The organism is Pseudomonas sp. LRF_L74, assembly GCF_965644255.1.
Taxonomy (GTDB): domain Bacteria; phylum Pseudomonadota; class Gammaproteobacteria; order Pseudomonadales; family Pseudomonadaceae; genus Aquipseudomonas.
Genome location: NZ_CBFFRH010000004.1, coordinates 1 through 115,343 on the forward strand (window position 1 = coordinate 1; position 115,343 = coordinate 115,343).

At 62.1% G+C, this 115,343-nt stretch carries 99 protein-coding genes, 1 tRNA gene and 1 pseudogene; 35 read left to right on the forward strand and 66 right to left on the reverse strand.

Annotation, left to right across the window (positions count from 1 at the left end):
* Positions 1 to 236: 236 nt before the first annotated feature.
* Positions 237 to 623 carry a MerR family transcriptional regulator gene (locus tag ACSZPK_RS11460; protein ID WP_437882002.1) on the reverse strand — a complete coding sequence of 129 codons (387 nt, stop codon included), beginning with the start codon at positions 621 to 623 and terminating at the stop codon, positions 237 to 239.
* Between the two features lie 242 nt (positions 624 to 865).
* On the opposite strand from ACSZPK_RS11460, the gene ACSZPK_RS11465 reads away from it, so the two are divergent.
* The 4 genes from ACSZPK_RS11465 to ACSZPK_RS11480 all read left to right on the forward strand — a co-directional run bounded on the left by ACSZPK_RS11465 (position 866) and on the right by ACSZPK_RS11480 (position 6,850).
* Positions 866 to 2,029, forward strand: coding sequence for an isovaleryl-CoA dehydrogenase (locus ACSZPK_RS11465; RefSeq protein WP_437881586.1), 1,164 nt, complete (start codon positions 866 to 868; stop codon positions 2,027 to 2,029).
* A gap of 153 nt (positions 2,030 to 2,182) precedes the next feature.
* On the forward strand, positions 2,183 to 2,359 hold the full coding sequence (locus tag ACSZPK_RS11470) for a hypothetical protein (RefSeq protein ID WP_437881587.1): 177 nt from the start codon (positions 2,183 to 2,185) through the stop codon (positions 2,357 to 2,359).
* A complete protein-coding gene (locus tag ACSZPK_RS11475) occupies positions 2,349 to 5,297 on the forward strand; it encodes an ATP-binding protein (RefSeq protein WP_437881588.1) in 2,949 nt (982 codons plus the stop codon). The genes ACSZPK_RS11470 and ACSZPK_RS11475 overlap by 11 nt, the downstream gene beginning before the upstream one ends.
* A 119-nt stretch (positions 5,298 to 5,416) precedes the next feature.
* The gene (locus ACSZPK_RS11480) at positions 5,417 to 6,850 is read left to right on the forward strand and encodes a sigma-54-dependent transcriptional regulator (RefSeq protein ID WP_437881589.1); all 1,434 of its coding nucleotides are present in this window, start codon (positions 5,417 to 5,419) and stop codon (positions 6,848 to 6,850) included.
* Positions 6,851 to 7,246: 396 nt separating this feature from the next.
* Here the strand turns inward: ACSZPK_RS11480 and ACSZPK_RS11485 are convergent, their stop codons facing one another.
* Positions 7,247 to 7,585 carry a hypothetical protein gene (locus ACSZPK_RS11485; protein WP_437881590.1) on the reverse strand — a complete coding sequence of 113 codons (339 nt, stop codon included), beginning with the start codon at positions 7,583 to 7,585 and terminating at the stop codon, positions 7,247 to 7,249.
* Between the two features lie 135 nt (positions 7,586 to 7,720).
* Between ACSZPK_RS11485 and ACSZPK_RS11490 the strand changes: the two genes are divergently transcribed.
* From ACSZPK_RS11490 to ACSZPK_RS11540, 11 genes are all read left to right on the forward strand, one after another.
* The gene (locus ACSZPK_RS11490; protein ID WP_437881591.1) at positions 7,721 to 9,112 is read left to right on the forward strand and encodes a polynucleotide adenylyltransferase PcnB; all 1,392 of its coding nucleotides are present in this window, start codon (positions 7,721 to 7,723) and stop codon (positions 9,110 to 9,112) included.
* Complete coding sequence (gene folK / locus ACSZPK_RS11495; protein WP_437881592.1) at positions 9,109 to 9,615, forward strand: 2-amino-4-hydroxy-6-hydroxymethyldihydropteridine diphosphokinase; 507 nt, start codon at positions 9,109 to 9,111, stop codon at positions 9,613 to 9,615. The genes ACSZPK_RS11490 and folK overlap by 4 nt, the downstream gene beginning before the upstream one ends.
* 209 nt (positions 9,616 to 9,824) lie before the next feature.
* A complete protein-coding gene (gene panB / locus ACSZPK_RS11500) occupies positions 9,825 to 10,625 on the forward strand; it encodes a 3-methyl-2-oxobutanoate hydroxymethyltransferase (protein ID WP_437881593.1) in 801 nt (266 codons plus the stop codon).
* On the forward strand, positions 10,622 to 11,470 hold the full coding sequence (gene panC, locus ACSZPK_RS11505) for a pantoate--beta-alanine ligase (RefSeq protein ID WP_437881594.1): 849 nt from the start codon (positions 10,622 to 10,624) through the stop codon (positions 11,468 to 11,470). Before panB ends, panC begins: the two co-directional genes overlap by 4 nt.
* 123 nt (positions 11,471 to 11,593) lie before the next feature.
* Positions 11,594 to 13,258, forward strand: a complete 1,665-nt coding sequence (gene pgi, locus ACSZPK_RS11510; protein WP_437881595.1) for a glucose-6-phosphate isomerase — start codon at positions 11,594 to 11,596, stop codon at positions 13,256 to 13,258.
* An 88-nt stretch (positions 13,259 to 13,346) separates the two neighbouring features.
* Positions 13,347 to 14,225: an oxygenase MpaB family protein gene (locus ACSZPK_RS11515; RefSeq protein WP_437881596.1), complete on the forward strand. Its 879-nt coding sequence runs from the start codon at positions 13,347 to 13,349 to the stop codon at positions 14,223 to 14,225.
* A gap of 98 nt (positions 14,226 to 14,323) precedes the next feature.
* A complete protein-coding gene (locus ACSZPK_RS11520; protein ID WP_437881597.1) occupies positions 14,324 to 15,337 on the forward strand; it encodes a class I SAM-dependent rRNA methyltransferase in 1,014 nt (337 codons plus the stop codon).
* 78 nt (positions 15,338 to 15,415) lie between these two features.
* Positions 15,416 to 18,418 (forward strand): DUF748 domain-containing protein, encoded by a 3,003-nt coding sequence (locus ACSZPK_RS11525; RefSeq protein ID WP_437881598.1) that lies wholly within the window; start codon positions 15,416 to 15,418, stop codon positions 18,416 to 18,418.
* Complete coding sequence (locus ACSZPK_RS11530; RefSeq protein WP_437881599.1) at positions 18,415 to 18,705, forward strand: DUF2845 domain-containing protein; 291 nt, start codon at positions 18,415 to 18,417, stop codon at positions 18,703 to 18,705. Before ACSZPK_RS11525 ends, ACSZPK_RS11530 begins: the two co-directional genes overlap by 4 nt.
* A 58-nt stretch (positions 18,706 to 18,763) precedes the next feature.
* Complete coding sequence (locus tag ACSZPK_RS11535; protein WP_437881600.1) at positions 18,764 to 19,069, forward strand: DUF2845 domain-containing protein; 306 nt, start codon at positions 18,764 to 18,766, stop codon at positions 19,067 to 19,069.
* Positions 19,069 to 20,487, forward strand: coding sequence for a rhomboid family intramembrane serine protease (locus ACSZPK_RS11540; protein ID WP_437881601.1), 1,419 nt, complete (start codon positions 19,069 to 19,071; stop codon positions 20,485 to 20,487). The genes ACSZPK_RS11535 and ACSZPK_RS11540 overlap by 1 nt, the downstream gene beginning before the upstream one ends.
* A 124-nt stretch (positions 20,488 to 20,611) precedes the next feature.
* Here the strand turns inward: ACSZPK_RS11540 and ACSZPK_RS11545 are convergent, their stop codons facing one another.
* From ACSZPK_RS11545 to ftsH, 16 genes are all read right to left on the reverse strand, one after another.
* Entirely contained in the window at positions 20,612 to 20,809 is a 198-nt protein-coding gene (locus ACSZPK_RS11545) for a CsbD family protein (protein WP_437881602.1), read from the reverse strand.
* Positions 20,810 to 20,845: 36 nt separating this feature from the next.
* Positions 20,846 to 21,211, reverse strand: a complete 366-nt coding sequence (locus ACSZPK_RS11550; RefSeq protein ID WP_437881603.1) for a BON domain-containing protein — start codon at positions 21,209 to 21,211, stop codon at positions 20,846 to 20,848.
* A gap of 206 nt (positions 21,212 to 21,417) precedes the next feature.
* Entirely contained in the window at positions 21,418 to 22,830 is a 1,413-nt protein-coding gene (locus ACSZPK_RS11555) for a tetratricopeptide repeat protein (RefSeq protein WP_437881604.1), read from the reverse strand.
* Positions 22,831 to 22,930: 100 nt separating this feature from the next.
* Positions 22,931 to 25,036: a polyribonucleotide nucleotidyltransferase gene (gene pnp, locus ACSZPK_RS11560; protein ID WP_437881605.1), complete on the reverse strand. Its 2,106-nt coding sequence runs from the start codon at positions 25,034 to 25,036 to the stop codon at positions 22,931 to 22,933.
* 167 nt (positions 25,037 to 25,203) lie between these two features.
* Positions 25,204 to 25,473 (reverse strand): 30S ribosomal protein S15, encoded by a 270-nt coding sequence (gene rpsO / locus ACSZPK_RS11565; RefSeq protein WP_437881606.1) that lies wholly within the window; start codon positions 25,471 to 25,473, stop codon positions 25,204 to 25,206.
* Positions 25,474 to 25,591: 118 nt separating this feature from the next.
* Entirely contained in the window at positions 25,592 to 26,509 is a 918-nt protein-coding gene (truB, locus tag ACSZPK_RS11570) for a tRNA pseudouridine(55) synthase TruB (RefSeq protein ID WP_437881607.1), read from the reverse strand.
* A 2-nt stretch (positions 26,510 to 26,511) separates the two neighbouring features.
* Positions 26,512 to 26,889 carry a 30S ribosome-binding factor RbfA gene (gene rbfA / locus ACSZPK_RS11575; protein WP_437881608.1) on the reverse strand — a complete coding sequence of 126 codons (378 nt, stop codon included), beginning with the start codon at positions 26,887 to 26,889 and terminating at the stop codon, positions 26,512 to 26,514.
* Between the two features lie 99 nt (positions 26,890 to 26,988).
* Positions 26,989 to 29,499, reverse strand: a complete 2,511-nt coding sequence (gene infB / locus ACSZPK_RS11580) for a translation initiation factor IF-2 (RefSeq protein ID WP_437881609.1) — start codon at positions 29,497 to 29,499, stop codon at positions 26,989 to 26,991.
* 26 nt (positions 29,500 to 29,525) lie between these two features.
* On the reverse strand, positions 29,526 to 31,007 hold the full coding sequence (nusA, locus tag ACSZPK_RS11585; protein ID WP_437881610.1) for a transcription termination factor NusA: 1,482 nt from the start codon (positions 31,005 to 31,007) through the stop codon (positions 29,526 to 29,528).
* 49 nt (positions 31,008 to 31,056) lie between these two features.
* Positions 31,057 to 31,515 carry a ribosome maturation factor RimP gene (gene rimP / locus ACSZPK_RS11590; protein ID WP_437881611.1) on the reverse strand — a complete coding sequence of 153 codons (459 nt, stop codon included), beginning with the start codon at positions 31,513 to 31,515 and terminating at the stop codon, positions 31,057 to 31,059.
* 284 nt (positions 31,516 to 31,799) lie between these two features.
* A tRNA-Leu gene (locus ACSZPK_RS11595) sits at positions 31,800 to 31,885 on the reverse strand.
* Positions 31,886 to 31,892: 7 nt separating this feature from the next.
* Entirely contained in the window at positions 31,893 to 32,279 is a 387-nt protein-coding gene (gene secG / locus ACSZPK_RS11600) for a preprotein translocase subunit SecG (protein WP_437881612.1), read from the reverse strand.
* A gap of 4 nt (positions 32,280 to 32,283) precedes the next feature.
* Entirely contained in the window at positions 32,284 to 33,036 is a 753-nt protein-coding gene (gene tpiA, locus ACSZPK_RS11605; protein WP_437881613.1) for a triose-phosphate isomerase, read from the reverse strand.
* Between the two features lie 64 nt (positions 33,037 to 33,100).
* The gene (gene glmM, locus ACSZPK_RS11610) at positions 33,101 to 34,441 is read right to left on the reverse strand and encodes a phosphoglucosamine mutase (protein ID WP_437881614.1); all 1,341 of its coding nucleotides are present in this window, start codon (positions 34,439 to 34,441) and stop codon (positions 33,101 to 33,103) included.
* 9 nt (positions 34,442 to 34,450) lie between these two features.
* Positions 34,451 to 35,302 carry a dihydropteroate synthase gene (gene folP / locus ACSZPK_RS11615; RefSeq protein WP_437881615.1) on the reverse strand — a complete coding sequence of 284 codons (852 nt, stop codon included), beginning with the start codon at positions 35,300 to 35,302 and terminating at the stop codon, positions 34,451 to 34,453.
* Positions 35,303 to 35,311: 9 nt separating this feature from the next.
* Complete coding sequence (ftsH, locus tag ACSZPK_RS11620; protein ID WP_437881616.1) at positions 35,312 to 37,222, reverse strand: ATP-dependent zinc metalloprotease FtsH; 1,911 nt, start codon at positions 37,220 to 37,222, stop codon at positions 35,312 to 35,314.
* A gap of 519 nt (positions 37,223 to 37,741) precedes the next feature.
* On the opposite strand from ftsH, the gene yhbY reads away from it, so the two are divergent.
* A complete protein-coding gene (gene yhbY / locus ACSZPK_RS11625) occupies positions 37,742 to 38,053 on the forward strand; it encodes a ribosome assembly RNA-binding protein YhbY (protein WP_437881617.1) in 312 nt (103 codons plus the stop codon).
* Here the strand turns inward: yhbY and ACSZPK_RS11630 are convergent.
* The 8 genes and pseudogenes from ACSZPK_RS11630 to grpE all read right to left on the reverse strand — a co-directional run.
* Positions 38,044 to 38,430: a DUF4149 domain-containing protein gene (locus ACSZPK_RS11630; protein WP_437881618.1), complete on the reverse strand. Its 387-nt coding sequence runs from the start codon at positions 38,428 to 38,430 to the stop codon at positions 38,044 to 38,046. The genes yhbY and ACSZPK_RS11630 overlap by 10 nt on opposite strands.
* A 37-nt stretch (positions 38,431 to 38,467) precedes the next feature.
* Positions 38,468 to 38,944: a transcription elongation factor GreA gene (greA, locus tag ACSZPK_RS11635; RefSeq protein ID WP_437881619.1), complete on the reverse strand. Its 477-nt coding sequence runs from the start codon at positions 38,942 to 38,944 to the stop codon at positions 38,468 to 38,470.
* The gene (gene carB, locus ACSZPK_RS11640) at positions 38,941 to 42,162 is read right to left on the reverse strand and encodes a carbamoyl-phosphate synthase large subunit (RefSeq protein ID WP_437881620.1); all 3,222 of its coding nucleotides are present in this window, start codon (positions 42,160 to 42,162) and stop codon (positions 38,941 to 38,943) included. The genes greA and carB overlap by 4 nt, the downstream gene beginning before the upstream one ends.
* Before the next feature lie 36 nt (positions 42,163 to 42,198).
* Positions 42,199 to 43,335: a glutamine-hydrolyzing carbamoyl-phosphate synthase small subunit gene (gene carA / locus ACSZPK_RS11645; protein WP_437881621.1), complete on the reverse strand. Its 1,137-nt coding sequence runs from the start codon at positions 43,333 to 43,335 to the stop codon at positions 42,199 to 42,201.
* 260 nt (positions 43,336 to 43,595) lie between these two features.
* Positions 43,596 to 44,399, reverse strand: coding sequence for a 4-hydroxy-tetrahydrodipicolinate reductase (dapB, locus tag ACSZPK_RS11650; RefSeq protein ID WP_437881622.1), 804 nt, complete (start codon positions 44,397 to 44,399; stop codon positions 43,596 to 43,598).
* A gap of 76 nt (positions 44,400 to 44,475) precedes the next feature.
* On the reverse strand, positions 44,476 to 45,603 hold the full coding sequence (dnaJ, locus tag ACSZPK_RS11655) for a molecular chaperone DnaJ (RefSeq protein ID WP_437881623.1): 1,128 nt from the start codon (positions 45,601 to 45,603) through the stop codon (positions 44,476 to 44,478).
* Between the two features lie 122 nt (positions 45,604 to 45,725).
* On the reverse strand, positions 45,726 to 47,645 hold the full coding sequence (dnaK, locus tag ACSZPK_RS11660) for a molecular chaperone DnaK (protein ID WP_437881624.1): 1,920 nt from the start codon (positions 47,643 to 47,645) through the stop codon (positions 45,726 to 45,728).
* Positions 47,646 to 47,743: 98 nt separating this feature from the next.
* Positions 47,744 to 48,316 (reverse strand): annotated as a pseudogene (grpE, locus tag ACSZPK_RS11665) (nucleotide exchange factor GrpE); the annotation flags it as partial.
* A 161-nt stretch (positions 48,317 to 48,477) separates the two neighbouring features.
* Between grpE and recN the strand changes: the two are divergent.
* On the forward strand, positions 48,478 to 50,151 hold the full coding sequence (recN, locus tag ACSZPK_RS11670) for a DNA repair protein RecN (RefSeq protein WP_437881625.1): 1,674 nt from the start codon (positions 48,478 to 48,480) through the stop codon (positions 50,149 to 50,151).
* Between the two features lie 68 nt (positions 50,152 to 50,219).
* Here recN and fur read toward each other — a convergent pair whose 3' ends face one another.
* Positions 50,220 to 50,630 carry a ferric iron uptake transcriptional regulator gene (gene fur, locus ACSZPK_RS11675; protein ID WP_437882003.1) on the reverse strand — a complete coding sequence of 137 codons (411 nt, stop codon included), beginning with the start codon at positions 50,628 to 50,630 and terminating at the stop codon, positions 50,220 to 50,222.
* A 96-nt stretch (positions 50,631 to 50,726) separates the two neighbouring features.
* On the opposite strand from fur, the gene ACSZPK_RS11680 reads away from it, so the two are divergent.
* Positions 50,727 to 51,254 carry an outer membrane protein assembly factor BamE gene (locus tag ACSZPK_RS11680; protein WP_437881626.1) on the forward strand — a complete coding sequence of 176 codons (528 nt, stop codon included), beginning with the start codon at positions 50,727 to 50,729 and terminating at the stop codon, positions 51,252 to 51,254.
* A gap of 86 nt (positions 51,255 to 51,340) precedes the next feature.
* On the opposite strand, the gene ACSZPK_RS11685 is transcribed toward ACSZPK_RS11680, so the two are convergent.
* Positions 51,341 to 51,652 carry an RnfH family protein gene (locus ACSZPK_RS11685; protein ID WP_437881627.1) on the reverse strand — a complete coding sequence of 104 codons (312 nt, stop codon included), beginning with the start codon at positions 51,650 to 51,652 and terminating at the stop codon, positions 51,341 to 51,343.
* Positions 51,645 to 52,079, reverse strand: a complete 435-nt coding sequence (locus ACSZPK_RS11690) for a type II toxin-antitoxin system RatA family toxin (protein ID WP_437881628.1) — start codon at positions 52,077 to 52,079, stop codon at positions 51,645 to 51,647. The genes ACSZPK_RS11685 and ACSZPK_RS11690 overlap by 8 nt, the downstream gene beginning before the upstream one ends.
* 142 nt (positions 52,080 to 52,221) lie before the next feature.
* Here ACSZPK_RS11690 and smpB point away from each other — a divergent pair, with 142 nt between their 5' ends.
* Positions 52,222 to 52,704: an SsrA-binding protein SmpB gene (smpB, locus tag ACSZPK_RS11695; protein ID WP_437881629.1), complete on the forward strand. Its 483-nt coding sequence runs from the start codon at positions 52,222 to 52,224 to the stop codon at positions 52,702 to 52,704.
* A 44-nt stretch (positions 52,705 to 52,748) separates the two neighbouring features.
* Here smpB and ACSZPK_RS11700 read toward each other — a convergent pair whose 3' ends face one another.
* The gene (locus ACSZPK_RS11700) at positions 52,749 to 53,519 is read right to left on the reverse strand and encodes an FCD domain-containing protein (RefSeq protein WP_437881630.1); all 771 of its coding nucleotides are present in this window, start codon (positions 53,517 to 53,519) and stop codon (positions 52,749 to 52,751) included.
* A 348-nt stretch (positions 53,520 to 53,867) separates the two neighbouring features.
* Here ACSZPK_RS11700 and ACSZPK_RS11705 point away from each other — a divergent pair, with 348 nt between their 5' ends.
* The 3 genes from ACSZPK_RS11705 (at position 53,868) to dld (ending at position 58,503) form a co-directional block, all read left to right on the forward strand.
* Positions 53,868 to 55,493: a lactate permease LctP family transporter gene (locus ACSZPK_RS11705; RefSeq protein WP_437881631.1), complete on the forward strand. Its 1,626-nt coding sequence runs from the start codon at positions 53,868 to 53,870 to the stop codon at positions 55,491 to 55,493.
* Positions 55,494 to 55,657: 164 nt separating this feature from the next.
* The gene (gene lldD, locus ACSZPK_RS11710) at positions 55,658 to 56,803 is read left to right on the forward strand and encodes an FMN-dependent L-lactate dehydrogenase LldD (protein ID WP_437881632.1); all 1,146 of its coding nucleotides are present in this window, start codon (positions 55,658 to 55,660) and stop codon (positions 56,801 to 56,803) included.
* The gene (gene dld / locus ACSZPK_RS11715) at positions 56,800 to 58,503 is read left to right on the forward strand and encodes a D-lactate dehydrogenase (RefSeq protein ID WP_437881633.1); all 1,704 of its coding nucleotides are present in this window, start codon (positions 56,800 to 56,802) and stop codon (positions 58,501 to 58,503) included. The genes lldD and dld overlap by 4 nt, the downstream gene beginning before the upstream one ends.
* Positions 58,504 to 58,548: 45 nt before the next feature.
* Here the strand turns inward: dld and ACSZPK_RS11720 are convergent, their stop codons facing one another.
* From ACSZPK_RS11720 to ACSZPK_RS11785, 14 genes are all read right to left on the reverse strand, one after another.
* A complete protein-coding gene (locus tag ACSZPK_RS11720; protein WP_437881635.1) occupies positions 58,549 to 60,180 on the reverse strand; it encodes a methyl-accepting chemotaxis protein in 1,632 nt (543 codons plus the stop codon).
* 356 nt (positions 60,181 to 60,536) lie between these two features.
* Positions 60,537 to 62,897, reverse strand: a complete 2,361-nt coding sequence (locus ACSZPK_RS11725; protein WP_437881636.1) for a DNA polymerase II — start codon at positions 62,895 to 62,897, stop codon at positions 60,537 to 60,539.
* A 79-nt stretch (positions 62,898 to 62,976) separates the two neighbouring features.
* Positions 62,977 to 63,642: an RBBP9/YdeN family alpha/beta hydrolase gene (locus ACSZPK_RS11730; RefSeq protein WP_437881637.1), complete on the reverse strand. Its 666-nt coding sequence runs from the start codon at positions 63,640 to 63,642 to the stop codon at positions 62,977 to 62,979.
* A 37-nt stretch (positions 63,643 to 63,679) separates the two neighbouring features.
* Positions 63,680 to 64,411 (reverse strand): sulfite exporter TauE/SafE family protein, encoded by a 732-nt coding sequence (locus ACSZPK_RS11735; RefSeq protein WP_437881638.1) that lies wholly within the window; start codon positions 64,409 to 64,411, stop codon positions 63,680 to 63,682.
* A gap of 245 nt (positions 64,412 to 64,656) precedes the next feature.
* The gene (locus tag ACSZPK_RS11740) at positions 64,657 to 66,285 is read right to left on the reverse strand and encodes a GMC family oxidoreductase (RefSeq protein WP_437881639.1); all 1,629 of its coding nucleotides are present in this window, start codon (positions 66,283 to 66,285) and stop codon (positions 64,657 to 64,659) included.
* Between the two features lie 100 nt (positions 66,286 to 66,385).
* Positions 66,386 to 67,627: an OprD family porin gene (locus ACSZPK_RS11745; RefSeq protein WP_437881640.1), complete on the reverse strand. Its 1,242-nt coding sequence runs from the start codon at positions 67,625 to 67,627 to the stop codon at positions 66,386 to 66,388.
* Between the two features lie 137 nt (positions 67,628 to 67,764).
* Positions 67,765 to 68,478 (reverse strand): ABC transporter ATP-binding protein, encoded by a 714-nt coding sequence (locus tag ACSZPK_RS11750; protein WP_437881641.1) that lies wholly within the window; start codon positions 68,476 to 68,478, stop codon positions 67,765 to 67,767.
* Positions 68,478 to 70,160: a branched-chain amino acid ABC transporter ATP-binding protein/permease gene (locus tag ACSZPK_RS11755; protein ID WP_437881642.1), complete on the reverse strand. Its 1,683-nt coding sequence runs from the start codon at positions 70,158 to 70,160 to the stop codon at positions 68,478 to 68,480. Before ACSZPK_RS11755 ends, ACSZPK_RS11750 begins: the two co-directional genes overlap by 1 nt.
* Positions 70,144 to 71,010, reverse strand: a complete 867-nt coding sequence (locus tag ACSZPK_RS11760) for a branched-chain amino acid ABC transporter permease (RefSeq protein ID WP_437881643.1) — start codon at positions 71,008 to 71,010, stop codon at positions 70,144 to 70,146. Before ACSZPK_RS11760 ends, ACSZPK_RS11755 begins: the two co-directional genes overlap by 17 nt.
* A 40-nt stretch (positions 71,011 to 71,050) precedes the next feature.
* Positions 71,051 to 72,223: an ABC transporter substrate-binding protein gene (locus ACSZPK_RS11765; protein ID WP_437881644.1), complete on the reverse strand. Its 1,173-nt coding sequence runs from the start codon at positions 72,221 to 72,223 to the stop codon at positions 71,051 to 71,053.
* 925 nt (positions 72,224 to 73,148) lie between these two features.
* On the reverse strand, positions 73,149 to 74,369 hold the full coding sequence (locus ACSZPK_RS11770) for a multidrug effflux MFS transporter (protein WP_437881645.1): 1,221 nt from the start codon (positions 74,367 to 74,369) through the stop codon (positions 73,149 to 73,151).
* 27 nt (positions 74,370 to 74,396) lie between these two features.
* Positions 74,397 to 75,344, reverse strand: a complete 948-nt coding sequence (locus ACSZPK_RS11775; protein ID WP_437881646.1) for a helix-turn-helix domain-containing protein — start codon at positions 75,342 to 75,344, stop codon at positions 74,397 to 74,399.
* 44 nt (positions 75,345 to 75,388) lie between these two features.
* Positions 75,389 to 76,162, reverse strand: a complete 774-nt coding sequence (locus tag ACSZPK_RS11780) for a 2-keto-4-pentenoate hydratase (protein ID WP_437881647.1) — start codon at positions 76,160 to 76,162, stop codon at positions 75,389 to 75,391.
* Complete coding sequence (locus ACSZPK_RS11785; protein WP_437881648.1) at positions 76,159 to 77,763, reverse strand: bifunctional 3-(3-hydroxy-phenyl)propionate/3-hydroxycinnamic acid hydroxylase; 1,605 nt, start codon at positions 77,761 to 77,763, stop codon at positions 76,159 to 76,161. Before ACSZPK_RS11785 ends, ACSZPK_RS11780 begins: the two co-directional genes overlap by 4 nt.
* Between ACSZPK_RS11785 and ACSZPK_RS11790 the strand changes: the two genes are divergently transcribed.
* The gene (locus ACSZPK_RS11790; protein ID WP_437881649.1) at positions 77,762 to 77,860 is read left to right on the forward strand and encodes a hypothetical protein; all 99 of its coding nucleotides are present in this window, start codon (positions 77,762 to 77,764) and stop codon (positions 77,858 to 77,860) included. The genes ACSZPK_RS11785 and ACSZPK_RS11790 overlap by 2 nt on opposite strands.
* A gap of 43 nt (positions 77,861 to 77,903) precedes the next feature.
* On the opposite strand, the gene ACSZPK_RS11795 is transcribed toward ACSZPK_RS11790, so the two are convergent.
* Genes ACSZPK_RS11795 through ACSZPK_RS11825 form a run of 7 tightly spaced genes read right to left on the reverse strand, consistent with a single transcriptional unit; the run spans position 77,904 to position 84,755 of the window.
* On the reverse strand, positions 77,904 to 78,743 hold the full coding sequence (locus tag ACSZPK_RS11795; RefSeq protein WP_437881650.1) for an alpha/beta fold hydrolase: 840 nt from the start codon (positions 78,741 to 78,743) through the stop codon (positions 77,904 to 77,906).
* A 27-nt stretch (positions 78,744 to 78,770) separates the two neighbouring features.
* The gene (locus ACSZPK_RS11800) at positions 78,771 to 79,373 is read right to left on the reverse strand and encodes an amino acid synthesis family protein (RefSeq protein WP_437881651.1); all 603 of its coding nucleotides are present in this window, start codon (positions 79,371 to 79,373) and stop codon (positions 78,771 to 78,773) included.
* A gap of 14 nt (positions 79,374 to 79,387) precedes the next feature.
* Positions 79,388 to 79,837: a VOC family protein gene (locus ACSZPK_RS11805; RefSeq protein WP_437881652.1), complete on the reverse strand. Its 450-nt coding sequence runs from the start codon at positions 79,835 to 79,837 to the stop codon at positions 79,388 to 79,390.
* 10 nt (positions 79,838 to 79,847) lie between these two features.
* Positions 79,848 to 80,885 carry a glycosyl hydrolase gene (locus ACSZPK_RS11810; RefSeq protein WP_437881653.1) on the reverse strand — a complete coding sequence of 346 codons (1,038 nt, stop codon included), beginning with the start codon at positions 80,883 to 80,885 and terminating at the stop codon, positions 79,848 to 79,850.
* Positions 80,886 to 80,895: 10 nt separating this feature from the next.
* The gene (locus ACSZPK_RS11815; RefSeq protein WP_437881654.1) at positions 80,896 to 81,690 is read right to left on the reverse strand and encodes an SDR family NAD(P)-dependent oxidoreductase; all 795 of its coding nucleotides are present in this window, start codon (positions 81,688 to 81,690) and stop codon (positions 80,896 to 80,898) included.
* Positions 81,691 to 81,716: 26 nt separating this feature from the next.
* Entirely contained in the window at positions 81,717 to 83,207 is a 1,491-nt protein-coding gene (locus ACSZPK_RS11820) for an aldehyde dehydrogenase family protein (RefSeq protein ID WP_437881655.1), read from the reverse strand.
* A 3-nt stretch (positions 83,208 to 83,210) separates the two neighbouring features.
* Positions 83,211 to 84,755, reverse strand: coding sequence for an acetolactate synthase large subunit (locus ACSZPK_RS11825; protein WP_437881656.1), 1,545 nt, complete (start codon positions 84,753 to 84,755; stop codon positions 83,211 to 83,213).
* A 256-nt stretch (positions 84,756 to 85,011) separates the two neighbouring features.
* Here ACSZPK_RS11825 and ACSZPK_RS11830 point away from each other — a divergent pair, with 256 nt between their 5' ends.
* Positions 85,012 to 85,776: an IclR family transcriptional regulator gene (locus tag ACSZPK_RS11830; RefSeq protein ID WP_437881657.1), complete on the forward strand. Its 765-nt coding sequence runs from the start codon at positions 85,012 to 85,014 to the stop codon at positions 85,774 to 85,776.
* Between the two features lie 83 nt (positions 85,777 to 85,859).
* On the opposite strand, the gene ACSZPK_RS11835 is transcribed toward ACSZPK_RS11830, so the two are convergent.
* From ACSZPK_RS11835 to ACSZPK_RS11850, 4 genes are all read right to left on the reverse strand, one after another.
* Entirely contained in the window at positions 85,860 to 87,188 is a 1,329-nt protein-coding gene (locus tag ACSZPK_RS11835) for a hypothetical protein (protein WP_437881658.1), read from the reverse strand.
* Positions 87,189 to 87,279: 91 nt separating this feature from the next.
* On the reverse strand, positions 87,280 to 88,629 hold the full coding sequence (locus ACSZPK_RS11840) for an aminotransferase class III-fold pyridoxal phosphate-dependent enzyme (protein ID WP_437881659.1): 1,350 nt from the start codon (positions 88,627 to 88,629) through the stop codon (positions 87,280 to 87,282).
* 11 nt (positions 88,630 to 88,640) lie between these two features.
* Positions 88,641 to 90,062 (reverse strand): aldehyde dehydrogenase family protein, encoded by a 1,422-nt coding sequence (locus ACSZPK_RS11845; protein ID WP_437881660.1) that lies wholly within the window; start codon positions 90,060 to 90,062, stop codon positions 88,641 to 88,643.
* 72 nt (positions 90,063 to 90,134) lie between these two features.
* The gene (locus ACSZPK_RS11850) at positions 90,135 to 91,586 is read right to left on the reverse strand and encodes an APC family permease (protein WP_437881661.1); all 1,452 of its coding nucleotides are present in this window, start codon (positions 91,584 to 91,586) and stop codon (positions 90,135 to 90,137) included.
* Positions 91,587 to 92,017: 431 nt separating this feature from the next.
* Between ACSZPK_RS11850 and ACSZPK_RS11855 the strand changes: the two genes are divergently transcribed.
* On the forward strand, positions 92,018 to 92,281 hold the full coding sequence (locus ACSZPK_RS11855) for a hypothetical protein (RefSeq protein WP_437881662.1): 264 nt from the start codon (positions 92,018 to 92,020) through the stop codon (positions 92,279 to 92,281).
* 15 nt (positions 92,282 to 92,296) lie between these two features.
* A complete protein-coding gene (locus tag ACSZPK_RS11860; protein ID WP_437881663.1) occupies positions 92,297 to 93,349 on the forward strand; it encodes an extracellular solute-binding protein in 1,053 nt (350 codons plus the stop codon).
* Positions 93,350 to 93,437: 88 nt separating this feature from the next.
* Here ACSZPK_RS11860 and ACSZPK_RS11865 read toward each other — a convergent pair whose 3' ends face one another.
* From ACSZPK_RS11865 to ACSZPK_RS11885, 5 genes are all read right to left on the reverse strand, one after another.
* Positions 93,438 to 94,490, reverse strand: coding sequence for a type II asparaginase (locus tag ACSZPK_RS11865; RefSeq protein WP_437881664.1), 1,053 nt, complete (start codon positions 94,488 to 94,490; stop codon positions 93,438 to 93,440).
* 84 nt (positions 94,491 to 94,574) lie between these two features.
* Entirely contained in the window at positions 94,575 to 95,072 is a 498-nt protein-coding gene (locus ACSZPK_RS11870) for a prolyl-tRNA synthetase associated domain-containing protein (protein ID WP_437881665.1), read from the reverse strand.
* Positions 95,073 to 95,142: 70 nt separating this feature from the next.
* Positions 95,143 to 96,555 (reverse strand): aspartate ammonia-lyase, encoded by a 1,413-nt coding sequence (locus ACSZPK_RS11875; RefSeq protein WP_437881666.1) that lies wholly within the window; start codon positions 96,553 to 96,555, stop codon positions 95,143 to 95,145.
* Positions 96,542 to 97,531 carry a LysR family transcriptional regulator gene (locus tag ACSZPK_RS11880; RefSeq protein WP_437881667.1) on the reverse strand — a complete coding sequence of 330 codons (990 nt, stop codon included), beginning with the start codon at positions 97,529 to 97,531 and terminating at the stop codon, positions 96,542 to 96,544. The genes ACSZPK_RS11875 and ACSZPK_RS11880 overlap by 14 nt, the downstream gene beginning before the upstream one ends.
* A 52-nt stretch (positions 97,532 to 97,583) precedes the next feature.
* Positions 97,584 to 98,933, reverse strand: a complete 1,350-nt coding sequence (locus ACSZPK_RS11885; RefSeq protein WP_437881668.1) for an MFS transporter — start codon at positions 98,931 to 98,933, stop codon at positions 97,584 to 97,586.
* A gap of 276 nt (positions 98,934 to 99,209) precedes the next feature.
* Here ACSZPK_RS11885 and ACSZPK_RS11890 point away from each other — a divergent pair, with 276 nt between their 5' ends.
* Complete coding sequence (locus ACSZPK_RS11890) at positions 99,210 to 100,103, forward strand: LysR substrate-binding domain-containing protein (RefSeq protein ID WP_437881669.1); 894 nt, start codon at positions 99,210 to 99,212, stop codon at positions 100,101 to 100,103.
* Between the two features lie 531 nt (positions 100,104 to 100,634).
* Here the strand turns inward: ACSZPK_RS11890 and ACSZPK_RS11895 are convergent.
* From ACSZPK_RS11895 to choX, 4 genes are all read right to left on the reverse strand, one after another.
* Positions 100,635 to 101,099, reverse strand: coding sequence for a thioesterase family protein (locus ACSZPK_RS11895; protein WP_437881670.1), 465 nt, complete (start codon positions 101,097 to 101,099; stop codon positions 100,635 to 100,637).
* Positions 101,100 to 101,101: 2 nt separating this feature from the next.
* Positions 101,102 to 102,067 (reverse strand): L-carnitine dehydrogenase, encoded by a 966-nt coding sequence (locus ACSZPK_RS11900; protein ID WP_437881671.1) that lies wholly within the window; start codon positions 102,065 to 102,067, stop codon positions 101,102 to 101,104.
* 271 nt (positions 102,068 to 102,338) lie between these two features.
* Positions 102,339 to 103,223, reverse strand: coding sequence for a 3-keto-5-aminohexanoate cleavage protein (locus tag ACSZPK_RS11905; protein ID WP_437881672.1), 885 nt, complete (start codon positions 103,221 to 103,223; stop codon positions 102,339 to 102,341).
* A 34-nt stretch (positions 103,224 to 103,257) separates the two neighbouring features.
* The gene (gene choX, locus ACSZPK_RS11910) at positions 103,258 to 104,196 is read right to left on the reverse strand and encodes a choline ABC transporter substrate-binding protein (RefSeq protein ID WP_437881673.1); all 939 of its coding nucleotides are present in this window, start codon (positions 104,194 to 104,196) and stop codon (positions 103,258 to 103,260) included.
* Between the two features lie 189 nt (positions 104,197 to 104,385).
* On the opposite strand from choX, the gene ACSZPK_RS11915 reads away from it, so the two are divergent.
* Positions 104,386 to 105,333 (forward strand): GlxA family transcriptional regulator, encoded by a 948-nt coding sequence (locus ACSZPK_RS11915; RefSeq protein ID WP_437882004.1) that lies wholly within the window; start codon positions 104,386 to 104,388, stop codon positions 105,331 to 105,333.
* Positions 105,334 to 105,728: 395 nt separating this feature from the next.
* Here ACSZPK_RS11915 and ACSZPK_RS11920 read toward each other — a convergent pair whose 3' ends face one another.
* Together ACSZPK_RS11920 and ACSZPK_RS11925 are read right to left on the reverse strand one after the other, a co-directional pair.
* Positions 105,729 to 106,391 (reverse strand): HAD-IA family hydrolase, encoded by a 663-nt coding sequence (locus ACSZPK_RS11920; RefSeq protein WP_437881674.1) that lies wholly within the window; start codon positions 106,389 to 106,391, stop codon positions 105,729 to 105,731.
* Positions 106,375 to 106,932: a hypothetical protein gene (locus tag ACSZPK_RS11925; RefSeq protein ID WP_437881675.1), complete on the reverse strand. Its 558-nt coding sequence runs from the start codon at positions 106,930 to 106,932 to the stop codon at positions 106,375 to 106,377. The genes ACSZPK_RS11920 and ACSZPK_RS11925 overlap by 17 nt, the downstream gene beginning before the upstream one ends.
* Before the next feature lie 308 nt (positions 106,933 to 107,240).
* Here ACSZPK_RS11925 and purU point away from each other — a divergent pair, with 308 nt between their 5' ends.
* From purU to ACSZPK_RS11960, 7 genes are all read left to right on the forward strand, one after another.
* Entirely contained in the window at positions 107,241 to 108,107 is an 867-nt protein-coding gene (gene purU, locus ACSZPK_RS11930) for a formyltetrahydrofolate deformylase (RefSeq protein ID WP_437881676.1), read from the forward strand.
* A complete protein-coding gene (gene folD / locus ACSZPK_RS11935) occupies positions 108,104 to 108,976 on the forward strand; it encodes a bifunctional methylenetetrahydrofolate dehydrogenase/methenyltetrahydrofolate cyclohydrolase FolD (protein ID WP_437881678.1) in 873 nt (290 codons plus the stop codon). The genes purU and folD overlap by 4 nt, the downstream gene beginning before the upstream one ends.
* Positions 108,977 to 109,007: 31 nt before the next feature.
* Complete coding sequence (locus ACSZPK_RS11940; RefSeq protein ID WP_437881679.1) at positions 109,008 to 110,249, forward strand: FAD-dependent oxidoreductase; 1,242 nt, start codon at positions 109,008 to 109,010, stop codon at positions 110,247 to 110,249.
* A gap of 13 nt (positions 110,250 to 110,262) precedes the next feature.
* A complete protein-coding gene (locus tag ACSZPK_RS11945) occupies positions 110,263 to 110,559 on the forward strand; it encodes a sarcosine oxidase subunit delta (protein WP_437881680.1) in 297 nt (98 codons plus the stop codon).
* Positions 110,556 to 113,453 carry an FAD-dependent oxidoreductase gene (locus ACSZPK_RS11950; RefSeq protein ID WP_437881681.1) on the forward strand — a complete coding sequence of 966 codons (2,898 nt, stop codon included), beginning with the start codon at positions 110,556 to 110,558 and terminating at the stop codon, positions 113,451 to 113,453. Before ACSZPK_RS11945 ends, ACSZPK_RS11950 begins: the two co-directional genes overlap by 4 nt.
* A 2-nt stretch (positions 113,454 to 113,455) precedes the next feature.
* Positions 113,456 to 114,130, forward strand: a complete 675-nt coding sequence (locus tag ACSZPK_RS11955; RefSeq protein ID WP_437881682.1) for a sarcosine oxidase subunit gamma — start codon at positions 113,456 to 113,458, stop codon at positions 114,128 to 114,130.
* Positions 114,131 to 114,412: 282 nt separating this feature from the next.
* On the forward strand, positions 114,413 to 115,189 hold the full coding sequence (locus tag ACSZPK_RS11960; protein ID WP_437881683.1) for an IclR family transcriptional regulator: 777 nt from the start codon (positions 114,413 to 114,415) through the stop codon (positions 115,187 to 115,189).
* Positions 115,190 to 115,343: the final 154 nt, after the last annotated feature.

Sequence of the window (115,343 nt, forward strand, 5' to 3'; positions counted from 1 at the left end):
ACCTATAACCAACTGATTAACAAGGAGTTTTAAGATCAGGCCGCGCCGGAAGTGGCGCGAATTATAGGCACATCAATCCTGACGTCAACTGTTTTTTGGGCTCATTGGTCATTCGAGCTGAAGACAACTCAAGACCCTCCTCAAACGCCCGTAGTTGATCGACAAGGCCACTCCATATTTGCTCCCGTTTCGACACCCTCACTTCAAGTGCAGGGGCATCTAACCGGCAAGCATGCCTATGACTGGTGAGGTATGCCCTGCAAGGCGGCACGACAACGCTCTTCAGCGGTGTCCAGCTCCACTTGCATCTGCTTGATGTCAAGCAGTTGCTGTTCCAGTTGCAGGCGACGCTCAGCGATCTTGTCCAGCATGATGCTGAGCTGATGATGGTTATCCCCCTGGGGATCGTAGAGTTCGATCAGCGCCTTGCATTCAGCGAGGGAAAAGCCGATGCGTTTACCACGCATGATCAGCTTGAGGGTGACTCGATCCTTCGGCGTATAGATGCGCTCTTGGCCACGCCGGTTCGGAGACAGCATGCCTTGCTCTTCGTAGAAACGAATGGTTCGAGTGGTGACATCCAGCTCGCGAGCCAATTCGGAAATGCTGTAAGTCTTGGCAATCACACTGAACCCTTTTGCGAGAAACCGGGAGCGAGACTGTGCATAGCCGACAGCCTGGACTCACGATGAGAGTATTCGGACGCTAACAACTCCTTACGTTAACGTCAAAGAAAGCACCATCTATCGCACAACTTATATAGATGCTGAGCCGCCCCGGGAGAATTGCAGCGTTGACAGAACATATAGACACTCTAACGTTAACGTAAAGGTTAAAAGAAGCTTCCACACGACCAAGGTGAGCCATGACCTACCCCAGCCTCAACTTTGCCCTCGGTGAAACGATCGATATGCTGCGTGAGCAAGTGCGCAGCTTCGTGGCCAGCGAATTGGTACCACGCGCCAGCGAAATCGATGCCAACAACCAGTTCCCAGCGGACATGTGGCGTAAGTTCGGTGCCATGGGCCTGCTCGGTATTACCGTCGAGGAAGAATATGGCGGCTCCGGATTGGGTTACCTGGCTCATACCATCGTCATGGAGGAGATCAGCCGCGGCTCGGCCGCGGTTGCGCTGTCCTATGGCGCCCACTCGAACCTGTGCGTGAACCAGATCGAACGGAACGGCAACGCCAGGCAAAAAGCCCGCTACCTGCCCAAGCTGGTATCCGGTGAGCACATCGGCGCCCTAGCCATGAGCGAGGCGAGTGCCGGTTCCGATGTGGTCAGCATGAAGCTGCGTGCTGACAAACATGGCGATCGCTACCTGCTCAATGGCTCCAAGACCTGGATCACCAACGGTCCGGATGCCAACACCTATGTGATCTATGCCAAGACCAACCGGGACAAGGGGGCGCATGGCATCACGGCGTTCATCGTCGAGCGAGACTGGAAGGGATTCTCCCGCAGCGACAAGTTCGACAAGCTCGGCATGCGTGGCTCCAACACCTGCGAGCTGTTCTTCGACGATGTCGAGGTCCCCGAGGAAAACGTCCTGGGCCTGGAAAATAGTGGCGTGCGCGTGCTGATGAGCGGCCTTGACTATGAGCGGGTGGTCCTCTCTGGCGGCCCGGTAGGCATCATGCAGGCTGCGATGGACGTTGTTGTCCCGTATATCCACGACCGCAAGCAGTTTGGCCAGAGTATCGGCGAGTTCCAACTGATCCAGGGCAAGGTCGCCGACATGTATACCCAGCTCAATGCCAGCCGCGCCTACCTCTACGCGGTGGCCAATGCCTGTGACCGTGGCGAGACCACGCGCAAGGATGCCGCCGGAGTGATTCTCTACACCGCCGAGCGCGCCACGCAGATGGCCCTGGAGGCGATCCAGATTCTCGGTGGCAACGGCTACATCAATGAGTTCCCCACCGGGCGCCTGCTGCGCGACGCCAAGCTCTACGAGATCGGCGCAGGCACCAGCGAGATCCGCCGCATGCTGATCGGCCGCGAGCTGTTCAACGAGACCAAGTAAGCCGCAAGCGGCAAGTTCCATTTGAAGCCTGTGGAAGGAAGCCCCAGCGCGCCACGGCCAAAACGCGTTTGCCGCCGCCAAACTCGCCAATGACTCGCCAACAGCCCTAGTTACCCCTTATAAAAGGCACCTTCGAATCAGGGCTGGCTTTCCATGTACATCTACCGACTGGTGCTGCTGCTGGTGGTGGGCATCTATCTGTTCTCGCCCGCCATCATGGATTGGTGGATCGACCCGGACGGAGCCTGGTACCGGCCCTATCTGCTGTGGCTGATCCTGATCGTCGTGACCTTCATCCTGCAGAACCAGCGAGACGCCGATGAGCTTTGATCTCAGCCAACTGATCCTGATCGGTGCCGGCTATCTGTTCATCCTGTTCGGTGTGGCCTGGCTCAGTGAAAAGCGGATCATTCCGCGCAGCGTCATCCGCCATCCTCTGACCTACACCCTGTCACTGGGCGTTTATGCCAGCGCCTGGGCGTTCTACGGCACGGTCGGGCTGGCCTACCAGTACGGTTTCGGCTTCCTTTCCGCCTATCTGGGCATCACCGGCGCGTTTCTGCTCGCCCCGGTGCTGCTGTACCCGATCCTGCGTATCACCCGCACCTACCAACTGTCGTCGCTGGCCGACCTGTTCGCCTTCCGATTTCGCAGCAGTTGGGCCGGGGCACTGACCACACTGTTCATGCTGGTCGGCGTGCTGCCACTACTGGCCCTGCAGATCCAGGCCGTGGCCGATTCCATCGGCATCCTTACCCGCGAACCGCTACAGAACCGCTTCGCCCTCGGTTTCTGCGCCTGGATGATCCTCTTCACCATTCTGTTCGGTGCCCGGCACATCGCCACCCGGGAAAAGCACGAAGGCCTGGTCTTTGCCATCGCCTTCGAATCGCTGGTCAAACTGGTCTGCCTCAGTGCAATCGGTCTCTATTCGCTGTACCACGTGTTCGGCGGGCCGGGCGAACTGGAGCTGTGGCTGCTGCAGAACCAGGCCTCTCTCAATGCCTTGCACACGCCGCTGCAGGAAGGTCCTTGGCGTACCCTGCTGCTGGTGTTCTTCGCTTCGGCGATCGTCATGCCGCACATGTATCACATGACCTTCACCGAGAATCTCAACCCGCGCACCATCATCAGTGCGAGTTGGGGGTTGCCGCTGTTCCTGTTGCTGATGAGCCTGTCCATACCACTGATCCTCTGGGCCGGCCTGCGTCTCGGCGCGCCGACCAGCCCGGAGTACTTTCCGCTCGGCGTCGGGATTGCCGCCAATCAGCCACTGCTGGCCTTGGTCGCCTATGTCGGTGGCCTCTCCGCCTCGACCGGGCTGATCATCGTCACCACCCTGGCCTTGTCCGGCATGGCCCTCAACCACCTGGTCCTGCCGATCTACCAGCCGCCGGCCGAGGGCAATATCTATCGCTGGCTGAAGTGGACACGCCGCGCCCTGATCTGCGCCATCATCATGGCCAGCTATGGCTTCTACCTGATGCTGGGGAAAGATCAGGGCCTGGCCAACCTGGGTATCGTCGCCTTCGTCGCCACCCTGCAGTTCCTGCCCGGTGCGCTGTCGGTGCTGTACTGGCCGACCGCCAACCGCCTTGGTTTCATCTGCGGCCTGCTGACCGGCATCCTGGTCTGGGCCCTGAGCATGCTGTTGCCCCTGGTGAGCAGTCAGCAGGCGCTCAATCTGCCGTTCATCGAATACATCTACAGCCTCAACGACACCAGTTGGCACCTCGCGGCGATTGGCTCACTGGCCGCCAACGTGCTGGTGTTCACCCTCATTTCGCTGTTCACCGACAGCAGCCCCGAGGAACGCAGCGCGGCAGAAGCCTGCACCGTGGATAACATCCGCCGCCCGCAACGACGCGAGCTGCAAGCCACGTCGCCGCAGGAATTCGCCATCCAGTTGACCAAGCCCCTCGGCGCCCGTACCGCGCAGAAGGAGGTGGAGAAAGCCCTGCAGGACCTGCACCTGCCATTCGATGAGCATCGCCCCTATGCCCTGCGTCGCTTGCGCGACCGCATCGAAGCCAACCTCTCGGGCCTGATGGGCCCCAGCGTGTCCCAGGACATCGTGGAAAACTTCCTGCCCTACAAGAGCGGCAGCGAAAGCTACGTCACCGAGGACATCCACTTCATCGAAAGCCGCCTCGAGGATTACCACTCGCGCCTGACCGGCCTGGCCGCCGAGCTCGACGCCCTGCGCCGCTTCCACCGCCAGACCCTGCAGGAGTTGCCGATGGGTGTCTGCTCGCTGGCCAAGGACCTGGAGATCCTGATGTGGAACAAAGCCATGGAGGAACTGACTGGCATCGCTGCGCAACAGGTGGTCGGCTCGCGCCTGGCGACACTCGGCGAACCCTGGCGCCAATTGCTGGGCGACTTCGTCGAGCAGGACGATGAGCACCTGCACAAGCAACGCCTGCAACCGAATGGCGAGGAGCGCTGGCTCAACCTGCACAAGGCCGCCATCGACGAACCGCTGTCGCTCGGTAACAGCGGCCTGGTGCTACTGATCGAAGATGTTACCGAGACCCGTGTACTGGAAGACCAGCTGGTCCATTCCGAGCGCCTGGCCAGCATCGGTCGCCTGGCGGCGGGCGTGGCCCACGAGATTGGCAACCCGGTCACCGGCATCGCCTGCCTGGCGCAGAACCTGCGCGAGGAGAACGAAGAAGACGAGGAAATGGTCGAGCTCAGCTCACAAATCATCGACCAGACCAAACGTATCTCGCGCATCGTCCAGTCGCTGATGAACTTCGCCCATGCCGGCGCCCAGCAGCGCTCGGAATACCCGGTCAACCTGGCCGACGTGGCCCAGGATGCCATCAGCTTGCTGTCACTCAATCGCAACAGCACCGAGGTGATTTTCCTCAACCTGTGCGACCCCGGCCACCTGGCCAAAGGCGATCCGCAACGCTTGGCGCAGGTGCTGATCAACCTGCTGTCCAATGCCCGCGATGCGTCCTCCGAAGGCGGCACCATCCGGGTCAGCAGCGAAGCCAGCGAGCAGAGCGTGCACCTGATCGTCGAGGACGAAGGCAGTGGGATTCCCAAGGCCATCATGGACCGCCTGTTCGAGCCATTCTTCACCACCAAGGACCCTGGCAAGGGAACCGGACTGGGGCTCGCGCTGGTCTATTCCATCGTGGAAGAGCATTATGGACACATCTTGATCGACAGCCCCGCGGACCTGGAACGTCAATGCGGTACCCGCTTCCGGGTGACTTTGCCGCGTTATGTCGAAGCGATATCGATAGCCACATGACCCGCAGCCGATCGGCCGGGGCATAGCAGCCAAGCTGCTTCAACCGTGTTCATCGAGCGCGCCCGCAAGGAAGCCATGCATTGCGGCGCGCGTCGAGACCGTCGAGAGAAGAGAGTTCGATGCCACACATACTCATCGTCGAAGACGAAACCATCATCCGCTCAGCCCTGCGTCGCCTGCTGGAACGCAACCAGTACCAGGTCAGCGAGGCCGGCTCCGTACAGGAAGCCCAGGAGCGCTATGGCATTGCCGATTTCGACCTGATCGTCAGCGACCTGCGCCTACCCGGCGCCCCCGGAACCGAGCTGATCAAGCTCGCCGAGGGCCGCCCGGTGCTGATCATGACCAGCTACGCCAGCCTGCGCTCGGCGGTGGACTCGATGAAGATGGGCGCGGTCGACTATATCGCCAAGCCCTTCGACCACGACGAAATGCTCCAGGCCGTGGCGCGCATCCTGCGCGACCACCTGGCCGCCCGCGGTAACAACGCGGAAACCCCAGGCAAGCCAGCCGGCAAGAGTTCCACCGCGGCCAACGGCGAGATCGGCATCATCGGCTCCTGCGCGGCCATGCAGGACCTCTACGGCAAGATCCGCAAAGTCGCTCCGACCGACTCCAACGTACTGATCCAGGGCGAGTCCGGTACCGGCAAGGAACTGGTCGCCCGCGCCTTGCACAATCTATCCAAGCGCGCCAAGGCGCCGCTGATCTCGGTCAACTGCGCAGCGATTCCGGAAACCCTGATCGAGTCCGAACTGTTCGGCCACGAGAAAGGCGCGTTCACCGGTGCCAGCGCCGGGCGTACAGGGCTGGTCGAAGCTGCGGACGGCGGCACCCTGTTCCTCGACGAAATCGGTGAGTTGCCGCTGGAGGCCCAGGCGCGGTTGCTGCGCGTCCTGCAGGAAGGCGAGATTCGCCGGGTCGGCTCGGTACAATCGCAGAAGGTCGACGTGCGCCTGATCGCCGCGACCCACCGCGACCTGAAGACCCTGTCGAAGAATGGCCAGTTCCGCGAAGACCTCTATTACCGGCTGCACGTCATCGCCCTCAAACTACCGCCGCTGCGTGAACGTGGCAGCGACGTCAACGAGATCGCCCAATCCTTCCTCACCCGCCAATGCACACGCATGGACCGCGAAGACATGCGCTTCGGCCACGATGCCGAGCAGGCCATCCGCCATTACAGCTGGCCAGGCAATGTCCGTGAACTGGAAAACGCCATCGAGCGTGCGGTGATCCTCTGCGAGGGTACGGAAATCAACGCCGACCTGCTGGGCATCGACATCGAACTGGACGACCTCCCGGATGACCTGGAAGTCGACAGCTTCGAGATCCACAGCACACCGTCGCTGGCTGCCACCGGCCCGAACCACGACCCCATGGAAGACTTGTCCCTGGAGGACTACTTCCAGCACTTCGTTCTCGAACATCAGGATCACATGACCGAGACCGAGCTCGCGCGCAAGCTGGGCATCAGCCGCAAGTGCCTGTGGGAACGCCGCCAACGCCTTGGCATTCCACGCCGCAAGTCGGGAGCCACCGCCGGCTCCTGAGAGACTGTTCACGAGCGTTACCTGATGGGCGGGCGGTAACCGCTCCGTCTGTTACCTCACCGGCATTTGCCGTAACAAAAACCGGGGCTATCGGTAACGATGCTCCGGTTTTTTTCTGCTAAACATATAGCTGAAATTTTCAAACCATTGAAATATAAGGTTTTTTAAAAACTGGCACGGCAAGTGCTTTATATCTGGCACAACAACAATAACAAGCAGTGAAAACCACAACAAAAATAAGACACAACGGCTCTAGCACAATAAAAACAAGAAGGCGGAGGCGAGGCTAACTGATCATTTTGGAGAGGACTTGTTTTTGGGGCTTGCCCCACAGCCGGACAGAGAACAATAAAACTGTCGACAGACAGCGCCCGGACCGGTTGGATCACGCGATGATCAAAGCGAAATCAGCATCCAAAGTAATCCGTTTGCTACTGGTGACCAATTTGGTTCACCACCAACGAGCCCAACAAGAAAAACAACAGGCTCGCTATAACAACAAAAATAAAGCTCAGCAGCATTTGCGGGGGAGCGCCAGCTCCCCCTGTAGCTTTCCCCCTCTATGAATATCCCCGGCTTGCCTTTTAATTCCCCATCGCTCCGCTCGGTGCTAGCATGCGTGCCAGTCGTGCATTCTGGCAGGCTGTTGAAAAACATCGGCGAGGCAGAATGGCCGAGGAAAAAACGACCGAGAAAGCGCAGTTTACGTTCTGTAAATGAGCATTTTGAGGTCATTTTTGACGACGGTCAGCCAACGCAGGTAGTTTTTCAACAGCCTGCCAATGCGCGTTTAAGGCCTCTCGGCAAGCTAATCCGTCCACTCTTTCGGTTCTCCTTGTCGGCTGCATCCTTCACCACACAGTGCATCCCATGCTGAAGAAGCTGTTCAAGTCTTTCCGCTCGCCCCTGAAGCGTAACGCCCATTCCCGTAGCACGCCCGAAGCGCTGGGCCCGCGCCAGCACTCGTTGCAACGCGGCCAGTTCAGCCGCAACGCGGTGAACGTCGTCGAGCGTTTACAACATGCGGGCTACCAGGCATTCCTGGTCGGTGGCTGCGTACGTGACCAACTTCTGGGCATCACCCCCAAGGATTTCGACGTCGCCACCAGCGCCACACCGGAGCAGGTTCGCGCCGAATTCCGCAATGCCCGGGTCATCGGGCGGCGCTTCAAGCTGGTACACGTGCATTTCGGCCGCGAGATCATCGAGGTCGCGACCTTCCGCTCCAATCACCCACAGGATGAGAGCGAAGAAGACAGCCACGTGTCATCGCGCAACGAAAGCGGGCGCATCCTGCGAGACAATGTCTACGGCAACCAGGAAGACGACGCCCAGCGCCGAGACTTCACCATCAACGCGCTGTATTTCGACGTCACCGGCGAACGCATCCTCGACTACGCCCACGGCGTGCACGACATCCGCAATCGCCTGGTACGCCTGATCGGCACACCGGAACAGCGCTATCTCGAAGACCCGGTGCGCATGCTGCGCGCCGTGCGTTTCGCGGCGAAACTGGATTTCGACATCGAGAAGCACACCGCCGAGCCGATCCGCCGCCTGGCGCCTATGCTGCGCGATATCCCGTCGGCACGGCTGTTCGACGAGACGCTCAAGCTGTTCCTCGCCGGTTATGCCGAGTACACCTTCGACCTGTTGCTCGAATACGACCTGTTCGAGCCGCTGTTCCCGGCCAGCGCCGCAGCCCTGCGGCACAACCCGGAATACACCGAGCGCCTGATTCGCCGTGCCCTGGCCAATACCGATGACCGTATCTACCAGGGCAAGCCGGTCACGCCCGCGTTTCTCTTCGCCGCGCTGCTCTGGCCCGCCCTGCCGGCTCGTGCCCTGCAACTGCAGGATCGTGGCATGCCGCCGATCCCGGCCATGCAGGAAGCCGCGCACGACCTGATCGCCGAGCAATGCAAACGCATCGCCATTCCCAAACGCTTCACCCTGCCCATCCGCGAAATCTGGGACATGCAGGAACGACTGCCACGGCGCAGCGGCAAGCGCGCCGACCTGTTGCTGGAAAACCCGCGTTTCCGGGCTGGCTACGACTTCCTGCTGTTACGCGAGGATGCCGGCGAGAAGACCAATGGGCTGGGCGACTGGTGGACCGATTATCAGGACGCTAACGACAGCGAGCGACGCGCCATGATTCGAGACCTCAGCAGCCACAACGATGAAGCGGCAAGCGGGCCACGCAAGCGTCGCCGCAGCGGTAGCCGCAAGCGCCGTGGAGCCGGCCAGGCCAGCGAATGAGCGAGCGCGTCTATATAGGCCTGGGCAGTAACCTGGCCCAGCCACTGCGGCAACTGCGCACGGCGCTCGATAGCCTTGCCGCGCTGCCGCGGAGCCAGTTGGCCAGGGTTTCGTCGTTCTATGCCAGCGACCCGCTGGGGCCTGCGGACCAACCGCGCTACGTCAATGCCGTAGCTGCCCTGGATACCGGGCTGTCACCGCTGGAACTGCTGGACGCCCTGCAAGCCATCGAGCTGGATCAGGGCCGCGTGCGCAAGGACGAACGCTGGGGGCCGCGAACGCTGGACCTGGACATTCTGTTGTTCGGCGACCGGCAGCTCGACGAACCACGCCTGGTCGTGCCCCATTACCACATGCATGCCCGTGCCTTCGTGCTCTATCCGCTGGCTGAAATAGCCCCCGACCTGGTCTTACCGGATGGCCGCGCACTGACGCTGTTACTGCAGGCCTGCCCCTTCTCCGGCCTGGAGCGCCTGGCACAGGCGAGCCAGGTAACGCCGTAACACGACGGTAACACCCGTGATTGACTTCACGCCCCCCCATCTGGACTATAAGCGTCCCTTTGCCCTGCGGCGGTGCGGATACCGCGCGTAACGGGCCGGACGAACACCCTGGAACGACTACCGGAAACACAGAACAAGGCGCGCCCTCGAGACAAGCGCCGACCGGTTGGTTGCAGTGTTCACACCGACTCGCTGATGAGGACTTTCCAATGCCTGATGTAACCGTAAGCACTCTGCTGAAGCTGAAACAGAAGGGCGAGAAGATCACCATGCTGACTGCATACGACGCAACCTTCGCCCAGGCTGCATGCGAGGCCGGCGTCGAGGTTCTGCTGATCGGCGACTCATTGGGCATGGTCCTGCAGGGGCATGACAGCACCCTGCCGGTGACATTGGCCGACATGGCCTATCACACCGCGTCAGTGAAACGTGGCAACCAAGGCGCGCTGATCATCGCCGACCTGCCCTTCATGACCAACGCGACCCTGGAGCAGACACTCTCCAGCAGTGCCGAGCTGATGCGCGCGGGCGCACACATGGTGAAGATCGAAGGCGCCGCCTGGCTGGCCGAGCCCATTCGCCAACTGGCTGACCGTGGCGTTCCCGTTTGCGTGCACATGGGGCTTACGCCACAGGCAGTCAACGTATTGGGCGGCTACAAGGTGCAAGGTCGCAGCGACACGGCTGCACGCCAGCTACGAGCCGATGCCATGGCCCTGGACCAGGCCGGCGCGGCCATGATCCTGCTGGAGTGCGTGCCCAGCGAACTGGCGGCGGAAATCACCCAGTCGGTGAAGATCCCGGTCATCGGCATCGGCGCTGGCAGCGATACCGACGGCCAGGTCCTGGTACTGCATGACATGCTGGGCCTTTCACTGAGCGGGCGAGTGCCCCGTTTCGTGAAAAACTTCATGGAAGGCCAAAACAGTATTAAAGGCGCTCTAGCCGCTTACGTACACGAAGTGAAGAACCGCAGCTTCCCGGCTGCCGAGCACGGATTTTCTGCATGAACACTGTCAAGACCGTCGCCGAATTGCGCGCCGTCATCGCCCGGGCACGCAGCCAGGGCAAGCGTATCGGCCTGGTGCCGACCATGGGTAACCTGCACGCCGGCCATATCGCCCTGGTCAACACGGCACTGCGGCATGCCGACTTCGTGGTCGCCAGCATTTTCGTCAATCCGCTGCAATTCGGCCGTGGCGAAGACCTCGACAGCTACCCTCGTACCCTCGCCGCCGATCAGGACAAACTGGTCGATGCCGGCTGCCATCTGCTGTTCGCTCCCGATGTGAGCGAGATGTACCCAGACGGCATGGAGCAACAGACCAAGGTCAGCGTACCCGTGGTCTCCGAAGGGCTCTGTGGCGCCAGCCGTCCTGGCCATTTCGATGGCGTGTCCACGGTGGTCAGCAAACTGTTCAACATGGTCCAGCCGGACGTCGCCGTGTTCGGCCAGAAGGATTACCAGCAACTGGCGGTCATCCGCACCATGGTCCGTGACCTGAACATGCCGGTCCAGATCATCGGCGAGCCGACCGTACGCGCCGAGGATGGCCTGGCCCTGTCTTCGCGTAATGGTTACCTGGACGACACCCAGCGCCATGATGCGATTGCCCTGTATCGGGTACTGCAGGGCGTGGTCGAAGCGATCCAGGGCGGTAACAACGACCTGCCCGCCCTGCTCCAGCACGCCAGCAAAGACCTGGGCAGTGCCGGTTTCCGCCCCGACTACCTGGAGGTGCGAGAGGCCGCTAGCCTGCGCCAGCCTTCCGCGCAGGACAGCCAATTGGTGGTGCTGGGTGCGGCATTCATGGGTAACACCCGACTGATCGACAACATCGCGTTCGAGCGCTGAGCCTCGTTTGCAAGTCGCCTGAACACCTCGCTTATCGCTACACTCCAAGCCCGGTAATATCCGGGCTTTTTCATAGCCCGTGATCCCCAAGGTCGCCCAGCAATCGCAAGGAACCCTCAGTCAATGGCGTACTACCAGTCCCCGCTCGACGTGACCGAACTCCCCGCCTGGCAAGCCCTGCGCGAGCACCGTGAAGCCATGCAGCGTTTCAGCATGCGTGATGCCTTCGCCGCCGACCCGAAGCGCTTCAACCAGTTTTCGATGAGTACCTGCGGCCTGCTGCTCGACTACTCGAAAAACCTGATCACCGAGGAAACCCGTGACCTGCTGGTCCAATTGGCCCGTGAGGCCGGCCTGGAACAAGCCATTCACGCGCTATTCGATGGTGAGCCTCTCAATGCCTCGGAGCAACGCCCGGCCCTGCATACGGCCCTGCGCCGGCCGATCGGCGACTACGTGGAAGTGGATGGCGAGAACGTCATGCCCGACGTGCATCGCGTGCTCAACCAGATGACCGACATCGTCGGCCGTATTCACAGCAACCTGTGGCGCGGCTACAGCGAAAAGACCATCACCGACGTGGTCAACATCGGCATCGGCGGCTCCTTCCTCGGCCCGCAACTGGTTTCCGAAGCCTTGCTGCCCTACACCCAGAACGGCGTGCGCTGCCATTACCTGGCCAATATCGACGGCAGCGAATTCCATGACGTGGCCGGCAAGCTGAACGCCGAGACCACCCTGTTCATCGTCTCCAGCAAATCCTTCGGTACCCTGGAAACGCTAAAGAACGCCCAGGCCGCGCGCACCTGGTACCTGGCCCGTGGCGGCACCGAGGAAAAGCTCTACCGCCACTTCATCGCCGTGACCAGCAACAACCAGGCGGCCATCGAGTTCGGCATCCGCGAGAAGAACATCTTCCCGATGTGGGACTGGGTCGGCGGGCGCTATTCGCTGTGGTCGGCCATCGGCCTGCCCATCGCCCTGGCCATCGGCATGTCCAACTTCAAGGAACTGCTGTCCGGCGCCTACAGCATGGACACCCACTTTCGCACCACCAGCTTCGAGAAGAACATGCCAGTGCTGCTGGCCCTGCTCGGCGTGTGGTACGGCAATTTCTGGGGCGCGCAAAGCCACGCGATCCTGCCCTACGACCACTACCTGCGCAACATCACCAAGCACTTGCAGCAACTGGACATGGAGTCCAACGGCAAGAGCGTGCGCCAGGACGGCAGCCCGGTCAGCACCGACACCGGTCCGGTGATCTGGGGCGGGGTCGGTTGCAACGGCCAGCATGCCTACCATCAACTGCTGCACCAGGGCACCCAGTTGATCCCGGCGGACTTCATCGTGCCGGTGGTCAGTTACAACCCGGTCGCGGATCACCACCAGTGGCTGTATGCCAACTGCCTGTCGCAGAGCCAGGCACTGATGCTCGGCAAGAACCGCGAGGAGGCCGAAGCGGAACTGCGCGGCAAGGGCCTGCCGGAAGACGAGGTACAGCGCCTGGCGCCGCACAAGGTGATCCCCGGTAACAGGCCGAGTAACACCCTCGCCCTGGAGCGCATCAGCCCGCGCCGCCTCGGTGCACTGGTGGCGATGTACGAGCACAAGGTGTTCGTGCAGAGCGTGATCTGGGGCATCAACGCCTTCGACCAGTGGGGCGTGGAACTGGGCAAGGAACTCGGCAAGGGCGTGTACCAGCGCCTGACCGGCTGGGACCAGCCCGTCGCCGAAGATGGCTCGACCCAAGGCCTGATCGACTTCTTCCGCAGCCGCCACCGCGGCTGACCCGGCCCAACGGGAGCCTGGCCCCACGCCGGGCTCATCGGTGGCGATGACCTTGCACTGATCGTCATGGCACCGGACACTTCGCGCCATGGAACTTCTTCGTCGCCACATCGAGAAACAGATCATCAGCCTCAGCGGCGTCGCGCTCGGCCAGATCGACTTCGAATCGCCGCCCGGCGATCCAGGCCTGTTCGGCCCGGACGCCGTGTGCTGGCGGGTGCATGGTGACTTCACCAGCATGATGATCGGCGGCATCGGCGCTCTGCTTCTGCAAGCGCTGCATCCCCTCGCGCTGTCCGGTGTCTGGGATCACTCGAACTTTCGTGAAGACCTGATCGGCCGCCTGCGCCGTACCGGCCAGTTCATCTCCGGCACCACATTCGCCAGCCGTGCCGATGCCGACTGGTTGATCGAGAAAGTGAAGAAGATCCATCTCGGCGTGGTTGGCGTCGCGCCAGACGGCCGCCCCTACGCCGCCAGCGATCCGCAATTGCTGACCTGGGTCCACGTCGCCGAGGTCAGTTGCTTCCTCGAGGCTCATCTGCGTTACCTCGACCCGGGACTGAGCGCAGCCGATCAGGATCGCTACTACGCCGAAACCGCGACCATCGCCGAACGCCTCGGCGCCCTGGACGTGCCACGCTCACGCGCAGAAATAGCCCGTTATCTCGATGCTGTCAGGGCACAATTGCTGTGCGACGAGCGCTCGCGGGAAATCCTCGACATCCTTGCCTCGGCGCCCGCCCCGAGCCTGGCGGCGATCCCGTTGCGCAAGTTGATAATGCGCGCGGGCTTCGACCTGCTGCCACACTGGGCCCAGGAAATGCTCGGCACACCCGTGAGGCGAACAGAGAGCCGTCGCATCCGCTGGCTGGTCTGGCGCATCGCGCCGTTGCTGCGCTGGGCCATGCGCAGCGGCGCGCTCCACCGTTCGCGCAAGCGGATGGGGATGCCGCCGGAAGCTTGAGGCCAGCCTGGGGCAGACTATTGCGCGTTCCACTTCAAGCTTCCGGCTTCCAGCCCCCTCCCCTAAACTACGCCGCCCCGCCGTCAGAGAGCCCGCCCATGTCGTCGTTACCCCAAGCCCTGAGCGCCGCTCTCGAACGCCGTCGTCCGCTGCTTGCCCGACTGCATGAACAAGGCAGCGACTGTTACCGTTTGTTCCACGGCAGCCAGGAGGGCGAATCCGGCTTGGCTGTGGACCGCTACGGCCCGCAACTGATGGTGCAGAGCTTCCATCGACCACTCGAACGGGAAACCCTGCTCGGCCTGCATGCCCAGATCGAATCCGGGCTGCAGCAACCCCTGCAGTTGATCTACAACGACCGCTCCGGCAGCAACTCGCGCATCGACCGCAGCGACCCTGTCTATCAGCCGGACACCGCTGCCCTGGCCGATCAGGTTGGCCACGAATGGGGCCTGAATTACCGGGTGCGCGGCCGTCACTCCGGCCAGGACCCGTTGCTGTTCCTCGACCTGCGCCAGGCCCGTGGCTGGGTCAAGGCCAACAGCCGTGGCAAATCGGTGCTCAACCTGTTCGCCTATACCTGCGGCGTCGGCCTGTGCGCGGCGGCGGGAGGCGCCAGCGAAGTGGTCAACCTGGATTTCGCCGAAGGCAACCTGGCCGTTGGCCGGGAAAACATCGCTCTCAATCCCTCGCTGTCAATGCAATTCATCCAGTCCGACTACTTCCCGGCGATCCGCCAGTTCGCCGACTTGCCGATCACCGCACGCCGCGGCCAGCGCCTGCCGCACTACCCGCGCCTGGAGGCACGCCAGTTCGACCTGGTATTCCTCGACCCACCGGCCTGGGCCAAGAGCGCCTTCGGCACCGTCGACCTGCTGCGCGACTATCAGAGCCTGCTCAAGCCGGCGATTCTCGCCACCGCCAACGACGGTGTATTGGCGTGCTGCAACAACCTGGCGAAGGTGCCGATGGACGACTGGCGTGCACAGGTGCTGCGCTGCGCGGAAAAACTCGGGCGCCCGGTGCGCGATAGCGAAGTAATGGCACCTGCCGATGACTTCCCGTCTTTCGACGGCCAGCCACCGCTGAAGACACTGATACTGAGATTCTGACCACAGGCTGACGGCCCAAATGCACGTGCAGCCATGCCATACTTCATCCTCCCTCACAGCGGAAGATGACATCGCCCCATGCCCAAAGGACTGAAACGCGCCGCCAGCATCCTGATCATCGCCCTGGCCCTGTACAGCCTGCTCGGCTTCCTGGTCCTTCCCGGCATCGCGCTACGGGTGATCAACGCACAGCTCGCCCAGTACGCGACCGTGCCAGCCCATCTGGCGCGCCTCGAACTCAACCCATTCAGCCTGGAAGTCAGCGCCTGGGGGCTGCGCATCGGCGAGCCGGACAAGGAGCACGTCGCCTTCGAACGCCTGTATGCCAACCTGCAGGTCGACAGCCTGTGGAGCGGCGCGCTGCACCTGCGCGACGTCGAGCTGGAAAAGGCCAGGACCGAAGTCTTGTTCGCCAAGGACGGCACACTGAACCTGACCCAACTGTTCAAGCTGCCAGCGAGCGAAGACGAACCTGACGAGAAACCCTCCTCCGGCATCTTCCCCGTGCGCATCGAGCGCATCGCCCTGATCGAAAACGGCCTGCATTTCCAGGACCTGCGCCCGAGCGAAGTGGTGGATTTCGTCTATGACTCGCTCAACCTGGAACTGAAGAACCTCAGCACCCTGCCTGACGACAATGCCGACATGACCCTGGTCGCCACTGGCCCTGCCGGCGGGCGCATCGACTGGAACGGCAAGATCGCTCTGTCACCGATATCCTCCAGCGGCCAGCTCACGCTCACCGAACTGAACATGAGCGGCTTCTGGCCCTACGTCCGTGATGCCGTGCCACTGGTACTGGAACACGGCACCCTCAGCCTCAGCACCCACTACTCACTCAATCTGGCCAAGGGCACCGAGCTACAACTCACGGACACCAGCGCTACCCTCGCGCCCTTCGCCATCAAGAGCCCGGACGACAAGCCGCTGGTGAAGCTCGAACAACTGGAAGTCGGCAAGACCAGCCTCGACCTGGCCAAGCAATTGGTCACCGTTGGCGAAATTCGCAGCAAGAACCTGGAGACCTGGGCTGCCCGCGAAGCCGATGGTCAACTCGACTGGCAGAAGCTGTTCGCCAGCCAGCCGACCAAGGCCGAAGCCAAGCCAGCAAGCCCCGTGAACGAAGAAGCCAGACAGGCGGTGCAACAGGAAGCCGCCCAGGCCCAACAGCCCGCTGCCGCCAAAGACCCGGCGGACACACCTGCTGCCGCGCAGCAGGCCGAACCTGGCAAACCCTGGCAGGTCGTGCTGGAAGACGTGCAACTGCGTGACTACCGGATTCACCTGGCGGACCGCGCGCCCGGCCAACGCGGACAAGAGGTGAAACTCGACCTCGCCCCGCTGAATCTCGATATCAAGGGGTTCGACAGCCTCGGCACCTCGCCCTTCACCCTGGCACTCGATACCGGCGTCAACGGCAAGGGCCAGATCAAAGCCGACGGCCAGGTCCAGCTCAGCCCGGTCAGTGCCAAACTGCAGGTTGCGACCCGTAACATCGACCTGCGCCTGGCCCAGGCCTACCTGTCTCCGTTCGTGCGCCTGGAAGTCCGTAGCGGCTTGCTCGACAGCGATCTGGCCGTCGACCTGCAAAGCACCGAGCCGCTGGCCTTCGCTATCACTGGCAAGGCCACGGTCAACCAATTGCATACCCTCGACACCCTCAAGGAACGGGACTTCGTACGCTGGCAGCGCCTGCAGGTCAACGACCTCGCCTACCGCCACGGCCAGGGCCTGAGCATCGGCCTGGTCACCCTCGACAAGCCCTATGCGCGGGTGATCATCAACGAAGACCTGACCACCAACGTCAACGAACTGATCGTCAAGCAGACCTCGTCCGCAGAACCGCCCAAGGTGGTCGACGCGCCGGCCGAAAAGCCGCTGCCCATCCGTATCGGCGGGGTGAACATCAACGACGGCTCGGCCAACTTCGCCGACTTCAGCCTGACGCCCAACTTCGCCACCGCCCTGCAACAGCTCAACGGCAAGATCGGCACCCTCGACAACCAGAGCCCGAAAACCGCGGCCGTGAACATCGAAGGCAAGGTCGACCGCTACGCGCCGGTCAGTATCAAAGGTGCGTTGACCCCCTTCGACCCGCTCAACAGCCTGGATATCGCCACCAGCTTCAAGAACGTCGAGCTGACCACCCTGACGCCCTACTCCGGCAAATTCGCCGGTTACCGCATCCGCAAGGGCCGCCTCAACCTCGACCTCCATTACCGCATCCAACAGGGTGAGCTCAACGCAGAGAACAAGCTCCTGCTGGAAAACCTCCAGCTCGGCGAGAAGGTCGACAGCAAGGATGCCGTAGACCTGCCCATACGCCTGGCCGTGGCCCTGCTCAAGGACACCCAGGGCAGGATTTCCCTGGAGCTGCCAGTCAAGGGCAACCTCAACAACCCAGAGTTCAGCGTCATGCCCATCGTCTGGCAGACCCTGCGCAACCTGGTCCTGCGCGCGGCCCAGGCGCCCTTCAAGTTCGTCGCCGGCCTGGTCGGCGGCAGCGATGCGGACCTCAGCCAGGTCCCCTTCGCGGCGGGCAGCAGCGAGCTGAGCGGACCCGCGCGGAAGAATCTCGACACCCTGATCGCCGCCCTGAAGCAACGGCCGGTGCTGCGCCTGGAAGTCGAAGGCATCGCTTCGGCCAAGGCTGATGGCCCGCTACTCGCCGCCCAGCGCCTGGAGCGCGAATACCAGACCACCTGGTACAAGGTGCTGCAACGTCGTGGCGACAAGGTGCCGGCAGAAGCGGATCAGCTCGAAGTCAGCGAAAGCGACAAGGAAGCCCTGCTCGAAGGCATCTACCGTTCGCGCCTCAAGCAGCAGCCTCCGGCCGACTGGACCAAACTGAGCGACAAGGAACGCACGGAACAATTGCGCAATGCCGTGCTGCAATCCTGGTCAGACAGCGAGTTGCTGCTGCGCCAACTGAGCCAGGCACGCGCGGCCAGCATCAAGGCCTATCTGGTCGACACCGGCAAACTCGAGGATCAGCGCGTGTACATGCTCGATGTCAGCAATGGCGAAGCCGATCAGGACGGCAGCGTGTACACGGCCCTGCACCTGGGAAGCGGCGAGTGAAACGGCTGCTCGGTGCCCTGGCGCTTGCCGCCCTCGGCACCGGCGCATCGGCCTCGACCATGCGTTGCGGCAGCAACCTGATCAATGTCGGCGACCGCGCCTTCGAAGTCGAACGCCTGTGTGGCGCTCCTGTTCGCCAGGATCTGATCGGTTACAGCGGCGGCCCCTACGCGCGCAACGAGCTGAAGCTCGAAGAGTGGCTGTACGGGCCAACCAACGGCATGCTCTACATCCTCAGGTTCGAAGGCAACCGCCTGACCAATATCGAAACCCGGCGCAACCGCTGACAGGCCAGGTACGCCGGTGTAGGCTGCCGCTCACCGCTTTTTTGCACAAGGCCGTGCCATGCCCAGACTCGTTGCGCTTCTATGCCTGCTGATCGCCAGCGGCGCCCACGCCAGTTCGACCCTGCGTTGCGGATCCAACCTGGTCAGCACGGGCGCCTCCAGCGCCGAAGTCCAGAGCAAATGCGGCCAGCCGATCAGCCAGGAAAAGCTCGGCTACAAGGAGGTCCCGGTCTATGGCTACGGCGGCGGCTACACCGAAGTGCTCGTCGAAGAATGGATCTACGGACCACGCGGAGGCATGTATGACTACCTGCGCTTCGAGGGCAATCGCCTGAGTAATATCGAAAGCCGGCGCGGCCGCTGATGCTGATCGTTCCCGCCGAGCATCCACTGGACTGGAAACGTCCGCCAGTCGTCACCCTGCTGCTGATCCTGCTCAACGTGATCATCTATTTCGGCTACCAGAGCGGAGATGAGCAACGACGTGAGCAGGCGGCTCAGATCTACCTGGACCAAGGCCTGCTCAACCGCGAGCGCGGCCTGTTCCTCGAAACCTTTTCGACACGCCACAAGCTGGATGAAGCACAACGCGAAGAAGTTGCCGACTTGCGCCGTCCCCAACTGGCGGCGCTGATCATCAGCGATCTGCAATTCGAACAAGAGATTCATCAAAGTGCCGGGTACCAGGCCGATCCGACCTGGCAGTCGGCCCGCACCCAGGCCGAGCACGCGCGCAACCTGATCAGCAGTGTGCGCTTCGGCTTCATTCCAGCCCAATTCACGGTACAGGGGCTGTTCGGGGCAATGTTCCTGCACGGCAGCGCCGATCACCTGCTGGGCAACATGATCTTCCTGTTCATCTTCGGCTTCGCCCTGGAAATCGCCCTTGGCCGCTGGCTGTATCTCGCCCTGTATCTGCTCGGCGGCGTCGCTTCCCACCTGCTGTGGTGGGCCTTGGACCCTGCATGGATAAGTGGGGTCGGCGCCTCCGGAGCGATTTCTGGCCTGATGGGTCTGTACATCGGTGTCTACGGCCTGCGGCGGATCAACTTTTTCTACTGGCTCGGCCCGTTGTTCGGCTATTTCAAGGCTCCGGCGCTATGGATCCTGCCGATCTGGCTCGGCAAGGAGCTGTACGGCCTGCTGCTGGCCGACGACCATGTCAACTACTACGCCCACCTCGGCGGATTGATTGCCGGCTTCGCGGCCATCGTCCTGTTGCGCCTGGGCAGCCGCATACAAGTCGACGAGGCCTACCTCAACAAGGAAGACCCACACGCATCGTTCAAGCGCGAACTGGCCTCCCTCGATCAATCGATCGGCCGCTTCGCCTTGGCCGAAGCCTGTGCTCGAGGGCAAGCGCTGCTGACGCGCTACCCCAACCAGTTGCCCCTGCTGGAACGTCTCTATCCGCTGGCGCTCAGTCGCAATGACCGGCCGCTGCTGACGCTCGTCCTCAAGCAACTGCTGGCCTTGCCCAGCGAGCAGGCCTGGCCGTTGCTCGAACGCCTGGCCCAGGATAGCGCCAAGCAGGAAAACCGGGTTCTGCATAACGCCAACCTGCAACTCCTGTTGCTGCAGCGCCTGTTGCAGGCGAACCAGAATGCACGACTCGCCTTGCCGGCCTGGCGCTACCTGAGCGCTCAGGAGAAGCCCCCTGCCACCTTGCCAGCCCTGACGCTGCAATTGCTCAAACGACTCGATCCGCAAAGTGCCGGCGAGCTCCGGCGTTTCCTGCAACGCCACTATCCAGAGGCCGAGCAGACGCGATTGTTGCGCTAGGGTCTGCTTGGCGGATCTACCGCTTGGCAATTCAGCGCCTGCGGCCATCTGAAGCGGGAGCCGGCCCAACAACGAAGAAGCCCCGCATCATGCGGGGCCTCTTCGGTAGTCTTCAGAGCAGCCGTTACAGCTTGCTGCTGAAATCACGCAGCTCGTCCTGAGCCTTTTCCTTGGTCCAGCCATAGCGCTCTTGCAGTTTGCCTGCGAGGTACTCGCTGTGGCCTTCAGCAACATCGAGGTCATCATTGGTCAGGTTGCCCCAACGCTCCTTGATGCGCCCATTGAGTTGCTTCCATTTGCCTTTGATCACATCACTGTTCATTGCGCATTCCTCCGGCATTGCCGCATTCGCGAATGATTAGTCGGCGGACTTCAGGCCATCGGCCGAAACGGCGTGGACGCCTTTGATTTCCTTGGCCTTGGCAATGGCCAGGTCACGCTCGGCATCGGTAGCCACTACGCCAGACAGGGACACCACGCCTTTGTTGGTCTCGACCTTGATGTCCAGGCCACTGAGGTTTTTCTCGGCGAGGAAGGTGGATTTCACTTTGCTGGTGATCCAGGTGTCGGATACGGCTTCTTCAGCCTTGTCGACTTCATTGGCAGCCAGCAGGGTCGGCTGGGCCGACAGGCTGTCTGCGGCAAATGCGGCACCTGCCAGCGGCAGGCTCATGACGGCAGCGGTAAAGGCAGCAAAAGCGATCTTGTTGATTGGCTGTTTCATGGATATCGACTCCTGTACGTTTCCAGATCCCCGCAGACCGATCATTGGCTGCAGGCTCGTAAGGGATATCGCAAGTCACATGCCAATTTATATTTCAAAAATAATCAATTAAAATCAATATCTTAAAAACAAACCACACGTGGATTATCGTGCAATCTGCATACTCGCACTTTGGGTGTCAGGCAAATTGCACGAAAAAACGAAGATCAGTTGTCGAGCTTGGCCAAGGTCTGCTCCAGTGCGATCACTTCACCCATCTGCGGTGATTGTGGATAACGAGCACGGACGAAAGCCATGAGTTTACGGGCCTGGTCAACCTGCCCCAGCCCTTCGGCGAAGGCCCGAGCGGCAACCAGATAAGCACGAGCGACGTGCGGATAGTCCGGAAAACGCTGGTGCAGATTACGCAGCAGGCTGAGCCCCTCGCGAATCTTGTGGCGCTCGATCAGCACACCGGCAATACGCTCGCAGGCAAAGGCATCATCCGGCAGGTAGTCGGCGCGCAGCTGGCGGGCATCGAGCCAGGCATTGGCGGCCTGGCCCGGGTCCTGACGAATGGCCAGCGGCAGGTAGTGAGCCATATGGCGCAGGCAGCGCTCCTGTTCGCCCAGACCGAACAGCAACTGATGGAAGCGCTCGTTGAGCTGGAAGTCATTGGGCGCCTGGTCGAGGGCTCGGGTCAGGGTTTCCAGCGCCGATTGCGCCTGCCCTTCGCGCAAGCGAATTTCGGTTTCCACCAGGGCACGCTTGCGACGGTACTCATCGGTAGGAAACGCATTGTCCTGCTCGTCATCATCAGCCACGGCGTAGCCGAAGTCGCCCTGATACTGGAACACCGCGTAGCCCATCATGGCGCACATCACCACGCAGAAATAACCGAAGGCGAATGCCGCAATCGGCACCAGAACGATCCTCGGCAGCCCACTGGCAACCATGTACAGCACCCAGGCCGGCGACTGCCAGAGGATGAACAGGAACACCCAGAGAATCAGGTAACGCCAGCCCATCGCCTTGATCACCTGGCCGACCTCTTCCGGGTTCAGTGCCGAACCCAAGGTCTTTTCCAGCGCCAGGCGGATGATACAGGCCGGCATGAGCAGCTGGATCGCAATACTCACCAGCCAGAACAACGCCTCGCTATGAAAGTCCGCCACCAGCCAGAGTAGAGCAAAGGCGACGATGAACAGCACCAGCAAGCGCCAGAACAGGCTGAAGCCCTCGCTATCGAATGCGCTGCGTACCGTGGGCGCCTCGCGCGAACCCAGGCTGGAATGCTCGATGACGCTCTGCAGGTACTTGGTCGCCACGCAGAACAAGGCCAGCCACAGCAGTTTCCAGGCCGGCAGGAACAGGCACGCCAGGGCCAGGCCGCCACTGAATATCAGCGGCTCACGCTGCAGCGCGTACTGAAAGAAGGACGGAATCCGCTCCCAGAAAGGCTGGGCAGTATTGCTCGCGCCGAGAAAACGTAGTTCGCCTGCGCACAGCGGGCACACTGGAGAAGATTCTGCAGCGTCGGCATTCAGCGGCGTGCAGCAATCGCCGAAGTCGCGCTGGCATGGCGCGCAGTGCCAGGTTGCCGGTTGCGCCGGGTGGTAACGGCAAAAAGTCTTTTCCATGGGGCGCAGGTTCCTGGCAAGCCGCGAAAGGCGCCATTCTCCAGGCAAAAAAAGAGGGCCCGCAAGGGGCCCTCTCTTTCAGCGTGACGTCGGTAGCGTATTAAACGCCCGATGCCTTGGCCGCGGCGACGTCCTTGATGGACAGCTTGATACGGCCACGGTTGTCGACGTCCAGTACCAGCACTTCGACTTCCTGGCCTTCTTTCAGGATATCGGTGACCTTCTCGACGCGCTGATCGCTCAGCATCGAGATATGCACCAGACCGTCCTTGCCCGGCAGGATGTTGACGAAGGCGCCGAAGTCGACGATGCGCTCGACCTTGCCGACGTAGATCTTGCCGATCTCGGCCTCGGCGGTGATCGCCAGGACGCGTTGCTTGGCAGCGTCGGCAGCTTCCTTGGTCTCGCCGAAGATCTTGATCGAGCCGTCGTCTTCGATGTCGATCGACGCCTTGGTCTCTTCGCAGATCGCACGGATGGTGGCACCACCCTTGCCGATGACGTCGCGGATCTTGTCCTGGTCGATCTTCATCGACAGCATGGTCGGCGCGTTGGCCGACAGCTCGCTGCGCGACTGGGCGATGACCTGGTTCATCTGGCCGAGAATGTTCAGGCGTGCTTCCAGTGCCTGGTTCAGGGCGATTTCCATGATCTCTTCGGTGATGCCCTGGATCTTGATGTCCATCTGCAGCGCGGTCACGCCCTTGGCGGTACCGGCAACCTTGAAGTCCATGTCGCCCAGGTGGTCTTCGTCGCCGAGGATGTCGGTCAGGACGGCGAACTTCTCGCCTTCCTTGACCAGGCCCATGGCGATACCGGCAACCGGCGCCTTCATCGGCACGCCGGCGTCCATCAGCGCCAGGGAAGCGCCGCAGACCGAAGCCATGGAGCTGGAACCGTTGGACTCGGTGATTTCCGACACCACGCGAATGGTGTACGGGAACTCGTCGCCGCTCGGCAGCATGGCGGCGACGCCACGACGGGCCAGGCGACCGTGACCAATTTCGCGACGGCCGGTGGCGCCCATGCGGCCACACTCGCCCACCGAGTACGGCGGGAAGTTGTAGTGCAGCATGAAGGGGTCTTTCTTCTCGCCTTCCAGGGTGTCGAGCAGTTGCGCGTCACGGGCGGTACCGAGGGTGGCAACCACCAGGGCCTGGGTCTCGCCACGGGTGAACAGCGCCGAACCGTGGGTCTTCTCCAGCACGCCGACTTCGATGTTCAGCGGACGTACGGTGCGGGTGTCGCGGCCGTCGATACGCGGCTTGCCGTCGACGATGTTCTCGCGAACGGTGCGGTATTCGATCAGACCGAAGGCTTCTTTCACTTCGGCGGAGGAAGGCTGGCCTTCTTCGCCGGACAACTTGGCCACGACCTGGTCACGCAGCTCGCCCAGGCGCGCGTAGCGATCCTGCTTGACGGTGATGGTGTAGGCCTCGGAGATGGCGGCGCCGAACTCCGACTTGATGGCGTTGAGCAGCGCGGTGTTTTCCAGCGGAGCGGACCAGTTCCAGGTCGGCTTGCCGGCTTCGGCGGCGAATTCCTTGATGGCGTTGATCACGGCCTGGAACTCGTCATGGGCGAACAGCACGGCGCCCAGCATCTGGTCTTCGGTCAGTTCCTTGGCTTCCGACTCCACCATCAGCACGGCGGTTTCGGTGCCGGCCACAACCATGTCGAGGCTGGACGCTTTCTGCTGCTCGTAGGTCGGGTTCAGCAGGTAGCCGCTTTCCGGATGGAAGGCGACACGGGCAGCGCCGATCGGGCCGTTGAACGGAATGCCGGATACAGCCAGGGCAGCCGAGGTACCGATCATGGCGGCGATGTCCGGATCGGTCTTCTTGCTGGTGGAGACCACGGTGCAGATGACCTGGACTTCGTTGAGGAAGCCTTCCGGGAACAGCGGGCGGATCGGGCGGTCGATCAGGCGCGAGGTCAGGGTCTCTTTCTCGGAAGGACGCGCTTCACGCTTGAAGAAACCACCGGGGATCTTGCCGGCGGCGTAGGTCTTTTCCTGGTAGTGCACGGACAGCGGGAAGAAGTCCTTGCCTGGATCGGCGGACTTGGCACCGACCACGGTGACCAGCACGCTGACGTCGTTGTCGACGCTGACCAGCACGGCGCCGGAGGCTTGACGGGCGATACGGCCAGTCTCGAGGGTGATGGTCGACTGACCGAACTGGAATTTCTTGATTACCGGATTCACGGCGTTTTCCTTCTCTTTGTTACCTTGGGGAAATTGGCGGAAGGCACGGGAGTCGGCCCGTCGCTTTCCAGCGGCGCTGAAAACCGAAAGCCCGAAGCTGCAAGCGGAGAGAGACTCTCCGCTTTCAACTCCGGGCTTCCAGCTTCAAGCGTTTGGTTCGCGCGCGATTAGCGACGCAGACCCAGGCGACCGATCAGGGCGCTGTAACGCGAGGTATCTTTGCCCTTCAGGTAGTCCAGCAGCTTGCGACGCTGGTTGACCATACGGATCAGACCACGACGGGAGTGGTGATCTTTACCGTTGGCCTTGAAGTGGCCTTGCAGCTTGTTGATGTTGGCGGTCAGCAGGGCAACCTGCACTTCCGGACTACCGGTATCGCCTTCAGCTTGCTTGTACTCGCTTACGATCTGGGCTTTTTCTTCAACGCTCAGTGCCATGGTATGGGCTCCTAGAGTGAACAGGCCGGGACAGTTCCCGTGTTTTAAAGAGAGGCATGACCGTGCCTGCTGACAGCCACCCTCTATACACATCACCGCAAGCGGCGATGCGTTTCGGTCATTCCGACCGAATCAGTCGACGCGGCGCTACGCGCCCGTCTTCGCTCATTTCACCGATGCCGATGAAACGACCGGTGTGATCCTGCACCCGGACCATGCCGAACTTCGGCGCTTCCGGGGCTCTTACCGGCTGACCGTGCAACCAGTAGTACGCACTGTGCTCGGAAAACTGCAGCAACGGCCAGTGTTCCAGGCCACTGTCGGACGGTAGCAGAAACCGGTCCAGCGCCTCGTTGCCACCTTCGGCATGGGCCTTTTCCAAGGTTTCCAGGGTTACCGTCTGCGCCAGGCCGAACGGGCCTGCCTGGGTACGGCGCAGTTCTGCAACGTGTGCGCCGCAACCGAGCAACTGGCCGAGATCCTCGACCAGGGTACGAATATAGGTACCTTTGCTGCATGCCACGCTCAGACGAAGCTGCTCGTTTTCGCAGGCCAGCAAATCCAGGCGCGCAATAGTAACAGAACGCGCCTCGCGCTCCACTACTTCTCCAGCACGGGCCAGCTTGTACAGCGGCTGGCCATCCTTCTTCAGCGCCGAATACATCGGCGGCACCTGGCTGATCTCGCCGCGAAAGCGCGGCAGCAACGCCTCGACATCATCGCGGCCGATTGTTACCGGCTTGCGTTCGATGATTTCACCCTCGGCATCACCGGTGCTGGTGGTCACGCCGAGCTGGGCAACGGTCTCGTAGCCCTTGTCGGCATCGAGCAGGTACTGGGAAAACTTGGTCGCCTCGCCGAAGCACAGCGGCAATACGCCGGTGGCCAGCGGATCGAGGCTGCCGGTGTGGCCCGCCTTTTCGGCATTGAGCAGCCAGCGGACCTTCTGTAACGCGGCGTTGGAGCTGAAGCCCTTGGGCTTGTCGAGCAGAATGATACCGCTGACGTTGCGGCGAATTCGTTTTACCTGAGCCACGTTCAATCGTCCCGATGCTTGCTGTCTTCAGCCACGGCACGCTCGATCAGCGCCGACAAGTGGGCGCCTCGGGAGATGCTCTCGTCATAATGGAAATGCAGTTGTGGCACGCTGCGCAGCTTCATCGCCTTGCCCAACTGCATACGCAGGAAACCTGCGGCATCGTTGAGGACGACCAGATTCTGCTTGATCTTCTCCGCGTCGCTCTCGCCCATGACGGTGATAAACACCTTGGCATGGCCGACATCGCGACTGACCTCGACGGCGGTGACGGTGACAAAGCCCAGGCGCGGATCCTTCACTTCACGCGGGATCATCTGCGCCAGCTCACGCTGGATCTGGTCGCCGATGCGTTGGGTACGGCTGTATTCTTTGGCCATTTCTTCCTACCTCGTCCGCCGAACTCGCCTGCGGACCTAAAAGCGGCAAACGCCCGGCACCGCAGAGCGGGACCGGGCGTCGGGTGTTGCAACTCGCGCTTACAGCGTACGAGCCACCTGGACCTTCTCGAACACTTCGATCTTGTCCCCGACCTTGACGTCGTTGTAGCTCTTCACGCCGATACCGCACTCCATGCCGTTACGCACTTCGGCGACGTCGTCCTTGAAGCGACGCAGGGATTCCAGCTCGCCTTCGAAGATCACCACGTCGTCACGCAGTACACGGATCGGGCGATTACGGTGAACCGTACCTTCGACCACCATGCAGCCGGCGACGGCGCCGAACTTCGGCGAACGGAACACGTCACGGACTTCGGCGATACCCAGGATGTTCTCGCGAACATCGCTGCCGAGCATGCCGGAGAGCGCTTTCTTGACGTCTTCGATGATGTCGTAGATCACGTTGTAGTAACGCATGTCCAGACCTTCCTGCTCGACGATCTTGCGCGCACCGGCATCGGCACGCACGTTGAAGCCGAACAGCACGGCGTTGGAGGCCAGCGCCAGGTTGGCATCGGACTCGGTGATACCACCGACGCCGCCACCGACCACACGCACTTGCACTTCGTCGTTACCCAGGCCGCTGAGCGAGCCCTGCAGCGCTTCGAGCGAACCACGCACATCGGACTTGAGCACGATGTTGAGCGTCTTCTTCTCTTCCTGCCCCATGTTCTCGAAGATGTTTTCCAGCTTGCCGGCATGGGCACGGGCCAGTTTCACCTCGCGGAACTTGCCTTGGCGGAACAGAGCGACTTCACGGGCCTTCTTCTCGTCGGCGACCACGGTCATTTCATCACCGGCGTCCGGCGTACCGTCCAGGCCAAGGATTTCGACCGGGATCGACGGGCCGGCTTCCTTGATCGGCTTGCCGTTCTCGTCGAGCATCGCGCGGATACGACCGAAGTTGACGCCGACCAGCACCATGTCGCCTTGACGCAGGGTACCGTCCTGAACCAGCACGGTAGCCACCGGACCACGGCCCTTGTCGAGGCGCGACTCGACGACCACACCACGACCAGGAGCCGACGGTGTAGCCTTGAGTTCGAGCACTTCGGCCTGCAGCAGAACGGCTTCGAGCAATTCGTCGACGCCAGTACCGAGCTTGGCCGAAACGTGCACGTAAGGTGCATCGCCGCCCCACTCTTCCGGGATCACATCGAGAGCGGCCAGGCCGTTCTTGATGTTGTCCGGGTTGGCATCGGGCTTGTCGATCTTGTTCACCGCGACCACGATCGGCACGCCAGCGGCTTTCGCGTGCTGGACGGCTTCCTGGGTCTGCGGCATGACGCCGTCGTCGGCCGCGACGACCAGGATGACGATGTCGGTAGCCTTGGCACCGCGAGCACGCATCTGGGTGAACGCAGCGTGACCGGGGGTATCGAGGAAGGTGACCATGCCGCGGTCGGTTTCCACGTGATACGCACCGATGTGCTGGGTGATACCACCGGCCTCGCCAGCCGCCACCTTGGCGCGACGGATGTAGTCGAGCAGCGAGGTCTTACCGTGGTCGACGTGACCCATTACGGTCACCACCGGCGCACGATGGAACTCCTCGCCTTCGAACTTCAGCGACTCGGCCAGTTGCTCTTCGATGGCGTTCTCGCTGACCAGCTTGACCTTGTGGCCCAGCTCTTCGGCGATCAACTGGGCAGTTTCCTGGTCCAGCACCTGGTTGATGGTCACCGGGGTGCCCATCTTGAACATGAACTTGACGACTTCGGCGCCCTTGACCGACATCTGCGCGGCCAGGTCGGCAACGGTGATGGTCTCGCCGATGGAAACGTCGCGCACGACTGGCCCTGTCGGGCTCTGGAAGCCATGCTGGTTACGCTTCTTCAGCTTGCTCTTGCCACGACCGCCACGGCGGAAACCATCGGTTTCTTCGTCGGCGCTGCGCGGGGCAACACGTGGCGACGGCGCCTTTTCCTTGACCGCAGGACGGTGCTGGGTCTGCTTGCGATCACGTCGTTCCTCTTCATCGGAACGCGCGCGCTCCGGACGACGAGGCTCTTCTTTCTTGCGCTCCGCTGCCGGCGCTTCGCTGACGGCAGCAGGGGCCTGGGCAGCAACCGGAGCCGTTACGGGTTCCTGAGCAGCCGCCGCTGGCTTTTCAGCTTCACTAACCTTGGTCTCGGCCTGCTGACGAGCTTCCTCGGCGGCACGACGGGCGGCTGCTTCCTGCTCTTCCTTCTGACGGGCGGCGGCCTCGGCGGCGCGTTGCTCTTCGAACTCACGCTGCTTTTCAGCCTCGATCTCGGCAGGGCTACGCTTGACGTAGGTTTTCTTCTTGCGCACCTCGACACTGATGGTCTTGCTACCAGCGACCTTCAAAGTGGTAGTGGTCTTGCGCTGCAAGGTTATCTTGCGTGGTTCTTCGAGCTTGTCGCCGTGGCTGCTCTTGAGATGGGCAAGCAATGCCTGCTTCTCGTTATCGGTCACAACTTGCTCGGCACTGGTGTGCGGCAGCCCCGCGTCACGCATCTGCAACAGCAGGCGCTCTACCGGTGTGTCGACCACTTGGGCCAGTTCTTTCACCGTGACTTGCGTCATGCACTTCTCTCCTCAGGCCGTAACACTTACTCGAACCAATGGGCTCGGGCGGCCATGATCAGCTTGCCGGCACGCTCTTCGTCGATGCCGTCGATGTCGAGCAGGTCGTCGATCGACTGCTCGGCCAGGTCCTCGCGGGTGATTACCCCACGTACCGCCAACTCTTGTGCCAGTTCCTTGTCCATGCCCTCGAGGGACAACAGATCTTCGGCCGGCTGGGCATCCGCCAGTTTTTCTTCATTGGCGATGGCCTTGGTCAGCAGACGATCCTTGGCACGAGCACGCAGCTCGTTGACGATGTCCTCGTCGAAACCGTCGATGCTGAGCATCTCTTCCATCGGCACATAGGCAATCTCTTCGAGGCTGCTGAAACCCTCCTCGACCAGTACCTGTGCCAGCTCTTCGTCAACTTCCAGTTCGTCGATGAAGTTCTGCAGGATGTCGCCAGTTTCCGCTTGTTGCTTGGCCTGGATATCCGCCTCGGTCATCACGTTCAGGGTCCAGCCGGTCAGTTGGCTGGCCAGACGCACGTTCTGGCCGCCACGACCAATGGCTTGGGCCAGGTTGTCTTCGGCAACCGCGATATCCATGGCATGGGCATCTTCGTCGACGATGATCGCGGCAACTTCAGCCGGGGCCATGGCATTGATCACGAACTGCGCAGGGTTTTCGTCCCACAGCACGATATCGACACGCTCGCCACCCAGCTCGCCGGAAACGGCCTGGACACGGGAACCACGCATACCGATGCAGGCGCCCTGTGGATCGATGCGTTTGTCCTTGGAGCGCACCGCGATCTTGGCACGCGAACCCGGATCACGGGAGGCCGCCATCACTTCGATGAGCTCTTCGGCGATCTCGGGAACCTCGATACGGAACAGCTCGATCAGCATCTGCGGCGCGGTACGCGACAGGATCAGTTGCGGCCCACGGTTCTCGGTACGGATTTCCTTGAGCAGCGCACGAACCCGTACGCCAACGCGGAAGGTCTCGCGGGCGATGATGTCTTCGCGAGCGAGCAGTGCCTCGGCATTGTTGCCCAGATCGACGATCACGCTGTCACGGGTGACCTTCTTGACCGTGCCGGAGATGATGTCGCCAACGCGTTCGCGATAAGCATCGACCACCTGGGCGCGCTCGGCCTCACGGACCTTCTGCACGATCACCTGTTTGGCGGTCTGCGCAGCGATACGGCCGAACTCGATGGACTCGACCATCTCTTCGACTACGTCGCCGACCTTTGCATCGGGCTTCTGCTCACGCGCCTGTTCGACCGTCAGTTCAGCAGCCGGATTCTCCAGGTCATCCTCATCGACAACGGCCCAGACACGGAAGGTTTCGTAGTTGCCGGACTGGCGATTGATCGCCACACGCAACTCGACTTCGTCGTCAAAACGTTTTTTGGTTGCCGTCGCCAGAGCCAGCTCGAGCGCTTCGAAAATCACGCCGGCCGGTACGCCCTTCTCGTTCGATACCGACTCAACAACCAGCAGTACTTCTTTACTCATCGTACGCCTCGCCTTTCGCAATCCATTGGATCCGCGGGATCCGCGTCTTTTAGTCAAACGTGGGAACTATATTGGCCTTGTCGACCAGCTCGATCGGCAGCAGGTATTCATGGTCATCCACTTGAACCACCACATCCTGCTCCTCGACTCCACGAAGAAGACCCTGAAAATTACGGCGCCCTTCAAAAGGAGAGCGCAATTTGATCTTTACCTGCTCACCGGCATGGGCAGAGAACTGCTCCAGCGTGAACAGCGGACGGTCCATGCCAGGCGAGGAAACCTCGAGCGAATACTCCGTCGTGATCGGGTCTTCGACATCAAGGACACCGCTCACCTGGCGACTCACAGCCTCGCAGTCCTCGACCAGAATGCCATTGGCATGGTCGATGTAGACACGCAGGATCGAATGCTTTCCCTGGGACAGAAACTCGATGCCCCAGCACTCGTAACCCAGCGACTCCACGACAGGAGCCAGCAAGGCCTGCAACTGTTCTAGCTTGCTCGACACCTGAAGCCCCCTTAATTGCGTAGAAATAAAAAATGGGCGAAACGCCCATCCATCGAGTTACTCGGCAAGGCCGGTAACGGAGTGTCTGGCAGCCAACAAAAAGCCCCTAACGAGGGGCTTATACACGACTACCCAACTGATCTCGGCGAAAGCGTCCCATCAGGTCGCCTTCTGCGTATACGCCCAAACCAGTGCAAAAGCTGGGCGAGGAGTATACGGACTCGCCATGGCAGGGTCAACCAACCCCAAAACAAGAAAGCCCGCATCAGCGGGCTTCTTGTATTTGGTACCGAGGAGGGGACTCGAACCCCTACAGCCTATGGCCACTACCACCTCAAGGTAGCGTGTCTACCAATTCCACCACCTCGGCAAAACGCTTACTTCTGCTCCGGAGCTGCAGGCACATCGGATGCACCGTTCGCTTCAGGCTTCTGCTGCTCAAGAACCGGAACATCGTCCGCTTCAGGCTTATTCTGAGGCACTTCCAGAACCGTAGGATCTGGCAAACCAGCGGACGCTATGTTATCAGCTTTCTCTTTAGCAAAGAAAGCTAAACCTAAGCTGGTAATGAAAAAAATTGCTGCGAGCACTGCAGTAAAACGGCTCAGGAAAGTAGCGGAACCCTGGCTACCGAAGACGGTACCCGAAGCGCCCGCGCCAAACGAAGCCCCCGCATCAGCACCCTTACCCTGCTGAAGGAGAACCAGAGCCACAACGCTGATCGCGCCAAGCAGATGAACGATTACAACCACTGTCTCCAGCATCTTCTCAGCTTCCCGCGGCGCGACAGATCGCACCAAATTCGTCTGCATTCAAAGAGGCTCCACCAACAAGCCCCCCATCTATATCCGGCATGCCGAACAACTCGGCAGCATTGGCGGCCTTGACGCTGCCACCGTACAGAATCCGTATACCTTGAGCGATTTCAGCGCTCTCGCCCGCCAATCGCGAACGGATGGCCGCGTGGACATCCTGCGCCTGCTGCGGAGAAGCCGTCAGCCCGGTACCTATTGCCCATACCGGCTCATAGGCGATTACCGCACGGGCAAAAGCCTCGATACCAACCTGCGCGATCATCGACCCCAACTGCTCATCAATCACCGACAAGGTCTTGCCAGCCTCACGCTGCGCAAGGCTTTCGCCAACGCAAAGCACCGGCACCAGCCCCGCGTCCAGAGCGGCAGAAAATTTCTGCGCCAGGATCTCGTCGGACTCGCCAATGATCGAGCGACGCTCAGAGTGCCCGATCAACACCAGAGAGCAACCGACATCACTCAGTTGTGTCGAAGCCACTTCGCCAGTCAACGCGCCCTGGGCTGATTGAATGGCACAATCCTGTGCGCCTACCACGAAACGCTTACCCAGGTTGGCGACCACATATTCAGTGAAGAGAAACGACGGTATCACTGCCGCTTCGACCGATTCAGGCAACTCAAGACCGGCCAGGCCTGCCACGAGTTCTGCGACGCTGGCGCGGGTACCGTGCATCTTCCAGTTACCAGCTACCAAAGGGCGACGCATGCCGTACCTCGTCGTTCAAAGTGGGCGCAAATATTACCCAAGCCCCCAAGGACTGGCAAGCCAGTCAAGCGCAGACCTCCTCAACCACCTTGGCAAGCTCCTGCGCATAAGCGCGGACCTTGGTGTCATCATCCCCCTCGACCATGACCCGGACCAATGGCTCGGTACCGGACTTGCGCAGCAGAACACGGCCACGTCCAGCCATGGCCAGCTCGACGCGAGCGCATGCCTCCTTGACCGCCGGATGCTCAATCGGGTCGACAGCACCGCTCTGGAAACGTACGTTGATCAGCACCTGCGGACACTTATTCATGCCCTGGCGGCTTTCAGCCAGCGTCTTGCCATCGCGCTGCAGCGCCAGCAATACCTGCAGGGCAGCGATGATCGCATCACCCGTCGTGGTATGACGACAGCACACGACATGGCCGGAGTTTTCACCCCCCAACTGCCAGCCGCGCTCCTGCAGCTCGGACATGACGTAACGATCACCAACCTTGGCACGCGCGAACGGCACCCCCAACTCGGCAAGCCCCAGCTCGAGGCCGAGGTTGCTCATCAGGGTGCCTACCACTCCGCCTTGCAACTCACCACGCGCCCGCAAGTCACGAGCAATGATATAGAGCAGTTCGTCGCCATCGACGATGCCGCCCGTATGGTCGATCATCAACACGCGATCGCCATCACCGTCGAAAGCGATACCCAGATCCGCCTGCTGGGAAAGGACCTCGTTACGCAGCAGATCCAGATGAGTCGAGCCGCAACCGTCATTGATGTTCAGCCCGTTGGGCTGTACGGCGACGGCCGAAACCGTCGCACCCAACTCTCGGAATACACTTGGCGCCACTTTGTACGTAGCGCCATGGGCACAGTCGACGACCAACTTCAGGCCAGCAAAGCTGGTGTTGGTCGGCACGCTGCTCTTGCAGAACTCGATGTAACGGCCAGCGGCATCATTGATCCGCGAAACCTTGCCCAACTGGGCGGACTCGACGAAAGTCATCGGCTGGTCGAGCAGTTCTTCGATCATCAGCTCGACTTCATCAGGCAGCTTGATGCCCTTGCCGGAAAAGAACTTGATGCCGTTGTCGTAGTGTGGATTGTGCGAAGCACTGATGACGATTCCCGCTTCCGCCTGGAAAGTACGCGTCAAATAGGCAATCGCCGGCGTCGGCATGGGCCCAAGCAGCATGACATCCGCGCCCGCCGAGGCCAGACCAGCCTCCAGGGCGGACTCGAACATATAACCGGAGATCCGTGTGTCCTTGCCAACGAGAATGCGGCAACGGCCCTGCTTGCGAAATGCCATGCCAGCAGCCCAGCCCAGGCGCAGCATGAAGTCAGGGGTGATGGGGAACTGCCCTACGTAACCACGGATTCCGTCCGTGCCGAAATACTTCCTGCCCATAAGCGCCTCTTATTCGATACTGCACACGGCATGGGCCATGCGCACTGCGTCCATCGTTTCCGCCACATCATGCACCCGCAGGATGCAGGCGCCCTTTTCCACGGCCAAAGCCGCCAGCGCCAATCCCCCTGCAAGCCGCTCATTGACTGCCCGCCCCAGAACGTTACCAATCATGCTCTTGCGCGAAACCCCGACGAGCAAGGGTCTTTCCAGCACATGCAAGGAGCCCATATGTCTGAACAGGCGCAGATTGTGCTCCAGGCTCTTGGCAAAGCCGAAGCCCGGGTCGAGCAGGATATTATCCACTGGAATACCTGCCTGCCGGCAAGCAACCATCCGCGCCTGTAGAAAATCACGCACTTCAGTCACAACATCCCGATAATACGGCGCACTCTGCATCGTCGACGGCTCGCCCTGCATGTGCATCAGGCACACCGCCAGGCCTGTACTGGCAGCCGCCTCGACAGCGCCCTCACGGCGTAGCGAACGAACGTCGTTGATGAGCCCAGCCCCCAGGCGCGCGCCCTCGAGCATGACTGCGGGCGTGGATGTATCAAGAGAAATGACCACGTCCAGCTCCGCAGACAGGGCCTCGACCATCGGCGCGACGCGATCGAGTTCTTCCTGCTCACCGACCACTGCCGCACCGGGCCTGGTCGACTCGCCGCCGATGTCGATCAGCGTAGCGCCAGCGGCCACCATTTCAGCAGCGTGCCGCAATGCCGCATCACGCTGAGCGAAACGCCCGCCATCGGAGAAGGAATCCGGGGTGACATTGAGAATACCCATGACATGTGGGCGTGACAAATCAAGAACCCGGCTGCCGCAAGGCAGTCGGGTCTGAAAGGAAGAAGCGCTCATCTGTTGATCTTAATGCTCGCCGGCGGGTCCACCGATAGGGGTTTCCGGACGCGGCGGAGTGTCCTTGGCCAGCGTGGTGCCAGAAGAACCACCACCATCCCAGTCGCGCGGCTCACGCGGGGTACGCCCAGCCATGATGTCGTCGATCTGCTCGGTATCGATGGTTTCGTACTTCATCAGCGCATCGGCCATGGCATCGAGCTTGTCGCGGTTCTCTTCGAGCAGGCGAGCCGCTGTCGCATAGCAACCATCGATGATGCTGCGAACCTCCAGGTCGATTTCCTTGGCCGTTTCGCCAGAAACATTCGCCTGCTGACCGCCACCGCCACGCCCGAGGAAAACATCACCCTCTTCTTCGGCATAGAGCAACGGCCCCAATTTCTCGGAAAGCCCCCACTTGGTCACCATGTTCCGCGCCAGACGCGTGGCACGCATGATGTCGTTCGACGCACCAGTGGTAACGCCATCGAAGCCAAGCGTCATCTCTTCCGCGATACGGCCGCCGAACAAGGAGCAGATCTGGCTGATCAGGGCACGCTTGGACAGGCTGTAGCGATCTTCCTCCGGCAGGAACATGGTCACGCCCAAGGCCCGGCCACGCGGGATGATCGACACCTTGTAGACCGGGTCGTGCTCCGGCACCAGGCGCCCAACAATCGCGTGGCCAGCCTCGTGATAAGCAGTGTTGAGCTTTTCCTTTTCCGACATGACCATGGATTTGCGCTCGGCGCCCATCATGATCTTGTCCTTAGCCAGCTCGAACTCTTTCATTTCGACGACGCGCTTATTGGCACGCGCAGCAAACAGAGCCGCCTCGTTGACCAGGTTGGCCAGGTCAGCACCAGAGAACCCCGGCGTGCCGCGGGCGATTACCGCAGGCTCGACATTGTCACCGATTGGCGCCTTGCGCATATGGACCTTGAGGATCTGCTCACGCCCACGAATGTCTGGCAGACCGACAACGACCTGCCGGTCAAAACGGCCGGGGCGCAACAGCGCCGGGTCGAGCACATCCGGACGGTTGGTGGCCGCGATGACGATGATTCCATCGTTCATCTCGAAACCATCCATTTCAACCAGCAACTGGTTCAGGGTCTGCTCGCGCTCATCGTGGCCACCGCCCATGCCGGCACCACGATGGCGACCGACCGCATCGATCTCGTCGATGAAGATGATGCATGGCGCATGCTTCTTCGCCTGCTCGAACATATCGCGCACACGACTGGCGCCCACACCGACGAACATTTCGACGAAATCGGAACCGGAGATGGTGAAGAATGGCACCTTGGCTTCGCCAGCAATGGCCTTGGCCAGCAGCGTCTTACCGGTACCAGGCGGGCCAACCATCAGCACGCCACGTGGAATACGGCCCCCCAGACGCTGGAACTTGCCCGGGTCCCGCAGGAACTCGACCAGCTCGCCGACTTCTTCTTTCGCTTCGTCACAGCCGGCGACATCGGCCAGCGTGGTCTTGACCTGGTCTTCGGAGAGCAGGCGCGCCTTGCTCTTGCCGAAACTCATCGGGCCGCCCTTGCCACCGGCACCGCCCTGCATCTGGCGCATGAAGAACATGAAGACCGCGATGATCACCAGAATCGGGAAGCTGGCGATCAGCAGTTGCGTCCAAATGCTCTGGCGCTCGGGCTGCTTGCCGATGATCTCGACCTTATTGTCGATCAGGTCCTTGATCAGGCCACGATCCTCGATGTCCGGGCGTACGGTCTCGAAACTCGAGCCGTCGACATTCTTGCCACTGATGATGTAACTATCGACAGTGACCTGCTTGACCTTGCCTTCCTGCACCTGCTGGACGAACTCGGAGTAGTTGAGTTTCCCGGCTTCGCTGGGGCTAGAGAAGTTGTTCATCACGGTAACCAGTACGGCCGCGATGATCAGCCACAGGATGAGATTCTTTGCCATGTCGTTCAATTAGCTACCCTCTGAGTGAGTCTCGCCGGAGACACGACTCGCATGACGGCGGTGGAAAACCCGCCTAACTTACTACACTACCCCCGCAACTGCAGGCGTCGTCTGTAACCCTTTATGAGGCCTGCCCAGCCACTCCGCGCGAATCCGCCGGAAACATCAGTCTAGGCCACCTCGAGAATCTCTGGCGAACGGATGCTGCCCCCATGGCGCAAAACGCTGCTCCCCTGCATTCGCCCAAACACATAAGCCAAGGCTACCAACCTGATATTGGGGCCATATGGAAAATCACAAGGCCTGTCGGACAATCGCTGGCTCCATGCAAGGCTCGCTCATTCGACTTGTGCGGGCGGACCACCGGCACATCTATTAACTGAGCGTTTCTGAACGCGCTCGGGTAAACTACGCCACTTTTTTACCCCCCGCACGCAACCGTAGCGAGTCGTAGCATGCCAGAGCGCTCAGTTCCATGCGCTTCGATTCGCTCAATGCGCGCCATGCAGGAAAATGATCATGCCGCTCAACAACGAACAGAAGAAACACTTCAAGTCCATCGGCCATCACCTCAAGCCCGTACTGATGGTGGCCGAGAATGGCCTGAGCGAAGGCGTGGTTGCCGAACTGGAACGCGCGCTGAACGATCACGAACTGATCAAGATTCAGTTTCGCATCACCGAGCGGGAAGATCGTCAGGCCTTGATCGAAGAACTGGCCAAAGTCGGCCGCTGCGAGCTGGTACAGGTCATCGGCAAGATGGCGCTGGTCTATCGCAAGAATCCAAAGCCCAACAAGAACCTGTCGAACATTCACCGCTATCAGGCCTGAGCATTGTCGACCGCCACTTTGTACGGTGCCGGCTGGATCACCAGTAGCGCACCGACAAAGGACAACAGCAGGTACAGGAACAGCCGCCACCAGCCCGCTTCGGGCACGAAGCGCGAAACCGCTGCATAGACCAGGCAAAGCACCAGCACCGCCATCAGCAGATGCCAGCGAGCGTCGCCACGCCAATCCCGGGATCCACTTAGCCGCAGCAAGATTGCCTGCACCACGACACCGAGCCCCGCGAACGCCACCATCAGCGGACTGATCTCGGCCCGGAAGTCCTCGACCAGCAGTTGCGCCAACCCCGTCTTGCCCAGCACGGGAAAAATCACGAAGTGCACCAGCCACAGGCCGCCGACCCAGAATGTCTGGATCAACAGCCAGGCACTGGAGACCAGGTAGCCCCCGCGCGAGTCAGATGTGGCGGACTTCAACGATCTCGTACTCGACCAGGCCGCTCGGCGTCTTCACCGTAACGACATCGCCCTCGGCCTTGCCAACCAGCGCGCGCGCGATAGGCGAAGCGACGGAAATCTTGCCAAGCTTGATGTCCGCCTCGTCCTCACCCACGATCTGATAGGTAACCGACTCATCGGTTTCGACGTTTGCGATCTCGACGGTAGTGCCGAAGATCACCTTGCCGGTGTGAGCGATGGTCGTGACATCAATCACCACGGAGTTCTGCAGGCGGCCTTCGATATCACGGATACGCGCCTCGACCATGCCCTGCTGCTCGCGAGCCGCATGGTATTCGGCGTTTTCCTTGAGATCACCCAGCTCACGCGCGGTGCCGATATCCTGGCTGAGTTTGGGGCGCACGACCTTAGTCAGGTGTGCATGCTCCTCTTCCAGGGCACGAGCGCCCTGGACGGTCATGGGGTACTTGGTCATGCCTTGATTCCTGCATGCAAATCCTGCAGCCGGCGTACGGTCTTCTCGGGACCGAACTTGAGCGCCTCGCAAATCGCCTGCCCCGCCGCGATGGTGGTGGTGCAGTAGATCTTGTGCTGCAGAGCGTTACGACGGATAGAGTACGAGTCAGCGATCGACTGGCGCCCTTCGGTGGTGTTGATGATCAATGTGACCTCATCGTTCTTGATCATATCAACCACATGCGGGCGACCTTCAGTGACCTTGTTCACACGGCGCACCGGCAGGCCGGCAGCCTCGATCACTTTGGCAGTGCCCGAAGTCGCGACGATATCGAAGCCCAACTGCACCAGATCGCGTGCGACCTGGACGACGAACGGTTTGTCATCCTCGCGCACACTGATGAAGGCACAGCCAGTGTTCGGCAGAATCTCGCTGGCCCCCAACTGAGCCTTGCCAAAGGCTTCGCCGAAGCTGTCGCCGACCCCCATGACTTCGCCGGTGGACTTCATCTCAGGGCCGAGGATCGGGTCCACGCCCGGGAACTTGGCGAACGGGAACACGGCCTCCTTGACACTGAAGAACGGCGGGATGATTTCCTCGGTGAAACCGATCTCGGCCAGCGTCTTGCCAGCCATGACGCGTGCCGCGACCTTGGCCAGCGACTCGCCGATGCACTTGGACACGAATGGCACGGTACGCGAAGCACGCGGGTTGACCTCGATGACGAAGATGTCTTCGCCCTGCACGGCCATCTGCACGTTCATCAGGCCAACCACGCCGAGCTCCAAGGCCATTTTCTTGACCTGCTCGCGAATCTCGTCCTGGATGTGCTTGGGCAGCGAGTACGGCGGCAGCGAGCACGCCGAGTCGCCGGAATGCACGCCAGCCTGCTCGATATGCTGCATGATCGCGCCGATCACCACGGTTTCACCGTCGCAGACGGCGTCGATGTCGACTTCGATGGCGCAATTGAGGAAGTGGTCGAGCAACACCGGGCTGTCGTTGGACACCTGCACGGCTTCACGCATGTAGCGCTTGAGCTCGTCTTCCTGATAAACGATTTCCATCGCCCGGCCACCCAGGACGTAGGACGGACGCACCACCAGCGGGTAGCCGATGGTTTTCGACGCAGCCAGGGCCTCGTCTTCGCTGCGCGCGGTGGCGTTGGCCGGCTGGCGCAGGCTCAGGCGCTGGACCATCTGCTGGAAGCGCTCGCGGTCTTCGGCACGGTCGATGGCGTCGGGGCTGGTGCCGATGATCGGCACGCCAGCCTCTTCCAGGGCCCGGCACAGTTTCAACGGGGTCTGGCCACCGTACTGGACGATCACGCCTTTCGGCTGCTCGACGCGGACGATCTCCAGCACGTCCTCCAGGGTCACCGGCTCGAAGTACAGACGGTCGGAGGTGTCGTAGTCGGTGGAGACGGTTTCCGGGTTGCAGTTGACCATGATGGTCTCGTAGCCGTCTTCGCGCATGGCCAGCGCGGCGTGCACGCAGCAGTAGTCGAACTCGATGCCCTGGCCGATACGGTTGGGACCACCACCGAGGATCATGATCTTGTCGCGAGTCGACGGATTGGCTTCGCACTCTTCCTCATAGGTCGAGTACATGTAGGCGGTATCGGTGGCGAACTCGGCAGCGCAGGTATCGACGCGCTTGTACACCGGCAGCACTTTCAGCTTGTGGCGGTGGCTGCGCAGGTTCTTCTCGGTGACGCCGAGCAGCTTGGCCAGACGCGCGTCGGAGAAGCCCTTGCGCTTGAGCTTGAACATGGCATCGCGATCGATCGACGACAGGCCCAGGGTCTTGACCCGCTCCTCATCCTTGACCAGGTCTTCGATCTGCACCAGGAACCACTCGTCGATGCGGGTCAGTTCGAACACTTCGGCGATGGTCTTGCCAGCCCGGAAAGCGTCCGCCACGTACCAGATGCGCTCGGCGCTAGGCACGGTCAGTTCGCGGCGCAGGGTGCTCTCAGCTTCCGGATCGTTGAGATCGAGCTTCGGATCGAAGCCGGAAACGCCGACCTCCAGGCCACGCAGGGCTTTCTGCACCGACTCCTGGAAGGTACGGCCAATGGCCATGACCTCGCCGACAGACTTCATCTGGGTGGTCAGGCGGGCGTCGGCCTTGGGGAATTTCTCGAAGGCGAAACGCGGAATCTTGGTCACGACATAGTCGATGGCCGGCTCGAAAGACGCCGGGGTACGACCGCCGGTGATGTCGTTCTGCAGCTCGTCGAGGGTGTAGCCGACCGCCAGCTTGGCGGCGATCTTGGCGATCGGGAAACCAGTGGCCTTGGAGGCCAGGGCCGAGGAACGCGACACGCGCGGGTTCATCTCGATCACGACCATGCGCCCAGTGTTCGGGCAGATGCCGAACTGTACGTTGGAGCCACCGGTTTCCACGCCGATCTCACGCAGCACCGCCAGGGAGGCGTTACGCAGGATCTGGTATTCCTTGTCGGTCAGGGTTTGCGCCGGCGCAACGGTGATCGAGTCACCGGTATGCACGCCCATCGGGTCGAAGTTTTCGATGGCGCAGACGATGATGCAGTTGTCCTTCTTGTCGCGGACCACCTCCATCTCGTATTCCTTCCAGCCGATCAGCGATTCGTCGATCAGCAATTCGCTGGTCGGCGACAGATCGAGGCCGCGGGCGCAGATTTCCTCGAACTCTTCGCGGTTGTAGGCAATGCCGCCGCCGGTGCCGCCCATGGTGAAGGACGGGCGGATGATGCAGGGGAAGCCGACCTTCTCCAGCACGCCGTAGGCCTCTTCCATGCTGTGGGCGATACCCGATACCGGGCAGGCCAGGCCGATGTCTTTCATGGCCTTGTCGAAACGCGAGCGATCCTCGGCCTTGTCGATGGTATCGGCGTTGGCGCCGATCATTTCGACGCCGAACTTCTCCAATACGCCATGACGTTCAAGGTCCAGCGCGCAGTTCAGCGCGGTCTGGCCGCCCATGGTCGGCAGCAATGCGTCGGGACGTTCCTTCTCGATGATCTTGGCCACGGTGGCCCACTTGATCGGCTCGATGTAGGTGGCGTCGGCCATGGCCGGGTCGGTCATGATGGTGGCCGGGTTGGAGTTCACCAGGATGACGCGGAAACCTTCTTCCTTCAGCGCCTTGCACGCCTGGGCGCCGGAGTAGTCGAACTCACAGGCCTGGCCGATGACGATGGGGCCCGCGCCGAGGATCAGGATGGTTTTGATATCTGTACGTTTTGGCATAGGTCTTACTCGAATCCTTGGGTCAGTCGGCGATGGTTAGCGGCGCTTGGCCATGGTTTCGATGAAGCGGTCGAACAGCGGAGCGACATCGTGCGGGCCTGGGCTCGCCTCAGGGTGGCCCTGGAAGCTGAAGGCATCCTTGTCGGTACGCTCGATGCCCTGCAGGGTTCCGTCGAACAGCGACTTGTGGGTCGCACGCAGGTTGGCCGGCAGGCTCGGCTCGTCCACGGCGAAACCGTGGTTCTGGCTGGTGATCATCACCACGCCGCTGTCCAGGTCCTGAACCGGGTGGTTGGCGCCGTGGTGGCCGGTGCCCATCTTCACCGTCCTGGCACCGGAAGCCAGCGCCAGCAGTTGGTGCCCCAGGCAGATGCCGAAAACCGGGATATCGGTCTTGAGGATCTGCTGGATCGCCTCGATCGCGTAGTCGCAAGGCTCTGGATCGCCAGGACCGTTGGACAGGAACACGCCATCGGGATTCAGCGCCAGCACTTCGCTGGCCGGGGTCTGCGCCGGCACCACGGTCAGGCGGCAACCACGGGCGACCAGCATGCGCAGGATGTTCAACTTGACGCCGTAATCATAGGCAACGACGTGGTACTTGAGATCGGCCGCGGCGATTTCAGGATGGCTGTCGCTTTTCAGGTCCCAGACACTGGAGCGCCACTCGTAGCGCTCGGTCGCGGACACTTCCTTGGCCAGGTCCATGCCCTTGAGACCCGGGAAGCTACGCGCCAACTCCAGGGCTTTTTCTTCAGTGGCGTCGTCGCCGACCAGGATGCAGCCGTTCTGCGAACCTTTCTCGCGTAGCACGCGGGTCAGGCGGCGGGTATCGATACCGGCGATCGCTACGGTGCCATTGGCCTTGAGGTACTCCGGCAGCGACTGCTTGTCCCGCCAGCTCGAAGACAACAACGGCAGGTCGCGGATAATCAGGCCGGCGGCCCAGACGCGGTTCGACTCGGCATCTTCGGGCGTGGTGCCGGTGTTGCCGATGTGCGGGTAGGTCAGGGTGACGATCTGCTGGGCATAGGAAGGATCGGTAAGGATTTCCTGATAGCCGGTCATCGCCGTATTGAAGACGACTTCACCAATGGTATGGCCGTCGGCCCCGATGGCATCGCCGCGGAAAATACTGCCGTCAGCGAGGGCGAGAATGGCTGGCTTAGTCAAGAAGACCTCCCTTAGATCTTTAGAACCTGGGCAAACGGCGGTTGTAAAAAAGCGGGATGACGTATTGACCGTCACCCCGCTTTTTTTGAATTCGCTTCATTTTGCTCAAAATTTGATAGACACACTAGGGCGCGGATCATACTGGAAACGTCTGTTTCGCGCCACTCTTTAGCCAAGCCGAACCGACCGAGGGCACAATCCCTTCGTCACAGCTTCAACGCCCCAGGCGACCTCGGCCAGAAATAGCCAGAGCAGTGAAATCACTTCAGTCCCAGCACATCCTGCATGTCATACAGGCCTGCCGGCAGCTCTTGCAGCCACAGCGCCGCACGTACCGCGCCATTGGCGAAGGTCATGCGACTGGAAGCCTTGTGGGTGATTTCCACGCGCTCGCCTTCGGCGGCGAATAGCACGGTGTGATCGCCCACCACGTCGCCGGCACGCACGGTGGCGAAGCCGATGGTCTCGCGCTCGCGGGCACCGGTCTGGCCTTCGCGGCCGTAGACCGCGACCTTGCTCAGGTCACGCCCCAGCGCATCGGCGATCACTTCGCCCATGCGCAGCGCAGTACCGGAGGGCGCATCGACCTTGTGCCGGTGATGCGCCTCGATGATCTCGATGTCCACCTCGTCGGCCAGGACCCGCGCAGCGGTATCCAGCAGCTTCAGGCACAGGTTGACGCCCACGCTGAAGTTGGCCGCGAAGACAATGGGAATGTCCTTGGCCGCCTCGACCAGCCTGTCTTTTTCCTCGGCGGAAAAACCGGTGGTGCCGATGACCATCGACTTGCCCGCCTTGCGGCAGATTTCCAGATTCTTCAGCGCGACCGAAGGATGGGTGAAGTCGATCAGTACATCGAACTCATCCAGCACCTTGGTCAAATCGTCGGACAGCGGAATGCCGATGCGGCCGAGCCCGACCAGCTCCCCCACATCGGCTCCGATCAGGCTGCTGCCGGCCCGGCCAATGGCAGCGGTCAGGCCCGCGCCCTGAGCCTGGCTGACCGACAGGATCAGGTTCTTGCCCATGCGCCCGGCGGCGCCCATCACTGCAATACGTCGCATCTGGATAGCTCCAAGCCGCAAGCTGCGAGCGGCAAGCCAGGCGCGGTGCGCCCGGGTCTTGCAACTCGCCGCTGATTTATAGATCGCCGAAGAAGCGCTTCACACCCTCGAACCAGCCATTGGCCTTGGGCGAATTGGAACTGTTGCCTTCCAGGGAGCGGCGGAACTCTTCGAGCAGTTCACGCTGACGCTTGTCCAGGTTGACCGGCGTTTCCACCGCCACCTTGCACATCAGGTCGCCCGCACCGCCGCCACGCACCGGCGCCACGCCCTTGCCGCGCAAGCGGAACAGCTTGCCGGTCTGCGTACCTTCCGGAATCTTCAGCTTGACCCTGCCATCCAGGGTCGGCACTTCCAACTCGCCACCCAGGGCCGCGTCGACGAAACTGATCGGCACCTCGCAGTACAAGTGCTTGCCATCACGCTGGAAGATCGCGTGCTCACGCACGTTCACCACCACATACAGGTCGCCGGCCGGACCGCCCATGCTGCCCGCTTCGCCCTCGCCCGACAGGCGAATGCGATCACCGGTATCGACACCTGCCGGCACCTTGACCGACAGCGTCTTGCTTTCTTCCACACGCCCCTGGCCATGGCAGCTGCCACAGGGGTCGGTAATCATCTTGCCGCTGCCATGGCAACGCGGACAGGTCTGTTGCACCGAGAAGAAGCCCTGCTGCATGCGCACCTGACCGATGCCGCCACAGGTGGTACAGGTCACCGGGCTGGTGCCCTTCTTGGCACCGGAGCCATCGCAGGTCTTGCAGTTGACCAGCGTAGGCACGCGGATGGTCACGGTGGTGCCGCGCACGGCTTCTTCCAGGTCCAGCTCCAGGGTGTAACGCAGATCGCTGCCACGCTGGGCGCCGCCACGCTGGCCACCACGCTGCCCACCGAAGAAGTCACTGAACACATCGCCGAAGATATCGGAGAAGTTCGCACCGCCACCGCCAAAGCCGCCACCGCCGCCCATCTGCGGATCGACGCCGGCATGGCCGTACTGATCGTAGGCGCCGCGCTTGCTCGCATCGGAAAGCACTTCGTAGGCCTCGTTGGCCTCCTTGAAGGCCTCTTCGGCGGCCTTGTCGCCAGGGTTGCGATCCGGGTGGTGCTTCATCGCCAGACGACGATAAGCCTTCTTCAGCTCCGCCTCGCTGGCCCCACGCTCGACCCCGAGCACTTCGTAATAGTCACGTTTAGACATGGGATTCCCACACTCTCAAATTTCCTACCGTCCAGACACGCCAACGCGGGAGCTAGCTCCCGCGCGGCGGATTGCCCGGCCGCGCAGGAGCACGACCGGGCAGAACACAAGCAAGCCGAGACTTACTTGTTGTCCTTGACTTCCTCGAACTCGGCGTCGACCACGTCGTCCGCCGCGCCCTTGGCATCACCGGCATCCGCCGCATCGGCAGCGCCTGGCTGCGGTTGCTCGGCGTACATTTTCTGCGCCAGCGGGGTGGTCGCTTCGGAGAGGGCATTCATCTTCGCTTCGATGGCAGCCTTGTCGTCGCCCTTGACGGCAACTTCCAGCTCAGCCAACGCGGTTTCGATGGCCGCTTTCTCTTCCGCAGTGGCCTTGTCACCGGCTTCAGTGAGCATCTTGCGCGTGGCATGGACCAGTTGATCGCCCTGGTTGCGCGCAGTCGCCAGCTCTTCGAACTTGCGGTCTTCCTCGGCATTGGCCTCGGCGTCACGCACCATCCGCTCGATCTCATCGTCGGACAGGCCGGAGTTGGCCTTGATCACGATCGACTGGGTCTTGCCGGTCGCCTTGTCTTTGGCGCTGACGTGCAGGATGCCGTTGGCGTCGATGTCGAAGGTCACTTCGATCTGCGGCACGCCACGCGGAGCCGGCGGGATCTCGGCCAGGTCGAACTTGCCCAGCGACTTGTTCTGCGCGGCCTGCTTGCGCTCGCCTTGCAGTACGTGAATGGTCACGGCGCCCTGGTTGTCGTCGGCCGTCGAGAACACCTGCGACTTCTTGGTCGGGATGGTGGTGTTCTTCTCGATCAACGCGGTCATCACGCCGCCCATGGTTTCGATACCCAGGGTAAGCGGGGAAACGTCGAGCAGCAGCACGTCCTTGACGTCGCCGGCCAGGACCGCGCCCTGGATAGCTGCGCCCATGGCCACGGCCTCGTCCGGGTTGACGTCCTTGCGGGCTTCCTTGCCAAAGAACTCGGTAACCAGCTTCTGCACCAGCGGCATGCGGGTCTGACCACCGACCAGGATCACGTCGTTGATCGAACCCACGTCGATGCCGGCGTCTTTCAGCGCGATGCGGCAAGGCTCGATGGTGCGCTGCACCAGGTCTTCGACCAGCGACTCCAGCTTGGCGCGGGAAATCTTCACGTTCAGGTGCTTCGGACCGGTTGCGTCAGCCGTGATGTACGGCAGGTTGACATCGGTCTGCTGGCTCGAGGACAGCTCGATCTTGGCCTTCTCGGCAGCTTCCTTCAGGCGCTGCATGGCCAGCGGGTCGCCCTTGAGGTTCATGCCGCTTTCTTTCTTGAATTCGTCGACGAGGTAGTCGATCAGGCGAATGTCGAAGTCCTCGCCGCCGAGGAAGGTGTCACCGTTGGTGGCCAGCACTTCGAACTGGTGCTCGCCATCGACTTCGGCGATCTCGATAACCGACACGTCGAAGGTGCCGCCGCCCAGGTCATAGACGATCACGGTGTGGTCGCCCTTGGCCTTGTCCATGCCATAGGCCAGCGCTGCCGCGGTTGGCTCGTTGATGATGCGCTTGACGTCCAGGCCGGCGATGCGGCCGGCGTCTTTGGTAGCCTGACGCTGGCTGTCGTTGAAGTAGGCCGGCACGGTGATCACCGCCTCGGTCACGGACTCACCGAGGTAGTCTTCGGCGGTCTTCTTCATCTTCTTGAGGATTTCAGCCGAGATTTGCGGCGGCGCCATCTTCTGGCCGTTGACTTCGACCCACGCATCGCCGTTGTCGGCCTTGGCGATCTTGTACGGGACCATCTGGATGTCTTTCTGCACGACGTCTTCGTCGAAACGGCGACCGATCAGGCGCTTCACCGCGTACAGGGTGTTGTGCGGGTTGGTCACGGCCTGGCGCTTGGCGGACTGGCCGACCAGGATTTCTCCATCGTTGGCGTAGGCGATGATCGACGGCGTGGTACGCGCGCCTTCAGCGTTTTCCAGAACCTTGACGTTACCGTTTTCCAGAATGGAGACGCAGGAGTTGGTGGTCCCCAGGTCGATACCGATGATTTTGCCCATTTCACTCTCTCCGAAACTTGGTTTTAACGCGGCCGCTCATGAGAGGCCGCGGTAGCTTGATTCGCTTGACTAAACAGATGGGGTTCGAACGGCCGTTTTCAAGCCTGCTCGTCGATGGACGGCGGCGCAGCGGCTGGCGCACGACTGACCACGACCATCGCCGGACGCATCAGACGGCCACTCAGCAGGTAACCCTTCTGGAATACCTTGAGCACACTGTTCGGCTCGACATGGATGCTCTCTTCCATGGCCATCGCCTGGTGATGCTCGGGATTGAACGGCGCGCCGTGCGGATCGATGACCTCGACCTGGTAACGCTTGAGGGTGTCCTGAAACAGCTTGAGAGTCAGTTCCATCCCCTCGCGCACAGCCCTGATCGACTCATCCTGCGGGCTGGACAGCTCCAGGCCGCGCTCCAGGCTGTCGATCACCGGCAGCAGGTCGCCGGCGAATTTCTCCAGGGCGAACTTATGCGCCTTTTCCACATCCTGCTCGGCGCGACGGCGCACGTTCTGCAGATCGGCGGCAACCCGCAATGACTGATCCTGGGCGGCGGCCAGTTGCTCTTCGAGCACTTGCACACGCGTCGCCAGGTCATCCGCCACAGGCGCTTCTGGCGCATGCTGGTCTTCGGTTGGCGTATCCAGGTTTTGTTCGTCAGCCATTGGGTCCTCCTGATTCGTTGCGGTGACGGGTCGTTTCCCGTGCTTGAGCGCCTATATGGGGCCGCGACGCACGGTTTCAAGGGTTATTGCCTGGACAAAACAAAACACTGTATAAATAAACAGACCACACACACGTCGCCGTGACCACACTCCGGGGAGCGCTCACCATGCTGGTGCACCTGTCCATCCATAACTACGCCATCGTCGAACACCTCGATCTCGAACTGGAGCGCGGCATGTCCGTGATCACCGGTGAAACCGGGGCGGGCAAGTCGATCATGCTCGATGCCCTCGGCCTGGCCCTGGGCGACCGCGCCGATAGCGGCGTGGTCAGGCCGGGCGCGGACAAGGCCGACATCCTCGCCAGCTTCGATGTACACGACATTCCCGAAGCGAGGGACTGGCTGGAGGAGCGCGACCTGGAGCACGACGGCCCATGCATCCTGCGCCGGGTGATCACCAGCGAAGGTCGCTCACGCGGTTATATAAATGGTACGCCCTGCCCACTCGGCGACCTGAAGACCCTGGGCAGCCTGCTGATAGACATCCACAGCCAGCATGAACACCAATCGCTGCTGAAACCCGACACCCATCGCCGCCTGCTCGACGAATACGCCGGCAGCCACGACCTTGCCCGCCAGGTCCAGCTGGCCGCCCAGCGCTGGCGGCAGACCAGCCAGGAACTGGAGCGCCTGAGCAACAGTGGCGACGAGCAGCGCGCACGCCACCAGTTGCTCAGCTATCAACTCGAAGAACTGGAGAACCTGTCGCTGGGCGACAACGAGCTGGAGCAGCTCGAACAAGAACACAAGACCCTGAGCAATTCGGAGCAACTGCTCGGCGCCTGCCGCCAGGTACTGGACATGTGCAGCGAAAGCGACGCCGGCAACGTCCTGTCGGCACTGACCGCCTGCCTCAACAGGCTGGCGAACTTCTCCAACCAGCCCGGCGCCCTCAGCGAAGCGAGCAACATGCTGGCCAGCGCACAGATCCAGGTCGAGGAGGCGGTCGGCGAGCTCAATCGCTTCGTCGACCATTTCGACTCCGACCCACAGCGCCAGCAAATGCTCGAGGAACGCCTGGATACCATCTACACCCTGGCACGCAAGCATCGCATCCAGCCCAATGAACTGGGCGAACTGCAACAGAGACTGCTCGACGAACTGGAGAGCCTCAACGCCGACGACCAGGCAGTAGAACGCCTGAGTGAAGAGCTCAGCGCCTACCAGCGCCACTACCAGGAAAAGGCTGCCGAGCTGAGTCAGATTCGCCTGCATGCCTGCGAAAGCCTGGCCGAACGTGTGCAGGCGGAAATGCAAGGCCTGGGCATGCCGGGTGGACGCTTCAGCATTACCTTGGCAGCCACCGCGTCCCGCGAGCCTCAGCCCAATGGCAACGAGAGCATCGAGTTCCTGGTCAGCGCCAACCCTGGCCAGCCATTGAAGTCCCTGGCCAAGGTCGCCTCCGGCGGCGAGCTGTCCCGCATCAGCCTGGCCATCCAGGTGATTACCGCCCAGACCTCGCGTGTACCCACACTGGTATTCGACGAAGTGGACGTCGGCATTGGCGGACCGACTGCGGAGGTGGTCGGGCAATTACTACGACGCCTCGGCGAGCGCGGCCAGGTACTGACCGTCACTCACCTGCCCCAGGTCGCCGCGCAAGGCCATCAACACCTGTTCGTACACAAGCAACGCGACCGCCAGGAGACCCGCACCGCAGTCGCCACCCTCGACGAATCGCAACGTATCGAGGAAATAGCGCGCATGCTGGGCGGCGTCGACCTGACCGAAGAATCGCTGCTACATGCCCGCAAGATGGTGACCAGCGTGCAAAGCTGAAACACATTGCCCGCAGAAATGAAAACGGCAACCCTCGGGTTGCCGTTTTCATCGAGACGCTCGACTGGTTACTTCTTCTTGCGCACGTAGAGCACAAGATTGTGATCGACCAACTCGAAGCCGTGACGCTTGACGATTTCTTTCTGCAGCTTTTCGATCTCGGTATCGACGAACTCGATGACCTCGCCGGTATCGACGCAGACCATGTGATCGTGGTGACCGCTATCGGCCAGCTCGAACACGGCATGACCGCCGTCGAAGTTGTGACGATCAACGAGGCCGGCTGCCTCGAATTGGGTCAGGACCCGGTAGACGGTCGCCAGACCGACATCCTCGCCCGCATCCATCAGCGCCTTGTAGACATCTTCAGCGCTCATGTGACGCTGCCCAGAGGATGCCGAGTCCAGCATCTGCAAAATCTTCACGCGCGGAAGAGTGACCTTCAAACCAACTTTGCGCAGTTCGCTATTTTCAACCATGGTCTGCTTTCTCTTGGTTGCTGCTTCGCAGCTTCCGTTAATCCGGGTATGATCGGGGTTTCTTTGCCCAGCCAAGATAGTGGAAGTCACCCACCGATGCAAAACGCCAAGCTCATGCTGTCCAGTCTCACCCTTGTGGGCCTGTTCGCACTCGCCGGTTGTTCATTCCCCGGGGTTTATAAAATCGACATTCAGCAGGGCAATGTCGTGACGCAGGATATGATAGACCAGTTGAAACCGGGAATGACCCGACGCCAAGTAAGGTTTATCATGGGGAACCCGCTGATTACCGACACGTTCCATGCCAAACGCTGGGATTATCTCTACAGCATCCAGCCTGGCGGCCGCCAACGCTACCAGGAACGCGTCAGCCTGACCTTCAACGACAGTGACCAGTTGGTTGCCCTCGGCGGCGACTTCATGCCGGGTGTCAGCCGCGATCAGGCGATCATGGGTGAAAACGGCACCAGCAGCGTCCAGCCCGAACAGCCGCAGAAACAGGACGACAACAAGGACGAACCGGCCAAGCCAGGTTCGCTGCTGGAACAGATCCAGCGTGATGTCGACTCGGCGGAGCCAGTACCGGTACCGGTACCCGAGCCGCTGGAGCAAAGCCCTCAGTAATAGGGGGCATTGCCTTGAAATAAAAAATCCGACGCTTCTGAGCATCGGATTCTTTATTTCAGGGCAGCAATTCTTCCGAATAGTCTTCAGCCACCTGCGGACTTCGCGGCAGCTTGCGCTGCGCGACGCTTGCGCACTTCCTTGGGATCGGCGACCAGAGGGCGATAGACCTCGACCCTGTCGCCATCCTGCACCAGCCTCGATTCAGCGTCATCGATGTGCTTGCCAAAAATGCCTAGCGGGCAATTCGCCAGGTCGAGCTCCGGAACCTGGCCAACCAATGGCGAGTTCATCACCACAGCGCGCATCGTCGTGCCTGGAGCAACCTCCAGATACAGAAGTATCTGTCGATCCGGCAAGGCACAAGCGACCTCGACCTTGATCGAGTCCTCAGCCATATAGCTGCTTCGCTCTCTGACAGAACGCATCGACCAGCGTATTGGCGGCCTGATTGAACAGCGGCCCCAGCGTTGCCTTGACCAGTGGACCGGCATAGTCGAAGGTCAGGTCAAGGCTGATCTTGCAGGCTTTCTCGCCCAATGGCTTGAAATCCCAGAGCCCGTTGAGATGGCTGAAAGGTCCTTCCTCCAACTGCATTTCGATGGCACGACCAGCGACCAAACGGTTGCAGGTCATGAACCGCTGGCTGATGCCGCCCTTGGCCACGGTCAGGCTCGCCCGCATCTGCACATCACTGACTTCCAGCACTTGCGAGTCGGAACACCATGGCAAGAACTGCGGGTAGCTCGCCACGTCATTGACCAGGTCATACAGCGCCTGCGCCGGATAGGGCAGTAATGCCGATCGTTGGATTCGGGTGCTCATCAGCCCTCGCTTAATAGAAACGTCACGTCAGCGGAATCGAGGCCGGTGCCGTGTAGCAAAGCCGGCATTGTGCGGAATTCCCCTTTTCCTCTCAAGCGCAGCAGTCGCCAGCGAGCTGACGAATCCCTATAATGCGCGGCCTATGGCCAAACAGAAGAAACATCCCTCCGGGACCATCGCGCTTAACAAGAAAGCGCTCCACGACTACTTCATCGAGCACAAGTTCGAGGCCGGCATCGCCCTGTCCGGCTGGGAAGTGAAAAGCCTGCGCGCCGGCAAAGCGCAACTGGTGGACAGCTACGTGCTGCTCAAGGACGACGAAGCCTGGCTGATGGGGTGCCACATCACGCCCCTGAAAACCGCCAGCACCCACGTCATCGCCGATCCGATCCGCACCAGAAAGCTGCTGTTGCACAAACGCGAGCTCGACAAACTGTTCGGCAGCGTCCAGCAAAAGGGCTACACCTGCGTAGCCTTGTCGCTCTACTGGAAGCAGCATCTGGTCAAGTGCGAGATCTCGCTCGCCAAAGGCAAGAAGGACTTCGACAAGCGTCACTCGGAGAAAGAGCGCGATGCCGACCGCGAAGTCCAGCGAGCCATGCGCACCAAAGGCAAGGACGACTGAATAGAGAGCATGAGCCTCTACCAGACTCCGTTCTGGCTCGAGGCTTATGGCTGCCTTGTTCGCCGTTGCGCACGCCGCTCCCGCTGTTCCCGTTGCGACACGTCCGCCAGTACCTCTCGAACGTAGTCGATGTGCTGGTTGGAAAGTACCCGCGCCTCTTCGGCACGCCCCGTCATGATCGCCTCATACAATGCACGATGCTGCTCGGTGAGCATGTCACGGGTCTCTCCGCGCAAGGCGTACATACCACCGATATTGGTCACGACATTGCGCTTGAGCAGATCGAAAAGGCCACGGATGGTGTGCAGCAGCACGGCATTGTGACTCGCTTCGGCAATCGCCAGGTGAAAGCGCGCGTCGGCCGCCCCCTCCTCAGCCCGACTCGCCGTCGAGCCAGGCGCATAGCACCGCTGCAACTCCTCATAGGCTTCGCGCAAGCGCTGCTGATCCGCATCCGTCGCACGCAACGCCGCATAGTAGGCGCACGAGCCTTCCAGGGTATGGCGGAACTCAAGGAGGTCGCGCTGCGCATCGGAGTTGCTTTCCAGCAGGTGCAGCAACGGATCGCTGAATGTCGCCCCCAGTTCGGACGCCACATAGTTGCCGCCTCCCTGGCGACTGATCAGCAACCCTTTGGCAGCCAGCTTCTGGATCGCCTCACGCAGCGACGGGCGTGAAACCCCGAACTGCTCCGCCAGCACACGCTCGGCAGGAAGTCGTTCGCCGGACTTCAGCGAACCCTCCAGGATCATCGACTCCAACTGGCTGACGATGTCGTCAGACAGACGGCGTTGTCGTACCTGGCCAAAACTCATAGCGCTTACCATCCTCAAGAAGACCGTTACTCGCAGGCTGTTTTAACGACGGCAGCCAGCGCAGGTCGTTTTTCAACAACCTGCCATTCAGATTGCGGCGCGAGACTAACCACCCTGGCCGTCCAGGACAAGCAAAGCCACGCCCCGCGCGGTGCGACCAAAGTCGTAGCACGCGGATTTGACAGGCGACGTGATCAACTTTTAACCTTTGCCGTCGATCTTGTAAATTGGTATTACCAATTATGGCGACAACATAGCGCCAACCCGGTCCAGGCGTGTCGTGCCGCCAAAAGCATCGCGACATAGCAAGGGCCAGGCACACCAAAACAATTAGGGAGCCACCCCAACATGCAAACCTGGCAACAAATCTATGCCCCCCTCGGCAGCCTGGGCCTGTCCGCGCTCGCCGCACTCGTTCCGATCATATTTTTCTTTCTGGCCCTGGCCGTGTTCCGTCTCAAGGGCCACGTAGCAGGTTCCATCACCCTCGCGTTATCGCTGATCGTCGCCATCTTTGCCTTCGGCATGCCGGCCGATATGGCATTCGCAGCGGCCGGATACGGCTTCGCCTATGGCCTGTGGCCCATAGCCTGGATCATCGTCGCCGCGGTGTTCCTCTATAAGCTGACGGTAAAAAGCGGACAGTTCGAGGTCATTCGTAGCTCGGTCCTGTCGATCACCGGCGACCAGCGCCTGCAAGTGCTGCTGATCGGTTTCTCGTTCGGCGCATTCCTCGAAGGTGCCGCCGGTTTCGGCGCCCCAGTCGCGATTACCGCTGCTCTGCTGGTCGGTCTAGGCTTCAACCCGCTGTACGCGGCCGGGCTTTGCCTGATCGCCAACACCGCGCCGGTTGCCTTCGGTGCCTTGGGCATCCCGATCATCGTCGCTGGCCAGGTCACGGGCATCGACGCGTTCAAGATCGGCGCCATGACGGGCCGCCAGTTGCCGTTGCTGTCGATCATCGTGCCGTTCTGGCTGGTGGCGATGATGGATGGCTGGCGTGGGATCAAGGAAACCTGGCCTGCCGCGCTGGTTGCCGGTGGCAGCTTCGCCGTGACCCAGTACTTCACCTCCAACTTCATCGGCCCGGAACTGCCGGATATCACCTCGGCCCTGGTCAGCCTGATCTGCCTGGCACTGTTCCTGAAAGTCTGGCAGCCGAAAGGCGCCAAGGGTAAAACCGAGCCGTCGAGCTACAGCTTCGGCCAGATTTTCCTGGCCTGGTCGCCGTTCCTGATCCTTACCGTGCTGGTGACGATCTGGACCCTGAAGCCATTCAAGGCAGCCTTCGCAGCCGGCGGCGCCATGTACGGCACGGTGTTCAACTTCGCGATTCCGCACCTGGACCAACTGGTGACCAAGGTCGCACCGATCGTGACCAACCCGACCGCCATGCCGGCTGTCTTCAAGCTGGACCCGATCTCTGCCACCGGCACCGCGATTTTCCTGTCGGCCCTGGTTTCCATGCTGGTCCTGCGCATCGGCGCAAAAATTGGTCTGACCACCTTCAAGGAAACCCTGGTCGAACTGAAATGGCCGATCCTGTCCATCGGCATGGTCCTGGCATTCGCCTTCGTCACCAACTACTCGGGCATGTCCAGCACCCTGGCACTGGTCCTGGCCGGCACTGGCGCACTGTTCCCGTTCTTCTCGCCGTTCCTCGGCTGGCTGGGCGTGTTCCTGACCGGTTCGGATACCTCGTCCAACGCCCTGTTCAGCTCGCTGCAAGCCACCACCGCGCACCAGATCGGCGTCAACGACACCCTGCTGGTCGCCGCCAATACCAGTGGCGGCGTGACCGGCAAGATGATCTCGCCGCAATCCATCGCCGTGGCCTGCGCCGCCACCGGCATGGTCGGCAAGGAGTCCGACCTGTTCCGCTTCACCCTCAAGCACAGCCTGATCTTCGCCGCCTTCGTCGGCCTGATCACACTGGTCCAGGCCTATTGGCTGACCGGTATGCTGGTGCACTAAGGCAGCTCGGATTTGCTGCGCGCCGGCGATACGGCGTTAGAAATGGCCTCGGGCTGCTCATTTACCCTGTGCGCCCTCGGCCATTTCTGCCTTGTCTCGCTCTAGCTCGCGAAATCCGTCTGACACATGTTTGGCTCCATTTTTCTCAAACGGATGAGACTGCCATGATCATCTCCGCCTCGACCGATTACCGTGCCGCTGCCCAGCGCCGCCTGCCACCGTTCCTGTTCCATTACATCGACGGTGGCGCCTACGCCGAATACACGCTCAAGCGCAACGTCGAAGACCTGGCCAGCATCGCCCTGCGCCAACGCGTGCTGAAGAACATGTCCGAGCTGAGCCTGGAGACCAAGCTGTTCAATGAAACCCTGGCCATGCCAGTGGCATTGGCGCCAGTGGGCCTGACCGGGATGTATGCCCGGCGCGGTGAAGTGCAAGCGGCCAAGGCCGCAGCGGCCAAAGGCATTCCGTTCACCCTCTCCACCGTGTCGGTCTGCCCGATCGAGGAAGTCGCCCCGGCGATCGACCGGCCGATGTGGTTCCAGCTTTATGTGCTGAAAGATCGCGGTTTCATGAAGAACGCCCTGGAACGGGCCAAGGCCGCCGGCGTGACCACCCTGGTGTTCACCGTCGACATGCCCACCCCGGGTGCTCGCTACCGCGATGCCCACTCCGGCATGAGCGGCCCGAACGCCCCCCTGCGTCGCATGCTGCAAGCCTTTACCCATCCGGCCTGGGCCTGGGACGTGGGCCTGCTCGGCAAGCCCCATGACCTGGGCAACATCTCCGCCTACCGTGGCAACCCGACCGGCCTCGCCGACTACATCGGCTGGCTCGGCGCCAACTTCGACCCGTCGATTTCCTGGAAGGACCTGGAGTGGATTCGCGAGTTCTGGGACGGCCCGATGGTGATCAAGGGCATCCTCGACCCCGAGGACGCACGTGACGCGGTGAAGTTCGGTGCCGATGGCATCGTCGTGTCCAATCACGGCGGCCGCCAGCTCGACGGCGTGCTGTCCAGTGCCCGCGCCCTGCCCGCCATCGCCGACGCGGTGAAGGGCGAACTGAAGATCCTCGCCGACTCCGGTATCCGCAACGGCCTCGACGTGGTGCGCATGATCGCCCTCGGCGCCGACACGTTGATGCTCGGCCGCGCCTTCGTCTATGCCCTGGCCGCTGCTGGCGGTGCCGGCGTGAGCAACCTGCTCGACCTGATCGAGAAGGAAATGCGCGTGGCCATGGTCCTGACCGGTGCCAAGTCCATCGCCGAGATCAGCGCCGACTCCCTGGTCCGGGAGTTGCGCGCATGACCTCGATCAGCCGTGACGCCTTGCTGTCGACCCTGCGCGAAGTGGTGGGCAACGACCATGTGCTCACCGATGAGCAAAGTACCCGGCGCTTCCGCAAGGGCCATCGCACGGGTGAAGGCGCAGTGCTGGCCGTGGTCCGCCCCGCCACCCTGCTCGAACAATGGCGCGTGCTGCAAGCAGCGGTCGCGGCTGATCGCATCGTCATCATGCAGGCCGCCAACACCGGCCTGACCGGTGGTTCCACCCCGGACGGCAACGATTACGACCGCGAGATCGTGCTGGTCAGCACCTTGCGTATAACCGGCGTGCAGTTGATCAACGATGGCCATCAAGTGGTCTGCCTGCCCGGCGCCACCCTCGACCGCCTGGAACAGGCGCTGGCCCCGTTGGGCCGCGAACCGCATTCGGTGATCGGCTCGTCCTGCATCGGCGCATCGGTACTCGGCGGAGTCTGCAACAACTCCGGTGGCGCGCTGGTACGCCGCGGCCCGGCCTACACCGAACTGGCGCTTTACGCCCAGGTGAAGGAAGACGGCTCGCTGGAGCTGGTCAACCACCTGGGGATCGAGCTGGGCGACAGCCCGGAAGAAATCCTCACCCGCCTGCAGAAGGGCGACTACGGTCCGCAGCAGGTACGCAACGAAGGCACCGGCAAGGCGTCGGACGCACGCTATGGCGAGCATGTTCGCGATGTCGACGCCGACACCCCGGCACGCTTCAACGCCGACCCCACGCGCCTGTTCGAAGCCTCCGGCTCGGCCGGCAAGCTATGCCTGTTCGCGGTGCGCCTGGACACCTACGCCAAGGAACCCAGCTCGGTGTTCTACATCGGCAGCAACGATCCGCACGACCTCACCGAAGTGCGCCGCCACTTGCTGACTCACTTGCCGAGCCTGCCCATCGCCGGTGAGTACATCCATCGCACGGCCTTCGACATCGGCGAGAAATACGGCAAGGACACCTTCCTGGTGATCGACCGGTTCGGCACCGCCAAGGTCCCGGCGGCCTTCGCCCTGAAGAGTCGCGTCGATGGATTCTTCGAGCGCCTCGGCCTGCGTGGCGTCAGTGACCGGGTGATCCAGGTGCTGATGAACCTGCTGCCCAGCCACCTGCCGCAACGCATGCGCGACTACCGCGACCGTTACGAGCATCACCTGCTGGTACGGGTGTCCAACGACAGCCTGGAGCAGGCCCGTGCGTTCCTCGGCGAGTACTTCGGCGGGCGCGACAGCGGGGCGTTCTTCGAGTGCGATGCCGAGGAAGGGCGCAAGGCGTTCCTGCACCGTTTCGCCATCGCCGGCGCGGCGATCCGTTACCGCGAAGCGCATCGCAGCAGCGTGGAAGATATCGTCGCCCTGGACATCGCCCTACGCCGCAACGACCGCGACTGGGTCGAGACGCTGCCGGCGGAAATGGAAGGCCAGATCATCCACAAGCTCTACTACGGCCACTTCTTCTGCCACGTGTTCCATCAGGACTACATCGTGCGCAAAGGTGTAGACCCGCTGGATATGGAACATCGCATGTGGGACCTGCTCGACGCGCGCCGCGCCGAATACCCCGCGGAACACAACGTCGGCCACCTGTACATCGCCAAGCCGGGCCTGGCCAAGTTCTATCGTGAACTGGACCCAAGCAATGCCTTGAATCCTGGCATCGGCCACACGTCGAAGAAAAAGCACTGGGGCGACTGCTGCTGATACGAGTGGTGGCAAGCCCCTTGCCGCCACTCGCGAATGCCAGCGTCAGACCTTGAAGCGCGCCACCAGACTACTCAGGTCTCCAGCCAGGCGTGCCAGTTCATTGCATGCCGTAGCCGTCTGGCTCGCCCCGGCCGAGCTTTGCATCGACAGATCGCGGATGCTCACCAGGTTGCGATCCACCTCGCGTGCCACGTGGGCCTGCTGCTCCGAAGCGGCGGCAATCTGTTGGTTGCGATCATTGATCTCGCTGATCGCCTCGACGATATGCGCCAGCGCATGACCCGCATCGTCAGCCAGCTTGAGCGTATTGCCCGCCTCCTCGCTGCTGCGGCTCATGGCCTGGACCACATTGTCGGTGCCGCTCTGGATGGCGGCGATCATCTGCTCGATTTCCTGGGTCGAAGTCGATGTGCGGTGGGCCAAGGCACGCACTTCGTCCGCGACCACGGCAAAACCGCGCCCCTGCTCGCCAGCCCGCGCGGCCTCGATGGCGGCGTTGAGCGCCAGCAGGTTGGTCTGCTCGGCAATGGTACGGATCACGTCCAGCACCTTGCTGATATCGCGTGACTGAGCGGCCAGCCCCTGGACCTGGCCAGCCGCATCGTCGACCCGGCCTGAGAGACGACGAATCGCTTCGATGGTCTGCGCCACATGGCGGTTGCCATTCAACGCCGCCTCGTTCGAACCACGCGCCGCATCCGAAGCGCCAATGGCGTTGCGTGAAACCTCTTCGACGGCGGCGCTCATCTCATTGACCGCCGTCGCAGCCTGCTCGATCTCCGCGTTCTGGCTCTGCAATCCACGGGTACTTTCCTCGGTGACCGCCGCCATTTCCTCGGCTGCCGAGGCCAGTTGAGCGGAGGAGTCGCCAATCTTGCGAATCGCCTCATTGAGATTGCCCTGCATGATCGCCAGCGCGGCCTGCAAACGAGCCGGTTCGTCGCTGCCGTTCGCCACGATACGTTGCGTCAGATCGCCGGCAGAGACGGTCTCGGCGAGCGTCAGCGACTCACTGAGCGGCCTGACGATACTGCGCGTGAGCATCAACGCGAGGAATATGGTCAACGCGACGGCGACAAGTATGGTGGCGATGATGCCAATGCGGCCTTGGCTGTACGTATCGCTGGAGATCACCCCGGCCTGCTTGACGCCTTGCTGGTTGAAGGCGGCCAGTTCATCCAGCGCGACCCCCACTTGCTTCGCCAAACTACGCAAGGAGTCATTGGCCATTTGCAGGGCCGCGCTCAATTGGTTCTGGCGTATCAACTCCAGCGTCTGCGACAGGTTGGAATCGTAGCGCTGGAAGGAATCCCTGACCCGCATCACGATCGCGCGCTCCTGATCGTTGGTAACCATATTGCGCTCGTAATCCGTCAAGCCCCTCTGGAAGTCGGAGCGGTACTGCTGGATGCTGGCATTGTCGCGATCCTGGTTACCGCCGGTCTCATCGACGGCCAGCAGTCTCAAGGACTCCAGACGAATGGACAACAGGTTCTTCTGCATCTGGTCCGAAGCCCTGATGCTCACCAGCCAATTGGTTTCAATGGATTGCTCGGCCTTGTAAAGCTCACTCAGGCGCGTCAGCGCGAACACGCCGAGCAGAATCAACAACAGGGTCACCAGTGCAAAGCTGAGGAGCGCGCGGGGAGCGATGTTCAGGTTGCGAAGAGACATTTAGGCACCAGAAAGAAAGGGATCGTAAAGACCTTCCCTGTCAGGCTAGCAGCAACGGAGCATAACGCCGTCTGACAGACCCTAGCTTCGGCAGCGGCCTTTTGCCACTACTTTCCGACGGAAACTTTCTGGCACCCAACAAAAAACCCGCCGAAGCGGGTTTTTTATTCATGACCATCCAACATCCTGTCGGGAGCCTCCTGGCGATGGTCGATCCTCCTTGATCCTGAAGCGCATCCTGCGCAACAGATGAGGTGGTCAGAATATCCAGGGAGGTAATTGAGAACCAGAGCCAACCATGACCATCGCGTGTAAGCATTTGGCTATGGATCTGTAAGCCGTTATGCCGGTTGATATCAGAACAATGTCATCTGCTGGTCGATCAACGAGGCAAAGTCGTCGTTCACGAACGGCAGGATCGCATCCGCGACAGGCGCCAGTTGCCGGCTCAGGTAGTGCTCGTAGTCGACGGCCGCATGGCGTGCCTCCAGCGGCTGTGGCCCGGCGACGGTGATCACGTAGCTGATCGTTCCCCCACGCTGGTATTGCGTCGGGCGCCCCTCGCGCACATTGAATTCGTCGGCCAGGCGCGCCGCCCGTACATGGGGCGGCACATTACGCTGGTAATCGTCGAGGCGACGGCGCAGGCGCTTGCGGTAGATCAGCAACTCATCCAATTCGCCGGCCAGGGTCTGGCGCACGTATTCGCGCACGTAATCCCGATAGGGCTGGCGCTGGAAAATCCGTTCGTACAGCTCCTGCTGGAAGCGCTGGGCCAGGGGCGACCAATCGGTACGCACGGTTTCCAGGCCCTTGAAGACCATCTCGTCCTGCCCGCCGGCACGGCGCACCAAGCCGGCATAGCGTTTCTTGCTGCCCTCCTCCGCCCCACGGATGGTCGGCATCAGGAAGCGTCGGAAATGGGTTTCGAACTGCAGCTCCAGGGCACTCTCCAAGCCCAGTTCGTTGCGCAGGTGATCGCGCCACCAGCCATTGACCTTTTGCACCAGCGCCCGGCCGATGCTGGCCGCCTCGTCCTCGTCATGCGCCCGGCCCAGCCAGACGAAGGTAGAATCGGTGTCGCCGTAGATCACACGATGACCTTCAGCCTCGATCAGCTCGCGGGTCTGGCGCATGATCGCATGCCCACGCAAGGTGATGGACGACGCCAGGCGCGTGTCGAAGAATCGGCAACCGCTGGAGCCGAGCACGCCGTAGAAGGCGTTCATGATGATCTTCAAAGCCTGGGACAACGGCTTGTTGCCGTCACGCTTGGCCGTCTCGCGCCCTTCCCAGACCCGCTCGACGATGGCCGGCAGGCAATGCTGGGTGCGGGAAAACCGGGCGCCACGAAAACCTTCCACCGAGTGCTCATCGTCCGGCTGGCGCAAGCCTTCGATCAGGCCCAGCGGGTCGATCAGGAAGGTACGGATGATCGACGGATACAGGCTCTTGTAGTCCAGCACCAGCACCGACTCGTAGAGCCCTGGCCGGGAATCCATGACGAAACCGCCGGGGCTGGCCTCGGGCACCTTTTCGCCCAGGTTCGGCGCGACGAAGCCCTGGCGATGCATGGGCGGCAGGTACAGGTGGGTGAACGCCGCCACCGAGCCGCCGCTGCGATCCGCGGCCAAGCCCGTGACCGACGCCCGCTCCAGCAGGAAGTCGAGCAGCTCGGTCTTGGCGAAGATACGCGTCACCAGTTCGCAGTCCTTGAGGTTGTAGCGGGCCAGGGCCGGCTTGTCCTCGGCGAACATGCGGTTGATCTCGTCCATGCGCTGGTACGGCGTGCTGATGTCCTTGCCTTCGCCGAGCAGGGTCTGGGCGACGTTCTCCAGGCTGAACGAGGGGAAACTCCAGGTCGCCGAACGCAGCGCCTCGATACCGTCGATGATCAGCCGCCCCGCCGCCTCGGCGAAGAAATGGCTGCGGCTGCCGTGCTCGCGCCAACTCATTTCGTCGCCGCCACGGCCGAGGCGCAGTGGCACCTTGAGGCGCTTGGCATGCTCCTGCAACACGCGCAGGTCGAACTGCACCAGGTTCCAGCCGATGATCGCGTCCGGGTCATGCAACTGCAGCCAGTCATTCAGGCATTCGAGCAATTGCGCCTGGTCGTCGCAATAGACCAGTTCGAAGTCCAGCGACTCGGCATCGCCGTTGCCTGGGCCAAGCATGTACACCTGGCGCTGGCCACAGCCTTCCAGGGCGATGGAGTACAACGAACCGCGCTCACTGGTCTCGATATCCAGCGACACCAGCTTCAGACGTGGACGGTAGCTGTCGTGCGGACGCATCTGCGTGTCGAGCAGCGTACCGTCGCCATCCAGCGTGCCGCTGAAGCTCACCGGCGCGGTGATGAAGCGCTCCATGAGGAACCGCTCCGGCGGGCGGATATCCGCCTCGTAGACATCGACGCCCGCCGCCCGCAGGTGTTTGTCCAGTTGGATCAGTTGCCGGTGGCTGCGGCAGTAGAGGCCGAGCACCGGGCGGTGCTGGAAATCGCGCAGTTCCAGTGGACGCAACTGCACATCACGCTCGCCCTCGAGCAGCCCCTCAGCACGCTCACGCTGCGCGCTGGGAATGAACGCCACAGAAGTCTGTACAGGAACGCGCACGCGCTGCGGGCCGGCATCGGTCGCCAGCCAGAACTCGACCTGCGTACCGGCCTCGCTATCGTGCCAGTGCCGGGTGAGCACGAAGCCCTGCCGTCCCTCCACGCCATCTACCTCGAAATCGGATTGGGGCGTGATTGTACCTGTAGCTGGAAGCGCCCTCACGGCATGACGCGTCAAGCGCTTACTTCCCGCTTCGAGCTGCCGTTCCCATCTCGACGATCTGCCGGTAGACGACCGGCAACGTTCTGAAGCCATCGGCCTCCATCAGGTGCCCACCGTGATCGAGGCTCAACAGTTGCGCTTTCAGTTGCTGGCTGAGCTTGGCGCTCAGCGCATAGGGCACGATGTAATCGTCGCGCGCGGCGATCACCGTACGCCGCGGTGCTACCGCGATCACCCTGGCGGGGTCGAAACCATCGATGACGAAGGGATTGAGCTGAGGCAGGCTCGGCAACCGCTCGGCGAACCCGGATACCAGCACTACACCACCGATCCGCTCGTCGGTTGGCAGCCGGCTCAGATGGCGCAGCACAGCGATGCAACCGAGGCTGTGGGCGACAATCAACATGCGCGAGTCGTGCCGGGCCAACTGCTGGTCAAGGTAACGATCCCAGTCAGCGACCTGCGGAGCAGTGGAACGAGGCATGGACAGCCCATGCACAGTCGCGCCCTGTGCCTCGAGTTTCTTGCGCAGCCAGGGAAACCAGTGATCGTCCGCCCCGGCGCCGTAGCCATGGACGATGTACACCTGGGTGCCTGCCAGGCCCTCGGGAGCGGGCTCCTGGGCAACAGCCGACAGGCACCAGAACAGCGCTACCATCCATCCGCTCTTGATCAGTCGTTGCATGCCACCCTCCGAGGATCCGTGTGCACAGACTAGACGATCAGAGCATCGCCGCGACCAACAGGTGCCCTCCCAGGAGCAGCAGGCCGACGAAGAACAGGCGGCGAAACATGGTTTCATCGAGACCATGGCGAATCCACTGGCCTGCCTGCAAGCCGGCGATGGCCGGAATCAGCATCACGCAGGACAAGCCGATGTTGCCGAACTCCAGCCCGCCGTTGAAGTACAGGCCGATGCCCAGTGCGAGGGTCGAGACGGTGAACGACAGCCCCAGCGCCTGGATCAGCAGTTCCTTGCCCAGGCCCAAGGCCTGCAAGTAAGGCACCGCCGGAATCACGAACACGCCAGTGGCCCCGGTGATCAGCCCTGTGATGCTGCCGACGAGCAGCGAGAAGATCCCTTCACGACGCCCCGGCTGCGGAGGGCGAAACGAACCCAGGCCGAGCATGCCATAGACGAACAGGCAGGCGCCCAGGGCGGCAGGTACCCAGCCGCTGGCCGAGTCAGCCAGGAATGGCACGGTGACCAGGGTGCCGCAGAAGATACACAGCATCATCGGCCACAAGCGCCTTGCCAGCGGCCCGATTGCAGGCCCGGCGAACAGTTGCCAGAGGTTGGTCACCAGCGATGGCAGCAACAATAGTGCTGCAGCCTCGACCGGCGTCATCAGCAGCACCAGAAGGCCCACCGCGATGGTCGGCAAGCCCATACCCAGCACACCCTTGACCATCCCTGCGAGAAAGAACACGGCCAGCGCGAGTATCGTTTCCATGGTGATCTCCAAACACATCAATGCCGCCATCATTGCCTTGGCAAAATCAGCAGAACATCGGTATTTGACGAACACCAGGTTAGTCCGGGACGAAGGATGGCCGCTGGCCGGGTCTGATCGCTCAGCCAACCGCGTGCGAGTATCTGTACATCGAGCATGGCCTACCTGAGCGGCCCGCTGCTCAGCCTATCAGCGATCTGACGACAGGGCGCCCGCCGAAGCCAACAGGCGTCCTTTGCTCAAGGTCAAACAGCGGTTCGTACAGACGCTGCCTTGGCGGCCAGGATGAACTGTGCCCCTCTCTCGCCGATCATCACCGCAACGGCATTGGTATTGCCGCTAGGCACCTGCGGGCAGATCGACAAGTCGACGACGCGCAAGTTGGGAATGCCATGTACGCGCAATGAAAGATCGGTGACCGAGGTCGCCGGGTCGACGCCAATGCGGCAGGTGCCGCCAGGGTGGTACACGGTCTTGATATCGCGCCGCACGAAAGCCTCCAGGGCGGGCAGGTCATCGATATCGATACGTTCCGGCACCGTGACCGCCTTGATCAGTCGTTGCAAGGCCGGCATGCGCAGCATCTTCAGCCCCAGTTGCACGGCGCGGACATGACCGGCGAGATCATCGGGATGGTCGAGGAAGTTGGCGTCGATCTCGACCAGCGCCTGTGGGTCCGCACTGCGCAAACGCACCTGGCCACGGGACTTGGGCTGCAAGTGGCCAACCTTGATGCTGATGCCATGAGCATCGGCAGCGGCCTTCTCGCCCGGTGTGTTATCGAAGTTGTCGAGCACCGGCAAGAAGTGCAGTTGGACATCCGGGCGCCCCTGCCTCACGGTGTCGACGAAGGCACCACCTTCGAGCACGTTGGAGGTGAGCACACCAGTACGGAACGCCAGCCACTGGATGCCATGACGCAGCGCCTTGAGCCCCTTGTCCTCGCCGAACAGGCTATTGCTGCCGCGAATGCTGGCGTTCAGCGAAACGTGCAGATGGTCATGGAAGTTCTCTCCGACCGGCAGATCGGCTTTGACCTCGATACCCAGCGCTTGCAGATGCTCTCGCGGTCCTATACCTGACAGCATGAGCACCTTGGGGCTGCCGAAGGCGCCGGCACTGACCACCACCTCCTGGCGGCAACGAACCGTCTGTGCGGCGCCATCGCCGATGCTGAAGACCACACCAGTCGCCCGTTCGCCATCGATCACCACCTTGTGTACCAAGGCCTCGGTCACCACCTCGATATTCGGGTTGTCACGCACTGCCGCCAGGTAGGTACGTGAGGTACTGCCCCGCGTGCCATTGAAGGTGGTGGTCTGGTAATAGCCGACGCCCTGCTGCGAGGCACCGTTGAAATCGTTCACATAGTCCAGCCCGTACTCCTGGCCGGCACGTACGAAGGCCATGGTCAGTGGGTGGCGGTAGCGGTTCTCGCTGACCTTGAGCAAGCCTTCCTGGCCATGGTATTCGCCGGCCAGGCTTTCATTGCTTTCCGCCTGCTTGAAAAACGGCAGCACGTCATCGTAGCCCCATCCCGGACAGCCCCATTTCTCGACCCAGTCGTCGTAGTCCTGGCGCTGGCCGCGAATGTAGATCATGCCGTTGACCGAACTGCTGCCACCCAGCACCTTGCCCTGGGCGATCAACAGCTCACGCCCGTTCGCCTGCTTCTGCGGCGTGGTCATGTAAGGCCAGGACTTGCTCTGGAATACCTTGAGACCACCGCCCGGCATGACATGGAACAGGCTCTTGTCGTGCCCGCCCGCCTCCAGCAGCAGAACCGTGCCGGCCTTCTGCCGGATCAGTTGAGAAGCCACGACGCAGCCGGCCGAGCCAGCGCCAATCACGATGTAGTCGTACTCGTCTTTCATTACCCGCACCTCGATGAGACACCGGCCATGCCTCGCGAACGAAGGCATGGCCGGCACGATCACGACGCCAGAACCACGGGCTCTGGCAACGCAGTTTTGGTTACCAGAATTTCCAGCTGTAGCTGGTGATCAAACGGTTTTCATCCCAATCCGAGACGTACTTCGATTTCACCGTGATATTGCGGTAATCGAAGCTGAGCCCTTTCAGCGGCCCGTTCTGCAGGGTGTAAGCCAGGCGAAAATCCCGCTCGCTCTCCGTACCGTCGTCCATGCCGACGCCCAGATCGATGTCGCTGCCGTGGGTGTAGCTGGTGCCGAAGATCAACCCCTGAATGCCGATTGCGCTGAAGTCGTACTGATAGCGCACGCCCCAGGAGCGCTCCTGCGGCAGGATGAAAGGCACGTTGTTCCAGTGCACCAGATAAGGCTGCGGGATATAGCCATTGAGCGTAGGAAAGACCGTGTCGCCCAGCACCCGCTGATAGCTCAGACCGACTTTGTGCCCGCCCTTGAGCAGGGTGAACATCGCCCCGTAGGTGCGGTTGTCGATGGCACCGGTCAGCGCATCGCCCTCTTCGTTGTTATTGAAGTAGCGCAGGTCGGTGAGCAACGTGTAGCCAGCGCCCAGTTCCTGGGTGTGCTTCAGGCCGACGTAGTGTTGCTGGTAGATGTCCTCGACCACGCCGTAGAAGTAGGACAGATCGAGCTGCGGGGTCACGCTGTAGGTGGCGCCGACGAAGTTGAGGCCATCGCTGTCCAGGTCGTCGCTGGTGCGATAGCGATAGAGCTTCTCGTGGTTGGCAGACTCGCGCGTCACCACCGACCAGAAGCGCCCGCCGGTCAACACCAGACCGTCGATGTCGCGCGACTCCAGCACCGCGCCCTGATAGATGGTATCCAGTTGGCGGCTGTCATCATCCCAGGCGACGGGCAAGCGCGGGCGCATGTCGCCGACCTTGAGTTCGGTCTTCGCATAGCGGATCTTGGCCGTTGCCCCGGCACGGCTGTAGTTGTCCACCGCGTCACCGTTGCGATCCAGCGGCAACGAACCATCGTCACCGTGGGCGTCGAGCGTGAAGGCGTATTGCACGTCCACATCCAGGCCGAACTGCAAGGGGCCTTCGGTGTAGCCAGAAATGAATTGCAGATCGAAGCCCTGCGACCAGCTGCCTTCGTCCGCCACGGCGGCATCGGACTTGGTGTAGTTGCGATCCAGATAGAAATTCTTCATATCCAGGGTCAGATGGCTGTCATCCAGATACGCCGCCTGGGCGAATACGGGAAGCATGCCGATGACCCCAACGCATTTGATACGGGTGAAAAGACACTCGAACCGAAACATGTGCCACTCCTATGAACGTTGTCATGTGTTGTTCATGGCAGTTCGAGGACAAGCCTCGAAAAAAACGCAAAGCAGCATCCGTCGCCTGTTGCAGAACAGGCTTGTCGTTATGGGTGTTGGGTTACTCGGGAAACGGCCTAGGCGCTCTGCGCTCCCAGATAGGCCTGATGCAAACGCTGCGGGTCGGCACGCAACGCCGCACAACCTTCGCTCAGCGCGCAGGCGCCATGGACCAGAATCACCGCCTGGTCGCCAATCGCCAGCGCTGCGGTGGCGTACTGCTCGACCAGCAGGATCGCCATGCCGCTGTGCTTGAGCCGTTCGAGCAGCGGCAGGAAACGACTGACCACGATGGGCGCCAGACCGAGCGACAGCTCGTCGATGAGCATCACCTTCGGGTCGCGAATCATCGACCGGGCGATGACGATCATCTGCTGCTCGCCGCCCGACAGCATGCCCGCCGCCGTGTTGAGGCGTTTACGCAACTCCGGGAAGACTTCCAGGCTGCGCTCCATCGCACGGTCGGCCTGCTCACGGTTGGCGCAGGCCGCTCGCAGGTTATGTTCCACCGATAGGTGAGAAAACACCTGGCGCCCCTGTTCGACATAGCTGATCCCGGCCTTGACCCGCTCCAGCCGTGACAGCTCCTGAACGGCCAGGCCGTCGAGGCTGATGCTGCCACGGCTGACCGGAATCACCCCGCAGATGGCATCGAGCAAGGTGCTCTTGCCACCACCGTTGGGCCCCAGCAACACCGTGATCTCACCACTGGGAATGTCGAACGACAGGTCACCAATGATCACCGCCCCGCTACGCTCGACCTGCAGGTTTCTCAGTTCGATACCTTTCATCATGCTGCTCCCAGATAGGCTTCGACCACGCGCGGATCGGCCAGGGTGGTGTCGACCGCGCCGCGTGCCAGTACCTTGCCGAACTCGAGAACGATCAGCTCGCTGCACACCGAGCGAATCAGTGCGATGTCATGCTCGATCAGCAGCACCGTGCAGCCAAACAGCTCGGGCAAGCGCCGGATCACCTCGGCCAGGTTGTCCGATTCGAGGGCGCTCATGCCGGCGGCCGGCTCATCCAGCAACAGCAGGCCAGGCCTGGACATCAGCGCCGCGGCGATCTCCACCAGACGCCGCGTGCCGACATCCAGCAAACCGATGTAGGCATCGGCCGGTGGGCAGGACAAGGTCATCAGGATGCTGTCCAGCAACGCGGCATCGTATTGCCCGAGACTGGCCAGGCGCACGTATTGACGAATGGTCAGCTCCGGCACTGCGCGCCCTTGCTGGAAGGTGCGACGCAGCCCTCGACGAGCCCGTGCACTGGCGGACAGCGCACCGATCTCATGGCCACCCAGGAGAATCTGGCCGCCCTGAATCGGCGCGAAGCCACTGATGACATCCACCAGCGACGACTTGCCCGCACCATTGGGGCCGACCAGCCCGGTGACCTTGCCTGGCTTGAGCGAGAACGAAACGTTATCCAGAGCGACCACCGCGCCGTACTTCAAGGTCACGGCATTCAGATCCAGGCTGGCAGCCTTGCTCGTTGCCTGGGTCTGATCTGCCTGCAACGGCTCGCCCCGGGCCACGCTGCCTGGCTGTAGATCACTGCGTGGAAACAGCCCTTTGCCATGCCCAGACAGCGCATAGATCGCGCCGATGGCGAAGATCAGGTTGGCAATGTCCTTCCATTCCCCCAGCCCCAACGCCGTCAGTGCCTGGGGCGTGAACCAGGTGAGCAGCCCGGCGACCAATGCTCCGCTGAGGAAACGCGAGCGCGCGAGAATGGCCAACGCGAACAGAATCAGCGAGGCGATGGGTTCGAAGTTGTTCGACGTCACACTGCCCAGTTGCAACACCAGCAGCACGCCGGAAACCCCGGCGATGAAGCCACCGAGCATGAAGGCCAGCAGCTTGCCCACCGCCACATTGATGCCCAGCGATGCGGCGGCCCGCTCGCTGTAACGGGCGGCGAACCAGCCTGCGCCAAGTGGGCGCTGCTCGATCCAGACCACCAGGCGGCCAATGGCGATCGCCAGGGCGATGGCGAACCACAACAGCCGCGTGTCCGTGCCGATCCAGTCGGGCCGCTCGAAGCTGTCGCCCTCCAGCGCACCGGGAAATTCGACGCGGGTCAGTACGATGTTGATCGCCAGGGCGAAGGCCAGGGTGATGATCGCCAGGTTGATGCCGCGTACGCGCAGCGTCGGCAGCACGATCAGCAAACCGACCAGAGACGCCGCCAGGCCACCGAGCAACAGCGTCAGCAGCACTGGCGTCTGCGGCAGGTGTACGCTGATCCACATCGCCACCCAGGCCCCGACGCCACTGATGCCGACCTGGCACAAGGAAATGATGCCGGCCCGCTCGGTCGTCACGCCGATGCTCAGGCAAAGCAGCGCAGTGATGATCACCGAGGTGAACAGAAAGGCGTAGTACGGCGCAACCCAGGGGCAGATGAGTGCCAGGGCGATCAGCAACAGATCGCCACCGAGCCCGTAACGCTTAAGCACGTTGGCCATCCCATTTATCCTTGCGTTTGGTCCAGCAGAGAATGAGGACGATCACCGGCAGGTAGATCGTCTGTGCATAGGGCGCGGTCGACGACCAGGACAGTGCCGCAGCCTCGAATATCCCCAGCAGCAGCCCGCCCAGCAGGGTCGTGTAGAAACTGCTGAACGCGCCGATCAACGCCGCGCACAGCGCCGGGATGATCAACAGGCTGAGGGAGATGTAGTTCGCGTTGCGCGCCGAGGACGCCATGATGATCAGCATCGCCAGGGCCGAGATGCAGCCGGCCATGGACCAGATCAGCACGGTCAGGCGGCTCGACGGAATGCCGATCAGCTCGGCCGTCACCGGCTTGGCGGCGAAAGCCTGCAGCTTGATACCCGTGTGACTGCGGTTGATGTAGCGATTCAACGCCACCGCCAGCAGTATCGACACGGCCAGCGACACCAGCAGTCCGTTGCTGACGTACACCCCGCCGAGGCTGATGCCCGGCCCGTCGAACAGCGGTGGCGATGGCCGCGGGCGGTCACCGAAGATACGCGTGCCAATCGACAGGTAGCCGATCATCAGCGCAATCGCTGCCGACGAGCGCACACCCACATCGGCATCCTTGAACCAGCGCGCCATGATCACGCCCGAAAACGCTCCAACCAGGCCACCGACCAGCACACCGATGGAGGCCGCCACCCAGACCGGCACCTGTAGATCGCACAGCACCAGCACCACATAGCTGCCAAGCAGGCCGATAGCGGTCTGGGCAAAGTTGACCACACCGCCCATCCGCGCCAGCAGCGTGACGCAAAGGCCAAGGGAAGCGTATGCCGCCCCGATGACCAACCCTGAAACAACGGTCTCGAACATATCCTGACTCCACCTGAAGATCAGCCGGCTCGCGCCTGGCTCAGTTCGCCGCGATACGCACGAAGTCCGGAGTCACCGTGGTCCAACTGCCGTTTTCGAGCTTGACGAACTTGGTCGCGGACGACTTGACGTGATCGGCGTCCAGGCCGAAGTCCAGCGGCTGCCCCATCATCGGGTTGGCCATGGCGTTGTTGCCGGTGGCCGCACGCAGGGTTTCAGTCAGGCTTTCCCGAGTGATCGGCCCTTCGACACGCTTGAGTGCCTCGACCATCAAGGTGGCCGACAGGTATCCGCCCTGGGCGAACGAGGAATGGGCGACCTTCGCTTCGGTCATCAGGGTGCGCCAGTCGTCCAGCACGTGGCTGTCGCCCAGGAACGGCTCGTATTCGGAGTTGGCATACACCTCACCCTTGAAGCCGGCTGCCGCCCTGGCAAAGCCCGAGGTGTAGGCCGGGGTCATGAACACCACGGTGGTGTCGGTCATGCCCTGCATTTCCATGGCTTTGAGCCAGGCGAGGTCCATCTGCTCGGCCCCGGAGAAAATGATCGCATCGCAACCGGCAGACTTGGCCCGCAACACGTGCGGCGTCATGTCATCGTTGGGCAGCACACTGGTGTCGAGCAATGCGACCTGCTTGCCGATCAAGCCCTGGTACTGCTTGATCGCCCACTGGTTGCCAGCCGCATGAGCCGGAATGCCCAGCAGGAAGGTGCAGACCTTTTCTTTCTTCAATACCTCCGAAGCGAAAAACAGGGTGGCCACGGTGCCACGGGCCGGACCGACGCTGACCGGAGCGAAAGGCTTCTGCTTGTAGCAGGAGAACTCTCCGGCGACACCGGGAATGGAAAGTACGCCGCGCTGCTTGTACAGGTTGGCGTTCACCACGCAATCCTGCAGGCTCGCCGAGCCGGCGAAGGCGACGACGTTATTGGAGTCCACCAGCTCCCGCCCCGCCTGCGCCGTGGCGCCTGCCTCGCCCTTGTCGTCCTGGACCATGTATTCGATCTTGCGGCCCTGGATGCCGCCCTGCGCATTGACCCGGTCGAACACCGCGCGCGCCGCAGCGGATGATTCGGGCAGGGTCATCGCACCGGACAAGGTGGCCAGGGCGCCGATGCGAATGGGCTCATCGGCCATGGCCGCCGTGCTGGCAGCCAGTCCACAGGTCACGGCGAAAGTCAGTTTTTTCAACAAAGCGGTCGCGTTACTCATATTTTTCTCCGAAATCGCGAAATCAGTCAGCAGATGCCGCGCCTCGCCCTGTCTGGCGAGATCGACGGCGCTGTGGCACACAGGCTTCTACGGGGGAAATCGTGAGTTCAGTCACTCGGAGTAGATAATTCGGTTTTTTTAGTTAAAAAAACAAAATAAAAACAATTAAATTATCAACATGCGAGAAAAACAGAACACAAATGACCTTTTGCATGAAGCAGGCCATAGGGCTTGGATTCGCAAATAAACAGGAGAAATGAGACTGGAGATTTAAAAACAACCCGCTCTGTAAAAAATGGGGAACCCATTCTCAAATTACGCGACTTTTACCGTTCTATTTCGATGCACAGGCTCCAAAAAAGAGCCACAACGGTGCACGCCGGGCGGCACGTGGATACGAGCGGAAACAGGCGTCACTTCCACGCAGATCGGGATAAGAACCTGTTCACGATCTCTCCGAGCCCGTTCTAATGGCGGCTTCGAGGGGCGGGCTTCGTGCGATGACCGTTATTACGCGATGTGTTTAGCCGTCATTCCCGCGAAGGCGGGAACCCAGAAGCGCCTTGTTATTGGGCTCCCGCCTTCGCGGGAGTGACGTAAATAATCCCAACGTCCGCTTGTGCCCCGACGCTGCCTGAGAAGCCGATCTGAGATCGTGCGATAACCGATCCTACGCGGTGTGTTTAGCCGTCATTCCCGCGAAGGCGGGACAGCAGCTCCATCGCTGAACAGCGCTTGCGCTGGCCCGAAGGGGAATCAACCAGAAGTGCCTTGTTATTGCGCTCCCGCCTTCGCGGGAGTGACGTAAATAATCTCAACGTCTGCTTGTGCCCCAACGCTGCCTGAGGAGCCGATCTGAGATCGTGAGCAGGTTCGAAGAGGAAAGGCCCGATGGATGACACCTGCCACTACGACAGGCGAACGCTCAACGCAGCGCCAGTGACTTACCTGCCAACTCACGCTGGCAGGAAAAATGCCGGATACCGACATAGCAAAGAAGGCTGCCGAGGCCGCTGAAACCAATGATCAGGCACATGGCAAGCGGAGTGCCATCGGAGAGCAGGCTGACCAGCCCGTTGAACAGCGCCCCGCACGAGAACTGCAAGGAAATCGCCAGTCCTACTGCGGCACCGGCATTGCGTGGAAACAGGGCCATCAGGCTGGCGATGCAGTTGGCACCGATCAGCCCGCTGATGCCCATGTACAGCACGACGCAACAGACGATAGAGACCGGCTGGGCCCACCCCGTCGCACCAATGGCGATCAATGCCAGGCCAGCGACTGCCGCGACCAGGCTGCCAATGCCGAGCAAATGCTGAGGCCCCAGGCGTCTGACCAGCCTGGCGTTGAGGATGGTCGCCAGAATGATGCCGATGATGTTCAACCCGAACAGCCAGCTGAACGCCCGTGGCGAAAACTCGAAGTAGTGGATGAACAGGAACGGAGAAGCGGTGATGAAGGTGAACATGCCACCAACGGACAGGCCCATGCTCAGGATATAAAGCAGCGCCAGAGGATCGTTGAAAACCGTCAGGTAGTGCCCGAACGACGCGAGCACCGAGCCTGTCCGCTGTGACGGCGGCAGGCTCTCATCGAGCAGCCGCACGGTCGCGATCAGGCAGACGCCTCCCAGCAACAGCAATACGACGAAGATGGCCCGCCAGCTATGCAGCAGCACCAGATAGGTGCCGAGAATCGGTGCCACCAGGGTCGCGCTCATGGCGATCACATGCATCAGCGAGAGAATCCTCGCCGCGTCCGACAATGGATACAGATCCCTGACCACAGCCCTGGCGAGCACCAGCGCCCCGGCACCACCCAGCGCCTGAAGAAAACGCAGGGCGATCAGTTGCTCGACGCTGACGACCAGAATGCAGCCCGCCGACGCCACCATATAAATCATGATGCTGGCCAACAGCAGGCGCCGACGACCGTAACGATCAGAAAGCGGGCCATACACCAGCATGCCCAGACAAAGCCCCGCCAGGAACACGCCGATGGTCCATTGAACCTGCGTATCGTCGGACGCCAGCGCGCGGGCGATATCAGGCAGGCTCGGCAGATAGGTGTCGATGGAAAGCGGTACGAAGGCAGCCAGTACGGCAAGCAGTACGATCAACGTACGCGGCCTGTTTTCTAACGTCATGCAGTGATCACTCGAAAAATGAACGCATCAACACTGGGCACGCCGGGTCTCCGAAGGGTATTCACCGAACAGCTCTCGATAGTTGCCGGAGAAATGGCTCAGGTGATAGAAACCCATCTCCGCCGCCACCTCACCGATGCTGCATTCCTCGACATAACTGTTCATCAGGCGGCGACGTACTGCGTTGAGACGCAGGTTGCGCAGGTACTCGACCGGGCGCGTGCCAGTGACGACCTGAAAACTGTTCTGCAGGGTCCGGCGGCTGACCCGAAGCCGATCGCACAAATCCAGCACAGTGAGAGGCGTATCGATGCTGGCCAGGGCCAGCTCCTGGCTTCTCTTGACCAGGTAGGAACTGACAGTGAGGTTGCTCTGCCGCCCACAGTGCTCATCCCTGGCGCTGTTGAACAGGTCGAGAAAGATATCCAGCAGAGTGTCCTCAAGCAGTTGCTCGGCGGCGGCACTCAGGTCCGCCCGGCCTTGCACCAGGTATTGGAACGTCGGATGCAGACGCTGCTGGATGCGCTGCAGCACGGAGTCCGGCACCTTGATCTGCGACACCGTGTTCAGGCGCTGCAGTTGCTCTTGTGGCAGCTCCAGCGCTGCCAGCTTGGCGAAGCGGAGCATGTCGACATTCACGGCGAAGAAACGGATGCCCTCCGGCGCGTGCAACACGAACTCTTCGCCATCTCTCAGGATCGCCACACTATGGGTACCCACCTCGTATTTCTGAACCACGGGGGCCCGGCCGACATCCAGGGACATGGCAATGCACAGCCGCCCCTGGGGGGCGAAACCATGCTGCACCACGCGTTTGTCCAGTACTTCCTGGAACATCTGAAAACGATCCGATGAAATCTGCCGCAATTCGCTGGACAGGCTGCCACGGCCCAACTGGTCGTATACCTGCCGCCATCCCAGAATGGAGCCAGCATGCTGTTGCGGGTCGGTGAAAGATCGGACTTCTGCGAACATATCGGTTTCGCTCCACGCGGGTCCGTCAGGCTGATCGTTTCCGTTCAGTCAGCCTTCCGGCAGAAAGCCAAAGCCAGTTCCATGCCAAGCATTTTCAAGCTGTAGCGCCCCGGCAGGATCTCCATCGGCGGCAATAAAGCCCCCGAGAGAATCACCTGACCGGCGCGTAAACACTGACCGTCGGCCAGAAGGCGCCGGACCAACCAGCACAGCATGCTCAAGGGCGCCTCTTGGGTGAGGCTGCTGAGCCCACTGCCAATCTCCTCGCCATCACGCGTCAGGTGAAACTCGACCTGAGCGTGTCGCTGCGCATCGAATGGCTGCGCGGCGGACAGGCAATAAAGGGCCGCGGCCGCGTTGTCGGCCAGAAAGGCGCCAGCACCGAATCGCCAGCCCTGCCAGCGGCAATCGGCAATTTCGAATGCCAGTGCCACGCTGGCGACGGAAGAAAGAATGTCAGCGTCGCTGCACGCGCTATCCACACGCTCACGCCCCAGTATCAGGGCCAGCTCGATCTCCAGCTTGGGCTGGATCAAACGGAACAGGTCCACGTCCTGACCCGCTTGCAGTGACATGCTGTCGGTCAGCGCGCCGTAGACCGGTTCGACGAGGCCGAAGCGACGCTGTGCAGCTTCACTGGCGAAGGCGATCTTCCATCCGGTCAGGCGTTCCTGGCGAGCTTCGCGCAGTTGCAGCGCATTGCGCTGCATGAAGTAGCCAGCCGTCAGGTCGAGTGAGTCCGCATCGATAGCCGGCAACGGTTCGCAGCAGGCCTGCGCCCGCAGCAGACGCTGCGGCAGGTCGGCCAGAGCCGTCATGACAATTGCCTCTGAAGCCTGGCCAGCACACCTTCCAGGCGCTCGGGCGTAGTGATCGCCGCGACGAAACGATCCGGGCGAACGATGACGATGCTGTCGCGTACCTTGGCGAACCAGTTGCCCAGGCGATTATCCACGTCCTCGATGCTGATCGCACCGTCAGCGCTCAGCGGCTGATGGCGCGCGCCACTGCGCGAACGGTTGATCTGAATGAAGCGGGCGTCCCAGCGTTTCCAGTAGGCCTGCGCCTCTTCGCTCAGGGCTTCTGCAGGGTTGACCCGATAGCCCAGCACGGCATAAGAGTCGCCGAGAATGTCATCCAGCCGGCATTTCTTGCCGTCGTGATCCTCGACGAAAGGCTGGATGAACAACTGGCCGACCAAGTCGCCCTCACGCAGTTCTTCACGCTCGTGGTGCACCAGGCCCTTGATGATCGTCGCCTTGGGCTTGAACTTGAACTCCAGCAGGTGCGAACGCAGGTTATCGACGGTGTTGACCGCCTGGAACAGCCAGTCGCGCACGCCGGCCATCAGCGGGTTGGTCAGGCCCAGTACCGCGCCCATGTTGTCGGCCAGACCGATCAGGTCAGTGGCATGACCACGGCGCTCCACGTCATAGCTGGCGATGATGTTCGGCGATGCGCGGCCTTGCAGCACCGCCACCAGCTTCCAGGCCAGGTTGGCAACGTCGCGCAGGCCGGAGTTGAGGCCCTGCCCGGCCCAGGGCGGAGAAATGTGTGCAGCGTCGCCAACCAGCGCCACACGCCCCTCGACGAAGCGTGCCGCCACGCGCGAGTTGTGGGTGTAGGCGCGAATACGGACGATCTCCAACTCGTCGACGGCATCGCCGATATGTCCACGGATCAGGCCGCGAATGGTGGCTTCTTCGCACATCCTGGCCTCGTCCTCGCCTTCCTTGAGCATGAACTCCCAGCGGCGCTGCCGGTACGGCAGGTAGATACACACGAAGGGCCGCTCGGGGTCGGCATGCAGTGCCGTATAAGGCGCATCGAGTGAATCGTTGGTGACGTCGACCACCACCCACTTGCGTGGATGAGTCATGCCCAGCAGTTCGATGCCGAGCTTCTTGCGCACGCAGGAGCGGCCGCCATCGGCACCGATCACATACTGTGCGTGCAGCTCGTAGGGTTCGCCATCGGCGTCCTTGACCTGCAAGGTCACGCCCTCCTCGTTCTGACTGAGATCGAGCATTTCGTGCCCCAGGCGCAGATCGACGCACTCATGGCGCTCCAGCTGTTCACGCAAGGTGCCTTCGAGCAACTGCTGCATGAAGATGTTGCGCATCGGCCAACCGTATTCGGCAACCGTCGGCTTGACCTCGGCGAAGCACACGCCACGGGCGTTGTAGTAACGCAGCGGGACGTCGCAGATCATGTCGCGCACGGCGATGTCCGCAACGCCAATGCCCTGCAACACACGCAATGCCTCGTCATCCATACCCACTGCACGTGGATACGGGAGGATGCCCTCGGCCAGTTCCAGCACCACGCAGTCGATGCCATGCAACCCCATGTAATGGGCTGCCGTGATGCCGTTCGGCCCTCCGCCGACGATTACAACCTGAGTCGTCTCGCGTTTCATGCTCTCTCACCAGTCTTCTTATGATTACGTTGGATGCCCGTCATGCCGAGCTCTCCCTGGAGCCCGCTGCCGTTTTGCCAGAGATGCCTCGATGTGATGGGTATCGCTTCGTTCCACCCATCCTACTTGCTGCTTTTCCGCTAGCCTTGCTGCGCCCTCAGAAACTCGCCGACGACGCGGTTGAACACAGCCCCCTGATCGTCGTGCACATAGTGGCTGGCATCGGCGATTTCCACCGCACGAACATTGGCATTGCTTTGCTGCATCCGCTCAAGGGTCGCTGGCGGCAGGAAATCGGAGCGTCCGCCACGGACAAACAAGGTTGGGCAATCCAGGCTGTGTACCGCCGGCCACAGATCGGTCGGTTCGATGCTCAGGCGCGCCTCGGCGATGCCCTGCTGGTCATACCGCCAGTAGATACCGTTGTTGGTTTCTTTCATCGAATACTTCAGGCGCGACGCCAGGCCTTCGGCCGACAGACCGGGACGCGAGCGCTGCCAGAAATCACGAGCGCTATCCCAGTCGGCGAACCAGGTTGGTGTTTCACGCATCTCACGGCGAATACGCTCCGCGCCATCACCGACGCTCGATGAGCCCGGCCCGATGTCCTCGATCACCAGCGCGGTCAGTCGACCGGGATGCTGGCGTGCGTACTCCAGGGCGTTGGCGCCCCCCAGGGAATGGCCAACCAGCATGAAACGCCCGAGGTGCAGGTAATCGACCAGATCCTCCAGATCCTGCACGTAGTAGTCGGTCCGGTAGGTATGGGGTTCGGCCCAGTCACTCAGGCCACGACCACGCTGATCGAGGGCGTAGACACAGAATTCGTCGCCCAGCGCTTCGGCCAGCGACTCCCAGGTCTGCGCGTAGGCGCGCAGACCGTGGAGCAGGATGACCGGGGTCGCATCGAGCCTGCCCCACTGCAGGACATGCAGGGGAAGCAGATTACGGTTATGGAAGAAAAAGCTTTTCGCAGACATCACGGTGCTCCCCGCCCGGTAACAACATCAGGTCAAACCGTTATCACCTTTGATCGCATCGGCACTCAGCCCGCCCAGGCGCGCATGCAGGCGACCACGGGTGGCGAAGGCCCAGATGATGATCACTTCGTCCGGTGCCGGACCGTCGCCGAAGGAGACCGACACTGTGTCGTAGTGCGAACGCACGTACAGCGCGTCCTTGTGCGCCAGCGGCACATCGATGGTCACGCCGGGCGCACCGCGCTTGCCAGTCGACGGCACCCACGACTTGCCGCCGCCCAGGGCGGCACGCACCGGGTCGGCAGCCGGGTTGGTGAGAAAAGCATTGCCATGCTCGTACTCGCCGTTGGTACCGACCAGGCAGGCCTTGCCGTAGCTGATCACCTTGCGCCCGGCGGCCAGAGCCTGGATACGGCGACCGAACTCATGACCCAGCTCCGGCGAAGCACCGATCAGTTCGTCGAGGCTCTCGCTGAAACGGCCGGCATACGGGTTATGGATCGCCGCTGCAATCACGTATTTGAACAGCGGCTCGCCATCGGCCAACTGGCCACTCTCATTGGCCAGGGTTTCCTCGCTGAAGCTGTACCACTTGCGAATGTGATAGTTGGCGAAATTCTTGGTTTTCATCATGCGTTCCTGAATCAAAGGGGGTCGAGGTCGAAGTGACGGCTGGGCGCGCCGGCGGCGCGGAAGCGCTCCTTGGCCCGTGCATCGTCGTGTTCGGTTTCGAGGAAGAACTCCAGGCGATTGCCATCGGGATCGTTGAAGTACAGGCCGTTGCCGATTTCATGGTCGGTGATCTTTACGATCTCGACGCCCTTGCTCAGCAACATGCCGTAGAGCTGGCGCAGGGTGGTCATGTCACCGGCGATTTCCAGGCCGTAATGCTGTAGCCCCAGGCCGCCCTGGTGCGCGCCAGGCGCGGCCTTGATCAGGGCGATGTCATGGTGCTTGCTGCCGAAGGCCATCATGATCCAGCTCTCGCCACGGGCGCTTTCGTGCATGCCCAATACATCGGCGTACCAAGGTGCGGACACCTCCGGATCGGTGACGAACAACGACAGGTGGGTACGGACGATCTCGATTTTCATCGCCTAGTCCTCACTTCTTGATGACGGATGTATGCCCGGCCTTGATCTGCGCAACCGCTGGGGTCCACAGCACATCGGCGATCTCGCTGAACTCGCGCCACTGTTTCTGCCAACCGTTACCGCCGTTCTCCGAGGTGAACAGATGGCCATACTTGGTGCCGGCCAGCATCTGCTTCGGGTTGGCCGGGTTGAAGGCGATGGCCCACACGCAGGAGTTGGGTTGCTGCGACAGCGGCAACACTTCCCAGGTCGCCGCGGCGTCACGCGAGATCAGCACCTTGCTGGTAGTACCCGGCGTACCGTCGGAAATGCTCAGGTACAGGGTGTCTTCGCTACCCAGCGGGGCGTTGAGCACACGTACGTAATACAGGCCGAAGGCTTCCGCACCGATGATGCCGGTCCAGGTCGCGCCTTCGTCGAAGCTGCGGTAGATGGCATTGACGCAGACCACCACGATGACTTTCTTGCCGTGGTTGGGCAGCACCACGATGTTGTGGATGTCCGAGTTGTAGTCCCACAGCAGGCGGTCGTCGATACGAGTGAAGGTCTCGCCACCGTCACGGCTATGGAAAAGACCGCCCTCCTCCAGGCCGAACCAGACTTGCTGGCGGTCGGTCGGGTCGTAGGCGAAGGCCAGCAGGCGCGGCTTGCTCACGCCATCGCAGAACTCGGGGATCTCCACCGGTACGCGATACCAGTTGACGCCACCATCGAGGGTGCGCCACAGCACGGCACGCGACGGCGCGCCCGTGCCGACGAAAATGCGCTGCGCATCGTTGGGATCGACCGCGACTTTCCATACGGTCTCACCGTTGAATGGCGAGTCGATGCGGGTCCACTTGCCACCGACATCCCGGCTGACGCACAGGCCGACATCGGTGCCGGCATAGATCACGTCCGGCTCGGATGGGGACATGCTCAGCGAGCGGGTGATCGCGTCGAACTCGATATCCTGGCCCAGGCCCAGGCGGTGCCAGGTCTTGCCGTCGTCGGCGCTGCGTATCACTGCCTGGCCGACAGTGGCCACCAACAAGGTTCCATTGCTCATGATTGCCTCCTCAGATAAAGATGCCGCGGGTCAGGCCGCCGTCGATACCGATGGATTCGCCCGTCACAGCGCCGGCTTTCGGCGACGCCAGGAAACCGATCAGCCAGCCCATCTCGATGGGTTGCAGCGTGCGGCGGATCGGCGTGGCGTCGATGTAGCCCTGCTCGACCTGCTGCGGGGTCTTGCCCTGTTTCACGCCTTCGCGCTCGTACAGTTCCTGGATGTGCGGGGTGTCGACCACCCCGGGGTGGATCAGGTTGACGGTGATGCCCGATGGGCCGAGCTGGTCAGACAAGGTCTTGGTCATGTGGGCGATGGCCAAGTTGCGCATGCCCGACAACACCTTGCTGCCACGGCCGGTGAGACCACCGATGTTGATGATGCGACCGAAGCCCAGCTCCTTCATGTGCGGGGTCACGGCCTTGGCGCAGCGGAAGTAGCCGATCACCTTGGTGTTCATGTCCGACAGCAGTTCGTCGTCACCGGCGTGCTCGATGTCGTTGCGCACCACGCCGGACGGCGCGGCGGCACCGTTGACCAGAATGTCGATGCGGCCGAAATGCGCCTTGGCCTGCTGGACCATCTCTGAGACGGCCCCCATATCGTTGGTGTCGCAGAACAGCGGCAGCACTTCGTTGCCGGTTTCGGCGGTGATTTCTTCTGCCGCAGCGCGCAGGTACTCCATGCGCCGGGCACAGATCACCACCTTGCAGCCTTCCTGGGACAAGAAGCGCGCGACTTCCTTGCCGATGCCCATGCCGCCGCCGGTGACGATGGCCACGCGGCCATCAAGTTGCAGATCCATGTTGACTCCTCTTGTAGTTAGTCAGGTCAGGCGAGATCGACGAAGACGCTTTTGGTCTCGGTGTAGGCGTCGATCACGTGCTTGCTCATTTCCCGGCCCCAGCCGGATTGCTTGTAGCCGCCGAAGGGCGAGGCTGGATCGACCACGTTCCAGCAGTTGATCCACACCGAGCCGGCCTTCAGTTGCGCCGCCAGGCGATGAGCGGCGCGCAGGTCATTCGTCCACAGGCCGGCGGCCAGGCCGTAAGGCGAGTCGTTGGCACGCTGGGCGAGCTCGTCGACGTCGGACCAGCTCATCACCGTCAGCACCGGGCCGAAGATTTCCTCGCGGGCCACGCAGGCACGCTCGGCGCGGTCGAGGAACACACTCGGCTCGATGAAGTGGCCATGCTCCAGATGCTCGGGGCGCTTGCCGCCACAGATCAGCTCGGCGCCCTCTTCCACGCCGCGCTGCAAGTAGCCGCTGACCATGCCCAGTTGGCGTTCGGAAACCAGCGGGCCGAGCGTGGTCGAGCTGTTCAGGCCGGAGCCGATGACATGAGCGGCAGCATGACGGCGCAGCTCGTCCAGCACCTGGTCGAGCACCTTTTCATGCACGTACAGACGCGATGCGGCCGTGCACACCTGGCCCTGGTTGTAGAAGATGCCGTCGGCCGCACCCTTGGCTGCGCGAGCGATATCGGCGTCCGGCAGGATGATGTTCGGCGACTTGCCGCCCAGCTCCAGCGAGACCTTCTTCATGTTGCCGGTCGCCGCCTGGGCGATCAGCCGGCCGACCTGGGTCGAGCCGGTGAAGGCGATCTTGTCGACATCGGCATGGGCAGCCAGCGGCGCACCGGTACGCATGCCGAAGCCGGTGAGCAGGTTGACCACGCCAGCCGGGAAACCAGCCTGCTCGATCAACTGCACCAGGCGCACCGCCACCAGCGGTGTCTGCTCGGCTGGCTTGAGCACGGCGGTGCAGCCAGTGGCCAGGGCCGGGCCGAGCTTCCACACACACATGGTCAGCGGAAAGTTCCACGGCACGATCAGGGCACACACGCCCACAGGCTCACGCAAGGTGTAGTTGAGCATCGGCGCACCGCTCGCCGGCGAGACCGGCACGGTGCTGCCCTCGATCTTGGTCGGCCAGCCCGCGAAATAGCGAATGATGTTCGCCGCGCTGGCCGCTTCGCCCCGCGCGTTGGCGATGGGTTTACCGTTTTCCAAGGTGATCAGTTGCGCCAGCTCCTCGGCATGGGCATCGATCAGTTCGGCCAGGCGAAACAGCAGATAGCCGCGACGGGCCGGCGTCTCCCAACGCCACGGGCCTTCGAAGGCCGCCCGGGCCGCCGCAACGGCGGCGTCCACATCAGCTTCGTCACCGTCGGCCACCTGGCAGATGGTTTGCGCGGTGGCCGGGTTCTCGACGGCAAAATGCCGGCCCTTGGCGGCGTCCTGCCATTGACCGCCGATGAACAGGCGCTTGGGCGAGGCCAGGAATTCGCGGACAGCAGGCAGCAGTTGAACGTCACTCATGGTTCACAGCTCCATTTCGATCAGGCACGGCGCAACCGAGGCGATGGCGCGGGCCAGTGCCTGTTGCAATTCGGCGTTGGTGCGCACGGTATTGGCCGGTACGCCGTAGCCCTTGGCCAGGGCTTTCCAGTCCACGCGCGGACGATCCAGCTCAGTCAGGGCCAGCGCTTGCGGGCCGAACTCGGTGACGCCATAACGGCGCAGTTCGTTCTGCAGGATCGCGTAGCGGTGGTTGGCCGCGATCAGGATCACCACCGGCAGTTGTTCGCGGGCGATGCTCCACAGGGTCTGGATGGTGTATTGCGCGCTGCCGTCCGATTGCAGGCAGAACACGGTATTGCCGCGCTCCGCCAGGGCCGCGCCGAAGCCGGCGGGGATGCCCTGGCCGATGGCGCCGCCGGTGTTGGTCAGCACGCGATGACGCGCAGCGCCTGCCGATGCGGTGAAGAACGGGTAGCCGCAGGTGCCGCCTTCGATGGAAACAATGCAGTCATCGGTCAGGGCGGCAGACAACACGCGACCGACCGACTGCGGCGTCAGGCGCTCCTCCGCTGTCGGCAGCTCGATACCTTGCGCAGTAGGCACGTAGGCTGGCGCTTGCAGGGCATCGGCCAATGCACTCAAGGCGCCGGCCACATCGTCGCCGACGTCGGCCAGGAACAGCAGGCGATCACGCTCGGCCAGGCGCGAAGGAATGCCTTCATAACCGAAGTAACTGATCGGCTCCGGCACGCCGGCACAGACCACCAGGTCGTACTGGTCGAGGATTTCGATGGCGACTTCTGGGAAATAGGGCAGGCGATCCAGGTCCGGCAGACCGCCGCCCCGATGACTGACGCGCGGGAAGGTTTCCGCGAACAGCCGCACACCCGACAGGTTGGCCAGCCGCCCGGCAGCCTCCAGCCCCGCAGCCGAAAGGCCGCCATCGCCGACAATGAACACCAGGCGCTTGCCGGCCCGCAGCTCACTGACCACCTGCTCGACCTTGTCGCCGGCGAAACGCCGCACCGGCGCCTGCAAGGGCGCAAAGCGTGCGGCCGCCTCGCTGACCGGATTGGCTTGCAGATCCATGGGCAGGATCAGGCTGGCGATCTGGCCACGAGGCTGCCAGGCAGCCTGCACGGCGCTCTGGAAATCCTCACCGACCCGCTCGGCGCTGCGCGACGTGCGTACCCAGCCGGATACGGCACCGGCCAGGGCTTCGATATCACTGGCCAGTGGCGGATCGTAATTGACGTGCCAGGAAGCATGATCGCCGATCACGTTGACGATGGGCGTATTGGCCCGGCGCGCATTGTGCAAGTTGGCGATGCCGTTGGCGAAACCCGGCCCCAGGTGGGTCAGGGTCAATGCCGGCTTGCCGGCGATCCGGCCATAACCATCGGCGGCACCGGTGCATACCCCTTCGAACAGGGACAGCACGGGCTTGAGCGTGGATGTTCCAGCGAGTGCGGCTACCAGGGGAATCTCGGTGGTTCCCGGATTGGCGAAACAATACTCGACCCCGCTGGCAGCGGCGGCCTTGATGAGTAACTCGGCACCATTCATTCGTCTGCCCTCACAGGCTTGCGTTATTTTTGAGATTTATTTCACTTTAAAAAAACCATTACAACGATTTTTTATTAAATTACTCAAAATACGAGACAAATGAGATTTTAAAGGGTATTTTCTCTCAACCTTAAATTGCCACTGAATGGGGCACCGCGCCTGAACACAGGGCACGCATTGCCCCCTGAGGGTGCCCAGCCAGGGCAGGAACCACGCAAGAAAGAGCCGCGCCATTGCGGCACCTTGGAGACATCACATGAGCAGCTTGAGCAAGACCCTCGCCGTACTGGATCTGTTCGGCCACCAGCAGTTGCAGGTCGACCCGGAGACCATTGCCACCCGCATGAGGCTGTCACGCGCCACGGTCTATCGCTATGTGAAGGATCTATGCGAAGCCGGCCTGCTGACCCGTGTCGGTGCAGGCAGCTATGGATTGGGGCCGAGGATCATCGAACTGGACTGGATGATGCGGCAGTACGACCCGATTCTCAGTGCCGGTCGCGAACTCATGCACGGGCTGTCGAACGAGACCGGCCTGGCGGTATTCGCCAGCGTTTTCTACGACGGGCACATCATCAACACCTACATCGCAGAACCCACCGACACTTACCACTTCTCGTTCGGGCGCGGGCACCCGCTACCCCTGTTCCTCGGCGCCCAATCGAAAGTGCTGGTGGCCTACCAGAAAGGCAAACGCCTGCAAAAATTATTCGAAGAAATCGCCAGCGACCCGGAACATCCCTACAGCACCTGCAGTTGGTCGGAGTTCGCAAGGATCGCCAAGAAGATCCGCAAGGACGGTTATTGCATCACCCATGATGAGCTCAACCTCGGCCTCACGGGTATCGCCACACCGATCATCAGCGTCGACGAGAAGGAAGTGGTCGGCAGCATCTCTGCCGTGGGCACGACCAGCAGCTTCAAACTGCTGCGTCAGGAAACCGTGCGCGACATGCTCATCGAAACCGCCGGACAGATCGCCATCAACATGCATTCACAGCGATCCACGCCACAGGCATGACAAAGATGGCCGCCCACCAGGGGCGGCCATGCGGCCAAGGAGCGTGAGAGTGACGCCGCGAAAATTATCGGACGGCTGCCCGATCAGAACGGTACGACGAAGATCAGTTGGCTGTAGACGTTGGTGCCGTTGCCGCCGACCTGAGAGCCAACGGTCTCGTTGTCCCGCTTCGGTTTGTAGAGACCAACCAGCGGGCTGATGATCAAGTGATCGCTGACCGCCCATTCGGCATAGAGATCCAGCTCCCGGGCATCCAGATTCTGCACATGGCGGTCATGCAAGGTGCTGAAATCGAAGAACAGCGCGCCCAGGGTCAGACGCTCCAGCGGCGTGACCTTGACCCCAAGGTGATGGATGCCGGTATTGGTGTTGAACGGGCCGGCATAGTTGGACGCGACCTCGCCCTGGAACCAGGTGCCGAGCCCCGTGCTGAGGCCGGTGAACAGTGAGTCCCAGCCGCCGGAGTAACGGGTATAGCGATAGGTCAGGCTGGGCGACCAGGCCACATCCGCGAAGCTATAGCCGGCCTCGGCGTACCAGGCTTTCTCGGCGCCGGCCTCTTTGTCTTGCCAGGCATACTCAAAGGCGAAGCTGGCATTCTCGATGCCCGCATCGCCTTCACCACGGATGCTGTAGACATCCATGCCATCGCGCTGGCGCTTGAAGTCGTCAGCCCACTGATCGGCGACATCCAGGCCATGGATATAGGTCAGGCCCAGCGTGCCGGCCTGGCCGGTGTAGTCCAGGGTGCCTCCCGCTAGAGAGGTTTCCACCTGGGCCCGGTTGTCGGACTTGAGCCAGAATGCACTGCCATGCAGGCCGTCCTGCCCACCGAGGCGCAGCACAGCGGTACGGTCGAAAGCGTGACGGGCCGCGATGTAATAAGCACCGCCCCGATTGAGATCACCTTCCAGCGGCCCTTTACCCAGGTTCGGGCCATCGTCGTTGATCAGAAAGCCACGGCCGAGCTTGACCACCTGGCGACCGAAGGAAAAGTCCACACCGTCCTGGCCCAGTACCGGAAACAGATCGGCGGAGCGCCAGCCCAGATAGGCGTCCTCGACCTTGGTGGTGCGCTCGGAACCATCGGTGTTACCAGCGGCATCCCCGTCACCCCAGGTCGCAGAGCTGACCAGCGCGAAAGCACCGTAGACGCTCCCCGCGCGCGCCAACCCCTGGTCGCCACTCACCCCGTACTTGATGAAACCTTCGCGCCAGCTCGAACCACCGGAAGTACCGTCATAATTCTTGCGACTGTTCATCATGCCGAAGACCGCGAGCATGTCGGCATTCAGGTGCGTGTCGTCATCGGCATACAGCTCGTAGGCGTTGGCCTGGCTGGCCAGACCGATTGCCAGGCTCAATGCAAGGCCTCCTGCGCTGATGTGCGCAAACAGATTTCGTTGTTCCATGATGAGGCTCCCCAGGACGTTTCAGTGTCGTTCTTGTTTATTTCACGCAGCAGGCCGCCGGGCGGCAGTCACCCCAGGCAACATTCAGGTATCAGCGTTGGCTGGAAAAAGCAGCGTCCAGGGCGGACACCATCGTCTCGGCCTCGCCACAGGTCAGGGTCAGCGGCGGTGACAAAATGATCTTGCTACCCACCGGACGCACCAGCACACCCTCGCGGCGCACGGCATCGGCCACCCGTGCGGCATAGCCGTCAGCGGGGTCGAGCGGCTGACGGGTACGCTTGTCGGCCACCAGGTCCAGGGCAATCATCAAGCCCTTGCCGCGTATCTCACCGATGACGTCATAGCGTTCACCCAGCGGTTGCAGGCACGCCAGCAGATGCGCACCGACCGTTGCCGCATTGCCTGGCAGGTCCTCGGACTCGACGATATCCAGCACCGCCAGTGCAGCTGCGCAGGCGGTCGGATGACCGCTGTAGGTGTAGCCGTGCATGATCACATTGCTGAAGCCGGGACCGTTTTCGATGGCGTCGGCCACGCGCTGGTTGAACACCGTCGCCCCCAGCGGGATGTACCCGGCGGAAATGCCCTTGGCCAGGCACAGGATATCCGGCGCCACGCCCCAGCCACGGCTGCCCAGCATGCAGCCGGAGCGACCGAACCCCGTGACCACTTCGTCGGCGATCAGCAGAATGCCATGGCGGTCGCAGATGTTGCGCAGATGCGTCCAATAGGTTTCTGGCGGCACGATCACCCCGCCCGCGCCCTGCACCGGCTCTGCGATGAATGCGGCGATGCTCTGTGCGCCAAGGAAGGCGATCTGCTCTTCGAGCTGGCGCATGCAATGCTCGACCAATTGCTGCGGGTCGCGGCAATCCCAGGGGTTGCGGTACAGCCAGGGCGTATCGAGCTGGTAGCAGCCCGCCAGCAACGGTCCATGGTTGTAGTGATAAACGCCATTGCCGCCAACCGATGTGCCGCCCATGTGCACGCCGTGGTAGCCATTGCGTAATGACAGAAAGCGCGTGCGGTTTGGCTGGCCACACGCGATCCAGTACTGACGGGCCATTTTCAGTGCGGTTTCCACCGCATCCGAGCCGCCGGAGTTGAACAGCACGCGGCTCATGCGCTCCTGAGCGAACATCGAGGTCAGACGCTCGGCCAGGTCGAATACCCGTGGGTGGGCGATGCCGTCGAAGGTCTGGTAGTAGGCGAGCTCGTCGAGCTGGGCGGCAATCGCGGCTTTCACTTCGGCGCGGTTATGGCCGATGTTGACGTTCCACAACCCACCCACGCCATCGAGCAGACGATTACCGTCGATATCAGTGATGTAGTTGCCATCGCCACGGGCAATGATCAGGGTTTTCTGTCGGTTACCGGCAGCGGAAGAACTCATTGGATGCCAGAACTTCTTTTCCATGCCTTGGTACTTCTCGAACATGGCTGGGCTCCTCAAACGGCTTGATGCTTGCGCACGTAAAGCAACTGCTGGCCAGTAAATTCCAGCAGCCCCTCCAGGCCGAACTCGACACCGAACCCGGACATCTTGCTGCCACCGAACGGGGTATGCGGATGGATCTGGGCATGGCAGTTGACCCAGGCCACACCGCTCTCCAGACGGCTGGCCAGCGCTTCGGCAGCAACGACATCGCTGCCCCACACCGAGCCACCGAGCGCCATATCGCTGTCGTTGGCACGACGCAGCACATCCTCGACATCGCGGTAGGCGATCACCGGCAACACCGGACCGAACTGTTCTTCATCCACCAGCCGATGACCATCGCTCACCCCCGTGACGATGGTCGGCGGGAAGAAGTAGCCCGGCCGTTCCAGGCGCTCACCGCCACACACCACGCGACCGCCGTTGACGCAAGCATCGGCCACCAACTCGGCGACCAGCTCCAGTTGTTCGATGTTCTGCACCGGCCCGAACGTGACGTCCGCCTGCAAGCCATCGCCGACCACCTGACGTCGGGCGATAACCGCCAGCGCCTCGGCGAATGCTGCGGCCTGGGACTCGTGCACATACAGGCGCTTGAGCGCGGCACAGGTCTGGCCCATGTTGAGGAAGGCAGCCTGAAAGATATCCTCGACCACCGCCTCGACCGACGTCCCTGGCAGAACGATGGCCGCGTCGTTGCCGCCCAGCTCGAGGGTCAGGCGTTTCAGGTTACCGGCGGCGGCCTGCATGACCCGCTGGCCGGTCGCCGTGGAACCGGTGAAGACGATCTTGTGGATGCCGGTGTGACTGGAAATCGCGCTGCCGAAGCCACGCTCGCCAGTGATCACGTTGATGACGCCCTTGGGCACGTGCCGGGCGATGATCTCGACCAGGCGGATCGTGCTCAGCGGCGTGAGGCTGGAAGGCTTGCTGATCACGCAGTTACCCGCGCGCAGGGCCGGCATGATGTGCCAGATGGCAATCATGAATGGCCAGTTCCAGGGCGTGATCGAAGCCACCACACCGAGCGGTTTGTAGTGCAGCTCGACACGCTGGCTGGCGTTTTCCTCGATCACTTGCACGGGGATTTCCTGCTCGGCGGCATAACGTGTCCAGGCCACACCGCCCATCACTTCACCCATGGCCAGAGACAAGGGCTTGCCCTGCTCGGCGACGATCAGTCGAGCCAACGCTTCTGCCTCGCCCTCGATATCGCTGGCGATACGGCGCAGGCATTCACTGCGCTCGGCATGGCTGCTGTACCGCCACAGGGAGAATGCCCGCTGCGCCGCCTGCACGGCCTGATCCAGTTGAGCCAGGGAACCGGCCGTGCATTGGGCGAAAGCCTCGCCGGTGGCCGGGTTGACCACATCAAAGTGCCCGTCTTCACCTGCTACACGTGCACCATCGATAAGCATTGGATAGTCGTTCATCGGAGAAACCTTTCATTGCGCCGCCGGCAGATAGCCCTGCTCGGCGGTCAAGTCATTGGGAAATAGCGAGGCTCAGAGCTTGTGGCTGCCAAGCGCCTCGAAGCACGCCGGCGAACGGCGACGCAGGCGCAGCGCCAGCAGAATGCCGCCAACCAGCGCGGCGGGAATCACCGCACAAAGGCCATAGGACAAGGCCTTGCTGGAGCCGGTAAGCACCTCGAAATGCAGCACCGCGATAACCAGCACCACACTCAGAACCAGACAGGAGAATCCAGGCAGGACCAGACTGCGCAGGATGCCGAGGTTCAGTTGCGGGTTGCGCCGGAAGTACATCAGCACGGCAGCCGAGGTCATCGCCATCAGCAGAATCAGGCACAACGTGGCCAGGCTGGAAAACCAGGAAAACAGTTGCAGGATCGGATCGGCATCCATGGCCGCGAAAATCAGCACCACGACCGCCGCGATCAGGCTTTGCAGCGCCGACCCCATGTGCGGGCTCTGGTGGATACGGTGCGTCGCCCCCAGCGCACGGGGCAGCAGCCCATCACGACCTATCGCATAGAAATAGCGCGCAGCGGAATTGTGGAAAGCCAGCAGACCGGCGTAGATGCTCACCATGAACAGGATGCGGATCATCTGGGTCAGCTCACCGCCCACATAATGATCGGAGAGCCCGTAAATGAACGTGGTCGGATCATCCAGCGACTGCAGGGTCGGCACGATCTTGTCGGCGCCCACGCCCACCACCATCGACCAGATCGACAACGCATAGAAGCACCCGATCAACAGCACCGAGACGTAGGTCGCGATAGGAATCGCCCGCCGCGGATTCTTCGCTTCCTCGCCGTAGATGGTGGTGGCCTCGAAACCAATGAAGGCCGCGAAGCAGAACAGCAGCCCGATCGACGGCGTACCGCTGAACACATGCTCCGCCTTGAAGGCATCGAAGTTCACGCCGTTATCACCACCGCTGCGCAGGATCGCGACGTCCAGCACCAGGATCGCCAGATACTCGGCCACCACGATCAGCGACAACACCCGCGCCGACAGATCGATATTGCGATAGCCCAGCACGGCGATACTGGCCATCGCCATCAGCGAATACGCCCACCAGGGCAATTCCAGGCCAAAGACACTCGCCATGGTGCCCGACACGACACCGCCGAACATGCCATACAGACCGACCTGCAGAATGTTGTAGGCGAACATCGCCAGCACCCCGGCAGCGCCCCCCGCCAGGCCACCGAGGCCACGCGAGGAAAAGGCGTAGAAACCACCGGCATTGGTGACATGGCGCGCCATGGTGGTATAGCCGACCGAAAAGGCCAGCAACACCAGCAGCGCCAGCAGCAACAGCGCCGGCGTGCCCGCCCCGTTACCGAGCATGATGCCGATGGGGAAACCACCAGCCAGCACACTCAGCGGGCTGGCCGCCGACACGACGAAGAAGATGATGAAACCGACGCCAAGGGCGCCACGCCGCAGCTCTGTCGAGCCGGCGGCCGGGGTGACGGATACGCTCATTATTTTGACCTTGTTCTATGAGGCAGTCGTTGTTGTAAGGGCCGTACAGCGCGGCATATCGCCGCCTGGCCGGCCAAAAATCTGTTGTTATGGGCTCACTGGCCAAATCGATCCTAGGCCTATCGGCGATGGGGCGTTATCCCAAATCGGCAGCAAAGAAATGCACGCTCCAACTTGGGTCACGCCACGGTCACCCCTTACCGAAGCCTGCCGATTCGGGATAACGCTGGGTGCTCTCCGGCCCTAGCGATCGTTATCGCCCCTGCGGTCACAGGCGCTATCGCCCATACACAAGCGCCATAACAAGAAACCCCGCTGATACGAGGCTCCACGCCAATGCTCATCTCCCGCATTGCTGAACACCCCTGCGCGTACGCTGCCTCGCGGTGCACGAGCGAGCGCCAGTGCGATCACGTCGAGAGACACCATCCATGACTGTCAGAGCGATCAGCATTCAATGGCGTATCAGCCTGCTCAGCGGCTTGTGCCTGTTGGCGGTGGTGGCGAGCCTGCTCGGCACGATGCTTTACCAGACCTATCGCAACGCCCAGCTACAGAAACGCGAAAGCATCCGCATGCTCGACGAAGCAGCCCAAGCCAGGCTTCGGCAATTGCAGGAGTCTGCACGACTGGGCCTCTCACTGAACGACCTGGCCAGTCACCAGCACGGCCTGGTCAAGCATTTCCGTACCTGACCGAGGCAATCAGCCATGAAGATTCTGCTTGCCCTCCTCGCTCTGTTCGCCTGCGCTAGCGCACAAGCCGAACAGCTGCTGCGCTTTTACAGCTGGAAGGATTATTTCGATCCCCAGGTACTGGAAGACTTCCAGAAAACCACGGGCATTCGGGTCGAATATCACCCCTTCACCACCTCGGACGAATTGTTCAAGGCGCTGGAAAATGGCGAGGCCTACGATGTCATCGTGCCCAGCCACTTCATGCTTGGGCAGTTATTGAAGGAGCATCGCCTGCTGCCACTCGACAGCAGTCGTCTGCCGCACTATCAGGAACTCGATCCCTGGTTGCTCTCCATGCTGGCTGGTCTACCCGGTGCCAACCCGCACAGCATCCCCTATCTGTGGGGCTCCATCGGCATGGTCATCAACGATGCCAAGGCCCAAGCAACCTACGGCTCGCCACTGCCCAACAGCTGGAGCCTGCTATTCGATGACAGGCAGGCTGCGCGCGTGGAGAGCTGTGGCCTGGGCCTGATCGACGCACCTGAAGAAGTCACTTCGTTGCTGCTCAACTTCCAGGGACGGCGCATTGCCGGAAGCCGCCAGATCGACCGTGCCCTGCAACCGCTGGCGACCTTGATGCCACGCCTGCGCGCCCTGGATAACTGGGAATATGTCGACGCCGTTGCCCAAGGCCGCCTATGCCTGGCCATGGCCTGGAGCGGGCATGCCCTGCGTGCCATGCAGAGCAATCCCGCCTTGAGCTATCGGATTCCGGATGAAGGGGCCGCGCTGTACATCGATACCCTCGCGATCCCAGCCAATGCACCGCACCCGGACCTCGCCTACCGCTTCATCGACTACCTGATCGCACCAGACAACGCGATTCGCAATGCGCGGGCGACGCAGTTCTACGCGCCGCTTCCGAGCCAGTCTCCCGCCATGAAAGCCTTCACGGCGGACAATCCAGAGCATGTGCTGACCATCGAGCAACGGCGTCGCAGTTACCTGCTGGAAAGCCTCGGCAACGAGCAGAAAAAAGCGATCGTTCAGGCGTGGAAAACACTCAAGGCAGCACGGCCATGACTCATCCAGCACAAGCATGTGAGCCGTAAGATTCCATCCTTCCGACCTTGCCGAACGCCAACCTGAGCCAGATTGGCGCATGGATCGATCAATAGGCGTGGAACATTGCCTGAATCTTCGCCGGATCCTGGGTCACGGTCAGCGCCAACATCAGCAGAATGCGCGCCTTCTGCGGGTTGAGGTTATCCCCCAGCAAACCCAGATAGGCCTCGTCCTCGGGCACATGACCGCTGCCGGTACGCGACGAGCGCACCACCACTACGCCCTTGTCCATCGCCGCCTTGATCGCCGGCAGGACGAAACGCGACTCGCTGCCAGCGCCCACGCCAGCTACCACGATACCCTTGGCCTGGTTGGCCACAGCGGCGTCATACAGATAACCGCTGTCGTTCTGGTAGCCGTAGAGGATGTCCACTTTCGGCAGCGCGCTGAGCGTGGCCACATCGAACGGCGTATCAACGGTGTGCTTTTTGTCGATGCGGGTTTCGAAGTGCGGCACCTGATTGACCAGAGTACCCAGATAACCGCTACCCAACGATTTGAAAGTGTCCACCGAGTTGGCGTCTGTCTTGGTCGTGTCACGTGCGGAGCCGATACGATCGTTGAGCACGATCATCACCCCACGCCCACGCGCGTCCTTGTCGGCGGCGACGGTCACGGCCTGGAGAATGTTGCTCGGGCCATCGGCACTGATCGCGGTGGCTGGCCGCATCGAGCCGGTGATGACCACGGGCTTGTCGCTCTTCACCACCAGGTTGAGGAAATAAGCGGTTTCTTCCAGCGTGTCCGTGCCATGGGTGATGACCACACCGGAAATGTCGTCACGGGCCAGCAGTTCGTTGACGCGCTTGGCCAGCTTCAACAGGATTTCGTTGTCCATGTTGTCGCTGCCGACATTGGCCACCTGTTCGGCAGACACCTTGGCCACCTTGTCGAGTGAAGGCACGGACTTGAGCAGCGCATCGGCCGTCAGCACGCCGGGTTTGTAGCCGGTGGTCTGCGTGTCCTGGGCAGCGGTCCCGGCGATGGTGCCGCCGGTAGCCAGTACGGCGACCTGGGGAAGCGACGATTGGGCCATGGCATTGGATACCGCCGTGACAGTGAGCGCGATAGCAAAAACTCCGGACTTGAAGATGTTCATTGTTCCACTCCAAACATGAGTAGCAGGCAAAGGGCGGCCCGCGCCCCTGTCAGCCGACAGGAACGGGCGTTGGTTTTTATTGCTTTAAGAACGTGCTGCGATGGCGACCCAGCGAGCGTGGTGCTGAATTCCAATCAAAAACCGCTGCAATGCAGCGCTGGAAAGCTGCACGGAAATCCCGTTATCCAGCGGATGCAACACATAGTGGGACGCCGTGCCGAGATCCTCATCGAGGATCAGTTCGACCTGGCGTTCCGTGTCGTTGACCAGGGCCAGTGGGCTCAATGCTCCGGGTCGCACACCGAGCAACACGAACAGCCGCTCCGGCGACGCGAGCGAAAGGCGACCACTGCCCAATGCCTGACTCAACCGGGAAAGGTCCACGGACTTTTCGGCGGTGGTCATCAGCAGGTAGTGCTTGCCCTTGCGATCGCGCAGCAGGAGGTTCTTGCAACGCATGCCATCGAGGGACAGTTCCAAGGCATCGGAATCCGCCATGGTGAAGATCGGCTGGTGGTGCTCGACCTCGTGCTCGATGCCGAGCGATAGCAACTCATCGAGCAGACCTGCACTGTTGATCATCGGAACGTTCCCCTTCTGACAGCGACCGAAGCGGCCGGGCTCGCAGCCCAGCCACACGGATCACAGGATTTCAGCTTTCGAAAACCGGCCGCGAAGCCTTCTCGATAGCAGCCATGGCCTCGGTCTGCGAGAGAATGCCCGACTCTTCCATGATCGCCAGCAATGAACGGCCCTCGTTCACCGACTGACGCGCCAGCTTGCTCACGCTCGCATAACCCAGAGTCGGCACCAGCGCCGTGGCGACAGCCATGGAGTTGACCAGGTGCGCTTCGTTGCGGGCGACGTCGGCGCTGATGCCGGCGATGCACTTCTCGCGGAAACGGCGGATGCCATTGGTCAGCAGCGCGATGCTGTCGAAAATCCGCGACGCCACCACCGGCTCGAAGTGGTTGATCTCCAGCTCGCCGTACTGCACGGCCTGGGCCACCGCCACGTCGTTACCGATCACCGCGAAGCTCAACTGGATCATCGCCATCGGCAGCACCGGGTTGACCTTGCCGGGCATGATCGACGAGCCGGCCTGGGCCTCTGGCAGCTTCAATTCGCCGATGCCTCCGACCGGACCGGAGGATAGTACGGTCAGGTCAGAGGCAATCTTCGCCAGGGATGCCGAGCAGGTGCGCAGCTCGCCCGAGACGCGTGAGAACACGTCCATGTTCTGCATCGCATCGAAAGGATTCGACGGCGCCTGGTAAGCCACGCCGGTGATCTCGCCCAGGTGCCGGTACACCGCATCGCGATAAGCCGCCGGCGCGCCGAAACCGGTGCCGATGGCGGTGCCACCGAGCGGCAGTGTGTGCAGCTTGCCGCGCACCGCACCCAGTTCCTCGGCCAAGCGATGGGTCAGCGAGGCATAGCCGGAAAACAGCTGGCCAAGGCGCATCGGTTGCGCGTCTTGCAGACAGGTGCGGCCCAGGTGCAAGACATCGGCGAACTGCTCGGCCTTCTGGTCGAATTGCGCCGCCAGCTTCTGCACTTCGTCGATCAACGGCGCCAGCATGGCGTGGGTAGCGATCTTCAGCGCGGCCGGGTAGACATCGTTGGTCGACTGCGAGCCGTTCACATGGTCGTTGGGATGCACCACGTCGTAGCTGCCAGCCGCATGACCGAGCACCTGTTGCGCACGGTTGGCGATGACCTCGTTGAAGTTCATGTTGGTCGAGGTGCCGCCGGAGCCCTCCAGCAGATCGACGATCAGCGAGTCGTCGCATTGCCCGTCGATGACATCCTTGCAGGCCTGCACGATGGCCGCGCAGCGTTCGGCATCGAGCACGCCACTGTCGAGGTTGGCGAGTGCCGCCGCCTGCTTGCATTGGGCAAAGGCATCGCGGAATTCGGCGTAGTGGGCGACGGTCAGCGGCGACACGCTGAGGTTGTCGAAGCCGCGTACCGAGTTGACGCCATAGAGCTTGTCGGCAGGAATCAGCACATCACCGACATAATCGTGTTCCTGCCGGGTTTCTTTGCGCTCAAAAGTATTCAAGGGAACGTCCTTCATCTGTATTTATCAATGTCTCCACGCCCTGGCCCAAGGCCTGCAGCCTCGGCAGAAAGGCATGGATGACAACCTCACGCGCCGTTTCGCAGGCATCCGCGAAAAAGGCGCTGTATTCGTCCCGACGGGCCACCAGGTACAGCGAGCGTTCCAGGCCCAGCTCCGGGGTCAGGTGCACGTTGACCTGGTCGGCCCAGGTCGAGGCCTGGAGCAAACACATCGGGCTGGTGACGGCCCAGCCAATGCCCTCGGCGACCATCGAGGTCAGGGCGTCGGCGTTGTCCAGCTCCAGCCGGTTGGGCACGCGGATGTTCAGGCTGCGCAGGTGACGCTCGATCTGCAGGCCGACCTGAGAGCCGCGATTGAAACGCACCACCGGCAGCACGTTAGCCAGCGCCCGAACGTCGTCGATGCTGGCGATTTCGCTGCGCGAATCCTTCGGCGTGATGACGAAGTACCTCTCCGAGAACAGCCGATAACGGATCACGTCGTTGGCATCCATCAACGGGTCGCTCGTGACGATCAGGTCCAGATCGCGCCGCAACAGTGACTCGCCCTGCTGCGGACTCAGGCCGGTGCGAATCGACAGCTGCGCGACCTTGTCCAGCAATCGCTTGGTGAACACCGAGCCACAGGTCGCCGCGAACGAATCGACCAGGCCGATACGCAGGTCAGGCTTGACCCCGCGCCCGGCATCCACCACCTGAGCCTTGAGGTGCGACAGCTCTTCGCTCAGCACCGAGCCGCGATTGCGCAGGGCCACACCAAACGGGGTCAACGCCATGGGCCGCGTGGAGCGGTCGACGAGGACCACGCCCAACTCTTCCTCGAGCTGCCTGACCATCTGCGACACGCCGGACTGGGAGATGCCCATGCGCGTGGCCGCACCGGACATGCTGCCCTCCTCGGCCACGGCGATGAACACCTGGACCGCGTACATGTCGATCAATCTGTTGGCTGGCATCGGCTCTGCGCTCGCTATCAGGTCGGAAAGACTTGATTGTCGACCATTCGCATCATTTCGCCTCGGCCGGCGTCAGACGACCTTGCGCTGCGTTATCCGGCGCGACACCCGACAGGTCTTCCTTGCTGGTTTCCGGGGCGAACAGGTGGCAGAACACGCCGCCGAAGATCAGCACGCCGACGCACACGCCGAGGGCGGTCTGGATACCGAGGTTCTGCACCGCGATGGGCAGCAGGAAGGTGGCGAAGGCCGAGCCGAAGCGGCTCGATGCCACTGCCATGCCGATACCGGAGGCCCGCAGATGAGTGGGAAACAGTTCGGGCGGATAGACGAACTCCAGGTTGACCGCGGCCGCCAGTACGCAGGCGAAGAAACCGAAGGCGAGGATGGTGCCAATCGGCCCGAAGCCCGCATAGGCCAATACCGCCAGGCCCAAGGCGCTGAGGTAGAAGGTGCCGATCAGGAAAGCGCGGCGCGAGATACGGTCGATGATCATCAGGCCCAATAGCGCACCGGCCATCAGCAACACGTTGTAGACCAGGCCGCCAACGAACTTGTCTGCGACATTGAGCGCTTCCAGCACCTTCGGCGAGAAGGTGCCGAGGGCGAAGAACGGAATCACCTGGCAGGTGTAGAACACGCAGCCGACCAGGGTGTTCTTGCGCCAGCGCTTGCTCAGCAGCTCCGCCCATTTGCCGCCTTGCGTGGGCTGCGTGGCCAGCGGCTCCGGCAGGCTGACGTTCGGGCCGAACTTGCTGCGCACGATCGCCAGGGCTTCGCGGGTGCGTCCCCGCGCCATCAGCCAGATCGGCGACTCGGGCACGCCCATGCGCAACGGTAGGATCAGCAGTGCGGGAACGCCACTGAGCGCCAGCATGAGGCGCCAGGCATCCGGGCCGATATCACGCACGGCGAAACCGACCAGATAGGCTGCCACGTAACCGCCCGCCCAGGCGGCCGCGAGAATGCTCAACAGCCGCCCGCGATAACGGCGCGGGGCGAACTCGGTGACCAGCGATTTACTGACCACGTAATCGAAACCCAGCACCAACCCCAGCAACAGGCGCAGTACCAGCAACTGCTCGGGCGAGGTGACGAAGAACTGCGACGCGGAGATGACGGCGAACAACAGCATGTCCCAGGCGAAGATCGTCCTACGCCCGTATTTATCCGCCAACGGACCGGCTACCAGGCTGCCGAGGAACAGCCCGGCCAGCGAAGCCGCTCCCAGCAACCCCATCCACAATGCCGTGAGTTGCAGCGGCCCGGCGGCCATGCTGACGGCGATACCGATGATGCCCAGGACGAATCCATCACTGAACTGTCCTCCCGTACCACTGAATACCGTTCGGATATGAAAGCGGCTCAGCGGGAGGTCTTCGAACGAAACCTGCTTGCTCATTCGTGTCTCCACTTATTTTTCTAGTTGTTGGAACCGGCGCAGAGGCCGGGCACGAAAATGAGTCTATGGCTACATATTCATGAAATCAGCAGGCGGGATTCCTGTATCAGGAATGCTGATAGAGAGCGCCAGATTGACTGATGCTGAGGCGGCGAAGGATGTGCCCGCGTCCCGGAAATCGTTGCCTTGAACAGGCGCGATGAACGATAAAGCTGCGAGCAGGCGAAACCCGGTCCCTGCTGAATCCTGCCCATCTCGCGACTGGCACCACCGACCATGAAATTCGACCTGATCGACCTGCGCCTCTTCCTCAACGTGATCGAAGCGCAAAGCCTGACCCGAGGCGCGCAGCGCAGCCATCTGGCCCTGGCTTCGGCCAGCGTCCGCATCAAGGCGATGGAAGACAGCCTCGGCACGCCCCTGCTCGAACGCCAGCGCCGTGGCGTGCGGCCTACAGCGGCCGGACGGGCCTTGGCGCACCATGCCCAGGCGCTGATGCAGCGGGTCGAGCTGATGGCTGGCGAACTCGGCCAGTACGCCGCCGGCCTGCGTGCCCGGGTGCGTCTGCTGAGCAATACCGCCGCCCTCGCCGAGCACTTGCCGGACCTGCTCGGCGATTTCCTCCTGGCTCACCCGCAGATCGACCTGGATATCGCCGAGCGCCCCAGCCACCTGATCGTCGAGGCCCTGGCCAAGCGCCAGGCCGAACTCGGCATCCTCGCCGACAGCGCCGGTCTCGACGGCCTGCAATCGCGCCCGTTTCGCAGCGACCGCCTGGTGCTGATCGCGGCAAAGGCCCGGAGTGAGTTTTTCGGTCGAACCAGCGTGTGCTTCGAAGAACTGCTGACTCAGCCCTTCGTCACCCTCGCCGAAGACAATCCGTTGCAGCAGCACATCGAAGGCAAGGCGCTGAAGCTTGGTGCAGCACTGCCTGTACGCATTCGGGTCGCCGGTTTCGACACGGTGTGCAAACTGGTCGCCCGTGACGTGGGTATCGCCGTGATTCCGGAAGCGGCCGTGAAGCGTTTTACCCAACGTCGGCAGTTGCAAGCACTGCGCATCGACGATCCCTGGAGCGTTCGGGCGCTGCATCTGTGCACCCTGCGCTTTGCCGATCTATCCCCACAGGCCCGCCTGCTCGCCGATAGTCTTTGCGCCGTCCCGCATTGATTGATGGCTTAACCATGAGCACCGTCATTCCCGCGAAGGCGGGAACCCAGAAGACCAGCGTTTTTGGGGTTCCCGCCTTCGCGGGAATGACGGTTAACGGTCCCTAACCCATTGAACCTGATCGTTTTTCGAACAGCCCCCGTGATCCCTTGCACTGCCTGGGGCTCAGCAGCGTTCCTACAGGTTATCCACAGGTTGATCCACGGCCTGCGTGGGTAACTCAGCACGGCAGGCAAACCCCATCTACAAGGCACAGATCGAGAAAGTCTCTGACCAAAAGCCTTTGCGCCGTCCCATAGCGATGGCTTAACCATAAACACCGTCATTCCCGCGAAGGCGGGAACCCAGAAGACCAGCGTTTTTGGGGTTCCCGCCTTCGCGGGAATGACGGTAATGTGGTGTTGCAGGAGGTCGGTAACCCATTGAACCTGATCGTTTTTCGAACGGTTCCGGCGATCCCTTGCCCTGCCTGGGACACAGCAGCGTTCCTACAGGTTATCCACAGGTTGGTCCACGGCCTACGTGGGTAACTCAGCGCGGCAAGCCGATCACCCGCCCGCAGTGAACAGGACGGGGCAGCTCGGCATCGCTTGCCGCGAGTCGCTCGATAGTGGCCAGTACATCGGCATGCCAGATCGCCGAACGGCCGCTGGCATGGTCGATGTTCATCAGCATCTGCTCGCTGGCGGCCAGCAACTGCTCACTCCCTTCGCGATACAAGCCATGGTGGATATGCAGGCGCTTGCCATCATGGGCGAGCAGTTGCGTACGCACCTCGACGTGCTCGCCGCGCTTCACCTCGGACAGATAGTTCAGGTGCACCTCCAGGGTGTACAGCGTGTGCCCGGTGCGCGCACGCCCCGCCTCGTCGAGGCCGATATGGTCCATCAACGCGTCGGTGGCGTAACTGAAGATCAGCAGGTAATGGGCATCGCGCAGGTGACCGTTGTAATCGGTCCACTCGTTCAACACCGGCGTGCGGTAGAAGCTGTGCATGCTCAGTCCTCGAAGGCGAAGCCGTGGGCGGCCTTGGTCTGGCGGATCGCGCCGAGCACCGCCAGCAGGCAGTCATCGCGGTAGCGCTCCAGCTCGGCGAGGCTGCGCTCGCCCTGCTGTACCGAAGTGCCGGCAACCACCTCATCGATCAGGCGCTCGGTCAGTTCCGGCGCTTGCAGGTAGGTCCAGGGCAGCTTCAACGCCGGGCCGAACTGGGCCATGAAGTGGCGCATGCCCGCGTTGCCACCGGCCAGGGTGTAGGTGAGGAAGGTGCCCATGAACGACCAACGCAGGCCGGCGCCGAAGCGGATCGCATCGTCGATCTCGCCCGTCGTCGCCACGCCGTCGTTGACCAGGTGCAGCGCCTCGCGCCAGAGCGCCTCGAGCAGGCGATCGGCGATGAAGCCGGGGACTTCCTTGCGCACATGCAACGGGCGCATGCCCAGTGCGCTGTAGATGGCGATGGCGGCTTGCACCGCCTCGACCGAGGTCTTCTCGCCACCGACCACTTCCACCAGCGGCAACAGGTACACCGGGTTGAACGGATGGCCGACCAGGCACCGCTCGGGGTGCTGCGCCTCGGCGTAGAACTCGCTAGGCAACAGGCCGGAGGTGCTGGAGCCGATGATTACATCGGGCCGCGCCGCCGCGCTGATCCTGGCATGCAGGTCGAGCTTGAGGTCGAGCCGCTCGGGCGCGCTCTCCTGGATGAAGTCGGCATTGGCCACGCAGTCCTCGACGGTCGCGGAAAAGCGTAGGCGCTCGGGCGAAGCGCCAGGTGCGAGACCCTGCTTTTCCAGCGCGGGCCAGGCATTGGCGATGCGCGCGCGCAACGCGGCTTCGGCGCCGGGCGCCGGGTCCCAGGCGACAACGTCGAGGCCGTGGGCCAGGCCGCGGGCGATCCAGCCGGCGCCGATCACGCCGGTGCCGAGGGCGGCGAAGGTTTTGATTGTGGTGATGAAGGACATTGATGACTCCGGGTGGCAGTAATTGGGGTCTGTTGACGGGGCTCTTTGAGGCAACTGCGGACGTTCGTGCGATGACCGTTCTTACGCGGTGTGTTTAGCCGTCATTCCCGCGAAGGCGGGAACCCAGAAGCACCTTTTATTTGGGCTCCCGCCTTCGCGGGAGTGACGGAAAACAATTCCGAACGTCCGCTCCTGCCTCAAACCAGCCTTTCACGACGAAGCGTCAACAGGCTTTAGCGTTGGTGCAAAGAGACCGGTACGTTCGTCACGTTCAGCGGCGCGTCAGCTTCATCTTTTCGCGCCCCTCGGCCGGGGTGAGGACACGCCCACCGAGGCGCTGGATGATTTCCACGGCGCGCTGCACCAGCGTGCCATTGGTCGCCGGCACGCCCTTGTCCAGCCACAGGTTGTCTTCCAGGCCGACCCGTACATGACCACCCAGCAGCACCGCCTGGGCGAGCATCGGCATCTGCATGCGGCCGATGCCGAAGCCGGCCCAGGTCGCGCCTACCGGCAGGTTGTCGGCCATCGCTTTCATGGTCGTGGTGTCCGCCGGCGCGCCCCATGGGATACCCAGGCAAATCTGGAACAACGGGTCGTCGAGCAGGCCTTCCTTGAGCATCTGCTTGGCGAACCACAGATTGCCGGTGTCGAAGATCTCCAGCTCGGCCTTCACGCCAAGCTCGGTGATGCGCTTGGCGCCCGCACGCAGTTGCGCCGGGGTGGAGACGTAGATGTAGTCGCCGTCGCCGAAGTTGAGCGTGCCGCAATCCAGGGTGCAGATTTCCGGGCGCAGTTCCTCGATGTGCTTGAGCCTTTCCAGCGGGCCGACCAGATCGGTACCCGGGCCGAACTCCAGTGGCTGCTCGCCCTTGCCGATCTCCAGGTCGCCGCCCATGCCGGCGGTGAGGTTGATGATCACGTCGGTGTCGCTGGCGCGGATGCGCTCGACCACTTCGCGGTATAGCGCCACGTCGCGGCTCGGCTTGCCGGTCTGCGGGTCGCGCACATGGCAGTGGGCGACGGTGGCGCCAGCCCTGGCCGCCTCGATGGCGGCGTCGGCGATCTGTTGCGGGGTAACGGGCACGTGCGGGCTGCGCCCCACGGTATCGCCCGCGCCGGTCACGGCGCAGGTCACGATGACGTCGTAGTTCACGATTGAATCCTGTTGCTGGGGATGGAAAACGGGGTTATTTCAGACGCGCCTTGACCATCGTGGCGCCGTCCTGGCCATCGAAGTTGGTGACGCCGGCCAGCCAGGCGTCCAAGGCCTGCGGGTTCTGCTTGAGCCACTTCCTGGCCACATCCCTGGGCTTCTCGCGGTCCATGATCGGCTGCATCCATTGCCCTTCCTGCTCGGTGGTAAAGCTCAGGTTTTCCAGCAGGCGCGCCACGTTGGGGCAGCGCTGGGCGAGTTTGGGGTCGGTGACGTTGGAGACGGTGGCCGAGCCTTCATTGGGGCCGAACACGTTCTCACTGCCGGTGAGGTAGGTCATCTGGATCTGCAGGTTCATCGGGTGCGGTTTCCAGCCGAAGAACACGATGGGTTTCTTCTGCCGCTGGGCCCGGCTGACCGCGGCCAGCATCGCCGCTTCGCTGGACTCGATCAGCTTGAAGCCGCCCAGGCCGAACTGGTTGCTGTCGATCATCTTCTGGATCGCCGCGTTGGCCCCGGAACCGACCTCGATGCCATAGATCTTGCCGTCCAGCTGGTCCTTGAAGCGGGCGATGTCGGCGAAGGTCTTCAGGCCCTGCTCGGCCGCGTAGCTCGGCACTGCGAGGGTCGATACCGCATCCGGCAGGTTCGGTCGATCGGCGACCTTGACCACGCCACGGTCGAGGAACGGCTTGATGTTGTTATCCATCGCCGGGCTCCAGTAACCGAGGAAGAAGTCGATCTGGCCGCGCTCGATGCCGGCGAACACGATCTGCTGCGAGGCGGTGGACTCGCTGACCTCATAACCGAGCTCTTCGAGCAGGGCGGCGGCCATGCCTGAAATCGCCACCACGTCGGTCCAGCCGACGATCCCCATACTCTGCTTCTGACACTGCGCCGGCTCAGCAGCGGCTGCGTTGTAACTGACCATCGCGAACAGGGCACTGGCGGCCCAGATAGACATGCGATTCATGCGATTCTCCCTCGAGGCAATTCGGCGATCTTGGTTTTCGGTGTTATGCGATGCGACGTGCTTGCGAGGTGAACAGTACGCATCGGCCGAACGCCGCTTGCGCACTGTGGCGACCGTCTGTTGAACAGAGACGACCAGTTGGCATGGCTCCTGCTGTATCTCGCCGAGACCATCATTTGGGAAGTCGATATGTGCCGCGATATCTGGTTCCTGTTGCTGCCGCGCTTTTCCATGCTCGGCTTTCTCTCGGCCGTGGAGCCGTTACGCGCGGCCAACCGTTTCCACAGCCACTACCGTTGGCACGTGATGAGCCTGGATGGCGAGGCGGTGCAGGCCAGCAACGGCATGTCGCTGAACGTCGACGGCGCCTTGCGGATGCCCGGCGCCAACGACCTGCTATTCGTGGTCGCGGGGTTCGATCCGCTGGCCGTCTACGATGCCAGGCTGGGCGCCTGGCTGCGCCGCGCGGGCGAGCTGGCGGTCCTCGGCGGCATCGATACCGGCAGCTATGTGTTGGCAGAAGCCGGCCTGCTGGAAGGCCATCGCCTGACCCTGCACTGGGAAGCGATCGGCGCGTTCCAGGAACGTTACCCGTCACTGACGGTGACGCAGGAACTGTTCGAGATCGACCGTCGCCGTATCACCTGCGCGGGCGGCACGGCATCGATCGACATGATGCTCGACCTGATCGGCCGCGAGCACAGCAATGACCTGGCCATCGAGGTGTCCGAGCAGTTCGTGCATGGTCGCATCCGCAGCCGCCAGGATCACCAGCGCCTGCAGATCGGTAGGCGCTTCGGCATCCACAACAAGAAGCTGGTGCAAGTCATCGAGCGCATGGAGCGCCATACGGAAACCTTGTTGAGCCCCCATGAACTGGCCGATGGCGTGGCGATCACCGTGCGCCAGCTGGAACGGCTGTTCCGCCTGCATCTGCATGAAACGCCGTCGACCTTCTACCTCGGCCTGCGTCTGGACAAGGCACGCCAGTTGCTGCGCCATTCGGACCTCAGTGTGCTGGAGGTCAGCCTGGCCTGTGGCTTCGAATCGGCCTCTTATTTCTCTCGCTGCTACCGCAGCCGTTTCGCGGTCTCCCCAAGCAGCGACCGGAACGAGGCCTTCTCCATCAGCGACTGATCAGCAAACGACCAGCAGGCTCCAGCCCTTGGCTGACGTAGGCTGGCGCTGCCACCCCACATCTTATCCACAGCTTGGCACACAGCATCTGTGGGCAAAGGAAGGGCCCAACACCTTGAAAATACTGGTTTTTTGATCAGCTTGCGAAAAGCCGCGCGATGCGGTTGTCCCCAGGCGAAAGACATCTGGTCGTTCCTCGCTCTGGGTGGGAATACCGCTTGCGACGCTCTGTAGTTCGTAGGGTGGACCGGGGCGCGTTGCCAACACGAAGCTTGTCCACCATTTCGCCGATGCTTCTGGTGAGCGCTCCAGCTCTGAGCTGCATGATGACCCGCGTTGGTGGACAAGCTTCGCGTTGTCCACCCTACTGGTTGCGCGCGATGCGCTGTGGAGGCTTAACTCAATCGTTCGACCAGGCGCTGCACGTGGTCATAGTCATGCACACGATGAAAGCCAGGATGATCGGCCACCGTAGAGAAGTCAGCCTCGCCAAACCCGGCAACGGGCGAGCCGGCCGCCAAGCCGGCCATCACCCCCGGCAGGCTGTCTTCCACCAGCAGGCAACGGCTCGCCGGCAGGTCGATCACCCGCGCCGCGTGCTCGATCAGCAGCGGCGAGGGTTTCCAGGCGTTGACCTCGTAGGCGCTGACGATGCGCCCACGGAAATCGTCGAGCAGGCCGACCGTGGCCAGGCTGGTCTCGATCTTGATCCGCGGGCCGTTCGAAGCCACGCATTTGGCCAGTTCCAGGCTGCGCACGAAGGCGACCGCGCCGGGCATTTCCACCAGGTGCTCACGGAACAACGGCAGGCTGCGCTGGCGAAAACCGGCGTCGATCAGTTCGATATCGAGCTGTGGATAGCTTTCACCCAGCCCGGCGAGAAAGTCGGCGAAGCGATTGCCGCGAAAACGGGCCATCACCTCATCCGGGATCATGCTCACCCGCTGTTCGCCGATCAGTTCGGCGAGCAGGCGCACGGCCAGGCGCTCGCTGTCCACCAGGGTGCCGTCGCAGTCGAAGATCACCCCTTCGATGCGTTGCTCAGTCGTCCAGGCCATAGCGCTTCAGTTCCGTCGGGGTGAGTACCTGCATGCGGTTCGGCTCGATGCGGCTCATGTCGTCGAGCAGGCGGCGCGGGATGTTCATCTCGCGAAAGTAGGCGGCGGAATCCTGCCGGGCACTGGCGCGCGCCGAATTGGCCGAATCGCCGCCCGGGAAATAAGGCCGGTGCAGGCCAACGTGCCCCTTCACACTCTTCTTGTGCCCGGCCGCGAGCAGGTAGACACAGGTGCCCTGGCACAAGCCGCCCGTGGGCACCAGGGTATCGAAGCCCAGTTCGCGCAGCAGGCGGCCAAGGCGCATGGCCTCGCTGACGCTGCCGCCGATGCTGTCGAGCAGCGCGACCTTCCTGGCGAAACGCCCCGGATTGGCCCGGGCCCCGACCAGCAGCGACTCGGAATCGCCAATCGCGATCTCCTCCGAGATGCGCACCGCCAGCACCGGCCCGAGGCTGTCGTGCTGCACCGCCTCGACCTCCACCTTGGCCAGGGCAGGCAACGCACCGAGCGACAACACACAGAACAAAGCGATACGGCGCATGGACAAATCGGTCTCGAAAACGGAGGCCGCTCACCCTACAGGGCACAGCGAGATGGCGGCAAGCATCTGGCCAGACATACCCCGACATGCGCACAAAAGCGCTTCAGCCAAAGCAAAATTTTCACCAAAGAAAAATAAATTTACCCGAGAACAATTTATTCACCACCAGTAAATAAATATTCACAACCTCTAGACGTGAACATCCTGTTCCCCTATAAAAGCCAGCACACGAATTTAATATTCCTGCAGAGAATTTTTATTCGGGAATAAATATTTCCTCCACCTGTGAATAATTCGGAACCTTCGCCATGTCGACTGAACAGCAATCCCTGATCCTCACCGTGAGCTGCCCGGCCACCTCGGGCATCGTCGCCGCCGTCACCACCTACCTGGCCGGCAGTGGTTGCTACATCAGCGAACTGGCGCAGTTCGACGACGAGTTCACCGACCGTTTCTTCATGCGCGCGGTGTTCCGCTTCAACCAGGGCGCGGACAGTGACGTCGAAGCGCTGCGCGAGGGCTTCGCCGCCGTCGCGGCCGACTTCGACATGACCTGGAAACTGCTCAGCGCCGCCCGCCCGACCAAGGTCCTGCTGATGGTCAGCAAGTTCGACCACTGCCTGTCCGACCTGCTCTATCGCCACCAGAAAGGCGAACTGAACATGGAGATCACCGCCATCGTCTCCAACCACCTCGACCTGCGCCCGATGGCCGAGCGCGAAGGCATCCGCTTCATCTACCTGCCGGTGACCAAGGACACCAAGACCCAGCAGGAAGACGAACTGATGAAGATCGTCGACGAGACCGGCACCGAGCTGGTGGTGCTCGCCCGCTACATGCAGATCCTCTCCAACAACCTGTGCAAGCAACTGTCCGGCCGGGCGATCAACATCCACCACTCGTTCCTGCCCGGCTTCAAGGGCGCCAAGCCCTACCACCAGGCGTTCGAGCGCGGCGTGAAGCTGATCGGCGCCACCGCCCACTACGTCACCTCGGACCTCGACGAAGGCCCGATCATCGAGCAGGAAGTGCAGCGCGTCGACCACGCCTACAAGCCCGACGACCTGGTCGCCATCGGCCGCGATACCGAGACCGTGGCCCTGTCCAAGGCGGTGAAGTACCACATCGAGCACCGCGTGTTCCTCAACGACGACCGCACGGTGATCTTCAAATGAGCGAGGCCAAGAAAATCGACGGCAAGCTGGCCGCCGCCCGCGTCCTGGAAAAAGTCCGCCACGACGTCGCCGAACTCAAGGCCGAGGGCCTGGCGCCCTGCCTGGCCGTGGTGCTGGTCGGCGACGACCCGGCCAGCCACGTCTACGTGCGCAACAAGGTGCAGCGTGCCGAGGAAGTCGGCATCCGCTCCATCGAGCATCGCCTGCCAGCCGATACCGAGCAGGTCACCCTGCTCGCCCTGATCGAACGCATGAACGCCGACCCAGCGATAAACGGCATTCTGGTGCAGATGCCGCTGCCGCCGCAGATCGACGAAGCCAGCGTGATCCAGGCGATCCGCCCGGACAAGGACGTCGACGGTTTCCACAAGGAAAACGTCGGTGGCCTGGTACTCGGCCAGAACGTCCTCACCCCCTGCACGCCGACCGGCTGCCTGTACCTGCTGGAACAGGCGCTGGGCGACCTCAGCGGCAAGCACGCGGTGGTCATCGGCCGCTCCAACATCGTCGGTAAGCCAATGGCCTCCCTGCTGCTGCAGGCGCACTGCTCGGTGACCCTGGTGCATTCGCGCAGCAAGGATGCCGCCGCCCTCTGCCGCCAGGCCGACATCGTGGTCGCGGCGGTCGGCCGCCCGCGCATGGTCGGTGCCGATTGGATCAAGCCCGGCGCGGTGGTGATCGACGTTGGCATCAACCGTATCGAGGAAAACGGCCGTGCGCGCCTGGTCGGCGACGTCGACTACGACGCCGTGCTGCCGCAGGTCTCGGCGATCACGCCAGTGCCTGGCGGCGTCGGGCCGATGACCATCGCCTTCCTGATGCGCAACACCGTGCTCGCCACCCGTTTGCAGAATCCACTGGCGGCCTAGCTGGCCGCCGCTCATTGATCTGGAGCCGATCATGCCCTTCAGTCTGTTGAAATATGGTTTGTCCTCGGAGTACCCCGTCGAGGTCGACCTGCCTGCGCCGAAGGAGCTGAAGTCCTCCTATGACGTGGTCATCATCGGTGCCGGCGGCCACGGCCTGGCCACCGCCTACTACCTGTCCAAGTATCACGGCATCAGCAACATCGCCGTGTTGGAAAAGGCTTACCTGGGCGGCGGCAACACCGCGCGCAACACCGCGGTGATCCGCTCCAACTACCTGACCAGCGAGGGCGTGAAGTTCTACATCGAATCGGTGCGCCTGTTCGAGAACCTGTCCAACGAGTTCGACTTCAACATCATGTACTCGCACCGTGGCCAGCTGACCCTGGCCCACACCGACGCCACCGTGCGTGCCTTCCGCCAGCGTGCGGAAGTGAACAAGCACTTCGGCGGGCGCACCGAGATGATCGATCGCCAGCAGATCCGCGAACTGGTGCCGACGCTCAACCTCGACCCCGGCCATATCCCGGTGCTCGCCGGCCTCTGGCACATCGACGGCGCCACCGCGCGCCACGATGCGGTGGCCTGGGGTTATGCCAAGCAAGCCGCCAAGCGTGGCGTGGAAATCCACCAATTGACCGAAGTGCAGGACTTCGTCGTCGAGAACAACCGAATCCGCGCGGTGAAGACCAATCGCGGCACCATCCAGTGCGGTTGCGTGGTCCAGGCCGTGGCCGGCACCAGTTCGCTGCTGCTGAACAAGCTGAAGATCAAGGCACCGATCCACACCTACCCATTGCAGGCGATGGTCACCCAGCCGTTCAAGCCGTTCCTCGACCCACTGGTGAGCTCCAGCGCCCTGCACTGCTACGTGCAGCAGACCAGCCGCGGCGAACTGGTGTTCGGCGGCGGCTCCGATCCCTACCCGCTTTACAACACCCGCTCGACCCTGGACCTCAAGGAAAGCCTGCTGGCCCACGCCATCGAGATGTTCCCGTTCATGGCCAACGCCAAGCTGATGCGCCAGTGGGCGGGGATCACCGACATGACCCCGGACTACAGCCCGATCATGGGCCTGTCGCCCATCGACGGTTACTACCTCGACGCCGGCTGGGGTACCTGGGGCTTCAAGGCCACGCCGATCTGCGGCAAGACCATGGCCGAACTGGTCGCCAGCGGCGGCAAGGTGCCGGAGCTGATCGCGCCGTTCGGCCTGGATCGCTTCAGCCGCTTCCAGCAGGTCAACGAAATGGGCGCTACGGCGGCCAGCCACTGACGGGTCACAGACGATGAAGATCATGACTTGCCCGCTCAACGGGCCACGCAACATCAGCGAATTCACCTACGGCGGCGAGTTGAAACAGATGCCCGACGCCAACACCTGCAGCGTCGCCGAATGGGCCGACTACGTGTTCAACAGCGAGAACGCGTTGGGCGTGGTCACCGAATGGTGGATGCACACGCCGTCGAGCTATTGGTTCCTGGCCGAACGCCACACCGGCAGCGACGAGATCCTGCGCACTTTCGACCCTAAAGAACTGTTCAACCAGCGTGTCGATTTCGCCGCACCGGAGGCCGACCAATGAACCGCCTGCCCGCCCCCATGGGGCTGTTGATCGACCGCAACAAACCGCTGACTTTCAGCTTCGACGGCACTGCCTGCCAGGGCTTCGCCGGTGACACCGTCGCCAGCGCCCTGGCTGCCGACAACCGCTGGTTGCTGTCGCGTTCGTTCAAGTACCACCGCCCGCGCGGCCCGCTGACCATGGCCGGGCAGGACGCCAATACCCTGGTGCAACTGCCGGACGAAGCCAACGTGCTGGCCGACGAAGTCCCGCTCAAGGCCGGCCTCGACGTCACCCCGCAGAACGTCAACGGCAGCCTGGAAAAGGACCGCGACGCCTACCTCGGCAAATTCTCCAGATTCATGCCGGTGGGCTTCTACTACCGCGCCTTCTACAAGCCCAAGGGCATGTGGAAACGCTGGGAGCCGCTGATCCGCAAGAAGGCCGGCCTCGGCGTGCTCGACCTGAAGTTCGAGCCCACCTATCACGACAAGGCCTACCTGTTCTGCGACCTGGCGGTGATCGGCTCCGGTCCCGCAGGCCTGTCTGCCGCGCTGCATGCCGCCAACACTGGCGCCAAGGTGCTGCTGATCGAACAGAACCCGGTGCTCGGCGGCTCGCTGACCTACGCGCGCTTCGGCCTCGATGCCAATGCGGCGATGGGCCTGCGTGAAGAACTGGTCGGCGCGGTGCAGAACCACGCCAATATCCGCGTGCTCGATTCGGCGACCTGCAACGCCTGGTTCGCCGACAACTACCTGCCGGTGATCCAGGGCAACCGCCTGTACAAGGTGCGCGCCAAACAGTGCATCATCGCCAGCGGCTCGTTCGACCAGCCGGTGATCTTCCGCAACAACGACCTGCCCGGCGTGATGCTGACCAGCGCCGCCCAGCGCCTGATGCGCCTGTACGCGGTCAAGCCCGGCCAGCGTGCCGTGGTGCTGACCGGCAACGACGACGGCTACCTCGCCGCCCTCGACCTGTTTGATGCAGGCGTGGAAGTCGCCGCCGTGGTCGACATGCGCGAGCGCGTCGAAACCGCCGGCCTGGCCACCGCCGTACAGGCCAAGGGCATTCCGTGCCACGCCGGGCATACCGTCTATGAAGCCATCGCCGGCAAGACCGGTCGCCACCTCGCCGGGGTCGACGTGCGCCGCATCACCGGCCAAGGCAAAGTGGCCGAGGCCAGTACGCGCATCGACTGCGACCTGCTGTGCATGTCCGCGGGTTACATGCCGGTCTACCAGTTGCTGTGCCAGGCCGGCGGCAGCCTGCGCTATGCCGACGAGCACGCGGCGTTTTCGATTCAGAACCTGCCGAAGATCCTGCGCGTTGCCGGCTCGGTGAACGGCCGCCACGACCTGCAACGGGTGCTCGCCGATGGCCAGCGTGCCGCCGCCGAAGCCCTGGCCGATCTCGGCCTGCACGGTGCAGCCGTGCAAGGCTCGGACAAGGACGACAGCAAGGTCAACTTCCCCTGGCCGATCTTCGCCCATCCGCAGGGCAAGGAATTCGTCGATTTCGACGAAGACCTGCAGATCAAGGACATCGTCAACGCCACCCGTCACGGCTACCGCGACGTGCAACTGGTCAAGCGTTTCTCCACCGTCGGCATGGGGCCGTCCCAGGGCCGTCACTCGGCGCTGCCAACCGCACGCCTGGTGGCTGCTGCTACGGGCCGCAGCGTCAGTGAAACCGGGGTGACCACCGCGCGCCCACCGTTCACTGCAGAGAAGCTGGCTCACGTCGCCGGTCGTGCTTTCGACCCCTATCGGCAGACCGCCATGCACCGCCGCCACGTCGAGCTCGGCGCCAAGCTGATGCCCGCTGGCGTGTGGCAGCGTCCGGCGTTCTACGGCAAGGCCGAGGACCGCGAGGCCTGCATGCAGGCGGAGGCACGGCATGTGCGCGAGAAGGTCGGCCTGATCGACGTGTCCACCCTCGGCGGCCTCGACGTGCGCGGCCCGGATGCCGCCGAACTGCTGGAACGCCTGTACACCTTCGGCTTCAAGAAACTCGCCATCGGCCGCACCCGCTACGCGCTGATGACCGCCGAAGACGGCGTGGTGATCGACGACGGCGTGGCCTGCCGCCTCGGCGAGCAGCACTTCTACGTGTCAGCCACCACCAGCGGTGTGGATCGCGTCTACCGCAGCATGCTCAAGTGGAACGCCCAGTGGCGCCTGAACGTCGACATCGCCAACGTCAGCGCCGCCTTCGCCGCGGTCAACCTGGCCGGCCCGCTGTCGCGCAAGGTACTGGAAAAGGTCTGCACCGATGTCGATCTGTCACCCGAAGGCTTCCCCTATCTCGGTGTGCGTGAAGGCACGGTCGCCGGTGTGCCGGCACGGCTGCTGCGAGTCGGTTTCGTCGGCGAGCTGGGTTATGAAATCCACGTGCCGGCACGCTTCGGCGAGCACCTGTGGGATGCGCTGATGGAGTCCGGTAAGGCCGAGGGCATCCGCCCGTTCGGCGTGGAAACCCAGCGCCTGCTGCGCCTGGAAAAAGGCCACGTGATCATCAGCCAGGACACCGACGGCATGAGCCATCCGGCCGAGCTGGACATGGGCTGGGCCATCGGCCGCAAGAAGCCGTTCTTCGTCGGCAAGCGCACCATCGAGATCCTCGAGTCGCAACCACTGAAACGCAAGCTGGTCGGCTTCACCCTGCCCAAGGGCAGTGCCAAACCACTGGAAGGCCACCTGGTGCTGAAAGGCCCGGACATCAGCGGCAACGTCACCTCGTGCGAATACTCCGAGACCGTCGGCGCGATCATCGGCATGGCCTACGCCGCTGCCGACCAGGCCACGCCGGGCATGCAGATTCCGATTCGCGTGGAAGGCGGCGAGATGGTCCAGGCCACCGTGGTGCAACTGCCCTTCTTCGACCCCGAAACCAAACGCCAGGAGCTGTGACCATGAGCCTGACCATTCGCGACCACGCCGAACGCAGCCCCATCCATGACCTGTACGGCAACGCACCGCTGACCCTGTTGGGCGAACGGTTGTTCGTCGCGGGCGCCAAGAGCGACAGCGAGCAACTGCAACGCTGCGCACTGATCGACCTGAGCAACCTGCCACGGGTCGGTTTCCGTGGCAGCGACAGCGCGGCCCATCTGCAAGGCAAGGGCTACCAGTTGCCGCAGGCGCCCAATCAGGCGCTCGTGCAAGCCAGCGGCGAAAACGTGCTGCGCCTGTCGCAGACCGAGTATTTCCTGCTCGGCAGCCTGGCCGATGGCGGTGCGCGTATCGCCGCCGACGAAGCGGGCTGGCACTACGACGAAAACCTGGCCTGCTACCTGCTGCCGCGCCAGGACAGCCACACCTGGCTGGCCCTGACCGGCGCTCACCTGCCGGAACTGTTCGCCAAGATCTGCGGTGTCGACCTGCGTGCCGAGGCGTTCCCGGTAGGTGCCGTGGTACAGACTTCGGTGGCGCGTTTGAATGCCATCGTGGTCAATGCCGGTACGGCAAAGCTGCCGGTGTTCCACCTGCTGTGCGACCGCGCCTCGGCGCATTACCTGTGGGGCGCGCTGCTCGATGCCATGGATGAGTTCGGTGGCAAAGCAGTGGGGATCGGGGGGTTGGTGTAGCGCGTGTTCACGATCTTTTCGAGCTCGTTCGAGTAGCGGCTTCGAGGCAAAAGCGGACATCGATATTATTTACCGTCACTCCCGCGAAGGCGGGAGCCCAAATAAAAAAGCGCTTCTGGGTTCCCGCCTTCGCGGGAATGACGAAATAACGAATGTCCGCAATTACCTCAACGCTGCCCGATAAACCGACCAGAGATCGTGAGCAGGTTCTTGAAGCGTTTAAAAGCCCCCTCTCCCTTCCAGGGAGGGCGACGCCCACGCCACAAGCATCAGAGTGCCGCAATGACTACCGTCAAAGACGAAACCGACTACCGCGTCCCCGCCCTGCAACGCGGCCTGCAAGTCCTGGAGATGTTCAGCGCCGACGAACGCACGCTGAGCATGCAGGACATCGCCGAGCGCCTGGGCGGCACGGTGTCGTCGATCTACCGGATCGTCGTCACCCTGACCGACATGGGCTACCTGCAGAAGGTCGGCAAGAACAGCTACAGCCTCGGCTCGCAGGTCATCAGCCGTGGCTTCACCTACCTGGCCAGCCGCGACCTGGTGGACATCGCCATGCCGCACCTCAACGCCCTGCGCGACCGCACCTCCACCTCCTGTCACCTGGGCACCCGCGACCGTACCGACGTGGTCTACATCTACCGCGCCTTCGCCGCCCAGCGCCTGGCCGTCAATGTACCCATCGGCACCCGTCTGCCGTGCCACATCACCGCACTCGGACGAATCCTGCTGAGCGATCTCGACGACGGGACACTGTCCGGCCTCTACCAGCACGAACGCCTGGACGGCTATCCGTCACCGGCACCGAAAACCCTGCCGGAACTGCTGCGCATGGCCGAAGAAGATCGCCAGAGCGGCTTCGTCCTGCACCGCTCGGACTACTCCACCTCCATCGCCACGAGCATTCGCGACCACACCGGGCGCATCGTCGCCGCCATCAACCTGTCCGGCCCGGACGCAGTGATGGACGACGAAGCCGGCCGCGAACAGATGCGCCAGGCCCTGGCTCAGTGCGCCGCGATCATCTCGCGGGAGGCGGGGTACCGAGCCACTTGATCCCGACCGAAGCTGGCTTCCATCGGTGGCTGCTTCGAGGCAATTGCGGACATTCGTGCGATAACCGTTATTGCGCGGTGTATTTAACCGTCATTCCCGCGAAGGCGGGAATCCAGAAGCGCCTTTTATTTGGGTTCCCGCCTTCGCGGGAATG

Excerpts from the sequence above, each read along its gene's own strand:
- ACSZPK_RS11465 (WP_437881586.1), top strand. The coding sequence starts at position 866 with ATGACCTACCCCAGCCTCAACTTTGCCCTCGGTGAAACGATCGATATG.
- ACSZPK_RS11470 (WP_437881587.1), top strand. The coding sequence starts at position 2,183 with ATGTACATCTACCGACTGGTGCTGCTGCTGGTGGTGGGCATCTATCTG.
- ACSZPK_RS11475 (WP_437881588.1), top strand. The coding sequence starts at position 2,349 with ATGAGCTTTGATCTCAGCCAACTGATCCTGATCGGTGCCGGCTATCTG.
- ACSZPK_RS11480 (WP_437881589.1), top strand. The coding sequence starts at position 5,417 with ATGCCACACATACTCATCGTCGAAGACGAAACCATCATCCGCTCAGCC.
- ACSZPK_RS11485 (WP_437881590.1), bottom strand. The coding sequence starts at position 7,585 with ATGACCTCAAAATGCTCATTTACAGAACGTAAACTGCGCTTTCTCGGT.
- ACSZPK_RS11490 (WP_437881591.1), top strand. The coding sequence starts at position 7,721 with ATGCTGAAGAAGCTGTTCAAGTCTTTCCGCTCGCCCCTGAAGCGTAAC.
- folK (WP_437881592.1), top strand. The coding sequence starts at position 9,109 with ATGAGCGAGCGCGTCTATATAGGCCTGGGCAGTAACCTGGCCCAGCCA.
- panB (WP_437881593.1), top strand. The coding sequence starts at position 9,825 with ATGCCTGATGTAACCGTAAGCACTCTGCTGAAGCTGAAACAGAAGGGC.
- panC (WP_437881594.1), top strand. The coding sequence starts at position 10,622 with ATGAACACTGTCAAGACCGTCGCCGAATTGCGCGCCGTCATCGCCCGG.
- pgi (WP_437881595.1), top strand. The coding sequence starts at position 11,594 with ATGGCGTACTACCAGTCCCCGCTCGACGTGACCGAACTCCCCGCCTGG.
- ACSZPK_RS11515 (WP_437881596.1), top strand. The coding sequence starts at position 13,347 with ATGGAACTTCTTCGTCGCCACATCGAGAAACAGATCATCAGCCTCAGC.
- ACSZPK_RS11520 (WP_437881597.1), top strand. The coding sequence starts at position 14,324 with ATGTCGTCGTTACCCCAAGCCCTGAGCGCCGCTCTCGAACGCCGTCGT.
- ACSZPK_RS11525 (WP_437881598.1), top strand. The coding sequence starts at position 15,416 with ATGCCCAAAGGACTGAAACGCGCCGCCAGCATCCTGATCATCGCCCTG.
- ACSZPK_RS11535 (WP_437881600.1), top strand. The coding sequence starts at position 18,764 with ATGCCCAGACTCGTTGCGCTTCTATGCCTGCTGATCGCCAGCGGCGCC.
- ACSZPK_RS11540 (WP_437881601.1), top strand. The coding sequence starts at position 19,069 with ATGCTGATCGTTCCCGCCGAGCATCCACTGGACTGGAAACGTCCGCCA.
- ACSZPK_RS11545 (WP_437881602.1), bottom strand. The coding sequence starts at position 20,809 with ATGAACAGTGATGTGATCAAAGGCAAATGGAAGCAACTCAATGGGCGC.
- ACSZPK_RS11550 (WP_437881603.1), bottom strand. The coding sequence starts at position 21,211 with ATGAAACAGCCAATCAACAAGATCGCTTTTGCTGCCTTTACCGCTGCC.
- ACSZPK_RS11555 (WP_437881604.1), bottom strand. The coding sequence starts at position 22,830 with ATGGAAAAGACTTTTTGCCGTTACCACCCGGCGCAACCGGCAACCTGG.
- rpsO (WP_437881606.1), bottom strand. The coding sequence starts at position 25,473 with ATGGCACTGAGCGTTGAAGAAAAAGCCCAGATCGTAAGCGAGTACAAG.
- rbfA (WP_437881608.1), bottom strand. The coding sequence starts at position 26,889 with ATGGCCAAAGAATACAGCCGTACCCAACGCATCGGCGACCAGATCCAG.
- infB (WP_437881609.1), bottom strand. The coding sequence starts at position 29,499 with ATGACGCAAGTCACGGTGAAAGAACTGGCCCAAGTGGTCGACACACCG.
- nusA (WP_437881610.1), bottom strand. The coding sequence starts at position 31,007 with ATGAGTAAAGAAGTACTGCTGGTTGTTGAGTCGGTATCGAACGAGAAG.
- secG (WP_437881612.1), bottom strand. The coding sequence starts at position 32,279 with ATGCTGGAGACAGTGGTTGTAATCGTTCATCTGCTTGGCGCGATCAGC.
- tpiA (WP_437881613.1), bottom strand. The coding sequence starts at position 33,036 with ATGCGTCGCCCTTTGGTAGCTGGTAACTGGAAGATGCACGGTACCCGC.
- glmM (WP_437881614.1), bottom strand. The coding sequence starts at position 34,441 with ATGGGCAGGAAGTATTTCGGCACGGACGGAATCCGTGGTTACGTAGGG.
- folP (WP_437881615.1), bottom strand. The coding sequence starts at position 35,302 with ATGAGCGCTTCTTCCTTTCAGACCCGACTGCCTTGCGGCAGCCGGGTT.
- ftsH (WP_437881616.1), bottom strand. The coding sequence starts at position 37,222 with ATGGCAAAGAATCTCATCCTGTGGCTGATCATCGCGGCCGTACTGGTT.
- yhbY (WP_437881617.1), top strand. The coding sequence starts at position 37,742 with ATGCCGCTCAACAACGAACAGAAGAAACACTTCAAGTCCATCGGCCAT.
- greA (WP_437881619.1), bottom strand. The coding sequence starts at position 38,944 with ATGACCAAGTACCCCATGACCGTCCAGGGCGCTCGTGCCCTGGAAGAG.
- carB (WP_437881620.1), bottom strand. The coding sequence starts at position 42,162 with ATGCCAAAACGTACAGATATCAAAACCATCCTGATCCTCGGCGCGGGC.
- dapB (WP_437881622.1), bottom strand. The coding sequence starts at position 44,399 with ATGCGACGTATTGCAGTGATGGGCGCCGCCGGGCGCATGGGCAAGAAC.
- dnaJ (WP_437881623.1), bottom strand. The coding sequence starts at position 45,603 with ATGTCTAAACGTGACTATTACGAAGTGCTCGGGGTCGAGCGTGGGGCC.
- dnaK (WP_437881624.1), bottom strand. The coding sequence starts at position 47,645 with ATGGGCAAAATCATCGGTATCGACCTGGGGACCACCAACTCCTGCGTC.
- recN (WP_437881625.1), top strand. The coding sequence starts at position 48,478 with ATGCTGGTGCACCTGTCCATCCATAACTACGCCATCGTCGAACACCTC.
- fur (WP_437882003.1), bottom strand. The coding sequence starts at position 50,630 with ATGGTTGAAAATAGCGAACTGCGCAAAGTTGGTTTGAAGGTCACTCTT.
- ACSZPK_RS11680 (WP_437881626.1), top strand. The coding sequence starts at position 50,727 with ATGCAAAACGCCAAGCTCATGCTGTCCAGTCTCACCCTTGTGGGCCTG.
- ACSZPK_RS11685 (WP_437881627.1), bottom strand. The coding sequence starts at position 51,652 with ATGGCTGAGGACTCGATCAAGGTCGAGGTCGCTTGTGCCTTGCCGGAT.
- ACSZPK_RS11690 (WP_437881628.1), bottom strand. The coding sequence starts at position 52,079 with ATGAGCACCCGAATCCAACGATCGGCATTACTGCCCTATCCGGCGCAG.
- smpB (WP_437881629.1), top strand. The coding sequence starts at position 52,222 with ATGGCCAAACAGAAGAAACATCCCTCCGGGACCATCGCGCTTAACAAG.
- ACSZPK_RS11700 (WP_437881630.1), bottom strand. The coding sequence starts at position 53,519 with ATGAGTTTTGGCCAGGTACGACAACGCCGTCTGTCTGACGACATCGTC.
- ACSZPK_RS11705 (WP_437881631.1), top strand. The coding sequence starts at position 53,868 with ATGCAAACCTGGCAACAAATCTATGCCCCCCTCGGCAGCCTGGGCCTG.
- lldD (WP_437881632.1), top strand. The coding sequence starts at position 55,658 with ATGATCATCTCCGCCTCGACCGATTACCGTGCCGCTGCCCAGCGCCGC.
- dld (WP_437881633.1), top strand. The coding sequence starts at position 56,800 with ATGACCTCGATCAGCCGTGACGCCTTGCTGTCGACCCTGCGCGAAGTG.
- ACSZPK_RS11720 (WP_437881635.1), bottom strand. The coding sequence starts at position 60,180 with ATGTCTCTTCGCAACCTGAACATCGCTCCCCGCGCGCTCCTCAGCTTT.
- ACSZPK_RS11730 (WP_437881637.1), bottom strand. The coding sequence starts at position 63,642 with ATGCAACGACTGATCAAGAGCGGATGGATGGTAGCGCTGTTCTGGTGC.
- ACSZPK_RS11735 (WP_437881638.1), bottom strand. The coding sequence starts at position 64,411 with ATGGAAACGATACTCGCGCTGGCCGTGTTCTTTCTCGCAGGGATGGTC.
- ACSZPK_RS11740 (WP_437881639.1), bottom strand. The coding sequence starts at position 66,285 with ATGAAAGACGAGTACGACTACATCGTGATTGGCGCTGGCTCGGCCGGC.
- ACSZPK_RS11745 (WP_437881640.1), bottom strand. The coding sequence starts at position 67,627 with ATGTTTCGGTTCGAGTGTCTTTTCACCCGTATCAAATGCGTTGGGGTC.
- ACSZPK_RS11750 (WP_437881641.1), bottom strand. The coding sequence starts at position 68,478 with ATGAAAGGTATCGAACTGAGAAACCTGCAGGTCGAGCGTAGCGGGGCG.
- ACSZPK_RS11755 (WP_437881642.1), bottom strand. The coding sequence starts at position 70,160 with ATGGCCAACGTGCTTAAGCGTTACGGGCTCGGTGGCGATCTGTTGCTG.
- ACSZPK_RS11760 (WP_437881643.1), bottom strand. The coding sequence starts at position 71,010 with ATGTTCGAGACCGTTGTTTCAGGGTTGGTCATCGGGGCGGCATACGCT.
- ACSZPK_RS11765 (WP_437881644.1), bottom strand. The coding sequence starts at position 72,223 with ATGAGTAACGCGACCGCTTTGTTGAAAAAACTGACTTTCGCCGTGACC.
- ACSZPK_RS11770 (WP_437881645.1), bottom strand. The coding sequence starts at position 74,369 with ATGACGTTAGAAAACAGGCCGCGTACGTTGATCGTACTGCTTGCCGTA.
- ACSZPK_RS11775 (WP_437881646.1), bottom strand. The coding sequence starts at position 75,344 with ATGTTCGCAGAAGTCCGATCTTTCACCGACCCGCAACAGCATGCTGGC.
- ACSZPK_RS11780 (WP_437881647.1), bottom strand. The coding sequence starts at position 76,162 with ATGACGGCTCTGGCCGACCTGCCGCAGCGTCTGCTGCGGGCGCAGGCC.
- ACSZPK_RS11790 (WP_437881649.1), top strand. The coding sequence starts at position 77,762 with ATGCTCTCTCACCAGTCTTCTTATGATTACGTTGGATGCCCGTCATGC.
- ACSZPK_RS11785 (WP_437881648.1), bottom strand. The coding sequence starts at position 77,763 with ATGAAACGCGAGACGACTCAGGTTGTAATCGTCGGCGGAGGGCCGAAC.
- ACSZPK_RS11795 (WP_437881650.1), bottom strand. The coding sequence starts at position 78,743 with ATGTCTGCGAAAAGCTTTTTCTTCCATAACCGTAATCTGCTTCCCCTG.
- ACSZPK_RS11800 (WP_437881651.1), bottom strand. The coding sequence starts at position 79,373 with ATGAAAACCAAGAATTTCGCCAACTATCACATTCGCAAGTGGTACAGC.
- ACSZPK_RS11805 (WP_437881652.1), bottom strand. The coding sequence starts at position 79,837 with ATGAAAATCGAGATCGTCCGTACCCACCTGTCGTTGTTCGTCACCGAT.
- ACSZPK_RS11810 (WP_437881653.1), bottom strand. The coding sequence starts at position 80,885 with ATGAGCAATGGAACCTTGTTGGTGGCCACTGTCGGCCAGGCAGTGATA.
- ACSZPK_RS11815 (WP_437881654.1), bottom strand. The coding sequence starts at position 81,690 with ATGGATCTGCAACTTGATGGCCGCGTGGCCATCGTCACCGGCGGCGGC.
- ACSZPK_RS11820 (WP_437881655.1), bottom strand. The coding sequence starts at position 83,207 with ATGAGTGACGTTCAACTGCTGCCTGCTGTCCGCGAATTCCTGGCCTCG.
- ACSZPK_RS11825 (WP_437881656.1), bottom strand. The coding sequence starts at position 84,755 with ATGAATGGTGCCGAGTTACTCATCAAGGCCGCCGCTGCCAGCGGGGTC.
- ACSZPK_RS11830 (WP_437881657.1), top strand. The coding sequence starts at position 85,012 with ATGAGCAGCTTGAGCAAGACCCTCGCCGTACTGGATCTGTTCGGCCAC.
- ACSZPK_RS11835 (WP_437881658.1), bottom strand. The coding sequence starts at position 87,188 with ATGGAACAACGAAATCTGTTTGCGCACATCAGCGCAGGAGGCCTTGCA.
- ACSZPK_RS11840 (WP_437881659.1), bottom strand. The coding sequence starts at position 88,629 with ATGTTCGAGAAGTACCAAGGCATGGAAAAGAAGTTCTGGCATCCAATG.
- ACSZPK_RS11845 (WP_437881660.1), bottom strand. The coding sequence starts at position 90,062 with ATGAACGACTATCCAATGCTTATCGATGGTGCACGTGTAGCAGGTGAA.
- ACSZPK_RS11850 (WP_437881661.1), bottom strand. The coding sequence starts at position 91,586 with ATGAGCGTATCCGTCACCCCGGCCGCCGGCTCGACAGAGCTGCGGCGT.
- ACSZPK_RS11855 (WP_437881662.1), top strand. The coding sequence starts at position 92,018 with ATGACTGTCAGAGCGATCAGCATTCAATGGCGTATCAGCCTGCTCAGC.
- ACSZPK_RS11860 (WP_437881663.1), top strand. The coding sequence starts at position 92,297 with ATGAAGATTCTGCTTGCCCTCCTCGCTCTGTTCGCCTGCGCTAGCGCA.
- ACSZPK_RS11865 (WP_437881664.1), bottom strand. The coding sequence starts at position 94,490 with ATGAACATCTTCAAGTCCGGAGTTTTTGCTATCGCGCTCACTGTCACG.
- ACSZPK_RS11870 (WP_437881665.1), bottom strand. The coding sequence starts at position 95,072 with ATGATCAACAGTGCAGGTCTGCTCGATGAGTTGCTATCGCTCGGCATC.
- ACSZPK_RS11880 (WP_437881667.1), bottom strand. The coding sequence starts at position 97,531 with ATGCCAGCCAACAGATTGATCGACATGTACGCGGTCCAGGTGTTCATC.
- ACSZPK_RS11885 (WP_437881668.1), bottom strand. The coding sequence starts at position 98,933 with ATGAGCAAGCAGGTTTCGTTCGAAGACCTCCCGCTGAGCCGCTTTCAT.
- ACSZPK_RS11890 (WP_437881669.1), top strand. The coding sequence starts at position 99,210 with ATGAAATTCGACCTGATCGACCTGCGCCTCTTCCTCAACGTGATCGAA.
- ACSZPK_RS11895 (WP_437881670.1), bottom strand. The coding sequence starts at position 101,099 with ATGCACAGCTTCTACCGCACGCCGGTGTTGAACGAGTGGACCGATTAC.
- ACSZPK_RS11900 (WP_437881671.1), bottom strand. The coding sequence starts at position 102,067 with ATGTCCTTCATCACCACAATCAAAACCTTCGCCGCCCTCGGCACCGGC.
- choX (WP_437881673.1), bottom strand. The coding sequence starts at position 104,196 with ATGAATCGCATGTCTATCTGGGCCGCCAGTGCCCTGTTCGCGATGGTC.
- ACSZPK_RS11915 (WP_437882004.1), top strand. The coding sequence starts at position 104,386 with ATGTGCCGCGATATCTGGTTCCTGTTGCTGCCGCGCTTTTCCATGCTC.
- ACSZPK_RS11920 (WP_437881674.1), bottom strand. The coding sequence starts at position 106,391 with ATGGCCTGGACGACTGAGCAACGCATCGAAGGGGTGATCTTCGACTGC.
- ACSZPK_RS11925 (WP_437881675.1), bottom strand. The coding sequence starts at position 106,932 with ATGCGCCGTATCGCTTTGTTCTGTGTGTTGTCGCTCGGTGCGTTGCCT.
- purU (WP_437881676.1), top strand. The coding sequence starts at position 107,241 with ATGTCGACTGAACAGCAATCCCTGATCCTCACCGTGAGCTGCCCGGCC.
- folD (WP_437881678.1), top strand. The coding sequence starts at position 108,104 with ATGAGCGAGGCCAAGAAAATCGACGGCAAGCTGGCCGCCGCCCGCGTC.
- ACSZPK_RS11940 (WP_437881679.1), top strand. The coding sequence starts at position 109,008 with ATGCCCTTCAGTCTGTTGAAATATGGTTTGTCCTCGGAGTACCCCGTC.
- ACSZPK_RS11945 (WP_437881680.1), top strand. The coding sequence starts at position 110,263 with ATGAAGATCATGACTTGCCCGCTCAACGGGCCACGCAACATCAGCGAA.
- ACSZPK_RS11950 (WP_437881681.1), top strand. The coding sequence starts at position 110,556 with ATGAACCGCCTGCCCGCCCCCATGGGGCTGTTGATCGACCGCAACAAA.
- ACSZPK_RS11955 (WP_437881682.1), top strand. The coding sequence starts at position 113,456 with ATGAGCCTGACCATTCGCGACCACGCCGAACGCAGCCCCATCCATGAC.
- ACSZPK_RS11960 (WP_437881683.1), top strand. The coding sequence starts at position 114,413 with ATGACTACCGTCAAAGACGAAACCGACTACCGCGTCCCCGCCCTGCAA.